This is a genomic window from Prevotella denticola (genome assembly GCF_900454835.1).
In the GTDB taxonomy this organism is placed as follows: domain Bacteria; phylum Bacteroidota; class Bacteroidia; order Bacteroidales; family Bacteroidaceae; genus Prevotella; species Prevotella denticola.
Genome location: NZ_UGTM01000001.1, coordinates 812,230 through 927,572 on the forward strand (window position 1 = coordinate 812,230; position 115,343 = coordinate 927,572).

The following is a 115,343-nucleotide window of genomic DNA, read 5'->3' on the forward strand; positions in this document are numbered from 1 at the left end:
ACAGACTTCTAAATAGGCCTGCGAATGCAGAAGGCGGACATATCACGCTATTGTGATGTGCCCGCCTTCGTTTTTCTTCTGTTTAGAAGATCAGTTTATATTCAGCTCTTTTTGAACCTTGAGACAATCAGTATAAGCGTACTTCATCCCCCATGCGGAGTCCACGCTCGGCAATTTTCTCGTTCTTCTTGACAAGACTCTTCAGACGTATGCCATACTTCTGTGCTATGTCATACAAACTTTCAGACTTTCTCACATAATAGGGATGCCGCTTGAAATTCTTCGGTACCTTGCTCCGCTTCTTCTTCAGCCAGATGTATTCACCGGGTACAAGGGGGTCCTTCTTCTTACGCTCGTTGTACCTTGCGAGCTTGTGTGTACTGATGTCCAACTCCTTACTTAAGGACTTAAAGGTGTCTCCCTGTCTCACGACAATATAATAATTTTCGTTATATTGATGAATTGCATGAGCGCCTAATGCCTGGACAGGTGTCGGGAGTTTTCCATCTGCAACACGGACGACTGCATCTTCCCCGCTGTGGTGGACCATGAAGCGGTCATAGTGCTTTGCCTTGTCGTACTCGTATAGTTTATATAGTTCAATGATGTTTATCAGATTCTGCGCGTAAGTCGGATTCGTAGCATAGCCCGCACGCTTCAGTCCGTATGCCCAGCCACGATAATCGGTTCTGTCCAGACTGAACAGGCTTCGATAACGCGGGCGGTCACGAAGGAATTTGCAGTGGTCCTCAAAGCTCTCCAGAGCACTGTCGTATGCGCGGAAACACTCGCCGAGTTCGTCGTCATCATGGCTGATGGTACGTCCTGTCCAGCCATGGCACTTGATACCGAAGTGGTTGTTGCCTTGAAGAACGAGTGTGCCTCGCCCTGCCCCACTCTCCAGCAGACCTTGCGCCAGGGTGATGCTGGCCGGTACACCATACTTCAGCATCCCCTCGATGGCCATGTCCTTGTACTGGTCGATATAAGCCTGATAAACCTGATTCCATCTGATTGGACCGCCCGCAGTGGCTGACAGTACAGAGATGAATGTGAGAGAAATGAAGATATACCGTTTCATAAAAAAGTTCTTTTGGATTATATGAATGCAAAAGTACACGTTTTATTACACAATCCGAAACTAATTATCTTAAATTCTCACAAACAAACCAAAACTTATGCTTAACTTTGCATTCTCTATGAAGATAATTATCACACTCGGCTCCAATACTCATCAGGAGGAGAACGTATCTGCGGCACAGATACTGTTGAGACAATGTTATAAGGACATCAGCTTCTCGGAAACACGGTGGACGGAACCGATTGGAATAGAGTCGGACAAGTTCCTGAACTGTACAGGGACATTCGAGACCGACCTTCCGCCCGAAAAAGTAAAACAGCAGCTGAAGGAGATAGAACGGAAAATGGGAGATTCACATGAGAATCATCAGCAGGGAAAGGTATTGATTGATATTGATCTTGTACAATATGATGGGAAAATCGTAAAAGGAATAATATGGCTGGAAACATCAGAAAAGAAATAGCCATCCTGCTTCTGCTCCTGTTGAATACCTGTATGCCTGTCGCTGCACAGAAGAGCAAGGACGCAGAGGAACTTGGAAAGGCCCTGGAGTACTTTGCTTCTGCAAAGTATCACGAGGCATTGCTGATTTTTCAACACCTGGACAGAACATACAGGCTTAACGACCGGTTCAAAGCTTACATAGGACTGTGCTACTATCACGAGTGGGATTATGACAATGCTGCCAGATACCTGGAAGAGGCTATTCCTGGACTGAACACTTTTGCTCCGCACGAGCGTTCTGTCTATTACTACACTGCTGCAGAGAGTTTCTTCAATATGAGACGGTATGGAAAAGCCGTCCCCTATTATGATATGACGCTGCCCTTATGCTACGAGCGAGAGAAAGGTGATGTCTGCTACCGGTTGGGACTGTGCTTTATGTTCATGCAGGAATGGAAAAAGGCATACGACCAATACATGAATGCCGAAAGGTTGTATCAGCAGTATAAAAAAGAAAAAGAAGTGCAGGGACGACTTGCACAGATCGTACGGATGGCAGCTGCCTGTCGGACAGAATATGAGGCTGTTTCACCCCAAGACTCTTTGCAGAAAAAAACATACAACACGACAGAAGGCTACAATGCGACGACGCAATTAAAAAGTATATCGACAATTATCAAGTCATTGACTTCTACAATGTTATCGAAACCAGTCATCCCTGTTCTTGTAAAAGATATTATCAGCAAGAAAGAGAAAATCAATCTCCAAAAATAAATACTACTTTTTAGGTATTTTCTTCGTTCGTTCAGTTTTTTTTCGTACTTTTGCGCCATATACTTTTAAACAACCTATTTACGGCAGAAGCGTATCTGACGGTTTATTCTGTTTACAGACAACGTGTAATAAGAACTTTACTTGGGCATTATCAGCATATATCACAACGGATTCTATGTCCGGACACAAGAACTTCGCTGACAAGATATCGCCATAATCTAGTATCTATGAGGAAACACAGAAAGGGCTGGCACCGAAGACAATAAGATCTACGACGTCAGCCCTTAATATGAGTTCAAAAAAGATGTTCTTTATTCCATTGCCTCTTTTATCTTTTCTACAATATACTTCACATCATCATCTGTTACCAGTGGACCACTTGGCAGGCACATGCCAACCTTAAAGAGACTCTCACTGACACCATTGACATATGATGGACAATCCTTATAGCAAGGCTGCTTGTGCATTGGTTTCCAGAGAGGACGACACTCTATGTTAGCCTTGTCAAGGAATACGCGCATAGCCTCAACATTGGCATTCGGCTCGCAATCAGTATGTGCATCGTCTACAGAATGGATAACACCAGCAGCACCACCTACAGCACCCTGCACTGTAGTCTTGTAGGCGTTCTCCTGTCCTTTTACCTTGACAGAAGGGTCTATAACCATTGTGTTCAGCCAGAAGTTGGAATCATACTCCGGTGAAGGATTGGCATGGAAAGTAATACCCTCTATCTTGCTGAAAGCCTCTTCATACAAGTGGGCAATATGACGGTGATGGGCGATATGCTCATCGAGAACGGTCATCTGTCCACGACCGATACCTGCACAGACATTGCTCATGCGATAGTTATAGCCAATCTTCTCATGCTGATAGTAAGGATAACCCTCACGTGCCTGTGTGGCATAGAACATCACATTGTTGCGGGCAGCCTCGTCAGGGCAGACAAGTGCACCACCACCAGAAGTGGTAATCATCTTGTTACCATTGAATGACAGAACACCATACGCACCAAACGTACCGCAAACCTGACCTGCATATCTTGAGCCTAAGCCCTCGGCTGCATCCTCAACCACAGGAATATCATACTTGTCTGCCACTGCAAGGATTTCCTTTATCTTTGCAGGCATACCATAGAGATAAACTACGATGATAGCCTTTGGCTTCTTACCCGTCTTGGCAATTCTGTCCTTGATAGCTTCCTCCAACAACACAGGATCCATATTCCATGTTTCCCGTTCTGAATCAACAAAGACAGGTGTAGCTCCCTGATAAGTTACAGGGTGCGAACTCGCACAGAAGGTGAAGCTCTGACAGATTACCTCATCACCTGCTTTCACGTCTAAAGCCACCAAAGAAAGATGTACAGCAGATGTACCAGAACAGAGTGCCACGACACGCTTATCTTCTAACCCTGGCAAAGACTCCTTCCACAGATTATCAGGATTATCCTCATGTGGCATAATCGTTTGTGGATACGCCTCCTTTGCAAGGAAGTTTCCTCTTTCGTCTGAAGGACTTACAGACACAGAGAAACGTCTCAAGTCATCTTCAAAGCCATTGACATTTGGTCCCAATGGTACAACCCAATTGGTGTCGAACGCCTCTTGGATGTATTTCATCTCGTTACCACTCATGTGAGCGAGACAAAGTAAAACACGGTTTCTTTCCATTTTACTAACTATATTTTTTCACCTGCATAGTCCATCTTCTTACCCAGAACCGTACAGATAATCATTTGAATATCTTTTATAAATGAATAGTTCTTTAAATAATAGAGGTTTAACTTAACTTTATCAGGGAAAATCACCTCATCATTATATTGAGCAGGATTCTCTACAGAAGCTAAGAGTTCCTCCTCATTTCTATACTTCAAACTTGCCGGGCCTGTAATGCCTGGTTTCAACTTAAGAATATCTCTTTCCTCGCCTTGCAACTGATCAGCATAACCAGGAACGTCTGGGCGTGGTCCAACAAAACTCATATCACCCTTAAGGACATTCCAGAGTTCTGGTAGTTCGTCCAACTTATAACGTCTGAGTTTCTCACCAAGTGGTGTGATACGACACTGTTCAGTTGAAGCAATAGAAGTTGCTTCTGAATCCCGACTTGCCACAGAAGCCTCAGCCTTGACAGTCATCGATCTAAACTTATATACAGTAAACAGTTTACCATACTGTCCCACTCGCTTCTGACAAAACAAAATAGGACCAAGCATCTTTACCTTGATTAGAATTGCTACAACCAATAATACTGGACTAAGGAATAGCAATCCAAACAAAGATGCAAGTTTATCAAATAACCATTTTAAAAACATAATATTAATTTACGGATTCAAATTTCTATTCTTTACCAACTTTACAAAATAATAGAGGAACTCACCCAAAATAGCTTTCTTATCTTCTTTTCTATAATCATCAAAAGCATCAAAGTCCCAACTCATAATCTGATTAAACTCTTTCATTGTCAGTGAGCAACGAAGAATTTTACCCACAAGAGTAATTATATCACCAAGAATCCACTTAGTCTTTGTCCCCATACGTGGTTGAATCTTATGCTCATACTTCCCAGAAGTGAAAAGAGAATATACAATATAAGGTATATCGAAACCACCAGCAATTGGTGTTGCTAAACCGCCAGTAAATCGAGCATTAACCTCAATAAACACAGCCTCCTTCGTGTTTTCATTAACCTTAAAGTCTATACCACAAACTCCTTTATAGTCAACTTTATCTAAAATTAGCTTAGAATATCTTTCTATTTCTGGCATTTCAACCAAAATTCTTTGTGTTGTTGTTCCTCCACCATCTGTCTTTGTTACTAAAGATCTATATGTACATGCTTGGAAGAAGCCATCATACCTAATACAGTCTACACTATAGTCTATACCTGCAAAGAACTCTTCTATTAAAATCTCTTTTGTATCATATTGAAGTAAAATATTCTTTGCTTCATCATATTTTTTAGGAAAGAAAACCCCTTTTGCGGAGTTCCCAAATTTTGTTTTAATTACTATTGGGTATGTAGCTTGCTTAATATCGTCTATAAAACGGGGTACTGGTACACCGACAGAATCAGATAAAATAGTTGCTTGATGCTTATCAGACAACAGAACTTGTTTCTCAAAAGATTCCATTGTATATATAACATCCTTAGGAAGCTCATCTATGTGTTTTGCAATAATTAAGGCTTCATCATGCGTGGGCATAAGGACTTTGGGAGAGAAATCTTTGATAGCTTTCTTCAAATCCTCAATAAAACCTTGCTCATCAGTCTTGAAATCTCTATAGATAAATTTGCCAACACTAAATTTAGAGACACTGCAAATATTATATGATGATGTGTCTCCTACTACAACCTTTAAGCCTTTTTCATAAAGGCTACGAATAATATTATATCCAACTCGATTCCAACAATATGTTACAATAACATCACACTTCATAGTCAACTACTCTTCAAGTTTTTCGTATTCTTTGAGCGTTGCCTTCCAAACCTCTTCTTGACGATATCTATCAACTATCATTTTACGAGACTGTGAAGCCATCACCTTTATAAAATCTTTATTTTCTATACACCAATTCATTTCCTTAAATAATGCATCTGCATCTTTAGAAGGAAATATTCTACCATTCTGACCTTCTTTGATAATCTCATTACATCCATTGATGTTAGTTACAATAGATGGTAGTCCCATTGCACCAGCTTGCAACACTACATTAGGAAACCCCTCTCTATAGCTTGGAAAAACTAAAACATCTGCTGCAATAAAGAATGGACGTACATCTCTTTGATAGCCAACAAAACGTACATCTGGATTATTTCTAAGAAAATCCTCATTACCACTCTTCAAAGGGTCGAGTTCTGTTTCAAAACGTCCAACAAGAAGTAACTTTACATTCTTATCTTCTTTTTGAAAACGTTTCATAGAATCAGATAGTTCATTCATACCCTTATCACCAACGATTCGCCCTATGAATATAAAAACAAAATCATCTTTACTAAGATTTAAGTCTTTACGAATATCTTCTTTACTTCCTGTATATAGCTTTCCGTTTATTCTTGTTTCGGCTGTAAAGTGGTCTGGAGAAAAGTAGTCAATATCAACTCCATTTATATTCCCATTCAGAATAACATTCAACTCCTTTTTTGTTATATGATCCTCCTGCAGAATTTGTTTTACTCCATTTCCTTCGGGAATAACTTTATTTGCAAAAAAACAAGTACAAACTTCCATCCCTTTTAGAATTTTTCTAAGAACTCCATGTGCCCCTTGGTAACGAAGTCCTGTAACAGTATAGATTCTATGAGGTACACCAGCAAACCAAGCTGCTATCATCGCCAAAAGACTTCCCTTAGGAGTATTAGCATGCACACACCATGGTTTTTCTTTGCGGAATAAGCGATACAAGAACCATAGGCCCTTAATATCATTCACCAAACTGATAGGACGCTCCAACGGAGCATCCACAACACGTATTCCCTCACGTTCACTGACCTCCTTTAGTACACCTGTATCCTTTGCAACACCAATAACCTCAAAATATTGGTTCAAGAACTTCAACTGCCCTTTCAGTAAACCATCCAAAGAGATATCTGCAGTTGTAACGCGAATTAATTTCTTTCTTTGAATATCTTTCAAATTATAAAAATCTATTTATCAAGAAGAAAACTTGATGATATTAATTAAAGATATTTTTATAGACATCAGCATAACCACTTACAGTATTGCTAATATCAAATTCCATAGCTCTATTATAACAGCGTTCTGCAATCTCGTTATAATAAGCTTCATCACTTGCTAATCGGTTGATTTCTTCTGCCAATGCCTTTGCATCCTCATGTGGAAAAAGAATACCATATCCCTTAGTTACTTCTTTCAAACCATTTACATCAGAAGCTATAAAAGGCTTATGTGCACTCATACCCTCTACATTACTAAGGCTCAACCCTTCCCAATGAGAAGACATCACGATAACATCTGCTGCTCTCAAGACATTTGGAATATCAGTACGTAAGCCTAAGAATCTAACTCGCTCACTTACACCTAAAGACAGAGCTAATTGTTTTACTTCTTCCATCCGTTCACCTATACCAGCAAACCAGATCTCGTATTTTTCTTTATCTAATAGGGTTAAAGCCCTAATAATAGTATCTTGATTCTTTTGTTTACGGAATCCAGCTACCATCAAAATAGCCTTACGCTTTTCTTTTAAACCTAATAGCTCCTTACATGGCACAGCTTCTGAAATAGCATTAACATCTATCCCATTGTTTATTGTAGTTATTGACTTGTATCTATTTGATGGTTCAACAAACCACTCCCCACCCATATATTCTCTTAGTTTCTCTTCCGCAATCTTGCTGATACATATCACATGATTGTATCTTCCATACATCCAACTTTCAATCGGACGATACCATTTCCAATTTCGTTTCCGATTTGATGTGTTATGTTCTGTAGAAACAAGATTAATGTGACTAAACAAACTGGCGATTGCTACAAATAGTTGCGGTGAAGAATTATGCGTATGAATAATATCATAATTCTTCATAACCTTTACCAGTTTTAATATATAGAGCGGATTATAAACTCCATGTCCTAACGCATATATCTTTGTCTGTGGACTCTCTTTCTTCAATCTATGGGTCAATGGTGTCTCTTTACCATTAAAGATACATAAATCCACCGTATTTCCCAAAGCCTGTAACCTTGGTATCAAATTAACCACCAACGTTTCAGCACCACCCATATCCAAAGATGTAATAACTTGTAATATTCTCATTATCCTATTTCTTTTATTCTATAATGCCAAATCTTTATTAATAGCATTCCAATAAAAAACACAACAAAAAGTTTTAATACTATTTGCTGTCACTTTTAACATTTCATCTTAAAGTAGAGATAATCAATATTTTCAAATGACAAGAGTGACGCCAAAATCAAAAACTTACACAAGAGCAATAATATATATTCCATAGAAGACACTTAATCTATAGCATGTGCTGTATCTTTCTATTGAAAACCAAATTTATGCCTAACTTTCCTGTTTCACATATATCTAAGGATGTTATGAATTATAGAATACTCATAACTATCTTTTATTTACACGTATATCATTCAAATGCATCAACCAACCTAAAGGTGCTATAGCATTCCATAGCCCAGGTAAACTCGGATAGCTTCTACTTCCACTATAACACAAACGAAATCTCCAATAATTAACAGCTGCTTTAACCTTATCCTTAAACGGAATATCAAGTTGATTTAATTCTGCATAACATATCATAGAGGCTATAGGGCTATTCATTCTAATTCGTACAATCTTGGAAGTTAATCCACCATCAAGATAATCTCGATAATAAATAACTTCATTAAAATAGTGAAGCTTATATTTTGTAGCAATCCTATTCCATACTAAAGCTTCTGGGCAAAATTTCTCGTTTTCAATCTCAGGAAAAGGAAACTCCCGTAAAATTTCTGTTTTAAAAACTTCACAAACATCCCCGACAAAGCCATATTTATAGCGCATCTCTATTGAACTAAGATTCATAGAAGAACAGATTTTCCTTTCTCCTATAATTGTTCCATCATGATGAGCCATCAAACCACATACACCGCCTATTAAAGGGTTATCCTTTATCTCCAAATAGTAACGATTTATAACTGATAAAGAGTTCTTGGGGAGACTATCATCACTATCTACAATAAGAATAAGCTCACCTTTTGACTCTATTACTCCTCTATTTAAAGCCCTGTGTTTACCCCCATTAGACTGTTTTATATATGATATAATTATTTTCTTATCCTGAATAAACTTGTCTACTATATCAGTAGTTGAATCAGATGATCCATCATCTACTATAACCCATTCAAAGTCTTCAAAGTCCTGTTTTACTAGGCTCTGATATAACTTTCCTAATAAATGACCTCGATTATAAGCTGGAGTAAGTATAGTTATCATTTGCGATAAAATTTATCAACTTTATAATTTTCATCATACTCATATTTCTCATATATAGGATCGTAATCACGAATACCATTTGAAAAGAAAGTTTTGTATGGACTCAACATATATCCCCATTGGAAAACAATACGAGTAAATAAAATAAAGCTCATTAACAAGACCAAAACCCTGGTCTGGCTTTTTTCTTTCAATCCATTACAAATTGTAGATAGAGTTACAATAACCCCTATCATATAAAACCATCCCAAACGACCTCCATTAAGAGATTGTACAAAAAGTAAGAGAATTGCACAGAAACCTAATAAAGCATTAAGCATAACGGTATCTTTTTTCGTAATGGGTATATATCTATAATTTTTAAATACAATATAAAGAAAAACAAATGCCTCTATTATATACTCATATTTGAAGCCAATCTCCTCTTCTATATATGAATCTGAACGATTGTGCATATCAGCAACGTCCCCATATATCCTAAATATTGCAGAGGGACCACCAGATAACCCTATCAGTAAGCACAGAATCATAAAAAGCATCACTTTCTTCTTATCAAAACGTTTAATAGGAATAAAATATAATGGCAATAATATGATAGCAGAATTATGAAAAGTAGCAGCTATCAGAACACAAGCTAAAAACTTTAATAATTTTCTTTTATATATATATTGGAAAGAAAGCCAACCAAGGCCAACCGCTACCATCTGTCTAAGATAGGTAAAAGTAAAAAAGAACATAAGCCCCATAAACAGCATAAGAGCAAATGAATAATTTACACAATACTTCTTGAAAACAAAGAAAAATAATATATATATAGTGATGGTTATTAATAGGATAAAAATGTACCTATTTGAAGTCAGATGAGATAGTAAAATATTATAAAATCCGTAGCCAATTTCTGTTGAATAAAGTGCAAACAGAGATGCATCTTCATACCTCCCTTTTTCATTTGTAATATCTGCAATATTATCAAATAGTTCACCATAAATATATCGATCATATCCACCTAACATATCTGAAAAACCTACAAAAAAAGCCATAAGTAAGAAAGAAAAGGCTAATATAGGTTGTCGCCTATAACCATTCTTTTCAGCTATATAATTAATCGATATGACTATGAGAAAAAATATAATATATAATACCATAACTGTTTAGGTAGGTTCTATTAATTCATATATTAACGTGGGGTTATCCCCACAATAATGCAGTTATGGGGGTATCGGTCTCATAAGAGACCTTCATTCTCTATAGAAATGGTTTTATTCCCCTCATTTTTTATGTATTTTTTGACATCAAGACACAATTATCCTTTTCAAGAGAGAAGTTGTGGCTGATATTTGTTGATTTGGCAATATCTAAAGATGTTGTAAACAAGGCAGGTGAGCGCAAAACTCGCTTTTGCTCTGGCAATACCAATTGTTCTGACAAAGGAACCATGCATGGCTCCTTCAATGAAGCCGAAGACGTGTTCCACGCGGCATCTACACTTTGATTTCTTGCGGTTACGTTTCTTCTGCTTCTTGGTTAATGGATGATTGCGGTGTCCCTTCTCGCAGATGACGGGACGCATCGCATTGGCCTTGACAACATCTTCCCTGCCCTCATATCCAGCATCAAGATAAAGGCGCTGGCCTTTGTCCTTGTCCGTGATAAGCTGCGAGATAACATTGGAGTCATGGATGCTTGATACTGTGGTATGGTAGGACTCTATGAGTTTTGATTTCTTGTCAACCTTCGTATGACCTTTGTATCCATAATGTTTCTCTTCCCGTTTCTTAGTCCAACGTGCGTCAATGTCCTTGTGGCATTTCTTGTGTGGGTTGTCGTTCCAAAGCTCATCTCCCTTGCCGTTCTTGATGGTAGTGTTTTCCCTGCGAGTGTTGCGCTGCCTGGGGGCTTCAACGAAGGTGGCGTCAATAATCTTGCCTTCATTAAAGCTCAGACCTTTCGCATCGAGCAATTGACGGAAGTCGTCAAACAGGGTGTCAAACACACCGGCCTTGACCAGTTTATTCTTACATGCCCACACCGTCTTTTCGTCAGGTACGTCACTTACCGTATGTATGTTTAGGAACTCTCTAAAGCTGGTGCGGTCAATAATCTGATATTCTATCTGGTGGTCGCCCAGACCATAATAACGTTGGAGAAATATGACTTTGAACATAAGAACGACATCTATTGGTCTACGCCCTGCTGAAGTCTTACAATCCTCTGTGAGTAGAGTCTTCTCTAATGTGGAGCGAAAGAATTCGAAATCAACAAGAGCGGATACCTGCTCCAGCGGGTTGCCCATTGCGGAAAGAGCCTTGAGAGTAAACTCTTCTTCAAAGAGACTCTCCTGTTTTGATTGGCGATATGTAGTCGTTTTCTTCATAAGGTAATATCAATATTTATATGTAAAGGTACGACTTTTTTCGAAAATACGCAAGTAATTAGCTGATTAATAATAAGTTAATTTATAGAACACCTCTTTATTAAATATTATCAACTATTTAACGCTCGTATTGATTACCAAAGAAAAATAAATTTATTATCCTGCTTTTTTTTAAAAATAATATACAATAATAGCAGAAAACAACAGAAAACAAAGCGATACTGGGCACAATAATGAAATCAGTAATCCAATTTGAAAGAAATAGAGTATCGAAATGAACGTATTTTACAAAAATACGTTGTAGTATTATAGATTGTAATCCATATATCCCCAAAGTATACGTACCAACCTCAGCCATCTTCTTAACTAAGAAATTATCATCTTTAAACCATAGACAAAAATAATATGAAATACCTATCAGTGACAATGAACCGAAAAGTCCAGAGACAAATTGAGAAAATAATTGCCATGGGGTAAAAAATAAAATATGATATGTGAGGACTTTAGGAACCTCATGTACACACAGTAAGATAAAAACGAGTAAAGAAAACATCGTAATAAGAGCTTGGTATTTCATATAAATTTGTCTATAACATTTCAGGAAGTAACCTAGCCAAAAGAAAATTAACATCCAGTTAAATTGTAAAAAATAACCATGAGGAAGAATAAGTGCAAGCACAATAGAACCTATTGCAGTAAAATAATCTTGCCATCCCAATCGTTTAAAAAGATAAGTGTATACAAAACAGAAAAATAAGGTTCTTAGAAACCACATTCCTCCTATAGCTTCACTTCTTGCAACTATAGCAATATCTGGTAAATCTATAAGAAAACAAACAATTATTGTCAATATAGAAATTGTAACTGTAGGCAATAATAACTGGATTGTTTTTTGTTTTAAAAAAGGAACAACTGGTTTATCATAAGATTTTAAAGAGAAATATCCACATAGCATCATAAATAAAGGCATATGAAACGAATATATCCAATTATATAAAATTGATGCCCTACTCATATCTACAAAAAAATATGAATGGCCTATGCAAACCATCCAAATAGCTAAAAATTTAACTACATCTAAGTAAATAATTCTATTTGATCTATTTTTTTTCATATTAAATTTATTTCTTCATAAGGAGCATTAGTCAACATTGCTGCTCTTTTAGGAAAACCACTCAGAAACAAAAGTTTATCCGTCATTTGGAAAACTTTTTTCGCATAACTTAACATGAAATAATCAATAAATGATTTTATATAAATATCTTGGCTTGCGTCAAAAGTAAAGCCCATATGTACAACTGCACCAGGAATAACATAGACATATTCAAGATGAGACAATCTATCTAAAAACCTTTTACTATCACTTGTTACTAATATTCGCTCACTAGGGTATCTTGAATGTAATTCTTCTACACCTTTTATACACTTTAAAATATAACTCTCTCTCTCTGATTCGGGCAAAATATCTCCACCTTCTTTGAAATCTCCCAACAACTGTCGAAAACGAAATGTCAATGAAATATATTTTTTTCTCCACCTAACTTTCTGAGATGATAATCTATTTGATTTTGTAATCGTTCAGATGGCCGAAAAAGTTCGTTAAATAAAACACTAAAATCATTATCAGCAATAGCCATATTAGAATATATATGAATCTGCTTATATGACTTATTTAAATAATATTGCAAAATCTTTTTTTGCGCATTTATCTGTGCACTATTTTCCAAATTATTATTATAAGTCAGAAGGGTACAAGGGTAAACTTTTTTTGAGTCCCAGCATATATTTTTTGCTTCAATTTGCCAATCATATTGATTAGGTACTAAATAGTCCTGCAGATGCAATGGTTCAAAAACAATTTTAAACGGAAGATTCTTACGCTTACATTCACCATATATAGAGGTAATTCCTCTAAGACGATCAGATAATCCACCAGAAAATGTTGTCTCAGGCTGAACCATATAAATAATAACATTTTCATCATGTTCATACCTATTATCCATAACTTTATTCTTGTATAAAGGTATTAGTAATCGTTTTCTACAAACAATATTATGCCTCAATATTAGTAAAGAATAATACAGAAAAGAGGTAAACTCAATGATTTTTTTTAGCTTCTTATACATAAAATTAATTTACAGACCTTGTTTTATAATAAAGAAAATAATTGTTTTGCTATACTAAAATTATTATGAAGATTTAGTAGTGTTTGACGCCCACTTTCAGCAATCTCCTCATAATGAGATGAACTTGTATATATATCTTTTAGCATCCTAATTATATCAGAGACATCATTATATTGCATACAGGAAACATTATGCTCAACAGCTATATTCTCCAATGCATACCATGACCCAATTACCAACAGACCATTTGCTATTGCATCTAAGACTTTTCCCTTTGTACCCGTACCAATACATATAGGTGTAATCTGAATATCATGTTTACAAATTTCTTCAATATAATCGGGGACAAATTTTATATGATGAACTTCATAACCTGCATTATTAAGACTCTCTACATGATGTTCCCATCCTTTACCTAAAAAAGTATAAACATAATGTTCTTTTAGTTCTGAGAGATCTTTAGATTTTATCAGACAATCTATCAGCATATCAGCATCCTGCTGCATATACAAGTTATACTGCCCTGCAAATAAAATCTTTATTTTTGGAGAACTAAAAGAAATAACCTTAGCAGGTTTTGCAACTTGATAATGAGGGTGACGAAGAAAATGAGCTTGAATTCCAGGACAAATCTCCTTAAGGAAATCAACATCCGCCTCACCTACCAAATGATAGTGGATATTTGAAGATGTATCAAACTGTTTCTCCATATTCAGATACTTAGGATACATAAATGCAGATCTCCAAAATCTTATTTTATTTCTTATTGCAAAACGCTTACCAAGCATCCTATAATAATAGAGAGACTCACAATCTGGCAATGTATGTACTCGCCTAAAATCCTTTAATTGATGACTGACACGAGATAACTCCTCGCCATAAATCCATATAGCATCAGGATTATCATTAATGATAGTATCTAATTGTGAAAAACTTAAGCTAATATAATTACCAATAGGATATTTTAATAATATTCTAAATGGTAAAAGAAACCTAAGGAAAAAATTATACCACCATGGTACTGGCAATAAACAAATTTTTATATTAAGTTCCTTTGCAATAGAATCTATCTGTTCTATTGAAAGCCGATTTAAATTATACGAATAAAGAATTACCTCTATACTTTTATCTCTACCAGCAAGTAAATGATAAGGCAATGCACTCGTACCACGGATATTTTCCGCAGCGGGCATCATCACAGAAATTCCAATTACCTTCATACTCTTTGATACTTTTTAAGCCTTACCTCCAATATAAAATAAGTGTATTAACCCGTTGGCGGAATTAAAATGTAGCTATAATGATATACAAAAAGTTGCACATATCGTTGATTTTTAGTAACTTAGTGAAGTCAAAACCATTAAGTACAAATCCTCGTATGTGCAACTTATACACAAAATTCGTCAAAATCCTTGAGATATGCAAGCAATTCTCTCACAACCTTGTCAATGAGCAGGGAAATATACCCCGTCGTGGTCCCATGCCAAAATTTTCAGATTTGGAGGTCGTTGCCTTGTCCTTGACAGCGGAATCAGAGAGCATTGATAGTGAAAAATGGCTTTTTGATTATAAGCTTCAGGAGTACAAAGACAAAATACCTAACCTCATATCTCGCAGGCAATTCAACGACCGTAGAAAGAATACCGCAGGATTATGCGAAGACATACGAAAGAGAATCGCTGCCCAAATGGACGGTGGGGAAACTCAATTCTTCGTAGATTCCAAGCCGATAGCCGTATGCAGGGTTGCCAGAGGGAAGCGTTGCAAGATGGGGCGAATGGGAGATTTCTCACAAGCACCGGATTTCGGCTTCTGTGCATCTCAAAATATGTATTACTTTGGCTATAAACTCAATGCACTCTGTGGGTTAAGTGGGGTGATACACTCCTATGACTTGTCAAAGGCCAGCGTGCATGACCTCAATTATATGAAAGATGTCAAGCTGGTCTATCATGACTGTAACATCTATGGCGACAAGGGATATATAGGGGCTGATGTTCAACTCGATCTTTTCCAAACGGCTCACATTAGATTGGAATGTCCATATAGGCTGGACCAAAAGAATTGGAAACCAAAATTAATCCCTTTTGCCAAAGCCAGAAAAAGGATTGAAACTCTCTTCTCACAACTCACAGATCAATTTTTGGTTATCAGGAATTATGCGAAAATAACAAATGGTCTGTTTGCCCGAATAATCGGGAAAATTAGTGCGCTGACCATATTACAATATGTCAACTTTATTAATAACAAACCCATCGGAAGAATTAAATACGCACTAAATTAATTCCGCCAACGGGTTGTATTACTATAAAAATATTATATAGGCTTACAATATAATACGATGATTTCTCAGTATTTAATAAAACGAAGACAACTATATTCGTATCTTATAATATAACCATGCACATAAATAAGTAATAGGATTCATATATTTTTTTAAAATATACAAATGACTTTTCATACCATATTTATATCTTGCAGTATTACCTGAGCTTTCTCCTTCAAGATGAACTATTTGGGGTGAGTTTATAAGCATTCTTCTATAGCCTTTCTTCATCATACGATACTGAAGTTCTCCTTCTTCACCATATAGAAATATATTTTCATCAAACATCCCAGCCTCATCTATGGCTTGCCGAGGTATAAACATATCTGCACCACATATACACTCAACCTCCCGGTTAGTGTAGTCTGGTTGATAGTTATGTGGTTTGACTATCCTCTTTATAAAATCTTTTATTGTAAAAGCTGGAAAGTAAAAAAAAGAGTCTCTATAGCTACCATCGTCACCTTGTAAATAACAACCATAAATAGTCTTTGGATTATGTGACTTTGCATACTTAAAGAACTCTCCTACTGCATTATTTAACAATAATGTATCTGAGTTTAACAAAAAGAAAAAATCACCATTTGCAACTTTCATACCTAAATTGTTGCCATACCCGAAGCCTCCGTTTTTTTCTGAATAAATATATTTTATCCTAGAATCTTTCTCAAAAAATTCTTTAGAACCATCAGTTGAAGCGTTATCAACTAAGATTATCTCAAAATCTAATCCTTTGGTTTGTTTATAAATAGAATCAATACAAGAAGCTGTAATATTTTTTGTATTGTAATTTACAATAATAATACTCACGTCTATCATTTAACTTCCTTTCGTAATAATGCTTTTAAAGGAATTATAAGATTCGTCAATATCAAAGTTATGAATAAAAGATTCACCATTCTTTGCAATTCTTATCCGTAATCCATCATTTTCAATCAAATGGATTATATTATTTGCTAACCCTTCAGCATCGCCAACAGATGATGTTAACGCTGTTTTTTCATTATGAGCCATTTCAAGATATCCTTTGTTATCAGTACATGCTACAGCACAACCACATTGCATTGCTTCTCCTACAGTTAGTCCCCACCCTTCTATATTACTAGGTCCAACGTATATTGCAGACTTATTGTATAAGCTTTTAAGAGATTTTATATCAGGCTGTTTTACAAAAACACAATATTTGGGTAAGTCAGGAGGACATTCATACACACTAAAGAAAATTACGTTGATTCGTGGAAACCTCTCATAGACACGGTCAAAAGCACGAAAGGCTACGTCCATCCCCTTCAGCTTATCCACATGATACATACAAATTATATTATACTTATCTCTTTCAGCAATTGGGTTTACACAAGAAAAAGAATTAAAGTCAAAACCATTAGGAATTAATGTGGCCTGCTCACCACATGATGAAACTATTTCTTGTAACCACTTTGCTATAACTATCTTTTTCATAGGAAACCGGTAACTTTCAAGAACCTGTTGGTCAGAAAAAAACCAGTTCTCATAGCCTTGAATAAAATAGAATTTACTTATATCATCAGAATATTTATTAAGACTAAACGCCGTCTCAATAGCTGTAGCAAAGACACTGCTACCCACCTCTGGAGAATAATTATCAAGTGACCATACCCACTTTAAACGTATTCTTTTATCTAAACTAAACCATCTTGACTGATAACCTTTATTTATATATCTAACAACGTATCTTGCAACATCTCTTAATTTACTTTTTAAAGTTACTGAGTGGCTCCTCTTAGTATTTGGATAAACTATGCTTACAGAGAAACCATCTTTTGCTAACCTATTTGCATATTCATAAACGACCTTATATCCTCCTGAAGAAACAATGCCGTCGTGAGGCATTAGGAAAACTATCTTCTGCATCTTTTGTAAGAATAAATATGAAACTAATTTAGCTTCCAATATTGGGATACTCTTCTTAAGACAATATCTTCCATCCTTGTAAACAAAAGTCTACGCCCCCACTCTACAGCCGCACAAATTATGTAAACGACAGGGGGAATAAACAACACGCTCCAGAGAATTTTAAATCCATGCGAATTCCTCAACAGAAAGGTATCTGCAAGGAATGTCATTCCTATATCGTTACAATGGATAATGTATACGGCCAGGCAATACATTGCTAAGAGATTTATACATTTATTATGAAAATGGAGGTTTTTGAAGATTAAGAAGAGGGAAACAGCATTTATCACGACAAAAACTGAATTAATGTTTTCGAAACTTGTAAATCCAAAGTGAAGGAAAGATGAAAATAACAATTCTGAAAACACCATCAAGATAGTATTGCCAATAAAAATACTGAGATAGGATAATGATGAGTAAACTTTTAATCCATGTAATCTAATATATCTCCCTATCAGATAAAGGATTGTGAAATTAATGATACCTCCACCAAAATCAGGTACAAACTGCCTGAAATTTAATATATAGTTAAATGTCGCCCAGCCATAAAATATAATCGAACAAAATAATAATAAGTTTTTGAATTCCTTTTTTGATAAGTATTCAACCAGACTGTTTAAGAATGGAGCTACAGTACATAAAACAAAATAACAAGATATAAACCAGAACTCGTTAGAAGTTATAGGAAGAATATAAGGTAAACTTCCCACCAATTCCTTTTCTACAACAATTTTATAGACAGCAATCAACCATGAATAGAATAAGACGGACATCCATATTTTGGCTAATTTGCGCCAATTAAACTTTATACCGAAATATCCAGAGATAAGGATGAAAGTGCTTACAGCGACAACACAAATGCTGTAGAGCAGTCTTGCGAGCATATAGTCCCCCCCCAGGGTGAAGTCCCGTCATAAGGTATCTGCATACCTTTCCCGATAAGATGTCCTCCGATTACAAACAACATACAGAGTATGCGCAGCAGCTCAAAAGAGGAGTTTCGTTCTTTGTGTTTATTTGTGTCGATTTCTATAGTCATGCTTTTTCCGACTTAATCTGTTAGCTTTTATTATAAGAAAGCCAATGTCTCATAAAACTGGATGTCCTTTCAAGCAATTAGCCAACAAAAGAAATGTTTTTTATCAGTTTATGCCACTGTTGGACTTACTTTATATTCCGGCAATTTGAGAATCATAAAGTCCATTTTCGAATGGACATTTTGATTTTCTCATTAAGTTTCCAACGTATTTCTTTCTCTATTACAAACAAATAAGTATATGAACCGAACATAAGAACAGAGAGGCAGACTGACAAACCCAGTTGGAAGAAGCCAGACGGACATTTCTTGGAGATGAAATAGAAGACGAAACAAGCGGCAATAGTTATAAAAATGGAGTTCTTGAAAGTTTCTATAAAAAAAGAGCTAAGGGGAAACTCTGGAATATTATGTTTTAAAATAGCTCCATTAGAAAAAAACATTATTACCATAACAAGAAAAATGCACCAATAAACATTTTCTAAAGTGCTGCCAAAGTGTAGGATAAAATAGGCTGGTAACAGCGTAAATAGATATAAAGAACCACCTATGAAACTCAGTTTTTTTATTTTACCTGTTGCATGAATTCCAATGATTATTATGGAGTTTATTAATCCGGGAATATTCGTAAGTAAAACAATTCTACATATCTGCACTGTTTTGTCTGGGACATCTGTCAGCCACAGGTGAAGTACATATGGCATTTCCGCTATCAAAGGTAAACTTATCATTAAAAACAGTAACAAGCAATATTTTGAAGCATTTGTCATTAACTTAGACATTAAAGGTATATTCCCTTGGGCGTAGCTTTGAATAACCTGAGGACGAAAAGCCATAACAATATTGTTTGCAAAGCCCAGCACAGCCCCATTGACAACTGTGGCAATACCACAGGCTGCATTGACGATGACTCCCAGGAAATGGTTGACAATCATATTGATTCCCTGCTGTTGGACAGTTCCAGACATATTGCCATAAAGATCCCATCCAGAGAAAGTCAGGAGTGGCTTTATGACTTTAGGTCTCCATACCGCATGAAAATGGCATTCCTTGAATTTCCGGATGCAATATACACGGTAGATGACGGCAATGAAGACGGAAACACCCAAGATAAGGAAAGCGTAAAGAATCAGTTTGTCAAGATTTCCTATCAACAGGACATAGACAATGACCAGCTTCAACAGGATGTTGAGCATTTCCACATACGCATAGACATCCATTTTCTCATGGGCGATAATGGAGGCATTGTAAGGGACCTGTGTCACTCCTACCATCATCGACAAGACAGAGGTCTGATATACCACATGAGCCGCTCCCATTCTTCCTTCCGGGATATTCAGTTTGTAAGCCAGCAGCCAGAGTCCCACTGTCTCCGCCACGACAAAAATCATCAGAGCAATGGCTAAATGAACTTCCATTGCAGATGAGAATGTATCTTTTAGCCTTTCTTCATCACTACGTCCTATCTCGTATGTCAGAAATCTCGAAGTTGCTCCACTCATACTGGAATTGAGGAATCCAAACATGATGACAATCCCGCCCACGACAGAGTAAAGCCCGTAGTCCTGTGCCCCGAGAACCTGTAATACTACCCGTGACGTATAAAGTGATACTACCAGGGAAAGCAGCATACGGAGATAGAGAAAAATCGTGTTTTTGGCTATGCGGGAATTACTGTACATTGTTTTTATTACAAAGTCATTCTTTAGAGGAGGTCCTGAAAATTTCACGTTGGCATACCGAAACCAGGAAAACTGTCAAGTCTTTATGCTTTTTGCTTTTATACGGTGAAATCACATACAGCTCACTACCGCAAGGGTAGCTCATTGCTGCTCCAATTGTTTCGTAACACAAAACGGCGTGAGACCTTAGTTTGTTATCAAGGTCTCCTCCCATTGTTTTCATAAGAATATTGGTTCATTCGACAATCCTTGGTGGCTGACTGCCTGCAATCCCAAAAGTTGTAGAGGTCGTATGTGGTACGTTTTATCCAAATGTTTGGAGTTCGGCAGATTTTAGAAGTCTCTTCTATGGGTTTCTGCAGGGTCACGGTTAGACAATCTGTGCAGCAGATTGGAACCGTGACCCTGGCAAAAAGCTCCATTGCAGATTACATCGATATGTGCCAGTCGACATTCTCCGTCTTCATTTCTCCTGACTCTTCCTTAAATAAGATACCTCTTCCCTTAGGGCCTTCTACCTTGATATCAACGACCGTCATGATATTACGCTTCACGACTAACTTTTTGGTGACTTTTTCAGAAGTCCCATCATCCTTTGTCCACGCAATTTTTACTTCTAATGTAGCCTGGTGATCTGGCTGGCAGGCATTTTCTATATTGTTGAAAGAATAGGGTGATGCATCGTCGTAGATAGGGCTGTCTTTTCCCAGACTGATGCGCCAGCCGACATAATTAATCACCAGTGTTCCCTCCTCTGGTGGTGCAACCTTGAAATGCAGACCGAATACCGTACGCTTCATATCAAGTGTCAGGTCTGTCTTCGCCTTTGGGCTGAAGTCATCAATACTGCCATAGAGCTTGACCAAACGGGGATAATGGACTATCCGCCCATCTTCAATCTTCGTATCTCCTTTCTTTATTTCACTTAAGTTTTCCTCTTTAGAATAGACAAAAGAGTTAGAGGCCTTTGTCAGTTCCTTTGTCCCATGTAAAAATGGGACATCGTAGCCATCCTTACCCATATAGAGTCTTCCTGGATTCTCCTCGACTATCAGACATTCCACCTTGTAGAGATTCTTTTCATTCATTTTTATGGATATCTTCGATTGGAGGGTAAATAGACCGTAGGCGTACATCTGGTACTTTTCCTCACCAGGCTTCTTTTCATAGACATTGACAGCGTAAAGTCTCTTTTTGTCAACTTTGTCGGCCCTGCTTAAAGGCTGCCCCTTGTCATCCATCGGCGTTTCCATTGTTTCGACAACCAGTTCAGTAGGATGGATCCTCACAATTCTTGTTGACTTGCTTTTGGATTTACCTGTAGGCTTCACGCCATCATAATTTTCCAATACTGGTTTCTCACAGGCTGCAAGCAAAAGTATGCACAGCATGGTCCAGATCCAGGTTACTTGTTTTCTCATAATTAGAAATTTTTAAATGAATATAGATGTAAGTTCTGTGTATTTGTTCAGGTTGGTCCCGAACAAATCTTTTGATTTTCGTTTTTTAGGCAAACTGATTCTGTTCTAAAAGTGTACAATCGGGTATGCGGCTGAAAGAAAAATCGCTGCCGCATAAAATAAAAGGAGACAAAGCCCCGACTGATTTCACGGGACAGATTGCCGATGTAGAATCTATATAACTTACCTTATATGGTATTGACAAGACATGAATAGAAAAGGATATATTGCTGACAATAAGAGGAGAACACGAGAAATCATCTGTCTTAAGAACGATGCGGAACAGCTGTCAGGATAGGATATACTCTCTCCTCCCTGCAGGCCGGAATCAAGCTCACAGACAGAAAAACTATCACGGGTTCTCCGCTTTGGAACGAATATGCAAAGACAATATTCATCTGTCAAGGCATCTCTTATGCCCCTTTCTGTTGACTTCGGGCAGGCTGATAAATTCGTTCGCAGATATTACCTTGGTCCTATAGTTTTGTTTTTTAAGCGGCTACAAAGTTAATTAAAAACTTTGATAAGTAAAAGTAATCTGACCGAAATATCGAAATATAGTTGGTTAGTGTAGCAAAAAGAGAATATAAAGAGAATATAAGCCGAAAAATTGCCCCGAGAGACTCATCTCATAAGGAAAACGGTGCAATGTATCAAGTAATAGAAGAAGTCTCATTATCTTTCCTCTAAAGAAAAACACTTTCTTTATCCAACTGGCTTATAAATCACAGTTTTTATGTAAATTTGCAGCAGAAAAAGAAAATCAAGCATGAAACGAATCCTATTGATTGCAGCCGTCCTTCTGGGAGCACTGTCAACCAGCCAGGCCCAGTTGTTCAACAAGAACAACACGAAGCGTATTGGACAAGCTGTAAAGAAAAGCTGTCAGGATGTGAAAGAAGCCATTGTGCAAGACACCAGACCATCCGGTGAACATACGTTGTGGGATATTTATATTGCTCCAAAGGTGGGATTGAATTTGTCCAATCTGCCGGGTATTAACGGAAACATCAAGTTAGGTGCGGTAGCTGGAGCCTATGTTGAGGTCTTCGTGGCAAAGAATCTCGCCGTTGATGTGGAAATGCAGTACAGTCGGCAGGGATCTTCTGGTGTCTACCGTTACCTGAACACGAAGGATGCCTCAGGTAATACTGTTGTTCAGGAAAAAGGACCATATGACTTCAAGTTGGATTATATCAACACGAACTACCTGGTACGCTGGTATCCATGGACCGACCTGCCCTGGAGTTTTACGACCGGTCTGCACATGGGCTATATTGTAAGTGCGCATGCAAAGTTGAAACACGGTGCTGACAAAGATATCAAAGGCGACATTCACAGTGGCGACCTGGCCTTTCCGTTTGGTATCAGCTACGAGTGGAAGCAGTGGCAGCTGGAGGCACGCTATAACTTCTACTTCAGAAAGCTGGCACGCAGCCGTGAGGCGAAAGTACTGATGCGGAATGCCCGTAACAATGTGTTTGAGGTTACTTTGGGCTATAGAATCAAGATGTTCTGACAATAGTCACCTCCATGATGCCCCCCACTCTACTTGCCGCATTATTCTTTGCATCTGTACCGGCCACCGCTGATGTCACCGACTCTGTCACTATACAGAAAACAGGTATAGAGATACGTTATACCCCTGCCCAGACACTCACGCTGGACAAAGAACCCCGTATCTGGACAAAGACGAAGGAGACGCACGCCATGATAATGCAAGTGAATATTACGCCGACAGGGAACGACTTTGCCTCGGAATATAATTATCCAACATTTTCTGTCGGGTTGCGCTACAACCTTAACCATGGGACAACCATGCACCGTGATGAACCATGGGGAGAAGCCCGCCCTGTCGACTACACCAGTAAGTTAGGAAACATTCTGACACTCTATAGTACCTTCAACCGTCCTCTCTATCGTAGTCGTCGCTGGCAATGGGGCTATTATCTTGGTACGGGCATCGGCTACACGGCTTTAAAATATAACCAGCAGAACGATATAGACAACGAGTATATCGGCTCTCACCTGAACATCTTCTTCACCGCAGGACTATACGGACAATATAAGTTCGCAAAGGAATGGTGCATAAAAGGTGGAATGGACTTTGCTCATCACAGCAATGGAGCAATGGCACGGCCGAACAAAGGAGCGAACTATCTGGGACCATTCGTTGGTATTGTGTATGAACCTGAAGGACAAGCGGGAAAGATTACCACCAGACGAAATACGGCTGCCACAGAACCGTTCCTGAAGTATTGGTTCATGGAATTTACATTGGGGATAGGTGGGAAAACGCTGCTTGAAGAATGGCTGCAGACACAATTCAACACGCCACAGGGGCAACCCGACTACCGGAAAGAGCGCTTCGCATTCTATGGTGCCTATTCTCTCCATGCCCATCTGCTCTATCGTTATACACGACGTTGGGCATCTGGACTTGGCTTCGGCATCTTCTATGGAGATTATGCCAACCGAGTTGCACAACTCGATAAGACGAACGGATATACTGGAGAAAAACACAGTCCGTGGTCAGTCAGCATCGAAGCGCGCCACGAAACTTTTTATGGGAATCTGTCTGCCCGAATCAGCTTGGGTTACTATCTTTACCGACACATGGGTTACAAATCACATAACGGGCTGGAAAAGCCTTATCATGAGCAGGTCGGTGTTTTCTATCACTTTCCGAAGCTGCGGAACATCACATTAGGATTCAGTGTAAATGCACATGCTACCAAAGCCGACTTTACAGAGCTGCAGATAACGTTTCCGGTCAGACTTCGAGGATGCAAGATCCATGACCATCCCAGGCTATAATCCTGTCAGAAACCGGACATAGACACTTTAATTCTAAATTATCGGTGTCCTATATATAAATGATTGAATCCTCCATTAAGTCTTTGCTTATCGCTGGTACAGTCCCCCGAGGAGACTATGGAGAAATACACCTTCATCGGATGAATTCATAAAAATATCTTTGGTGAATCTTTGATTTTCAGCTGATCGGATTCGGCTTCTTTTTTGAAAGAACATAGCAGACCATACGACTGAAAGAGAAGTTGAATTTGCTGCAAAGAGATGACGGCTTTAAAAGTACCGATATGTCAACGTAGATTTTTAGAACATACTCACCAGCCCCTAATCTGTTTTCATCTTCAGTTGCTGTCATTTTTAACATTCTGTATAAACCGCACATTACAAGCCACTTACAACACATCGGTGTATGAAGGCAGTGACAGCAGCTTTCAAATGTTTCACACACAGTTCTTACTTCCGATATAAATAGGACAAAAGCCAGATGATATTCTCAGCGATATTACCATGAGATAAAAAGTCTGATCGGATACCGACAGTAAGGAATAAGAGGCAGACATCCTCCCCGGTTCACAGCTTGATGGCTTCATCGGACCGGCAAGGACGTCTGCCTCTATTGTCTTACTGGCTAACGTTTTGTCAGATTCTGTACTACTCTCCTGTATAGAATTTGATTAGTTTGGTCAGTCCCAGGCGACAAGCCGGACAGAACTCCGGATGTGTATTGGTGCGCATACGGCAGTCTGGAAAGGCCCGGTAGACGCCGTGCTGAGAATAGCCGGCCGGTTCGTAGGCACCTACCTTCCACTTGTCACGTCGAGTATTCGGCTTGTCCAGATCGGAAGGCTGCGGTGTCGGCAACGGTGTCTTTTTGTCGATGAGTTTTTCCCATTTTCCATGGAAGTCGACAAGTGTGGTAAGATTCGGCTCCCATGGTTCTACGTCTGTAGGATACATACTTATCTGTTCCTGATCATAGGCATATTCGTCTCCCAGTCCTGCAAAGGAATGGCCGAATTCATGAACGACAACCGGCTTGAAATAAGCATGATGCGCCATGGAGAGATTGTAGGAGTTCAGGATGCCGCCACCACCGTACTTCTCTGTATTCACGAGTACGATAATGTGCTCATAAGGAGTTCCGGCCAGCCAGTCGTGGAGATCTTTCAGATGGAGCGTCGTCAGATACCGGTCGCTGTAGAACGTATCGAAATGCGAATGCAAAGCCGTATTCTTCCAGATGCCTTTCGAGGGCTCTGAGGTACCGCTTTCCACAGACGGAGACTTGACTGCTACGATATTGAACCGCTGTCGCAGCGACTTGAATGGCTCGTGGGCAAAGAGAGCTTCCATTGCTGTACGGCAATCCTCGATAAAGGTCGGCATTTCCGCCTCCTTGTATCCCTCGGCAACATAGGCGATATGGATGCAGTGTGTAGGGTCTGCGGCTTTCTGCAGGGTTTCATAGGGTGTCACAGACCGCTCACCGATATGACGAATGAGTATGTCATGCGGTGCGACTGTATGTGTCATTGATACTGTCACCTCTCGGCGGTTGTTTTTCAGTTCGATGGTCACATCGGCAGAATCCTTGGGATAAGGAACAAGAAATACATTCTCAAAGGATTTCTCGGATGGCTTCTTTGCTTCGTCATACGTCAGCCACTCCTGGAAAAGTGTCGAGAATGAATTGCGGTAGATGACCTTTTGTGTGCGATGGTCGCGGACAACAATCTGTCCGTTTCCCTCTACCGGCACTTCGGCCAGTCGGTCGTGCTTTCCATACCAGTGCGGGATGCGTGACAATTCGTCTACGGCAATTGCCTGATGTTTCGCATTGCCGGCAAAGATGTAATCAAGCCGAAGGGTGGCATCCTCAAAGTAACGGTCAAAGTCCTGTGCCGTAGCTGTCAGCCCAACAGCCAGGAGCATTAAAGTGATGATTTTTCTCATAGGTTAATCATTAAATCAGGGTTATTAATTCTGTTTCTCCAATATCTACAAGTCCGGCGGCAACATTGAATCCGAAGTCCGGATAAAGCGTTTCCAATCGTCACCCCCTTCTGGATTGCAAAGTTATCAATAATAATGGGAAAAGCAAAGAACAGAAGGATATTTAATTACGTTCTGATAGAAAAAAAAGAGACAACTCTGTGTGAGTTGTCTCTTTACTGAAGATAAACGATACTGAGCGGAATACGGGAATCGAACCCGCCTCCCAGGCTTGGGAAGCCCGTACACTACCGATGTGCTAATTCCGCATGGAGCCGATACCCGGACTCGAACCGGGGACCTACGCATTACGAATGCGTTGCTCTACCAACTGAGCCATATCGGCGGTATTGCGGTGCAAAGGTACATTAAAAAAAGCAAACAGCCAAATTTTAAATTGTGATTTTTGAAACAAACTTTATTCTTCCTACCGCAGACAATCTGTTCACTTTTTGGGTGAAGTGGCAGACAGATGAAGGAGTGTACAAGATAACCTTCAAGCCGGACACTACATCCATTTCTCATCTGTCTTTACTTCTCAATCGCATAATCAACATACTTCCTGTCTACAACTATCAGGAAGAACGGCTGTGTAGAGAAGGGCAGTTCTTCTCCTTGTTTCAGCTTGTATTTCAAGATGAGTCGGTTTTTCCCTTTTACGGTAAGCGAGAGTGGGGAAAGGTCGGTCTTCCGGTTGGTTTCCGGGAGGATAAAAGCAATTGCGAACTTCCTGCGGAAATCAATCTTAGTTGGTTCTCCATCTTTCCCCATAGTTGCTGCCTCGCCAAATTCTTTTTCGAGAACAGTTCGTGAAGTAATCTTCTTCATGACCGGTACTGTCGTCTTGCCTATGTGGAAATAGTTGTGTGCCTCTGTGAAACGAAGCTGGTTGCCATTGTCTGATACAGTCTTGACCGTGCTGCATGAAGTCAATAACACCATTGCTGCAGCAAAAGAAACCAGGAGCTTTTTCATTGTTGATTATTCTTTTGAAAATATGTAATCCTATGTTTATGAGTCTGCTTTCTCTACAGAACAGAAGTGAAAAGCAAGACGGATTTTGTGCTCAAACGGCTGCTATCCGAACACAAAAGTAACTAATAATAATAGATTCCGGATAAAATCTCTCTTGAAAATAAGTTAAGTTAACAGATGGCACGCCATTTGTTGATGAACATCAGAGGCAAAGAAGTACTTTGTCTGACATTATTAATAAAAAAGGATTAATAAAAAGGAAAATGGCACATGGACATGATGTTCTCCACATGATGGAAGGCAATCGTTACAACACAAAGGAGGATTTGGTAAAGGCAATCATCGAACACTTCGGCGCGGAGGAGCGTTTCCATACCTGCTCAGCCGAGGGAATGGATGCGACCGAACTGGTTGATTTCCTCACGGGCCGCGGTAAATTTAAGCCGGCAGGAGATGGCTTTACGGTAGACAGCAGTAAAATTTGCAACCATTGAAGAAAGAAGTGGGGAGAAATGAAAATTCAGAGTATACAATATGAAAAGTGGGCGGGCTTATCCGTGGATTTCCTCTTTCCCACTCTGTTTTCTTCAAGAGATTATTACAATTTTTTCAAGAGACCATTACAATTATAGTATAAAATCAGAATTAAAGACAAGGTGATGATAAAGATTTATGGAATGAGCACTTGTCCGGACTGTATTGCCGTTGACAAGCAAGTTGAGGGAGATAACCGTTACGAAATCATCGATATCGGCTCCCACGTGAAGTATCTGAAAGAGTTCCTGCGCCTGCGCGACAACAACAGTGTGTTTGACGAGGCCAGAAAACATGGCTATGCCGGCATTCCCTGTTTCGTATTGGAGGACGGCACCGTAACACTTTCTCCGGAAGAGGCCGGCATACAAATGGACGAAGCCCGGCCGGCAGCATCCTGCCGGCTGGACGGAACCGGTTGCTGACCTCCGGTATCTCCAGTCCACAGGCAGCTTCCCTGCCTGTGGACAGGAACGGCCGTCTTATGTCAGCTGTAAGCTCACCTTATGCTCACGCACCATTCTTCGCAGATTCAGAATGGCATAGCGCATACGCCCCAGACTGGTATTGATGCTGACACCGGTTGTCTCGGCAATCTCCTTGAAAGACATTTCCTGATAAAAACGCATGAAGACCACCTCACGCTGTGATGCCGGAAGCAGATTCATCAGCCGCTTCACATCTGAGAGTGTCTGGCTGTTGATAAACTGGCATTCTATATTATCGGTAACGGTATCGTCACTCCCCACATTCGACAGGTCATTGTCCTTGGGGGCATCAACCACCTTGTCGGCACGCTGGAAACGGTACCAGTCCATGATGACATTGTGGGCTATGCGCATGAGCCATGCCGAGAATTTCCCTGTCGGAGAGTACTTCCCCTGCTGGAGCCTTGTAATTATCTTTACGAATGTCTCCTGGAACAAGTCATCGGCGGCATCCCTGTCACGTACAACAAAGAGAATGTACGAGAAGAGCTTTGACTGATTGCGCAACAGCAATAAATCGAAAGCCTCGTTGCTTCCTTCAATGTATGCCAATGCCAACTGCTCGTCGGTCATCTCATTCAGATTCTTCATATTTTTGTTTTCTTATGAAGTAAAGATGTTTCGATAGGCGATTCTGACTTTTATCCTTTATTTGGCTTGCAAATATAAGTATTTTTATTTTTCGCTGCAAATTTTTTACACGAAAAGTCACTCGTCAAGCCATTCGCTTGCCTCTACATGTCTCTTCATGCCAGGTATTCCCAGATATTTCTGCTTCATACCATAAAAGGCAATCGGTCTGCCATGGTTCTGCGGATGGGCGACCAGTCCTATCTCGCTTTTCATCCTCTTTCCTACCAACTGAATGGAAATGACCCTTTCAGGATCAGATTCGTCCGGACTGTCTGCCAGGAGGACAGCTGATTCAAGCGAAAAAGGCGGCTCCCACTCTGCCTGCCTGATACTCCTGCTGCACGCCCCCACGATATAGCCTTTCACCCATACGTACCTGTCGCCGAACGAACCGCTGCGGAATGCCTCCACACTATAGACTTTCTGCTCGTCGTCATCATCGTCAGAGGGTGCGGGAACCTGTGTCTCCTTACCGTCTTCTGCGGGCAATACCGTCTTTCCGCAACCAGCCAGAAGAAAGACTGCAAAAAGCAACCCTGTCAATCTGTTTTGTTTCATAGAATCAAGTTTGGTTAGGTGCTGCAAAGTTAAAAAAAGATTCTGAATATGTCAAATCTGGCACACAAGAAAAGAGGTTGGTGCAGGAAGCGACCAACCTCGAATGCGATTTAGCAAAATATCTAAATCTTGAAAAACACGTCACAAATATAAAGCAAATTGCAGAAAAACACAAATCCTACAGCAAGAAAATAACGTTTTTAACATTGTAAGCGCACACAGCACGGGAAAGGAGGAGGAAGTCTCCTGCCCATCTGACCGGAACAGAAGAAAATTATATGTCATTAAGTTGCATATCTCATGGGAAATACCTAATTTTGTACTATTATAAACCTTTAAAACAAATTATTATGAACAAAATTCTACGTTTGACGTTCATTGCTGTACTTGCAGCAATGAGTTCTTTATCTTTTGCACAGAAAACTGTGACATTCAGTGCGACACAAGACCATGAAACAAAAGAAGCTATTACCAAAGATGTTATTACAATTGCTATTACAAAAGGTACTCTGGATAACAAGTATGCTTACCGAATCTACAAGGGCAGCACATTGACCGTATCATCAGCCAAGGAGGATATCGTGAAGATCGTTATGATATGCGATGATTATTCGGGCGGTGCCTATCTGGCTGATGGTTTTAAGACTGGTAATGGACTGACTATTTCTTCAGACAAGAAGACTGCAACATGGGAAGGTAATACAAAAAAGGTTGAGTTTACGACACCAATACATCAGGTACGTGTAAAAAGCTTTACCATTACTTTGAAAGATGTTCCGTCAGGCATCGAGGAAATCAGCAACGGCTCTCTGAACGGGGAGGCTCCGATTTACAACCTCGCAGGCCAGCGTGTAAGCAAGGAATACAAGGGAGTCGTCATCCAGAATGGAAAGAAGTTCATCAAGAAGTGAGACCGTTTATGCAACGGAGAATGGCCGAAACAGCCCGGTAAGGCTCTGGGAAATAATACTTAGGGCAGACAGAGATGTCTGCCTTTTTTAGTTCCTCACGCTCGTGTAGGAGATTCTGAGAGACACCTCGTGTACAAGGCGCATCAGTTTTTTTAATTGACGTCTCAATACATCATTTAATGAATTGACATCTCAATACACCTTTTATTTATGGAGAGGAGACCGTCGTACCGGAAAGAGGTACAGATGCTTTCCTGTTTTGTCTGTAAATTTTACTCTCGGTTGAACTGGATGGAGTATGGAGGTGTACACCCTCTACAGGTTCAACAAAAGTCAGGTATATGGGTGAGAAGAGGAAAATACAGTTTGAAGCTAAGTCACTTATAGACAGAGACTTGATCATGGTATTGGAAAAGGTGCTTAGTTGCGGTGCAGAAGGGCGTTAGTTGGCGTGCAAGTAAGCACTACTTGACATACTGACAGGCGTTGATTGGAACGCAGACTGTGGCAGTCCCGATAACACTGCTTGTCATTCATCTGTTCTTTGTATGCTGCTGTGGCAGGAAACTGTTATCTGACAGGTACAATATGTAAAACTATTTCACAACTCTTCTAAAGACTCTGTCTCCCCCCGCCCTTGCCGTCTTGAACCGCATAGGCATGATTGGATTTCATCCTCTCTCTGCCGTCAATGACCGTATAATCCGTCTGACACGAAGGGATTTTCCTTTCCATTTTCTTGGCTAATTGACAAATTAATCCTAATTTTGCCAGACCTTGATGGTAAAAAGTATTGCTTTGTACATACACAGGAAGGGTTGTCTTTCTGTGCTATCCTGCTAAAAACAAAAGATATAGTCAATATCACCTAAAAATATGGATAAGAAAGAATATTTGCGTTCATGGGCCGAGGCCTACAGGAACGACCTGACAAACAACATTATGCCGTTCTGGCTGAACCATGGATGGGACAGAGAGAACGGCGGAATCTACACCTGCCTCGACCGTGACGGATCGCTGATGGACACCACCAAGTCTGTATGGTTCCAGGGACGGTGGGCATTCATCTGTGCCTTCGCATACAACAATGTAGAACAGAATCCTATATGGCTCGATGCCTCCAGGTCTGCCATCGACTTCATCGAGGAGCATTGCTTCGATACAGATGGACATATGTACTTTGAGGTGACGGCAGAGGGGAAACCGCTCCGCAAACGCCGTTATGTCTTCTCGGAAACCTTCGCTGCCATAGCCTTTGCTGAATACGCCTTGGCAACAGGCGACAGGCATTATGCTGAAAGGGCATTGCAGGTCTTCCATGATGCACAGCGTTTCCTCTCCACGCCGGGCTTCCTTCCTGCCAAATACGAAGCAGGTGTAAAGATGCAGAGCCACTCCATCATCATGATTCTCATCAATGTGGGGTCGCGCCTCCGTGAGGTGATCGACGACCCGACGCTGACCCGGCAGATTGATGCATCCATCTCGCTGCTCAGCCGTTACTTCATGCACCCGGAGTTCAAGGCTCTGCTGGAAACAGTAGGACCGAAGGGCGAGTTTATCGATACGAACATCGCACGCACCATCAACCCCGGGCATTGCATCGAGACCGCCTGGTTTATCATGGAAGAAGCGAAACGGCGCAGCTGGGACAAGGGGCTGCTCGCCCTCGCCCTCACCATCTTCAACTGGTCATGGGATTGGGGATGGGACAAGCAGTACGGCGGTATCATCAATTTCCGTGACTGCCGTAACCTCCCGCCGCAGGACTATTCGCAGGACATGAAGTTCTGGTGGCCGCAATGTGAGACAATCATCGCCTCGCTCTATGCCTATCTCGGCACGGGCGATGACGAGTATCTCTACCGCCATCAGCGTATCAGCGAATGGACCTACGCTCATTTCCCCGACCCGGATTATCCGGAGTGGTATGGCTATCTCCACCGTGACGGGACAGTCGCACAGCCTGCCAAAGGCAACATCTTCAAGGGTCCGTTCCATATTCCCCGCATGATGATCAAGGGGCATATGCTCTGTCAGGAGATTCTGAAGACTATGGAATAGAAAGGAGTCCCTCCTTTCTTCTTTTTATGGAGAGGGAGATCTGAAATCAGAATTCCCCCATGGCATCGCCGGCCGGCGGCGATGCCATGGGGGATTGTTGTAAGTTAAGATTCCGTTCCCGTCAGCCGGAAAGGCGGTGTATGGGAAGCGGCTTCAGTCTCAGAAGTCCTTTACAGCAGATCCGGCAACTGCACGAATTCCTTCAGCCTCAGCAGGTGAGGATGGTCATACTCCTCCACGACCTCATGCTGCCATACCGTATGAAAAGGGATATGTGCCGCCCATCCGCCGAGCTTCAGGACAGGCTCAATGTCTGAACGGAAGGAATTGCCCACCATCAGCAGCTGTCCGACCTTTACGCCGAACTGATGGCAGAGATGATGATAAGCCTCTTCCGTCTTGTCGGATACGACAATAATATCCTCAAAATAAGGACGCAGTCCGGAACGGTTGAATTTACTTTCCTGGTCGAGCAGTTCACCTTTCGTGAACACCACCAGATGATATTTTCCTGATTCGTGCAACACCTCCAGCGTCTTCTCCACACCTTCTATCGGCTTGCCCGGCAATCGCAGCAGGCTTTTACCCAGGCCGATGATTTTCGTCACTTCCTCTGCTGTCAGCTGTTCATCGCTCACCCGTGCGGCGTTCTCCAACAGGGACAGTATGAAAGCTTTGCTGCCATAGCCGAAGAGGGGCATATTTGCCGTTTCAGTGGCAAAGAGGGCTTTCGATATTTCGTCCGCCGGGGCGTAAGGCGAAAGCAGTCTGCAGTATTCTTTCTCTACCTTTTCAAAATAGGTCTGACACTCCCAAAGCGTGTCATCGGCGTCGAAGGCTATCAATGAAATATCTGTCATAGTCATATCGTTTCGACCTGCAAAAGTACGTCATTTATCCTTTAAAACAAAACGCATCAACATTTTTTTATTTACCAGTACCGGGTCTGAGATGGCATCCTATTATCCGATTCTCGTGGCTACAACGGTCAATCCATGTCGAGAGCCTGACTTTTCCCGCAAACATTACAAGTCATAGCGAGGCTACAACCACACGAAGTAAAGTACAGCTACAGCCCTAAATCTTAAACCTTTATCCTACTGGTATTTGCAGCTGACAGTCATCGGGAACAGATGATTATTTCATTTTTTTAAGACAGAGAATACTTTGAAAAGTGAATACTTTTGCCTATCTTTGCAGCATCAAAGTTTATCAAAACGGAAAACTTTTGATGAAGAGAAAAAGAAAAAGTTATCCAAAACGGACAACTTCATGCTATTCTCCAAGGACACTGCTGCTCACTCTGTAGCAACTCCTCGCCAAGGACAAAGAAGTACCCTGTTAACGTTTACCAACGTCTATACAGTGTCCATCAAAGCTTATTAACGCCTAAAAATAAAAGCAAGACAATGGAAATAAAGAACTTCACAATCACCAAGCGTGACGGGTCGAAGGAACGGTTCTCCCTCGACAAGATAATGAATGCCATCCTCAAGGCATTCGAGAGTGTCAACGAGCCGACCGATCTGGGGACAATGTCGAAGATCATCGCCGACTTGGATATCCAGAATGACATCAAGGTGGAAGACATACAGAACCAGGTGGAAACAGCACTTATGAAGGAGGGTTTCTATCAGGTGGCAAAGAGTTTCATCGTCTACCGCCAGCAGCACACAGAAGACCGTGAGACTCTCGAGAAGATGAAGTTCCTCTCCGACTATTGTGTAGCAAAGAATGCTGCCACAGGGTCTAAATTTGACGCCAATGCCAATGTCGAACACAAGAACATCGCTACGCTCATCGGCGAACTGCCGAAGCAGGGATTCATCCGGCTGAACCGCCGCTTGCTTGTCGACCGCATCAAAAAGATGTATGGCAAAGAGATGGCTGACGAATATATCGACCTCCTCACCCACCATTTTATATATAAGAACGACGAGACGAACCTCGCCAACTACTGTGCCTCCATCACGATGTATCCCTGGCTCATCGGTGGAACGACCTCCATCGGCGGCAACTCTACGGCCCCGACAAACCTCAAGAGCTTCTGCGGTGGGTTCATCAATATGGTGTTCATGGTTTCTTCCATGCTTGCCGGAGCCTGTGCCACACCGGAGTTCCTGATGTACATGAACTACTTTATTCAGAAGGAATACGGTAAGGACTACTGGAAACGGGCTGACGAAGTGGTGGACCTCAGCCTCAAAAAGCGCACGATTGACAAGATCATCACGGATGACTTCGAGCAGATTGTCTACTCGCTCAACCAACCTACCGGCGCACGCAACTATCAGGCCGTGTTCTGGAATATCTCCTATTACGACCGCCCGTATTTCGAGTCGCTCTTCGGGAACTTCTACTTCCCAGACGGATCGCAACCTGACTGGGAAAGTCTGTCGTGGCTACAGAAGCGGTTCATGTCCTGGTTCAACCAGGAACGTCTGAAGACTGTCCTGACTTTCCCGGTCGAGACGATGGCACTGCTGGCTGAGAACGGAGACTGCAAGGACAAGGAATGGGGTGACTTCACTGCCAAGATGTACTCGGAAGGCCACAGCTTCTTCACTTATATGAGCGACAATGCCGACTCGCTCAGCTCCTGCTGCCGTCTGCGCAACGAAATCCAGGACAACGGCTTCTCCTATACACTCGGTGCAGGCGGTGTCTCGACAGGTTCGAAGAGCGTGCTGACCATCAATCTCAACCGCTGTATCCAGTATGCTGTCAACCACGACCTCGACTACAAGGAGTACCTGGAGCATGTAATCGTATTGTGCCATAAAGTTCAGCTGGCGTATAACGAGAATCTCAAGGAGCTGCTGCACAACCACATGCTGCCGCTTTTTGATGCCGGTTACATCAATATCGACCGTCAGTATCTTACTATCGGTATCAACGGTCTTGTAGAAGCGGCAGAGTTCATGGGGCTAAACATCACGCCTAACGAAGACTACAAGAAATTCGTGCAGACTGTTCTCGGCCTGATAGAGAAACAGAACAAGGCTTTCCGGACGAAAGAGGCAATGTTCAACTGTGAGATGATTCCTGCCGAAAACGTGGGGGTGAAGCACGCCAAATGGGACCGTGAGGACGGCTACTTCGTTCCACGTGACTGTTACAACAGTTATTTCTATCGTGTAGAAGACAATTCGCTGACCATTCTTGACAAGTTCAAACTGCACGGCGCACCGTACATTGAGCACCTCACCGGCGGGTCGGCCCTCCACATGAATCTTGAGGAGCATCTCTCAGAACCCCAGTACCGACAGCTTCTGCGTGTTGCGGCACAGGAAGGCTGCAACTACTTCACTTTCAATATTCCCAACACTATCTGCAACGACTGTGGACATATTGACAAACGTTATCTCCACGAGTGTCCGCATTGCCACTCCAAAAACGTGGACTACCTCACTCGCATCATCGGTTATATGAAACGTGTAAGCAATTTCTCTGCACCGCGTCAGGAAGAAGCTCATCGCCGTTACTACATCAACGCTTCTGACGAGCCTTCCCAGACAGGAAAAAGCATGAAAGAGTGCGAGAAAGCATCAGCCATTGCGAAATAGAGCAGAAAGCTGGAGAAAACACCAGTAATCCTAAAAGAAAGCCTGACATTGTACATCCCGATGGGACATACATTGTCAGGCTTTTGCTTTTCAATCAGTGCAAGTCTTCGTACTGTGAGCACCTTCATTCCCGACGCACTGGGAATACTGTTCCCGACGGCTGGGAGTACTGTTCCCAACAGCTGGGAATAATATTCCCGACGGCTAAGTCACTTCCGCCTTCTGTCTGCCAACCCGGGAATTGCGTCGAAACTATAGACAAGAGACCCACTGGTGAAGGTGGTTGTCTCTATCTTCAGTGAACGGTTCTTACGCAAGCAATCGACAAAGGCAACCGGATTCTGAATGAAGGCGGAGTCTGTCTGCTTGCTGATACCCGGTTTGTAGGTAAAACGTCCCACCTCATCGCCACGTGCATAGATGCGGACAAAGTTGGTGCTGTCATAACTGTTGCCGGAGAACTGCTCACCATCGCCAAGGATCATACACGCCTCAATACCCACACGTCCAAGATAACGGATACGAATGGTCATGCGGTTGGAGGCCGTGATCTGTGAATTCTTGTTCGGTGCGCTCTGTATCGTGGCCACAGCTGAATCGTTCTGATAAGACCAGGACGAGACGTAAGCCCCCTCGTCTGAAGGGGCACTGTCGAGATTGACAGCCATCATCGTATCGACCTGTGTCGTATCATAATGCCCTACACCACGTGAAGAGCATCCAGAACAGGATGAGAAAGCAGCTGCTGCCATAGCTGCAAGAGCCATGGGCAGTGACCTCATACTATGATGTTTCATGTCTTTAAGGATTTAAAGTGTTCATGAGGAGTTGGAAGAAGCTAAAGGAGTTAAGGAACTGCTTTCAGTTCCTTGTCCCGGAAGCCAGGGGAGGCAGACAGGTCAGGGTCAGCAGTGTCTTATAGGAAACAGATGACAATGATAGCAGCTGCTTCGGCTTCTTTGATTCCCCTGACCTCTCTAACTCCAGAGAAACATCAATATTCCCCCCACGCCTTGATGTCAATGTCGTCGAGACTTACATTGCAGAAGGCATGGATAAATGCACTCGCCAGACGGCTGTTTGTAATCAACGGAACATTGAGGTCGATGGCTGCACGGCGGATTTTATAGCCATTGGTGAGTTCACGCGGGGTAAGGTCCTTCGGCATATTCACTACCATGTCTATCTTCTTTTCGTGCAGCAGGCTGATTGCTTGCGGCAGCTTCCCTTCGTCAGAAGGCATATAGACGAGGGTGTTCTCTATGCCATTTTCCGTGAGGTACTTCGACGTGCCCACCGTCGCATAGAGTTCGTAACCATGCTGTTTCAACATCTTCGCCGCATCAAGCATCTCTGCCTTCTGCTTTGCGCCGCCTGTTGAAAGCAGCACCGTCTTCTTGGGAATACGCTGCCCCACAGAGAGCATCGACTTCAGAAGAGCCGTAGAGGTGTCATCGCCCAGACAGCCCACTTCACCTGTAGAACTCATGTCGACACCGAGTACCGGGTCGGCCTTCTGCAAACGGTTGAACGAGAACTGAGAAGCCTTGATACCCACATAGTCGAGGTCGAAGAGGTTCTTGCCTGGTTTCTCGACAGGTACGCCGAGCATGATCTTCGTAGCAAGGTCAATGAAGTTCAGCTTCAGTACTTTGCTGACAAACGGGAATGAGCGGCTCGCACGGAGGTTACACTCGATGACAAGGATGTCATTCTCACGTGCCATATACTGGATGTTGAACGGTCCGTTGATATGCAGTTTCTTCGCAATCTGGCGGCTGATGCGTTTGATACGGCGCACCGTCTCGACATAGAGTTTCTGTGGCGGGAACTGGATGGTGGCATCCCCGGAATGGACACCGGCGAACTCAATGTGTTCGGAGATGGCGTATGCCATGATTTCGCCGTCCTGTGCCACAGCATCCATTTCTATTTCCTTGGCGTGCTCGATGAACTTGCTGACTACAACAGGATGATCCTCGCTGACATTGGCTGCCAGCTGCAGGAAGCGTGTAAGCTCGTCTTTGTTGGAGCAGACGTTCATCGCCGCACCAGAGAGAACGTATGACGGACGGACAAGGACAGGGAAGCCGACACGATCGACAAACCTGTCGATGTCGTCCATGCTGGTCAATGCACTCCATTCAGGCTGGTTGATGCCGTTCTCTGTCAACATCGACGAAAACTTGGCACGGTCTTCGGCATTGTCAATGTCCTTTGCCGCCGTACCGAGGATGGGCACATTCTCCTCATCAAGGTACATGGCGAGGTTGTTGGGAATCTGCCCACCTGTCGATACAATCACGCCATGAGGATTTTCCGCATCGATGATATCCATCACCCGCTCGAAAGTCAGTTCGTCGAAGTAAAGACGGTCGCACATATCGTAATCCGTCGATACGGTCTCCGGATTATAGTTGATCATGATGGATCGGTAGCCCTGCCGGCGGATGGTATTCAAAGCCTGGACGCCGCACCAGTCGAATTCCACCGAGCTGCCGATACGGTATGCACCCGAGCCGAGCACGATGACCGAATTGCGATCATTGGAGAACGTGACATCAGATGCCACGCCAGCATAAGTGACATAGAGGTAATTGGTCTGTGCCGGATATTCCGCAGCCAAGGTGTCAATCTGTTTTACGACAGGAAGAATGCCGAAACCCTTTCGCAGGCGGCGGACAATCATCATTGCCTTGTGCATGTTCTGGCATTCCTCTTCCAGTCCTACGGCACGTGCTATCTGGAAATCGGTGAAGCCGTATGTCTTGGCTGCACGCAGCAGTTCCTTGTCAAGTGTGTTGATATTCTTGCGTTTCAGTTTCTCGTCAATGTCGATGATGTGCCGGAGTTTATAGAGGAACCAACGGTCAATCTTTGTCAGGTCGTGAATCTGGTCGACGGTGTAGCCCCGGTGCATCGCCTTGGAGATGAGGAAAATACGCTTATCCGTCGGCTCACGGAGTGCCGCATTGAGGTCGTCAATCTGCAGTTCTTTGTTCTCGACAAAGCCGTGCATACCCTGACCTATCATGCGGAGACCCTTCTGAATCGCTTCCTCGAAGTTACGACCGATGGCCATTACCTCGCCGACCGACTTCATGCTGGAACCCAGTTCCTTGTCCACACCGCGGAACTTGCTGAGATCCCAGCGTGGTATCTTGCAGACTACATAGTCGAGTGCCGGCTCGAAGAATGCAGAAGTGGTCTTCGTAACGGAGTTCTTCAGTTCAAACAGTCCATACCCCATACCCAGCTTGGCAGCTACGAAAGCAAGCGGATAGCCTGTCGCCTTGCTGGCCAGTGCAGAAGAACGGGAGAGGCGGGCATTGACCTCAATGACCCGGTAGTCCTCGCTCTCGGGGTCGAAGGCATACTGGACGTTGCATTCACCGACGATGCCGATATGGCGGACGATCTTGATGGACAGCGCACGCAGCTTATGGTACTCGCTGTTGGAAAGTGTCTGGGACGGTGCTATGACGATAGACTCTCCCGTATGGATGCCGAGCGGATCAAAGTTCTCCATGTTGCAGACCGTGATACAGTTGTCGTAACGGTCGCGTACAACCTCATATTCAATCTCTTTCCAACCCTTCAGGCTCTTCTCGACAAGCACCTGCGGAGAGAATGAAAAAGCCTTCTCGCAAAGTGTATTCAGTTCTTCCTCGTTATCGGCAAAGCCGCTGCCGAGTCCCCCTAATGCATAAGCAGCACGGACGATGACCGGATAGCCGAGTGTCTTTGCGGCCAGACGGGCCTGCTGAATATCCTCACAAGCCTCGCTCTTGATGGTTCTGACATCAATCTCGTCCAGTCTTTCCACGAATAGTTCGCGGTCTTCGGTGTCCATGATAGCTCTGACAGGAGTACCCAATACCTTTACATTATACTTTCTCAGTACGCCTTTCTTGTCCAGTTCCACACCACAGTTCAATGCCGTCTGCCCACCGAAAGACAGCAGGATGCCATCAGGACGTTCTTTCTCTATGACACGCTCAACGAAGTAAGGTTGAACCGGAAGAAAGTAAATCTGGTCTGCTACACCCTCGGATGTCTGGACCGTAGCAATGTTCGGATTGATCAGAACCGTAGAAACGCCTTCCTCACGCAGTGCCTTCAATGCCTGTGAGCCGGAGTAATCGAACTCGCCCGCCTCACCAATCTTCAATGCGCCTGAACCAAGTATCAGGACTTTCTTTATTGACTCGTCTTTCATTATTTCAGTGTCTCTACGAATTTATCAAACATAAAGTAAGTGTCTACCGGACCGGAGCAGGCCTCCGGGTGGAACTGAGAGGTAAACCAAGGGTTCTCCTTGTGGCAGATTCCTTCGTTACTGCCGTCGTTCATGTTCACAAACAGCTCACGCCAGTCCTTGTCAAGTGTTGACGCATCAACGGCATAGCCATGATTCTGTGAGGTGATGTAGCACTTCTCTGTCCCCACCATACGCACCGGCTGATTGTGTCCTCGATGACCGTATTTCAACTTGTAAATCGTTGCCCCCGCTGCCTTTGACAGCAACTGGTTACCCATGCAGATACCGCAGATAGGCTTCTTGCTCCTGTTCATCTGCTTGCGGATGATTTCAACGGCATCGCTGCACATATCCGGGTCGCCCGGACCGTTGGCAAGGAAGAGGCCGTCATAGTCCATATCGGTGTAATCATAGTTCCAGGGAACACGGATTACCTCTACACCTCTTTTAATAAGGGAACGGATGATATTGGCCTTCACGCCGCAGTCAACGAGCACAACTTTCTTACCGGCACCCTCATTATAGCGGACAATCTCCTTGGTTGAAACACGGTCTACAAAATTAACACCCTCGTAGTCAGCCTCAGGGATATTGTCTGGTTCATCATCAAAGAGAATCTTACCCATCATCACACCATGCTCACGCAGCACCTTGGTAAGCTCTCGGGTATCAATTCCTGTTATACCCGGTACGTGCTCTCGCTTCAGCCAGTCGCCCAGACTCTCCACGGCATTCCAGTGTGAATATTGCTCCGTATAGTCGGATACGATGATGGCAGAGGCATATATCCTTTCACTTTCCATGAAGGTTGGAATGCCATTCGAATCGAATGTGAAAGGTGGTACACCGTAATTGCCTACCAACGGGAAAGTCATTGTAAGCAGCTGCCCGGCATAGGAGGGGTCGGTCAGGCTCTCTGGATAGCCCATCATGGCTGTATTGAATACCACTTCTCCAGCCACAGGAGCATCGTATCCAAACGACTTTCCATGGAATTTTGTTCCGTCACTCAGGACTAAAGTTACGTTCCTCATTATTATTTAGTATTGTTGGGTTGTTTGTTCTTTCCAATCTTCAGCATGACAATATGTATATATCTTTGTGAGTATGAATACTTTCATTCAAGATAATATATATTTGTCATTACGACATGAATCTGCAGGCAAAGGAATTCCATCTCATCCCTTCTGAATGCGATGTACGCGCTCGTAATAGTCAATGAATGCCTGATTGACGAGCCGCATACCGCCACGGGTCGGATAATTGCCGGTGAAGTACCAGTCGCCAGGATGATCGGGAATGGCATGGTGCAGTCCTTCCAGACTTTGATACACGAGTTCTACAGGTGTCGTCATTCCTTCTGGGCGCAGCATCTCTATGATTTTCTTGTTGAGTTCATCCACCGTAAACGGTTTGTACACGGCACGGACTGCATTCACGATAGGCTCGTTCTTAGGTTTGGCAAGTTCCTTCCTGCACGCCTCGTACACCTTGCCAAGCAGGGACGCCATACCACGGTCACGTATCAGTTCGATGGCTGCACGGAACACGCAGAACTCATCAGGACAAGGCATATCGATGCCATAGTAGTCAGGAAAACGGATTTGCGGTGCGCTTGATACAACGACAATCTTCTTGGGATGAAGCCGGTCGAGTATGCGTAGGATGCTTTCACGCAGCGTTGTCCCACGTACGATGGAGTCGTCAATGATGACGAGGTTATCCTCATAAGGTTTGATGCACTCGTAGGTAATATCGTAGACATGTGAGGCAAGGTCGTTACGGGTATTGCCCTCGGTAATGAAAGTACGCAGCTTGATGTCCTTCCATGCCACTTTCTCGGAACGGACATCCTGATGAATAATACGGTAGACATCCTCTGCTGACGGATTGGTGCCCAAGGCGGCAATCTGTTCCACCTTCTTCTTGTCAATCCACTCCTTGAAACCATGGACAAGACCATAGAATGCGACCTCTGCCGTATTCGGTATGAAGGAGAGCACGGTGTGGCTGGTATCGTAGCCGACCGCCTTCAGCACCGGTTCCGTCAGCTGCCGTCCCAGTTTTTCGCGTTCTTTGTAGATGTCACGGTCGGAGCCACGGGAGAAATAGATGCGCTCAAACGAGCAGGCGGAATAGTTCTGGGGTTCGAGTATCTGTTGCAGCGAACATTCACCACGCCGGTTGACAATCAGTGCCTGACCAGGCTTCAGTTCCTGTATGTCCTCACACTCAAGGTCGAATGTCGTCTGCAATACAGGGCGCTCACTTGCCAGCACGACAATCTCATCGTTTCTGTAATAGAACGCCGGTCGGATGGCCCATGGGTCCCGGATGGCGAACATCTCGCCCGACCCCGTCTGTCCGCAGATGACATATCCGCCGTCAAAGTCCTGCATGGTCGTTTTGAGGACATTGCTCACTTGTACGTGTTCTTCAATATAATCGGTGATGGCACGTTTCTCAAGTCCGAGTTTCTGCGCCTCCATGAAGTTGCGCTCCACCTCACGATCAAGCCTGTGCCCCATCAGTTCCAGCAGGATATAAGTGTCGCTGTAGATGCGGGGACACTGTCCCTGGTCAGTAAGTTTTTCAAAGATATCCCCGATGTTTGTCATATTGAAGTTGCCGCACATACAGAGGTTCTTTGCTTTCCAGTTGTTCCGTCGCAGGAACGGATGGACATAAGTAAGGCCACTCTTGCCGGTAGTGGAGTACCGGAGGTGGCCCATATAAAGCTCTCCTGCAAAGGGAAGGTGTGCTTTTACAAAAGAAACATCAGACAACTGTTCCTGCGAGAGACCCTCATAATGCTTGTGTACGTTGGCGAAAATCTCGGTAACGGCATTCTTTCCCTCTGCACGTTCACGGAACATGTATTCATTACCAGGCTGTGAATCCAGCTTCACCGAAGCCAGGCCGGCCCCTTCCTGGCCACGGTTGTGCTGTTTCTCCATCATCAGATAGAGCTTGTTCAGCCCATACATCCAGGTGCCATACTTCTCCTGGTAATACTCCAGCGGCTTCAACAACCGGATCATTGCCACACCGCAATCTTCATGAATGTTCTTTTCCATCTATAAGGTATATCTATATGTCTTCATTATGGGGAGTCAAGGAAGCCAGAAAGAGTCCGGAAATTCAGGTGGAACGAAGGAAACCGAGGGACTAATGTGAATGTAGGAATAGCCGGTGCTTCCTACATAGCGGTCATCTTTACCCTCACAGGCTTCTTTGCCATCTTTACCCCCTTTGCTTCATTTAATCCCTGTCCTACTCTACCGTCACCGACTTGGCGAGGTTGCGCGGCTGGTCGACATCTTTTCCCTTGCAGACAGCTATGTGATATGCCAGCAGTTGTAATGGAATCGTAGCCACCAGCGGTTCAAGACAGTCCATCGTGTCGGGGAGTTCAATGACGGCATCAGCTATCTTTGAGATAGTGGTGTCTCCCTTTGAGACCAAGGCGATTACACGTCCCTGACGTGCTTTTATCTCCTGAATGTTGCTGCGTACCTTCTCGTACATTCCGTTGTGGGTTGCGATGGCCACAACCGGCATGTCCGAGTCAATCAGTGCAATCGGACCGTGTTTCATCTCGGCTGCCGGATAGCCTTCAGCATGGATGTAGGATATTTCTTTCAGCTTCAATGCGCCTTCCAATGCCACCGGATAGCTGTAGCCTCTGCCGAGGTAAAGGAAGTTACGCGCATATGTGAATGTACGTGCCATATCAGCTATCTTGTCGTTCACCTTCAGAACTTCTCTGATCATGACCGGTATCTCGGACAGCCCATGTACGGTTTTCACGTATTCATCATGGCCGACAGTCCCCTTGGCGTTTGCCAGAGCGAGAGCGAACATTGTCAGTACGGTGACCTGACCTGTAAACGCTTTCGTGGATGCCACACCGATTTCCGGGCCGACGTGGATATAGGTACCCGTATCCGTCGCACGCGGAATACTGGAACCGATGGCATTGCAGATGCCATAGATGAACGCCCCCTTCGACTTGGCCAGCTCCACTGCTGCAAGCGTGTCGGCGGTCTCTCCGCTCTGGGAAATCGCTATCACCACATCACTGTCGCCCACTACCGGGTTGCCGTAACGGAACTCGCTGGCATATTCCACTTCAACAGGGATGCGACAGAAAGATTCTATCAGCTGTTTGCCGATCAGTCCGGCGTGCCAGCTGGTACCGCAGGCGACAATGATGATACGCTTGGCGTTGAGCAGTCTGCTCCGGTAGTCAATCAGCGCACTCAGTGTCACCTGATTGTGGTCGACATTAATGCGCCCGCGCATACAGTTGGTCAGGCACTCCGGCTGCTCGAAGATTTCCTTGAGCATGAAGTGCGGGTAACCGCCTTTCTCTATCTGTCCGAGATTGATATCCACGGTACGCACTTCCGGCGACAGTTCTTCATTGAGGATATTCACCACCTTCAGCTCCTCGCCCAGCTTCATCACGGCAATGTTCCCGTCATCAAGATAAACAACCTTGTCGGTGTACTCGATGATCGGACTGGCATCCGAACCGAGGAAGAACTCGCCGTCACCAATGCCGACAACGAGCGGGCTTTGTTTCCTTGCAGCAATGATTGTATCCGGGTTGCGCTTGTCAAGCAGTGCAATGGCGTATGCACCGATTACCTGGTGCAATGCCAGCTGCACGGCCTCCAGTAGGCTGAGGTTCTTCTTTATTTGAATATAGTCTATCAACTGTACCAGTACTTCCGTATCGGTTTCCGACCGGAACTTTATCCCTTTCTCTATCAGATTATGCTTTATCTCGGCATAATTCTCGATGATTCCATTGTGGATGATGGCAAGGTTCTTCGACTGCGAGTAATGCGGATGAGCATTGACGGAAGACGGCTCGCCATGTGTTGCCCATCGTGTATGCGCTATACCGATGGTGCCGGTTATGTTCTTGTCTGAGCAGTACTCTTCCAAATCGGCCACCTTGCCTTTTGTCTTATAGACATTCAGATTGCCGTCATGGTCAATCAACGCAACGCCTGCACTGTCGTACCCTCTGTACTCGAGCCGCTTCAGCCCTTTTATCAAGATGGGGTAAGCCTCGCGCTTAGTCCCGATATATCCAACTATTCCACACATATCCTTAACACAATCTTAATCTTCAAAAAAAAGAGAATACCCTTACATCCTCCTCGTCAGTCAGCAATTCTGAGTGCCATGCAAGAAACGGATGGTCAAAGATACTCTCATTCCACATTCTGTTTTCGTTGCGGTCTGGATGCCATGAACAACCCAGACCACAGCTGATTTTACTTTCTCAATACATTTACCAGCAGCGAGGCAACTGATGTCACGATACCGATGAAAGAGAACCAGATGGTCGTAGAACTGCCGATGCCGGAGTTCTTGGCCTTCACGCTGTTCGGTTCCACATAGAGGATGTCGTTCTGCTGCAGATAATAATAAGGCGAATTGATGAGGTTGGCATCGTTCAGGTTCAAACGGAAATGATGCTTCTCGCCTGTCGCATCCTCACGGATCAGCATGACATTGTTGCGTTTGCCATAAATGGTCAGGTCGCCGGCTTCGGCCAGAGCTTCCATCACACTGATCTTTTCCGTTGCGACAGGGAACACACCTGGATGAGTGACCTCACCGATGACCGTAATGCGGTAGCTGCTCATGCGGACGGTAACAATGGGATTCTCTGTACGTGCCAGGTAAGGCTGGATTTTGCTCTTGATCAAGTCCTCACACTCCGTCTTGGTCAGACCGCTGACGTGTATCTTTCCGATTACGGGAAAATTGATGAAACCGGAATTGTCCACCAAATAGCCTTGCAGCGAGCCGCCGCCGGTGCTGATCTGCTTGCCGCCGCTCAACTGGTTGCGCACCTGCAGATTGAAAGGGACGGCAGCATCAGGGTCGGTCGTGTTTACAGTAATCGTCAACTCGTCCTTCGGCATGATACGTGCGTCGTACAAGCCACGTGAAGCAGCCAGGCTGACAGAATCAATATTCGTGTAGTAAGGTACGTCCTTACTTGAGCCACATCCAGCCATGGCCATCATCATAGCCGTAACTATGACAGAAAAGATGATTTTTTTCATTTAAACAAATAACGTGTAGTCTACTATCAACATTAATTTTAGCAGGAATGAAGTGGACAGCAGAAAGGTTTTTCATTACCCGTTTTACCGAACACAATATATCCACTGCAAAAATACGACTATTTTTTGAGAACCACAAACGAATGCTCTTTTTTCTTTCAGGTATCAGCAAGGAGACAGGAATGCTGGCAGATAGAACGACAGCAGCTGACGACCGTACTATGAGACGGTACGGCATCGGCAAAGGATTCTCCTGACGTTATATTTGCAGAGGAGACACTTCTGTATGCGGCTGCAAAGGGGAAACTTTCATCAACTACCTTGATAACTACATAGAAGAACCTTGTCGGTATGGAGGGAGAGAGGTATCTTTGCAGCGAACAAAAATTATCATTATGGAAACAAAACATCAAAAAATCCCTGCAGACTGGGCTTTCTGCTTCCTGGACGGATGCAGAAGGAAGAAAGAGTGTATTCGCTATCAGTTGGGGTGCAACCTGCCCGATGACATGGAAATCTGTAAAACTGTCGCACCACCGGTACTGGGAAAGCCGTCATGCCCAAGATTTCTGAAGGCTGAAACCGTACAGGTTGCATACGGATTCTCTCACATCTTTTATGATGTAAAGAGCCGGCACAGTGCCGGAATGCGTAGTGCCATCAGAACATATCTCGGTGGAAAAGGCACTTACTACCGCTATCTGCATGGGGAGCAGCCTTTGATGCCGGAACAGCAACAATGGATTCGACAGCTGTTTGCCGGTTACGGATATTCCGGCAATGTGGAATTCGACCGTTATGCTGACCTTCCCCGTCTGTATGCAGCTGACAGCTGATTTGTTTCCCAACCGGTTGGGAACAATGTTCCCAGCACGTGGGAAGCCGGTTCCCGGCGGTCGGGACTGATGTTCCCGGCCGGTTGGGAACAGTTCTGTTTGGCATCGGCAATTGCTTGCATTCTGCTTTTCTTTGTTCCATACTCACCACCTGCCCTGCTCTGACTGATTGCCAAGAAGATGGAAGAGTTGAGTTTGTCAGGAGTCTTTATTCCATTTTATTTCAGTTTCCATTGAGGTTTCTCATGCAGATAGAGGCAGCTGGATTATGCTGGCTGACAGGTTCCTGAAAGATATAAACTTTAGTTTTCTACCGATGCAAAAGATACAGAATCAGATGGATCTGTCCAAAATTCCGTCAGGATTTTATCCCGGAACATACATTGGTCATTATTTCGGAAAACGTTGGGAAGCAAGAAGAAAAATACAACTGTTAACATCCGGATGGCGTTTGTAGACAAATTCCATGAATCCGCATACAATTAAAAAAGGTAAATATTTGCATATCCGGCGATAAAAAAGCCGTATAAATCTTTGGAGTTCAGAAGAAATCATTTAACTTTGCTGTGAAAAGAATAAAAGAAGGAGGATTAAGACTTTTGAAAAGAAATAATTTGATTGCTAACCGTCCTGCTATATGCCTCGAGATAGACACATCGTCTGACGGGGGAGAGTTTTCATGATAACTATAACATCTAAAAATTAGGCTTATGACGGAGATTTCACTGATTGCATTTGATGCAGACGACACGCTGTGGGGTAGCCAGACTTACTATGATACAGTGGAGAAAGTGTACTGTGAGATTCTTGCCCCTTACGCTTCGGCTGACAAGGTGTCCCACGCTCTCCGCACCACTGAAAAGGCTAACATACCACTCCTTGGGTACGGAAGCAAGGCATTCTTGCTCTCACTGATAGAGAATGCGGTCAACATCAGTCACGGAAAGATAATGGGTAGGGAGATAGGACAGATCATAGAATTGGGCAAGGAACTGTTACGGCTGCCGGGACATCCGTTCGACGGGGTGAAGGCTACGCTGGCGAAGCTGAGGGAAACAGGCAGATACCGCATGGTAGTGTTTACAAAAGGTGAACTGCTCGACCAGGAGAACAAATTCAGGCGTTCGGGACTGCGTCCCTACTTCGACGATATTGTCATTGTGACAGACAAGACCCCCGATGCCTACCAGCGACTCTGCAGGCAGTACCATGCCAAGACGGGGCAGCTGCTGACGGTGGGCAACTCGTTCTCAGCTGATGTAGACCCTGTTCTGAAAATAGGCGGATGGGCTGTACACATACCTTATTATATAGAACATGAGGAGGAGGAAGGAAAATATGTACATCCGAGATTGCTGCGTATTGCTAAATTCTCAGAACTGACAAAATATCTGTGCCCTATGCCGAGGTTCGTGGATACGAGCCAGCTGTCTTGACAAAACATTGGGCTGACGAGGCTGTCTTGCCTTGTCAGCCCGACCGCCCTTTATTCATATACAAAGCTGAAGACCTTTTCGGCTGTCAGCGTATTTCCTACAAAGCAGGCTTTCCTTGCGATATACTCGAATTTCTTTCGCTGCTTCTCATCGAAGACAGCCTTCAGGTGGAACGTAATCGGAATACGTGTGACGGTGAATGCCTCCATGTCTTCTTCGCACTCACCCACTTCAGCATAGCAGCCTGCGAAATCGATGCCGCCCCGTTCAGCCTGTAGTCCCATGAGCGTCAGCACGCAGGCTGCCAGCGCATTGCCTAACAGTTCCACAGGTGTCTGGTTTTCGCCCAGTCCGCCAACGGCCTTGCCCGCATCGGTATTCACCGTCACTTCCGACCTCATGTGTGTAGCCTCAACTCTTCCCTTCCCTTGGTAAATTGCTTTTGTGATTGTCATAATCGTAATGTTTTAGGTTTGTTATTGTTCTTCGGATTCATAGGAAGTAATCTGTTCCGGAAACCGTGCTGGCAAATTTACATAAAAATATTGACTTCCGTGCCGGTTGAAACTGAAAAAACAAATTATACAGGCAGGCAGCAACAGGAGCAGGAAGCATTTGTTATTTTACTAACTTTTTATTATCTTTGCAGACAAATTAGCTAATTGTATGGGATTATTCGGTTTATTCGGTAAAAAGAAAAAAGAAACACTTGACAAGGGGCTTGAGAAGACAAAGCAGAATGTTTTCTCGAAACTTACGCGTGCAGTGGCTGGAAAATCAAAGGTGGACGATGAGGTTCTGGACGATCTGGAGGAAATCCTTGTCACATCTGACGTCGGGGTAGATATGACCATCAAGATCATCCGGCGTATCGAGGAACGTGTCGCAAAGGATAAGTATGTGTCGACGAGCGAACTGAATGGTATTTTGAAAAGTGAAATCACCGCTTTGCTCACAGAGAACAACACGGGCAGCAATGATGAGTGGACCTTGCCGGAAAATGCGCGTCCCTACGTGATTCTCGTTGTCGGAGTCAATGGTGTCGGAAAGACGACGACCATTGGGAAACTCGCCTACCAGTTCAAGCAGGCCGGCAAGAAAGTGTATCTCGGTGCTGCCGATACCTTTCGTGCTGCTGCCGTCGAACAGATACAGATCTGGGGCGACCGTGTGGGCGTTCCCGTCGTGAAGCAGCAGATGGGGGCCGACCCTGCAAGTGTAGCTTTTGATGCGCTGCAGAGTGCCAAGGCGAACGGAGCCGATGTTGTAATCATCGACACTGCAGGACGTTTGCACAACAAGGTGGGTCTGATGAACGAGCTGAAGAAAATCAAGGATGTGATGAAGAAGGTTGTCCCTGATGCGCCACATGAGGTTCTGCTGGTGCTTGACGGAAGTACGGGGCAGAATGCTTTTGAACAGGCACGCCAGTTCGCCGCTGTGACGCAGATTACTTCCCTCGCCATCACAAAGCTCGACGGGACAGCGAAAGGCGGTGTAGTCATAGGAATCAGCGATCAGCTGAAAGTACCTGTCAAGTACATTGGTTTAGGCGAAGGAATGGAAGACCTGCAGCTCTTCGACAAGGTGCAGTTCGTTGACAGTCTTTTCAAGTAAAATGACGGAGAGAAGTCAAATGATGAGGAACGGACCTGCAAACTGCCATCCGGCAACAGACATTCGATGTGCCGTAGCAATATGTGGAATCCGTAAATCACCAGTCACCATCCCATATCCGTTCATCAACATCCCGAAATTCAACATCCACGAATGAAGAAAAACCAGATAGACATCGTAACTATGGGCTGCTCTAAGAATCTCGTCGACTCGGAGCTTATCATGAAGCAGTTTGAAGCCAACGGCTATCATTGTACACATGATGCAGAAAATCCGCAGGGTGAGATTGCCGTCATTAACACCTGCGGATTCATAGAAGCTGCTAAGGAGGAGAGTATCAATACGATTCTCGAATTTGCAAACAGAAAGAAGAATGGACAGCTCAACAGGCTTTACGTCATGGGATGTCTCTCACAGCGGTATAAAGACGAACTGGAGGCAGAGCTTCCGGAAGTGGACAAGTTCTATGGGAAATTCAACTATAAGCAGCTGCTGAGCGATCTTGGAAAGGCCGACATACCGGCCTGCAACGGTGTCCGCCATCTTACTACACCGCACCACTATGCCTATGTGAAGATTGCCGAAGGATGTGACCGTCATTGTGCCTATTGTGCCATTCCGCTGATTACGGGCCGGCATCATTCGCGTACAGTGGAGGATGTACTGGACGAGGTGAAGGGACTTGTAGCCCAAGGTGTGAAGGAATTTCAGATTATCGAGCAGGAATTGACTTACTATGGTGTCGACCTTGACGGAAAGCACCATATCACTGAACTGATTTCCCGTATGGCTGACATAGAGGGAGTTGAATGGATCCGGCTTCATTATGCCTATCCGAACCAGTTCCCCCTTGACCTTCTTGACGTAATCGCCGGGAAACCGAATGTATGCAAGTATCTGGATATTGCTTTCCAGCATATTTCCGACCACATGCTCGGGCGTATGCATCGTCATGTAACCAAGCAAGAGACACTCGACCTGATAGCCGAGATACGCCGCAGGGTACCGGATATCCATCTCCGCACAACGCTTTTGGTGGGCTTCCCCGGAGAGACTGAAAAGGACTTCGAGGAGTTAAAAACATTCGTCAGAGAGGTCCGCTTCGAACGGATGGGGGCTTTTGCCTATTCGGAAGAAGAGGGAACATACAGTGCGACACATTATGAAGATGATGTTCCAGAGAAGGTCAAACAGCAGCGGATTGATGAGCTGATGAAGATCCAGCAAGGCATCTCTGAGGAGTTGGAAGGCGAGAAGGTTGGCAGGGTCTTCAAGGTCATTATCGACCGTACAGAGGGCGAATATTATATCGGCCGCACGGAGTTCTGTTCGCCAGAGGTGGATCCGGAAGTCCTCATTCCGATAGAAGGAAAGACCTTGCAGACAGGCAGGTTCTATGATGTCCGTATTACTGATTCTGACGAATTCGACCTTTTCGGAGAAGTTGTCAGACAGTAGCTGCAGGTCACAGAAGCAATAACGGAAGAGATAGTGTCTCATCCTACCTACGTCTTTAGTCTTTCGGTCAGTAAGGACCGGGAGGATGAACTCCTATGACAGAATTTTGAATTAAAGTAAGGATAAAAGGAAACGGTATGAATAATAAAGAATTCATAGCAGAGTTAGCTTTAAGGACAGGCTATACGCAGGACGAGAGCCAGAAAATGGTAAGGACTGTCATTGAAATGATGGGCAAGTCTTTCGAGACGGGTGAACCGGTATCCATCTCGGGGTTTGGCACGTTTGAAGTCAAGAAACGGCTGGAAAGGGTGATGGTGAATCCGTCAACGGGGTTGCGAATGCTTGTTCCACCTAAACTGGTACTCAATTTCAAACCTGCAGCAAACATCAAAGGACAAGTAAGAAAAGGAGGAACAGAAAATGGCTAAGACAGGAATGCAGATGATAACGAACACATTGGCCAGGCTTTACAAGCTTCCGGCAGCTGATGCGATGGCCTTTGTTGATACATTCTTTGCCATCATAAGTTCCGAACTTAAGAATGGCAGACAGGTGAAGGTCAAGGGACTCGGCACTTTCAAGGTGCAGTCTGTGAAACCTCGGGAAAGTGTCAATGTCAATACCGGTGAACGTGTACTCATTGAAGGGCATGACAAGGTTACATTCACACCGGATACAGCAATGAAGGAGCTTGTAAACAAGCCTTTTTCCCAGTTTGAGACAGTTGTCATCAATGATGGAGTCCCTACAGAGGACCTGGAGCGAATTCCCTCAGATGAAGAAATGGATAGTTCTGCCAATGAAAGTTCGACCGGAAAGATTGGCATAGAGACTGAAAAGACAGACGAAAAAGATTCCCCCCATGACATCAGGCCAGCAGAAATAACTCTGGAACAGCCAGAGGAGATTATCGAGACCTCGATGGAGAGGACCATTCACATAACAGGGATGAAACCTGCCGAGAAGACGGGGGGCTTATCCGATGAAGAGAAGAAACAGTCTTCTGCTGTAGATGAAGGGAGAAAGACTTTGGCAGACAATGCTCCGGCATCTACGGATATGGATGCGAATGAGGTGGATGATAAAAACACAGAAGAGGAGAGGATGCCAGCAGAACCCCAGTCACCCAAGGCAGAGAAACCACAGAGTCTACCAGATCATACGGCAATGGATAATGCTGATGACAGTGACGTTGAAGAATCCGCAAACAGCATGCTGAAAACTGTCGCTCTGGCAGCTGCCGTAGTAATCATTATCCTCGGCGGTTTTTTGTGGATAAGATTTGGCAAGAAGAATCTGTACAGAAATCCAGCCGTTGCTGTGCAGAAAAAAAACACATCCGATAACGGTACCGTACCCACAACCAAGGCAGTGTCTGCAGATACAGTTGCGATGTCACGGAGGAAATCCCATGTCCAGGCAAATGTCGGTAAAGAGAAGGCTGATTCGTTTGCAGCGATGAGCCACGATGCCCGCATTCGCTATGGTGCCTATAATATCGTAGGAATCGACCGAGTTGTTGTACTGAAGAAAGGACAGACGATGAAGAGTTATAGCCGCAGTACACTCGGTGCAGACATGATAGGTTATTTCCAGGTTTTGAACGGACGGAATACAATGCAGGCGGGCGACACAATGAAAGTCCCCAAGGTAGAGCTGAGACCCGAGTACAGAAGATAGCTGAGCTTTCTCCCGGTTCCTCCGTTAAATACGTAGATGGTTGTCTTGTAGGGCGTACAGCTTTGACGCACAGGATTGACCGTTTAGCGAATCCATATATTCCCCTTTCCTGCACTTATGTTTATTTGATGCTGTCTGATAAAATGCAAACAGCATGATTTCCCATGCATAATCTCTTTTAAACAGGCTGTCTGTCCTGCATTGTTCCGGAAGAACAAGCACCCTGACCAGACAAGTTCTGCCGGCACAGCGCTTCTCTATTTACAAGCTGCTCCCGTCCCCGGCAATATGTTGCAAGGAGCGGGCCGTCAACACGACCGGTGTTCACCGACAACACAATATGTGACAGGCCTTGACACATCTGCAGGGAAGGCCGTTCTATGTCCTGTCGCTATGATATACAGTAAGGCACTGATGACTGACTTATACGGTAGATGTTTACCGGACAGCACTGGTATTTATTCGGGTTCTGTTACTGTAGATATATAATGCCGGAATTTGCCGGATATTATAAGCCTCTGTTTTATATCCCAGTCTATTCATTTAACGGAAGGACCTTTCTTCCAAGGCTCTATCGGCAGGTTCCATGTATTTATACATACTTTCTGCAATTGCGGAGTATTTCTGACAGCCAACAGGATTTACATCAGAACCTTTCGTTCGGGAATGGCATCTCAGAAATTTAATGAAACGGAATTTGGTAGAACGGATTTAAATACGTAACTTTGCAGCCGCATAATGGTTCCGTAGCTCAGTTGGATTAGAGCAACAGCCTTCTAAGCTGTGGGTCTTGGGTTCGAATCCCAACGGAATCACAATGTTGACTATCAGGCATTTACAAGGATTTGTAGATGCCTGATTTGTTCTTAGAAGTTATTAACTGCTTTATACGTCCTGATAGAGAGATAAAACCGCAGGAAACAATAGGAGCAGGCTTCCTCGTCTCTCAACTTTCTGACCAATCAAAAGTATACAGACGAGAAAACCTGCTTCAATTTTGTTTACGAACAACTTTCTGATTGTCCGGACGGCCTTGTCGCCTCAGGTGGACGGACGGCTGAAACGGACAGTCGGTAACTTATGGGGCTTACAGTTCCCAACCGATGGCTGAAGCGCCAAGTACAGCAGCAGCAGCATCGTCGAGCGAACTTACCAGGAATTTCGGTTTGTCCTTGAATATCTCCAAGGCATGCTCCTTATAGGAGCGTACAATAGGCTGCATCAACAGGTCGCCGGCTTTTGTCAGACCGCCGAAGAAGATGAATGCCTCTGGAGAAGAGAAGGTGGCAAAGTCAGCACAGGCTTCGCCCAGCATTTCCCCGGTGAATTCATAGACTCGTTTGGCCAGTGCATCGCCGCGGCCTGCGGCAATAGAGACATCCAGAGAGGTAATCTTCGCAGGCTTCAGCTCGCGCAGTAAAGAATCTTCATCGCTTTCCTTCAGGAACTCCCGGGCCGTGCGTGCGACACCCGTTGCGGAACAGTAAGCCTCCAGGCAGCCGGTACGTCCGCAGCCGCAGCTGCGTCCCTTCTCTCCACGAACCATTACAACGTGCCCCAGCTCACCGGCAAATCCGTCTGAACCATACACCATCTGTCCGTTGATGACGATACCGGAGCCGACTCCGGTACCGAGGGTAATCATGATAAAGTCTTTCATGCCACGGGCGACGCCGTACTGCATCTCACCGATGGCAGCAGCATTAGCGTCATTGGTAAGACCTACCTGGATTCCCAGTTTCTCTGAGAACATATCGCCCAACGGCACCACGCCGTCGTGACCCCATGACAGGTTCGGTGCAAATTCAATCGTACCACGGTAGAAGTTGCCGTTAGGCGCACCGATACCCATCGCACGGAACTGGCTGATACCGCCGTATTTCGCAATAAGAGGTCTCAGTGCTTCGACACCGGCTTCAACAAAATCATCGACAGTCTTGTAGGCCTGCGTCTTTATCGAGTTGGTCGCAAGCACCTGTCCACGCTGGTCGACAACCCCGAACACAGCGTTTGTTCCTCCTAAATCCAAGCCAATGACGAATGGCTTTTCCAAACCAGTAACAACTGGCGTCTGTTCTGTTATGTCCATGACTATAATAAGTTTTTAGTTCGACTATATATGCGCAAAGTTATGAAAAAAGTGCAATACTACAAAGTTTTGTCAGGTAAATTTGCTTATCTCGTATTATTTTTGCAATTTTGCACTCAAAATAACAAGCATGCAATTTCCTATTCAATTAGATATTCTGGATTTCATTTTCAAAGGCTTGCTGATTGGTATTATTGCGTCAGCACCGATGGGACCTGTCGGAATATTATGCATCCAGCGCACCTTGAACAAAGGACGCTGGTATGGCTTCATAACGGGTATCGGAGCTGCCGTCAGCGACACGCTTTATGCGCTTGTTGTCGCTCTGGGCATGGGATTTATCGTCAGCTTCCTGAAGAACCCCACTTACCAGCTTGTTCTCCAGATTTCAGGCAGCGTTATTCTTCTGCTCTTCGGCATCTACTGCTTCAAGTCCAACCCGATGAAAAAGATGCACCAGAGCGGGAAGACCAAGGGAACGATTTTCCAGAATGGACTGACAGCATTCCTTGTAACCTTCTCAAACCCGTTGATTATCTTTCTTTTCATGGCGACTTTTGCCCAGTTCGCCTTCATACAGCCCCACCGGATGTTTGAGACAATCCTTGGATTTACCTGTATACCCATTGGAGCATTGCTGTGGTGGTATGGACTGACCTGGCTGGTAGACAAGATCCGGGGAAAATTTGATGTCAATGGGATTCTTATTATCAATAAGGTAATTGGAGCCATCGTGATTATATTTTCAATTATCATTCTGTTGGGAACAATATTCAATCTGTACCATCTCCCTTCATATTATTAGCAGGCGAGTTCACCGGATCGGATACGTTTTTAAAAATTAATTCACAAAATGTTTGTTGCTAAGGAATTAAGGAAAAAGAGCATAGCAGAATACCTGCTTTATATGTGGCAGATTGAAGATACCATCCGTGCCTACGGCTGTTCGCTGACACGAATTCGCAAAGAGTACATCGAACAGTTCCAGTACACGGACGAACAGAAGGATGAGGAAGAGGACTGGTTCGGTGACCTTGTCCGCATGATGAACCAGGAAGGATGTCGGGAAAACGGACATCTGCAGATAAACAAGGTGCTCATGCAGGACCTGACGGAACTGCACACACAGCTGCTGCAATCGCCGAAGTTTCCGTTTTATTCTGCTGAATACTACCGTGTGTTGCCTTTCATAGTTGAACTCAGAGGCAAGGCGAAACGTACGGCAGACAAGATGGCACGCACAAATGACGAACGTCTGAAGAGTGTCGCTTCACAACTGGGAGAAAGCGAGGTGGAAACCTGTTTCGACCTGCTTTATGGCGTGATGATGCTCCGCTTGCAAAAGAAAGAGATAACATCAGAGACGACACGTGCCCTGAAAGAGATAACGACTTTCATCGGGATGCTGTCAGACTACTATATAAAAGACAAGGCAGAAGGACTGGACTTCGGCCAGGAATAAGGAAGAGAAACTATGAACATTTTAGTAACAGGTGCCAATGGGCAGCTTGGCAATGAGATACAGCTTGTCTCCAGGCACAGCAAAGACCGCTATATCTTCACGGATGTATGCGAGGGATATGCGAAGCTGGACATCACCAATCTGGAAGACATCCGCAGGATGGTGCATGAAAATAATGTTGAATGTATCATCAACTGTGCTGCATGGACGAATGTCGACAAGGCCGAGACTGCCGGTGCAATTGTAGAGACACTCAATGCTATTGCGCCGGAGAATCTTGCAAGAGCTATGAAAGAAGTGAATGGGCTGCTTGTCCACATCAGTACGGACTACGTCTTCGGCGGCGACCCCTACAACACGCCCTGCAAAGAGGATATGAGAGGAACGCCGACCGGTGTCTACGGCCTTACCAAACTGCATGGCGAGGAGAAGATACGGGCGACCGGCGTAAAACATATCATCCTTCGCACAGCATGGCTTTACAGCGAGTTCGGGCATAACTTCGTCAAGACAATGATGAATCTGACCGCAACCAGGCCACAGTTGAAGGTTGTCTTCGACCAATGCGGTACACCGACCTATGCAGGCGACCTGGCTGAGGCAATCTACGACATCGTTGAGAACCGCAAGTATGAAGGCAACAGCGGTATCTATCACTTCTCTAACGAAGGAGTATGCAGCTGGTACGACTTCACCATCAAGATTGCAGAACTTGCTGGTAATACAGCGTGTGACATACAACCTTGTCACAGCGACGAGTTCCCATCGCCTGTAAAGCGTCCGGCCTATTCGGTGCTTGACAAGACAAAAATTAAAGAGACCTTCGGTATTAAGATTCCTTATTGGGTTGACTCACTGAAGAAATGCATGAAATCCTTGCAGGAACAAGGCTGACAAAAGAAGGTAAAAGATAATAGGAGGCAAGATATAGCCTGAAGTTCTGGAGGGGGGAGTCATCGCTTTCGCCTCCCAATACATTATAGAAGAGAAACTGCCGGCTTAATTTTTTTACTCCATTAACTCCCCAAATAAAAGCAAATGAATGAAATAGAACGCAGGCGAACGTTCGCCATTATCTCTCACCCAGATGCCGGTAAGACTACACTGACAGAGAAATTCCTTCTCTTCGGCGGTCAGATACAGGTTGCCGGTGCGGTCAAGAGCAATAAAATACGCAAGACAGCCACATCCGACTGGATGGATATTGAAAAACAGCGCGGTATCTCCGTATCAACTTCCGTGATGGAGTTCGATTACGAGGGCTACAAGGTGAATATTCTTGACACCCCCGGTCACCAGGACTTTGCCGAAGATACTTACCGCACGTTGACTGCTGTAGACTCCGCCATCATCGTCGTAGACTCTGCCAAAGGTGTCGAGGCACAGACACGTAAGCTGATGGAGGTATGCCGTATGCGTAATACGCCCGTCATCATCTTCATCAACAAGATGGACCGCGAGGGCCGCGACCCATTCGATGTGCTGGATGAACTGGAAGAAGAACTCCAGATCAGCGTGCGTCCACTGTCATGGCCTATCGGACAGGGACAGCGTTTCAAGGGTGTATACAACATCTATGAACAGCAGCTGAACCTCTTCACGCCCAACAAACAGCGTGTGACTGAGAAGGTGGAGGTAGACATCAACTCAAAGGAACTGGATGCACAGGTCGGTGCAGACTTTGCCGGACAGCTTCGCAACGACCTCGAACTGGTCAACGGTGTCTATTCCGACTTTGATGTAGAAGCCTATCGACGTGCGGAGGTTGCACCGGTATTCTTCGGCTCTGCACTGAACAACTTCGGTGTACAGGAACTGCTCAACTGTTTCGTAGAAATCGCTCCCAGTCCACGTCCGACAAAAGCGGAAGAACGCATGGTAGAACCGACAGAGCCTAAGTTCACTGGCTTCATCTTCAAGATCACGGCTAATATCGACCCCAACCACCGCAGTTGCATCGCTTTCTGCAAGGTGTGCTCTGGAAAGTTCCAGCGTAACCAGCCTTACCTGCACGTCCGCAACGGAAAGACAATGCGTTTCTCCTCCCCTACCCAGTTCATGGCACAGCGTAAGAGTACGGTCGAGGAGGCTTACCCAGGCGACATCGTAGGTCTGCCGGACAATGGCGGTGTCTTCAAGATCGGCGATACACTGACCGAGGGAGAACAGATTCATTTCCGCGGTCTGCCGAGCTTCTCCCCTGAACTGTTCAAGTATATTGAGAATGACGACCCCATGAAGTCCAAGCAGTTCCTCAAGGGTATCGAGCAGCTGATGAACGAGGGTGTAGCACAGTCGTTTGTCAACCAGTTCAACAACCGCCGCATCGTCGGTACTGTCGGACAGCTTCAGTTCGAGGTTATCCAGTACCGGTTGGAACATGAGTACAATGCCAAATGCCGCTGGGAACCGGTACATCTCTACAAAGCCTGCTGGATAGAAGCGGATGACGAAACAGAGCTTGAGAACTTCAAAAAGCGCAAGTATCAGTATATGGCAAAGGACAATGAAGGGCGTGATGTCTTCCTTGCCGACTCCGGCTATGTGCTAAGTATGGCACAGCAGGACTTTGAACACATCCGCTTCCACTTCACAAGTGAATTCTAAGATACTTCCAGGAAATACATAAAAGGAAACATAAAAATCGAAAAAGGGAAGACACCAATCTGATGTCTTCCCTTTTTATATGTCATGTTTGAAATGCCGATTACATCATGCCACCCATACCCGGAGCAGCTGCCGGCATGGCCGGAGTCTCTTCAGGCTTGTCAACAATGAGGCATTCGGTTGTCAGGAACATTCCTGCAATTGAAGCCGCATTCTCAAGTGCAACACGGGAAACCTTTGCCGGATCGATGACACCGACAGCGCGGAGATCTTCGTAAACATCCTTGCGTGCATTGTAGCCGTAGTCGCCTTTGCCTTCACGGACATTGTTGACAACGACAGCACCCTCACCGCCGGCATTGGCGACAATCTGGCGGAGCGGCTCCTCAATGGCACGGCAGACGATATTGATACCGGTCTGCTCATCCTGATTGTCGCCCTTAAGGTTCCTCAATGCTTCCTGTGCACGGATGTAAGTGGTACCGCCACCTACGACAACACCTTCCTCCATCGCAGCACGTGTAGCGCAGAGTGCATCGTCAACACGGTCCTTCTTCTCCTTCATCTCCACCTCGGAGTTCGCACCGACGTAGAGAACTGCAACACCACCGGAGAGTTTGGCCAGACGCTCCTGCAGCTTCTCCTTGTCGTAAGAACTTGTCGAAGCGGCAATCTCGTTCTTGATCTGTGCCACACGGTCTTTGATGGCCTCCTTTGCACCGGCACCGTCAACAATCGTCGTGTTGTCCTTGGAGACAGTGACCTTCTTGGCCGTACCCAGCATCTCGAGTGTAGCCTTTTCCAGAGAAAGACCTTTCTCCTCGCTGATGACTACACCGCCGGTCAGTACAGCAATATCCTCGAGCATAGCCTTGCGACGGTCGCCGAAGCCCGGAGCTTTGACAGCACAGATCTTGAGACCTGCACGCAGACGGTTGACGACCAGTGTCGTCAGTGCCTCTGAGTCGACATCCTCTGCAATGACCAGCAACGGACGACCGCTTTCGGCAGCCGGCTGGAGAATCGGAAGAAAGTCCTTTACACTAGAAATCTTCTTGTCGTAGATGAGGATGTAAGGATCTTCCATCACGCATTCCATCTTGTCTGCATCGGTAACGAAGTAACCTGAAAGATAACCGCGATCGAACTGCATGCCCTCAACGACACCGATACTTGTCTCACGTGTTTTGCTCTCCTCGATGGTAATCACACCATCCTTGGACACCTTGCGCATGGCATCTGCCAGCAACTTTCCGATTTCGGGATCGTTGTTTGCACTGACCGTAGCGACCTGCTCAATCTTGTCGTAGTTGTCACCTACAACCTCTGCCGAGTCCTTAATATGCTCTACTACCTTGGTTACAGCCTTGTCAATACCCCGTTTGAGATCCATTGGATTGGCACCTGCTGCGACATTCTTCAGTCCTTCGTTTACGATAGCCTGTGTAAGGATCGTAGCAGTCGTCGTACCGTCACCGGCATCGTCACCGGTCTTGCTGGCAACACTCTTGACGAGCTGTGCGCCTGCATTCTCGAAATTGTCTTCCAGTTCCACTTCCTTTGCAACGGTCACACCGTCCTTGGTAATCTGTGGGGCACCGAATTTCTTTCCGATAACGACATTGCGTCCTTTAGGACCAAGCGTTACCTTGACTGCGTTTGCCAGCTGGTCTACCCCGCTCTTCAGAAGTTCGCGTGCATCTGTATCGAATTTTATTTCTTTTGCCATGATTGTAAATGTTGTTTATTAAACTTTATGATATGTTTCTTTCTGATTGTACTGAAAGCCCGGGAGAGTCAGTAGTCTTTCCGTATCCTCCTCTTTCAGAGGGCAGAAAAGGACATCTATTCCTATTCTACTACTGCCAATACGTCGCTCTGACGCATCATCAGGTATTTCTCTCCTTCACTTTCCAATTCTGTGCCGGCATACTTCCCATAGAGGACTTCATCGCCAACCTTGAGAATCATTTCCTCATCCTTGGTACCGTTGCCGACGGCAACAATCTTGCCACGCTGTGGCTTTTCCTTGGCCGTATCCGGAATGATAATGCCACCAACTTTTTCTTCTGCCTGTGCCGGAAGCACGAGGACTCTGTCTGCTAAAGGTTTAATTGTCATAATCAATCTATTTTTAGTTCTAATCTGTCTTTTTTGTCCTACTGATGATGTAGTTTCGCCTTACCTTATACGAAAAGCGTGCCAAAGCGCCGTACTGGTATGTTCCGGAAACGCTTCTGCCAAACTGTCAGTCTGCTTTGATGTACGGGTATAGGCCTTCTACAAATTCCACATTGAACTTTTGTTATATGAATATTGGGACCAGTAGATAATTAATGGGGATTATCATTTACCTCACTTTACTGTCAGTGTGCCGAGGGTAAACACGAATAGTGTTGAGGGTGTACACCCATGGTGTCAAGGCTTAGTACGGATCATGTTAAGCATTATAAGAATCGGATAGAAGTAGTTTGAAATACTACAACGGTGACTTTTGAAACCTGCTTATAAAGAAAAAACATTATCTTTGCAACCAGAAGAATTAAATGGAACTGGAATATGAAACCTACGATAGAAATGATTACCGCTGAGCTCCGGAAACTGTCCACTGCAGAGAAAAGGGAGGTTTTTCCGAGATTCTTCAAGGCCGGGAAAGGTGAGTATGGCGAAGGCGACCGATTCTTGGGCGTTACCGTACCGAATGTCCGCTCTGTTGCCCGGCTGCACAAAGATATTGCTTTTGCTGACATCCGGGAGCTGATGCTGTCTGAATGGCATGAGGCAAGGCTTTGCGCCTTGCTGATCATGGTGGAGAAAAGCAAGAAGAAAGACGAAGTCTTACGCCGGCAGCTTTTTGAGCTTTACCTCTCTCTGACCGCACGAATCAACAACTGGGACCTCGTTGACCTGTCCTGTCGTTTCATCGTAGGCGAATACCTGCTTGATAAGCCGCATGACATTCTTTACAGGTTAGCCCGCAGCCCCCTGCTATGGGACAATCGCATCGCCATAGTTTCCACCTATGCCTTCATACGCAAGGGGCAACTGGAGGACACATACGCTCTGGGGGACCTGATGATGCACCACACGCACGACCTCATGCACAAAGCTATCGGGTGGATGCTCCGTGAGGCAGGCAAAAGGGATCCGGAACGTCTCTATGACTATGTCTTGAGTCACCGTGCAGAGATGCCGCGCACCATGTTGCGCTATGCCATCGAAAAGTTTTCCCCACAAGAACGGTCTATACTTATGCGGCGTACGTAACCTAATAAAGGACGGATTCGCACAAATCATACGTACAGACTCTACTCTACACCACCTTGGCAATAAATTGGCGACACTGTACCAAAAGATTGGAAGTACACGCTCAAAAGATTGCTAATACAGTACCAAAAGATTGGCAACACCATGCCGAAGGCTGACAATTCAGATGACAATGTCTCTTCCAGCTGCTGCATAAACGAAAGAGCCACAGGGCTGTTGGACATAACAGGCCTGTGGCTCTTTACCGCATTGATTCTCATTAAAATTTCCAGTATGGAAGATGCTTCTCTGCCAACGGACTACTTGATCATGCTGACCGAACGTTTGAGAAATCCGTCGAGAGCCTCTCCTTGCAGCATACCGTTCTGCAGCAGTGCCAGATCGATAAGCTGGTGGATAACCTCGTTACCCTTGGCATATGCGGCCACAATGGCTTTTTGCTTATCCTTAAGTTCAGAGACTGACTTCTGCGTATTCTGCATATCGTCTTTCTCCTCCTGGGTGAGTTCCTCCGACTTCTTCTTGTCCTGCGACTGATGCAGGGCTGCAAGACGTGCTTCCTGTCCTTTCAGTTCACTTGCAACCGGCTTCAGTTCGTCTTCTGTATTGGCGGTCATGTCGTCGAGTACCTTCTTGACTAATGGATGGTCGGCATTCAGGACAAGATTGTAAGAGTCTGGGAGCTGCGCATAGAACCCCATTCCCTGCTGGAACCGGCTCATTTCCTTCATACGCCGCATATATTCGTTCTGCGTGATGAGAACCGGCTGGAAGCCCTCCCCAAGCGACTGGACATCAACTGTGAACTCGGCTTTTTCTATCTTTGGCATCTGGGATCTGAATGCCTCTGACAGATTGGCAGTCTCGTTCGCAGACAGGTTGTTCTTCGGTGCGTCTTCTTTCTGGATGATACGGTCTACAACGTCAGAATCAACACGTACATAACGTGTCTTTTCCTGTTTCTGTTCGAGCATGGAAAGTGTCGGCACATCCAGCTGTCCGCTTGCATCGATGACACTGTACCCCTTCTGTCTGGCAGCCTCGATGTAGCTGTACTGTTCCTCCTTGTTGGTTGTATAAAGGTTGACGAGGAATCCTTCCTTGTCGGTCTGATTATCTTTCACGAGGGTCTTGTACTCCTCAAAGGTGAAATACTTTCCTTCGGTATCTTTCAGAAGTGCGAAGTCTTTGGCACGGTCGTAGAAGTCAGATTCGGAGAGCATTCCATAATTGATGAAAAGTTTCAGGTCATCCCATTTTTCTTCATACTCCTTACGGTTCTCCTTGAAAATACTCTGCAGACGGTCTGCCACTTTCTTGGTAATGTAAGTTGCAATCTTCTTTACATTGGCATCACTCTGCAAATAACTTCGGCTGACATTCAGCGGTATGTCAGGTGAGTCGATGACACCATGCAGCAGGGTAAGGAACTCAGGAACGATGCCTTCAACCTGATCGGTTACAAACACCTGGTTGCAATAGAGTTGAATCTTATTACGCTGCAGTTCGATGTTATTCTTCACACGAGGGAAGTAAAGGATACCCGTGAGGTTGAAGGGATAGTCAACATTCAGATGAATCCAGAACAGCGGTTCGTCGTTCATTGGGAAAAGCGTGCGATAGAAGCTCTTGTAGTCTTCGTCCTTCAGGCTGGACGGGGCCTTTACCCACAGTGGCTCGACGGCGTTGATTACATTGTCCTCGTCTGTCTCAACATTTTTTCCATCCTTCCACTCTGTCTTCTTGCCAAAGACAACAGGTACAGCCATGAACTTGCAGTATTTGTTCAGCAGCTCCTCAATCTTCGATTTCTGCAGAAACTCCTTGCAGTCATCATCGATGTAAAGCACGATGTCGCTGCCCCGGTCTGCCTTTTCTGCATCCTCTATCGAATATTCGGGACTTCCGTCACAGCTCCATTTAACAGCCTTGCTGCCTTCTTTGTAGCTTTTTGTGATGATTTCGACCTTCTTTGAAACCATGAAGGAAGAATAGAAGCCAAGACCGAAATGTCCGATGATGGCCTCAGCCTTGTCCTGATACTTTTCAAGGAAATCATTGACACCGGAGAAAGCTATCTGGTTGATATACTTGTCAATCTCCTCTGCTGTCATACCGATGCCACGGTCACTGATGGTCAGTGTGCCGGCTTTCTCATCCAGGCTGATGCGGACACTCAGGTCACCCAGTTCACCCTTGAAGTCGCCGGTTGCAGCAAGTGTCTTCAGTTTCTGCGTGGCATCGACGGCGTTTGACACCATCTCACGAAGGAAGATGTCATGGTCGGAATACAAAAACTTTTTGATGACGGGGAAGATGTTCTCTGTCGTAACCCCGATATTTCCTTTTTGCATAGCAATGTTGTTTGTTTTTTCTATTTTCATCATTGCTTATTGCAAACTTCGTGCCATGATAGGACATGAGGAGCAAAACGGTATAGAGCCCCCCTTTGCTTTCAGGTCTTCCACGTCATTTGTCATGGCGGAGTATCGCATCGCGGCACTCTTCCATCAGCCATTTCGGAGTACTTGTCGCACCACAGATTCCTACAGTCTGAACACCGTCAAACCAACTCATGTCGATTTCGTCTGCACTCTCTACCTGATGGGAATTTGGATTTACTCCTAAACATTCATGGAAAAGCACCTTGCCATTCGAACTCTTGCGGCCAGCCACAAAGAGAATCAGATCGTGACGAGCAGCGAAAGCCGAAATATTCGGCATACGGTTAGCCACCTGCCGGCAGATGGTATCGAAGCTCTGGAACCTGGCATCGGGTGAGATGTGGTCTTGGATATACTGGATGATCCTATGGAACTCGTCCAGGCTCTTCGTCGTCTGTGAATAAAGAAAGATGTCATGGTTGAAGTCCAAGTTCTTCACATCCTCAAACTTTTCTATCACAATAGCATGGCTATGCGTCTGCCCTACGAGGCCCAGTACTTCCGCATGACCGTTCTTGCCGAAGATGACAATGGAGGATGCAGCCCCCACCTGATTCTTGGAAATGGAAGTAGAGCCTAAATAAGCTGGACTATCTTCCTGTTCTTTATTTGTTGATTGAGAATCTAAGCATTGAGCTGCAGCAGTCTTATTCTTTTCCGACGAACTATCAGAAGTCTGACGGCGTTTCTCATACTGTGTTTTGATGCGTCGCTGGAGAGCAAGTACCACCGGGCAGGTCGCATCGATGATTTCTATGTTGTTACGTCTGGCAAGTTCGTAGGTCTCCGGAGGCTCACCATGTGCGCGCAGCAAGACCTTCACATCATGAAGTTTATGCATCTGCTCATGATTGATAGTGATGAGGCCCTTCTTTGTAAGACGTTCCACTTCCATGCTGTTATGTACAATGTCGCCTAAGCAATAGAGCTTCGTACCCTTTGCCAGTTCTTCTTCAGCTTTCTTGATGGCAGTGGTCACACCGAAGCAGAAACCGCTGCCATTGTCTATTTCTATTTGAAGCATATTTCAATTTTAGGAGTTAAAAGTGATAAGGAAGTTAAAGACAAACGATATGTCAACTGCTTTTGGAGATGAAGGAGTAAGAGGAGCCTGGACAACACCTCTTACTACTTTTCATTTTGACCATCAATCTTCAACGCTTAACCGCATCGCTCCAGTACGTCCACAGTACTCAGGTGCATAGGCACACTGCGCTGTGCAGACACCAGTCTGATATACACCGGCACGGTTGATATAGTATTCCGTCTCCACAACGTGTTTGCCCTTTGCCATACGGTCAAAGTAATAGTTAGTGGTGTAATCTTTCGGAGCAATGTAATATCCCCAATGATAACCACTCAGCTGACTGACAGGCTCAAGACAGGCTGCCCGTTTGTCGGTGACCTGTACGAAATCGTAATCACGGTCGGCAATGATGGTAAGGCGGATACGGACTTTGTCGCCGATCTTTAGGACTTTGGTATCAGCGAGTCGGGTACTGTCAACCCAAACCTCACGCTTGACCTTCAAGCCCATTGCAGCATCTGTTATTTCTGATGCCGGTTGGAAGAACTGCGCAAAGACAGCACCCCAGCTCGTTCCTTCACTTACCTTGCTGATAGTCAGTTCATGGTGCTCAGACGGCCTGTACTCTACAGACTCTGTCGTCTTTACATAACCCAGTCCGGCTGTCGGTTGCGGAGTCTGCAGAGGCTTGCCATCCAGCATTAATTGTGCTTTTTCACCATTCTGCATCAGCCAGTCTCCGTTATTCATGAATGCCCAGATGGCATTCACCGAGTTCAAGGGTGTATCCCAAGCCTGCGTACGTTTTTCCTGCAAGAGCCAACGTTGCATCTCTGCAAGCGTCTTCCCGTCAGCAGGTGTAACTGTCTTTACGGCTTCAATTGCTGCCACCTCTGTCGGAATCTTATAGTCACGCCAGCTGTAATAAGCATGCTTCGTGTCGAAGTAGCGTCCCATTTCCTCCCTATAGACCGAATACTCCTTCAGGCTTTGGAGATATTCCCGTGCCTTCTCCCCCTTATTATATTGCTGAAGTATCACAGCTGTATTCGCCTTGCCATAGATAGTCAGATCTGCCGGTTTCTTTGTCAGACGGTCAATGAGATAGTCTATATCACCAGTAGTCCTCCCATGGTATAACAAAGCATGTGTATAAATATAATCGCACAGCTCATCCGTGGGGAACAATGTGGCCTTGTATTTTTTTTCATCACGTTTCATTGCAGCTACGCGCTTTGCCACTTCTTTGTCCATATAATGGAAGGAGGCATTGATGATTGCAGACACTTCGGCCGACTTGTCTGTAAGATTTTGTAAACGTGCAAGGGTCTTCGTGACGGCAACCGTCATATAAAGACTGCCATTCATGCCTGGCCACCAAGAAAAAGATCCGTCAGGATTCTGCAGCTTCTTTAGGTCTGCCAGCGTTGTGGAAAGATTATTCTGCAACTGGCTCTCGTCAAAGAAACGTATGAGCATCTGCTTTCTTTCACGTTCATTGGCGGCATCTATCATCCAGGGTGTCTCGTCCAGGGGCAATGACTTCAGTTCCTGATTCTTCTCCAGTGCCGACATCATTGAAGTTTCTTTACCCGCTTCTTTCTTCCATTGTTCAATGACCTGCCTGATATTGGGCGATGTCTCGATGATCTGCTTCCCCAGGCGGTTTGCATAGTAGGCTGACACCAGACTGATGGCATTTTTGTCATCGGTTTTTGCCACGTATGGCAGAGCCTGGATCATCAGCCAGTTAGGATTGTTTGTATATTCTACTGTAAGCTTCTGTTTCGTACTGTTTTCTGCAAACAGTCTGCTCACATCTACAGTCTTCATGCCAGCGTCATGCTGACTGAAAGCGTATGTATTCGTTGCATATTCCTGATCCTGAAATACCGGGAGATAATGCTGTTCACCGTCCGAGAAACCATCTCCCTCAACCGTGAAACGGGTAACAAGCAGCGACTGATCTGCCGTCAGCAAGTCGGCATCCTTCGACAGTAAAGAAGCCAGACTATACGTTACAGAAGCACTGCCCTGAGCCTTCAACACGACAGCCCTGCTGTCTGTAAAGAGTACTTTGTCAGTCATCGGGTCAATAATTTCGACCTTTGCATTCGCATGAACCGGCTTCTCTGACTGGTTGAACAGGCGTGCGGAGACCATTGCCTCGTCACCGATACGCACAAAACGGGGCATATTGGGCTGGACCATTAATGTTTTCTGTGCAACAATCTCATCGCTGAGCATGCCGTTGTTCATATCAACATCATGTGCCAGTCCGAGGAAACGCCATGTGGTGAGGCTCTCCGGGAGCGTGAACTTAATGCTTACATTGCCCTTACCGTCTGTATGCAGTTGCGGATAGAAGAAGGCCGTTTCGTTCAGATTCTCACGCAGGGAGCCTTTCCCCTTCTTCGTTTCTTCATCTTTTTTAATGACCGGAGCTGTGTACTTGACAGTTGCCTTGCATTCTCTTTTGGCAGTAACCTGCTCAGCACAACTGAACATCTTGCTTTCAACAGCATCGCTGTCAGCCATAGCCATTGGTACGGCCGCTCGCGACAACACCATGTTCTTCCTGGGGGCGTATCCCATAGTTACCACCTCACAGAAATCAAAACCTGACAGGAAACTACTGTCAAAGCCCGAGAGGGAAAGCTCTGGTACAGTCTTGGTCTTCGCTCTTGCAGCGGCATGGAGACTCAATGGACTGCGGTAGCCTGCCGACCAGTAGGTGCTTGACAAATCACGACCGAACGACAGATGCAGATTCAGATTATGGGAGACGAACTCGTCCAGACTCTTGTCATAGAGCGTTGCCATCAGTTGTGCATCTGCTGCCTTTCCGTCAGGCCGGCTGATGGTAGCCGTCCATTCTTCTTTCTGTCCCGGGACGAGTTTGTTGCGGAATGACTTCCACTTCACGATCAGCCGCTTGTCTGGCAGCGGTCGTAAGATTCTCTCCGCATGGCTGTACAACACGCCATTCTTCACCCAGGCGTAAGTGAGGGTTATACCGTCCCCATATTCCTCCTTATAATATAGTTTGCGTGTCTGAATACTGTTGCTCTGGTCGAAGATACCTGACTCGATGATTTTATTGCCTGAATAGATGGAATAAACCACATGCTGCTTCTCATCACTTGTTCCTACTTGCAAATAGACAGGCCCGCCATTGCGTGGAAATTCATGACTGCTCAGATAGAACCAGTCGTGTGTCTTAACGACAGGACGTTTGTCATCCATCGAGAAAACAATAAAATCGGTATTCACGGTATCCGTTCCGCAGATGGCATGCAGTCGGTAGGCTCCCGATACCATGCGCCCCACTGGAAAAGATTCATTGGCCTTGGCGGTCTTGTAATTATGATAGGTGTACTTGCTTTCATCTGACTGTTGCGGAACAATCACATATCTGACAGTCCCATCCACCGTATGGCCAGCTGCATTAAGATAATCAAACTTGATAGTCTTCAGACTGTCGCGCAGGTTCTTTTCAGGAATGTTACATATCAGTGTAGTCTCCTTAGTTCCCAAAGGTAACGAAACAGAAGCGTCCCTTGTTTCGCCGGCAGTATCCGTCACCGATGCTTCCACCTCGAAAGCATAGAAGCGGGCACGTCCCCAGTGGTCAGTTTTCATGTCCTTTATCACGCCCTCAGGAAGTGTGAGAGGAACGGTCACACGGAAGTTGCCTTGCTCGTCTGTCACGACATCATCTGCCTTAATCTCCTGGTTGATGTCATCGTTATCCCACCACCAAAGGCGTGGACGGCGCATAACAGTGTAATGCACCTTTGCCCCTTGTACAGGCACTCCGGCAAAGCTCCTGGCGTGGCCTGTCAGCCTGATGGTGTCACCAATGGCGTATTTGCTCTTGTAGTCATCCAACCGAACCTCGAATGTGGGACGCTTGTATTCTTCGATGCGGAAACTCTTTGATGCCCGAGATCCACAGTCGGCCACGATGGAGCAGAGACCTGTCAGCCCTGTTGCCGGAAGTTCAAAGTCTGCCGCAGCAGTACCGAACCGGTCAGTCGTCACCATCTTGCGGCCGACCTCCTTTCCATTGACATTCTGAAGGATGAGATTGAATGTCTTGCCCTCCTCGGCTTTCGTCTTGAGTCCGGCCTTGGTCATCTGATAGACAATTGCAGAGGCATGCAGCGTCTGCCCAGGACGATAGATGCTCCTGTCCGTGTATACTTCCGACTGCAGTCCGGCCTTGTCCGACTTATAGAAACTGAATTGGCTGTACATACCTGTCGAAGGATAGGCCTTGTCGTTGGCCGTACAGACATAGACATCCGGCTCGGAGTTTTCCGATACGATCAATGCCTCGCCATTCTTATCGGTTGTCAGAGTCTTTGTTACCGGCTTCCTGCCATAACGTCCCCCATACGTCAGCTGAAGCGTCGCACCAGCTACCGGCTGCCCATCCTGGGCATCCACCACGACATAGCGCGACTTCTTTCCCGGTTGCCGTTCGGTCATCACGTAGAGATTGGTCACATAGTAAAGGGCATATTCCGGGGCAAAACACTTGTCCTGACTCTCTATCTTCAGGAGATAGACACCGAGCGGCAAGGCCGGCATCTGGAAAGAATCCTTGAACTCCTCGTAGTTCTTGTGTACATCGTAGGTGCGCTGAATTACCTGCCTCGTTGATGGTATCAGGCTGGGCTTCAGCCTGCCTGGATCAGCCAGATTATCCATGTCGAACTGGTGATTGCCTTTCAGTGTCGTTCGCGTGATAGTAAATGTTATCCCCTTCAGGTTGCGGACTTCCAGCAATACGGTGTTGTCATGCGTCCCCGGCATAGTCCAGTTGCTCTTCATCCCAAAACTGTATTTGGGTGCAGTCAGTTCTTTGCGGGCATTGCGCAATGCTTCAATACCTTTCCATGTGCCCCACCGTACGAGAGCCTTGTCGATAAAAGCAACCTTCTCCTTCACCGGTACATCATCATCCATGGCATTGTACCGTTCTACGGCGACCTGTCCGCAGATAGGCAAATCGCCATACAACTGGATGAGCGAGTCAAGTCGGGAGACAGCCTTTTCGTCATCCTCGTCAACAGCCAGCATTGCGGTGTAACACGCGGCCTCCCTGTTACCCTGTCCTGCATAGTAACGGCTTAGCTTCGTGTAGTCACCAGCTGCCATACCGATAACGTGCAGCAGGTCGCCATTGAAGAGGCTGTCATCCTTACCCATCGAGACAAGCGGCTGATAGTCGGCCGCTCTCTGGCGTGCCAGCAGAGACGGATTGGCAAGTGCCTTGCGAAAATACAGATCGGCTTTTCCATCATCTTCTCTTTTGGAAAGAACTCCGAGGATGCAGTTGTAGACGGCAGCCAGAACTTCATTCTTCCGCTCGGCTTCCTTTGCCCGTTCCTTCAGATTGTTTATTTCTACCTCCAATGAATCTGGCGAAATACTGGTTTTCAGCTGTAAAGACAGAAGATTTGCTGCCAGCAACTGCCCGTATATTTTTTCCCTTCGTGCCTTTCGCTCAATCTTATCCAGCAGGTTGATCTGCGTCTTAGGCAGGTCTTTCTGCCGTGCCTGTTCCACCTGTTTCCATAAAGCATCGAAACTCTGTGCTGACATCGTCATAGGCAATAACAATCCTATCAATAATAAAACTATAAGCGATTTCTTCATACATTCTTTCTTTTAGTGATTGCAAAGATAATGTTTTTCAGGTAGATAACGAAGGGGAAACTCTATATATTGTACAGCCCGATCTTATTGTCACGCAATTCTTTCTGTCAGGTAAGACTTTAACAGCATAAAACACCCTTTCAAACGGGCCATTTCTCGTTGTTTCGGGAGGAGCAGGTCTTCCCCTTTCATCCAACTGTTGGCGACACACTGCATCTTTCACGACAAGTCGTTTCTTGCAACAGACAGCAGTGTGCGCCGTCAACACGACTAGTGTATGCTGTCAGCACAATCTGTGACGAGCATCAGCACGTCTGCAGGAAAGGCCTGTTCTGTGCTATAGTGTGTATGCGATGGATGACCTGCAAGGAAAGTTTTTTCCGGACAGCAGTATCACACAAGATACGTGAACTTATCAAAATGAGCAAAGCCCAAGGCCTCCAACCGCTGCTGACTCAACAGGCGATCCTCTTCCGTATTATAATCCGGTATCAAAGGCAGGCGGAGAATAACCTTGTCTGCATATCCGTTCGCCGCCAGCCACACAAGATTACGGATTACCTGTGTATTGTCCTTGCCCGTATAAGCGTTATAGATTGTTGGACTAAAATCTTTGATGTCTATATACCACATCTGAACCAATGCGGCAATCATCTTAATATTTTCAAGCGGGACATTGATCGATGTCTCTACCGTCAGCTTCCATTCCGGGTTCATGAGCTTGGAGAAAGTCCTGATGAAATCCGGATATAAAAGCGGCTCACCCCCTCCAAAACAGATGCCGCCACCTGTCGCTATAAAGTAAAGGTCGTCAATCTCCACCTCGCTGTACAGCTCGCCCGGGGTCAGCCTGCGCCACACGCCATCAACCTGTAAACATTGAGGGTTTAAACAGTACCGGCAACGGAGCGGACATCCATGGAAGGCGACCAAGGTCGTCACCCCTTCTCCGTCAGTGGCAAGTCTGTGCCGGTTGACGGCTATAAACGGTGCGGTTATTTCTGGCTGCATTTCTCTTTATGCGACCTGGGAGCCTTTTTATCAGTATCTTCTGAAATAAGCGAATCTGGTACAACCATCCCCAACTCATACCATTTAGGTAATAGGTACACCATAACTTCATGGGATTTCTTTAGGGTACTGACGGGCAGTTCACTGTCCAAATAAGAAGCAGAACCGGAAAAGACAAGCGTATCATTGCAGCCAACACGCAAAGAGAAGCGTCCATCTTCACCCAACACTATGCCCTTTGTACCTCCCAACCTACGGACGACGGCATGACTGATGGGTTTATCCGAATTGCTATCCCTCACCTGACCATTAATCACAACTGAATGTTGCATATCTGTTGTAAGCGTTTTCACCACTTCAACTTTCTTTCCTTGAAGTGGCACGTCTGTTTCTTTCTGTACTTTGTCAGATTTCGGCAGGTTACTGCATGAGGCAAAAGGAGCGATTGCGACACAAGCCCCTGCCGCCAGACCAGCTACTTTTATATTCCAACCTTTTTTTATCCGTTCTCTCAACTGCATCTCCAAATAACGGATTTCCTGTTCACAGGCTGGACAGGTACCTGTGCAGTCGCCTTCGAAATGACACTCGGCCGGCTGGTACCTGATACCATTTGCATCTGCTATTTTCTGCCGGATATTCTTCAGAACCTTACAAGTAATCTTTCCTTTCCTCATAACATCAATATATCATTTACTTATTTTCCTTGTTCTTTTCCTTGTGCGACTTCGGCTTGCAAGTATTACGACCATAAACATCATCGCAACTTGACTCTCCAGCTGCTCCGACTACTACAATACCCAGTATATCCTGATCTTCCTCAAGAGCAATAATATTATCTTGAGAATGTAAAAGAGTTCTTGCAAGAACCTTTTTCTTCTTATAACCGACAAAAGAAATAATCAAGGAAGCATCAGGTGGAGTCTTTAAGGAAAACAGCCCCTCCATATTAGTTGCAGCACCACTATGGGTGCCATCAATCAATACTGAAGCACCAGCCAAAGGAGCCTTGTCAGCTTTATCTACGATCTTCCCGCAGATGAGTATTGAGTCCTTACAATCACTCGGATAGCTTTTTGTTTTTACAGTATCTTTCTTCGTTGTAATTACCCGTCCATTGGGTATTCCGTCAGAAGTAACTTTTTGTGCAGTAGCCATCATGGGTATAACCGTAGCACAGATACCTGCGGCGACACCTGCCACCTTCGTACTGAAACCTTTGTTCTTACGCACGTTCAACTGGTGTTCCAAGTAGCGTATTTCCTCTTCACAGACAGGACAAGTATCTGTACAGTCACCCTTGTGGTGACATTCGCAAGGCTGATAGCTGATGGCATTTGCATCTGCTATCTGCTGCCGAATATCCTTAAGTATCTTGCAAATGTCTTTTCCTGTTTTCTTCTTCATAATCAGAACCTCAAAAATTGACCTGATATCCTTTTGCAAAAATACGAAATAAAAGTGGAATCGGTATTATGCAAATCTTTATTTCTGCATATCATCATGTCTGGAAATTATATGAAAGCAGCCATGTCTCAGTATATAATGCTTCGACATGGCTGTTTCTGTAAAGATGCATACTCGGCGGAAAGAATGAGGTCCACAAGGGAACGACAAGTCCTCTTCTTTCTTAGATTTCTATCCGAGGAAATGAAGCTGTCCGATGAAATAAAGCAGGATGTACCCAAGCACAAGAGAGATGATTCCGCAGGTAAGTCCCGCCTTGAGCATATCATTCTGCTTGACCAGTCCCGTTGAATAGGCAATGGCATTCGGCGGAGTAGAAATAGGAAGACACATGGCTGTAGATGCGGCAATGGCAATACCGATGAGGATGGTACTTGTACCGCCGATGCTGCCCAGCTTATCACCCATACCTCGGCATACCACAGCAAGGATAGGCACCAGAAGGGCCGCTGTTGCTGTATTTGAGATGAAGTTGGACAGGAAGTAACAGATCAGTCCTGATATGGCCAGGATGACAATCGGACTCCATTCTCCGAACGGAATGCTCTCAATGGCGGCATCCGCCAGCCCGGAGCCGTTCATCCCCAGTCCGATGGCAAAACCTCCGGCTACCATCCAGATGACACTCCAGTTGATTTCCTGCAGGTCCTTTGCTGTTATGACACCTGTAATGGCGAAGATTCCCATCGGAATCATAGAGACGGTATTGGTGTCTATACCGGTGACACTTTTCGGGATGACCCATAACAGGATAGTGATGATAAAGGTAATAATGACCACCCACATACGCCATCCGCGATGTACTTCACCGTCTATCTTCAGATGAATCGTCTTCTGTGTGAAAGGGAAGAAATGCAGGATAAGCCTCCAGGACAGCAGCAGCAGGATGATGACGAGTGGAAACATGAATGCCATCCAGTGTATGAAGTCGATGTTCATATTCAATCCTTCTGGGTCGTTGAGATACTTCAGGGCTATGAGGTTCGGGGGTGTTCCGATAGGTGTTCCCATACCGCCGAGGTTGGCTGCAACAGGGATGGACATTGTCAGGGCGATACGTCCTTTCCCATTGGCAGGCAATGCAGCGAAGACAGGTGCGAGGAAAGTCAGCATAAGAGCCGCCGTTGCAGTGTTCGATATGAACATTGAGAACAGTCCTGTGATGAGCAGGAAGCCCAGCAGCACATTCTCACTTTTTTGTCCGAAAGGTTTGATCAGATTACGTGCCAGAAGCGTGTCAAGGCCTGATTTGGATGCAGCTATTGCCAGAACGAACCCGGCAAGAAAGAGCATGATGATGGGGTCGGCAAAAGATGCCATGATTTCCTTTGAATCAAGGAGGTCGCCAATGCCGTCACTTTTAAAGATGCCAAAGGCGTTCTTCGATACCGTGACACACATGATGGTCATGATACTCAGAGAGGTCGCCCAGGCGGGGATGCACTCTGTCAGCCACGACAAGGTGGCGAACACAAAGATTGCGATAATGCGTTGTTGTACTACGGTCAGCCCATCAATGCCGAAACTGCCTGTGGGTAGATTCCATACGATGGCCGTCACCACGAGGATTGCCAGAAGTTCCCAGACTTTCTTCATCTCGACGTGGCTGCTAAGAGCGTTAGACTTTTCTTCTGCCATGGCGTTAGTTATTTAGTTTAATAATTTTAGGTTGATTAGAAAATATGCCGGCTAAAGTATAAAAAATAATTTTAACAGGCAAGTGAATGGCTCTTTTTTTGTAAATTTGCACATTATTTTTTCTGTTATGCGCCAATTATCAGTATTCATCCTCGGGCTTTTGTTGTTTGTTTCTTGTGGCAGTCGCCGTAAGGAGACAATCTGGAAGAATGGGCCTGGAACACGAACCGAACTGCGGTATGCCCGGAATATCACCATAGAACGAGCAAATGGTTATACTGTCGTCCGGCTGATTAATCCTTGGAAGCAGAATGCCATTCTGCATACATACTATTTGGTTGACCGTGACTCGCGGGTAGACATTCCTGATGATGGAACGATAGTAACCGTTCCACTCCGCAGGAGCGTAGTATTCACGACAGCCCATGCCAGTCTGCTGGAGATGTTGCATGCGCAGAAAGCTATTGCCGGTGTAGCCGATCTGAAGTATATGGTCATCCCCGACATTCAGAAACGTACACGCCTGAAAGATGGAATTGCGGATTGCGGTAATGCTATGCAGCCTGATGTTGAACGGGTCATTGATCTGCATGCCGATGCCATTCTGCTTTCGCCCTTTGAGAACAGCGGAGGATATGGGCGTCTGGAGGAGACGGGCATACCGATTATCGAATGTGCCGACTATATGGAACGTTCTGCTCTGGGACGTGCAGAATGGATGAAATTCTATGGTCTGCTCTATGGAAAGAAACGGGAAGCCGACTCGCTGTTTTCCGTCGTCGAACAGAACTATATGGCTTTGAGTAAAAAAGCAAGGAAGAGCAAGGCTGCACGCAGCATCCTGCCCGACAGGAAAGTGGGGGCTGTATGGTATCTGCCTGGTGGTGAAAGCAGCGTGGCCCTATTATATAAGGATGCACACGGTCTTTATGCGTATGCAAAAGACGAACACAGCGGAAGCCTGTCAATGCCTTTTGAAACAATCCTGGATAAATTCGGGCAGAGCGATTTCTGGGTACTGTGCTATAATGGAAATTTCAACCGCAGGAAGCTGCTGGCCGAATACCAGGGGTATGCGAGACTGAAACCTTACCAGACAAAAGAGATCTATGGCTGCAAAGTGGACAGCACGCCCTACTTTGAGGAAGTAAGCTGGCGTCCCGACTGGCTGTTGAGCGACCTGATACAGCTTTTTCATCCAGACTTGCATATTGCACCTATGCGGTACTACAAGAAGTTGAGGGATTGAGTGAGAATAGGAAAGCAGCAGACAGATTAGTGTGATGAAACAGAATACCTGCATTTTCATGGTTTTGGCGATATCCATTGCCCTGTTATTTGTACTGAACCTGGCGACGGGTTCTGTCCGAATACCGTTTGCCGATATAATCGGCATTCTCTCCGGCCGTTATGTAGGAAAAGAAAGCTGGCAGTATATCGTCATGGAGACCCGCTTTCCTCAGGCCTTGACGGCCGTACTGTGCGGGGCCTCACTGTCTGTCTGCGGACTAATGCTGCAGACGGCGTTCCGTAATCCTCTGGCCGGACCTGATGTGTTCGGCATCAGTTCCGGGGCAGGTCTGGGTGTGGCATTGGTGATGCTGCTGATGGGTGGAACGCTGTCGACATCGATGTTCTCTCTTTACGGTTTCCTCGCTGTCCTTATGGCGGCTTTTGCCGGATCTGTCAGTGTGACTGCGCTCATTCTGTTTCTCTCCACGCTGGTGCGAAGCAGTGTCCTGTTGCTGATAGTCGGTCTGATGGTAGGATATGTTGCTTCATCCGCTGTCTCCCTCCTGAATTTCTTTGCATCAGAAGACGGCGTAAAGAGTTACATGGTATGGGGTATGGGGAACTTCGGCGGTGTTTCCATGAACCACATGTTGCTTTTTGCTTTACTGTGCCTGACGGGAGTCCTTCTGTCTCTCCTTTTGACAAAGCCGTTGAACATTCTGCTCCTGGGACCGCAGTATGCCGAGAGTTTAGGAATCAATATTCGCCGGACACGCAATATATTGCTGGCCGTTGTCGGCCTGCTGACCGCCGTGACGACGGCCTTCTGCGGTCCCGTGTCCTTTATCGGACTGGCGATGCCGCACGTTGCACGTCTGCTGTTTCGTACAGAGAACCATAAGGTACTTCTTCCAGGAACTGCACTTTGCGGGGCCGTGATAGCCTTGTTGTGCAACTTCATCTGTTTTATTCCAGGTGAACTGGGAGTCATTCCGCTCAATGCCGTGACACCGTTCCTTGGTGCTCCTGTTATTCTATATGTGATTCTGCGACGGAAGTGATCGTGTCATCCTTGTCTCACAAAAATTTGGATAGCCTCCGGTCTTCGATGAAACTTCCAGAAGGCAAGTCTTTAATTTCCCGGACATGGTGTTCTGCACTTTTATTGTAAAGAAAGTTCATAGGAGCAAATCCATTGACGGTCTTTTGCACTCGAAACAGGCATTTATTGAGGTCCAATCAGTGCTTAGTTAGATGGCTGTAAGTGCTTATTTGAAGTCTTAACAGGCACAGTTGAAAATGCTATATTATAATCTGTTGGGAAACAGTCTGTTGCTGCATACGACAATTGTATGGTTCTGCACATTTCCAACCATCATAAAGCAGAAATTATGTCAAACAATTTCGATAAGACAAGTTCAGGGGTTTGGGGGAGGAGAGAGCACGTAGAAAAGGATTTTTCTTCCAGCCGGCAAGGAAAAGTCCTCGGCCCTTTCCGTATGTTTTCTATCGGGCGAAAAAAACACATGGGAATACTGAGAAACTCGAAACGAATGTTCTTTTTGTGGGAGCAGAAGGCAGTTGCAGGATGTCAGAACACGGTTTTCTCTCTATGAAACAAACATTTTTGTTAATCCATCCCCTAATGCACAATCTTTTTTATACATTTGCAGTTGGAATCGATCAGGTCTTTGTCGTTCCTGGAGTAAATGAATATAACAATCAATACATGGGTAATTTAAATCTTTCACCAGCACGGAAGACTATTGTGGGAATACAATTCCTCTTTGTAGCTTTCGGCTCTACGGTTCTTGTCCCTTTGCTCGTCGGGCTTGATCCGGCGACGGCTTTATTCACAGCAGGTTTAGGAACTTTTATCTTTCATTTGGTCACGAGAGGTAAGGTTCCTATTTTTTTAGGGTCGTCCTTCGCATTCATTGCACCCATCATGTCCGCTTCCAAGCAGTGGGGAATGTCGGGGACGCTGGCAGGCATAGCAGGTGTGGCACTTGTCTACTTCGTGATGTCGGCCTTGATAAAATGGCAGGGGAAGAAGCTGCTGGACAAACTCTTCCCGCCGGTCGTCATCGGTCCTGTCATCATCCTGATCGGTCTCTCGCTGTCGACATCGGCTGTAAATATGGCTAAAACCAACTGGCTTCTGGCTTTCGTCTCACTGGCTGTGGCAGTAATGGTTCTTTCGATGGGACGGGGACTGATGAAGCTGGTGCCGGTTATCTGCGGTATCATTGCAGGATACATTGTAGCAGCATGTATGGGAATCGTAGACTTCACGCAGGTAGAAGCAGCACCGTGGCTGTCGCTGCCACCAGCTCTGGCACACTTCCATCTGCCGCAGTTCGCATGGGAGCCTTTCCTTTACATGATTCCTGTGGCAATCGCTCCTGTCATAGAGCATGTGGGCGATGTGTATGTTGTAAGTGCCGTTTCACAAGAGGATTTTACGAAGTCGCCCGGTCTGCACCGTACGATGTTAGGCGATGGTCTGGCCTGTCTTGCTGCCTGTCTGCTGGGCGGTCCTCCGGTAACGACTTACAGTGAAGTGACAGGAGCGATGAGCATTACGAAGGTGACCCATCCCCAGGTAATCCGCATTGCGGCTTTCACAGCGATCGTCTTCTCTGTGATAGGCAAGCTGAGTGCCCTGCTGCAGAGCATCCCTTCTGCCGTACTGGGCGGTATTATGCTGCTTCTTTTCGGTACGATTGCTTCTGTAGGCATTCAGAACCTTATCCAGCATAAAGTCGACTTCAACCGCACACGCAATATCATCATTATTTCGATAATGCTGACGATGGGTATCGGCGGGGCCGTACTGAAATGGGGCAGTTTCTCTATCAGCGGCATAGGCCTCTCGGCCGTTATCGGGGTCGTGCTGAACCTGTTTCTTCCTCCAGCGAAGGAAAAGGGCAAACGTAATGCTGAGTAAGCGGTTCAATCTCTGCAAGAGACGAGAGTGCAGCAGCTTTGCAAGATGCGTTCAATCAGTAAGAACATGGAAAAACGCATTCGTTTACTGATAAATTTATTTTGTAATCCAGCATATACGCATAGCCTTCTGTTCTCTGCACAGTTTCAGGATTCAGCTATATGAAATCTTCTTTAAACCTATTATGGGCAGGTTCTATAAATTCCACAGCATGGGATAATTTATAGAACCTGCCCATAATATAATCGGATAAAGAGGGGTATCATAAGCCGCCGGTGTCACGATGTCCCCATGAGATTTATTTACCGATGCAGAAATTTTTGAAGATATTGCCAAGAACTTCGTGAGTAGTAATCTGGCCACCCGTGATGTCAGCAAGCTGGTCGAGACAGATCCGGAGGTCTTCACTGATGAGATCGCCGCTGAGTCCGTCATTGAGCGCATTGATGATGCGAAGTATGGACTCGTCTGCATGGCTAAGTGCATCGTAGTGGCGTGCAGAAGTAATGATGACACTGTTCTCATTAATCGTCTGGAGTCCAGCGGCTTCATAGATGGCTGTTTCCAATGCGGTAATATTCTGCTTCAACTTGGCCGAAATATAGATAACCTGCGGATTCACCTCTGGACACCTGGCTGCTGCAGGCATCGTGTCCATCTTGTTGAAGACGGTTATCAGCTTTTTCTCTTCTGTCAGATGCCGCATCTCCATTCGCTCTTCTGTCGTAGGTTGCCGGTCAACAACCCACAGGACAATAGATGCCTCATCCAGTTTCGCATAAGCACGTCTGATTCCCAGCTGTTCAATCTGGTCGTCGGTGTGACGGATGCCAGCCGTATCGATGAATCGAAAAGTAACACCCTGAATTTCCGTTGTGTCTTCAATGGTATCACGTGTAGTCCCATGGATATTGGACACAATGGCTTTCTCTTCGTGCAGGAGACAGTTGAGGAGTGTCGACTTTCCTACATTCGTCTTGCCGATGATGGCGACCGGGATACCTCTTTTCAATGCGTTACCGGTTTCAAAGGATTCTGTCAGGGTTATAATCCGATTGTGGATTTTCTCAGCCAGTACCTTCAGTTCAGAACGGTCAGCAAACTCAAGTTCCTCATGATCGGAGAAATCCAGTTCCAGCTCCAGCAGAGAAGTCATTTTCAAGAGCTGTTTCCGAAGCTGTGACAACTCGGAACTGAAATGTCCCTTCAGCTGACTGAGAGCAATCTGATGCGATGCCCGGTTTGATGCGGCGATAAGATCGGCAACAGCTTCAGCCTGGCTGAGGTCCATCTTTCCATTCAGGTAGGCACGTTGGGTGTACTCGCCCGGCTGTGCCTGCCGGCAACCGGCCTTGATGAGTACCTGTACCACCTTATTGAGAATATATGCGGAGCCATGACAGGCTATCTCTGTACTGTCCTCACCGGTATAGCTGTGTGGAGTCCGGAACACGCTCACGAGAACATCATCTATGGTTTCACCGTCCTTGTCCAGGATTTCACCATAGTGCAAGGTGTAACCTCCAGCCTCAGTGAGATGTTTTCCTTTTTTACTTCGGAAGATTCTATCAGTAACTTCCAGAGCCCCTTCACCACTCACACGAACAATACCGATAGCTCCTCCAGGCTGGGTGGCAAGAGCACAGATGGGAGCTTTTCCAGGTCCTCCTTGACTGGGAGAAAAAGTTGTAGGCTGCAATGTAACCGGCTGTCTAATCATAGGCTGGATATGTGATGATAGGGAAACCTGCCCCAACCTCATCCGGAGGAGAGGAATGTGGCAGGCGGTGATAAATGATGACAGGTGATAAGAAACAGATGCTGGAAGCATGGAAAATACACTTTTCCTATAAAGAAAGGTGCATTTTTTCAGATTCTTTCCAGTACCTTTTCTATCAGTCCGTCGATAGTGTTCTTGTAACCGGCATTCGCCTCTTTGGCAAGCCGGTTGGCAATAACCATACAAGCGGTTACGGCCTTATGCCCCATGAGCGAAGCAAGACCGGCCAAGGCTGATGATTCCATCTCGAAATTTGTCACTTTCATGTTGTTATAAGAGAACTTCTCTATCTTCTCGTTCAGCTTGGAGTCCATCAGAGGCAGGCGGAGCTCACGTCCTTGTGGACCGAAGAAGCCACCGCAGGCGATAGTCACCCCACGCACCATGTCTTCACCGGCAATACGTTCTGCCAGTTCCCTGTCGGCACAGGCAACATAGGGATTCCCAAGTTGTGGATTCCAATCTACCTGTTTTTTGAACTGTGCTTCAAACTCCAGGTCGCAGACCTGGTTGCGTCCGGCATAGAAATTAAGCAGGCCATCAAAGCCTATGCTCTTGACAGATGCAATATAAGTCCCTACCGGTGTATATGGCTGCAGTCCGCCGCAGGTCCCAATACGTACCAGGGTCAGCTGGCGCATTGCTTCATGTTCATTGCGCGTCTTGAAGTCGATGTTCGCCAATGCATCCAATTCGTTAACGACAATGTCTATGTTGTCACATCCGATTCCTGTACTCAGTGCCGTTATTCTTTTTCCATGGAAAGTTCCGGTTATTGTACGGAACTCACGGTTGGACACTTCGCACTCCACATCCTCAAAGTGGGAAGCAACGAGGGCGACTCGTCCGGGATCACCGACGAGGATTACTTTGTCAGCAAGATTTTCAGGTTTCAGATGCAGGTGGAAGATGCTTCCGTCTTCATTGATAATCAGCTCCGAAGGGGCGAAATATTTTTTCTCCATAGTCTTGAATGATAATTTGGTGATATTGTGATTTGATTGAGTTCAGAAAGCAAAGATAGTAAATAATACAAGAAAATCCAAAGAGAAGTACGGAAAAATCATCATGCAAAGTAAAAGTTTCCGATACCATTCATATAAAACAACTTGATACCATAGTCCAAAGAACAGATAGATAGTCTAAAATGTATAAAGAAAACAGTGGTAATCTAAGAACTTTCCAAAGCACATACTCCCACGAGTGCCCCCTACTCCACTGACGATTTCCACACCCAGACTTCCCCGACACTGAAACGCACAAAGGTTTTGTCGGGCGTATCAAGTTCCTTGACACCCTTTTCTCCGGGCTGCAGAAGGAAAACCTCTCCTGCATTCAACAGCCGAATGACCACAGAGTCCTTGTGTGTCGCCTCATCGGGACGAGGCAGCATATCAAGTGCGGAACTATCGCGAACCCCGAAACAAGGGACCGTAACCGTCACTTCCGTCTCTGTCACATCCCTGAAACCGGCATTTTCCTTATTGGCAGTTTCTATGGCTTTTGATGTCTGACTCTTCTCCATTACCTGCACATTCGAGTCCGCACGATCAGTCGCTACCGCCGTTGTTTTATGATTTTCCATACAGCCACACAGCTGCAGACAGATTACCGGGAGCAATATCCTCATATTCATCATTGCATTCGCTTACATGTCAAGTAGAAGACTGAAAACCGAAGTCTGTATGCTTCGTCTACCATCTCATTTGCAAATGCAAAAGTAGTACTTTCCGTACAAACACCGAAAAGAAACCAACAGGAAATACTGCAGATCTCGTATTAATTTTATAAATTTGCATTTCATTTTTATCCCTATTCATTCGATAACAATCACAACATTTATCAATCATGAAACGTAAGACATGGCGTAAATACCATAAATGGCTTGGAATCTTTACCAGCTTTTTCCTTGTAATGTTTTGCCTTTCAGGAATAGTGCTCAATCATCGCAGGTTTTTCGCAGACGTTAATGTCAGTCGTTCTCTGCTGCCTGACCGGTACGCCTTCAAGCAATGGAACAATGGACTGCTGCGAGGTACGCTTCGCTGCAAGGATGACCAAGGGCGTGGTGCGGTACTTATCTATGGAGCTGCCGGTATTATCCGGACTGATACGACAGCCTCTCATTTTGCAGAATATAATAAGGGTCTTCCTGCAGGAGCCGACTACCGCCAGATAAGAGGTGTGGTACAGACACGGCAGGGTAAACTCTTTGCAGCCAGCACCATGGGCTTATACAGGCTGGATTCTCATACAGGCTGGCAGTCAGTTCCACTCCCCCAGACGGACGGGAACGAACTTCTTACAGATATAACTACACGGGGAGACACGCTTGTCGTACTCGGCAGGTCCTGTCTGTATATTTCCAGACCACCTTACAAGCAGTTCGCCTGCCTGCAGCTGCAGGCACCTGAGGGCTACGAAGGAAAGGCCACCCTTTTCAGACAGATGTGGATGCTGCACAGTGGAGCTCTTTTCGGAGCAGCAGGAAAACTCATAGTCGACGGTATTGCACTCATTCTCATAGTGCTCTGTGTAACAGGGGTCTGGTTCTGGCTGCGTCCACGAAACACGAAAGTACTTCACTGGCACAACAAAACAGGTATAACCACCCTCGTACTGACAATCTTCATTACATTTACAGGGTGGGCGTTGCGTCCACCTGTCATGATTGCACTTGCCACACACAGTATGCGCCCACTTCCTGGCACCACATTGGACAACGACAATCCCTGGTACGATCGGTTGCGTATGATACGCTATGATGAACAGGAACACGAATGGCTACTTTCGACCTCCGAAGGATTCTTCTCCCTGAGATCGTTCAACAGCCGGCCCGAACACATCACAGCCACACCGCCGGTCAGTGTGATGGGACAGACCGTATGGCAGCGCAATGCGCAGGGAGAATGGATCATAGGATCTTTCGACGGACTTTACCGCTGGGATAGACAAACAGGAAAGGTGGCTTTGTACGATGGGACGGCATTTTCCAATCCGACAATACCCGGTACGTCACCAGTTGGCCAGACTATTTCCGGATATAGTTCTGATTTCAAGGGACATGACTGTCAAGTTGACTATTTCAGTGGAACAGACTTTGCCGTTCAACCATCCACTTTCAGACATCTTCCCATATCGTTATGGAATCTCGCCCTTGAAATCCATACCGGGCGTATCTATCTGGGGGCTATCGGCTCTTTTGTCTTCATCTTCATAGTGGGACTGTCTGTCATTGTCGTGTTGTGGTCGGGCAAGAAAATATAAGATATATTCCAAGAGTTCTTTTTCAGATTCTTCCGATAAGACATAGAGTATGTAGAGGCTTATGATGCCCGGCAAATACCGGCATTATATGTCTACAGTAACCGAATACCAATAGATGTCAGTGCTTTCCGATAAACACTTCCCGTATAAGTCGGGCATCGGTGTCTTGCCGTATATGATGGCGACAGGAGTAAACGGGCCTTTCCTGCAGATGTGCTGAGGCCCGTCACCTATGGAGCTGTCGGCAGACACCGATCGTGTTGATGCCTCGCTCCATGTCATCTGTTGCCGGAACGAGAGCGGCTTGTTGCCGGAGGAAACGATCGGAATCGGATAGAATCTCATTTTCCCAAGACCTGTTGCCTCGTTCTGAACTTATGTGTCTATTTCACCACCTTTCCCATATAATAGGTCTCAAAGGTATCCTCTGCGTATCCATTCTTCAGTACCTTAAAGCTGGAAGTCATGGCACCCTCTATCTTCCGTCCCATATAATAGACTTCAAAGCTGTCTTTGGCATATCCCCAACCTAAGTCCTGGAAGTTCTGCGGATTGTCGCTGATTTTCCTGCCATTGAAGAGCACTGCATTGGAAGTCTTGACATATCCTTCCGGATGGAACGGAGCATAGCTTTCATCAGGATAAGATGGGTAAATCTCCGGAAAAGTACTGCCAGGAACGTTCAGACGGAATGTCAGCGGGTCGACAAAAGGAAGGATGCGGCCTTCATAGTAGACGTTGTATCTGTCTTTGGCGTATCCGTAACCAAGGTCGACAAAGGTCTGCATATCAATTCCAGCAACAGGCTGATGCCCATAGAAGACACCACTCCTATTGAAAGAATAAGGCTGTACCCGATGCGGTGCCTGCGCTATTGCACTGAGCGAAAAGACAGTCATGAAGACGATGCAGCAACTGCAGAATAGGCTGTTGAGGTTTGCTTTTTCCATAATTATTCTTTTTTCAATGTTAGTCTTATGACTGCAAAGATAATCAGAAAAACTGTCAATCAGCATGGAATAACCCTAAAATAGAAGAGGGAAAATCCTTTTTGTAATGAATAATCAAGATACTTTCATCACATCTGTTTTCAACATTTCAACAAAAGCCTATTTACATTCTCCAGACAATGCTTATTTGCACATCAGTTAACACCTGACGGCAGCGCAACCGAGCACCTTTTCTATATAGTTTATATATACTTGATTACAAATGTTTTAGAAGAAATACGTTGAAAATCTTCGGTATCAGAAGATGACAGAGGAAGCAATCTCATAGTCAGGTCTGTTTGTTCCGTCCTGCCTGAATCCCCGTCTATGTTCCGCCTATGTAAAGCCACAAATGCAGTTTTACGTGAAAAAGTTTTGCGAAACGGAAACTAATTTGTAAATTAGCGCACGAAAACCTAAACTGTCTGAAAAATTAAATCTACATGAATTATATGGTACGAGAAAAACAAATCATCGAATGTGTCCCCAACTTCAGCGAAGGGCGTAACAAGGAAGTAATCAAGCAGATTACCGATGTGGTGGAACAAATGGAAGGCGTGAAACTTCTGGATGTTGATCCCGGTGAAGCAACCAACCGTACAGTCGTCACCTTCGTTGGTGAACCGTCTGTTGTCGTGGAGACCACTTTTCGTTGCGTGCAGAAAGCAGCACAGCTTATTGATATGAGGCAGCATCATGGTGCGCATCCACGAATGGGCGCAACAGATGTCCTCCCTCTCATTCCTGTTTCGGGTATAACTCTGGAAGAGTGTGCCGTACTTGCACGCCAGCTGGCAGAACGCATTGCCAAAGAGCTGAAAGTACCCTGCTATTGCTACGAAGCAGCTGCCAAAACGCCAGAGCGCAGGAATCTTGCCGTATGCCGCAAGGGAGAGTATGAAGCACTGCCCAAGCGCATGGATGTTACCTCTGAAGTTCCCGACTATGGAGCACGCAAATGGGATGAGCAGATGGCACGGACCGGGTGTACAGCTGTCGGGGCACGTGACTTTCTGATTGCCACCAACTTCAACCTCAATACCACTTCAACACGCCGTGCAAACGCAATTGCCTTTGACGTAAGAGAAAAAGGACGGCCGAAGCGTGAAGGCGGGTCACCGGTAGGCAAGCCGATGAAGGATGAAAACGGTAAAGTCATTATGCTGCCAGGCACATTGAAGGCGACGAAAGCCATCGGCTGGTACATTGATGAATACGGCATAGCACAGGTTTCCATGAACATCACCGACATCAACGTCACCCCACTCCACATTGCCTTTGACGAGGTCTGCCGGTGTGCACAGAACCGTGGAATCCGTGTGACAGGTACAGAAATTGTAGGCCTCATTCCGAAACGTACGCTCATCGAGGCAGGTACATATTTCCTGCGGAAGCAGAACCGATCGACAGGTATTCCCGAGGAAGACATTGTAAAGATTGCCGTCAAATCCATGGGACTGGACGACCTCAAACCATTCAATCCACGAGAGAAAGTGATTGAATATCTCCTGGAAGATGCCGACAGGGCTCCCAGGCTGGTCGATCTGACGGTAAAGGAGTTTGCAGACGAGACCTCACGGGAGTCGCCGGCTCCTGGTGGCGGCACCATCTCCGCCTATATGGGTGCTATGGGGGCAGCACTCGGAACCATGGTGGCCAACCTCTCCAGTCACAAGGCAGGATGGGATGCACGCTGGGAAGAGTTCAGCAACTGGGCAGAAAAGGGACAGGCTGTCCAGCAAGAACTCATGTTGCTTGTTGATGAAGATACTGAGGCTTTCAATCGCATCATGGCCGCCTTCGGTCTGCCCAAGGAGACCGAAGAGGAAAAGGCGGCTCGCTCTGCTGCCATACAGAAAGCAACCCTGTTTGCGACCGAAGTGCCTTTGCACACCATGCAGGCTTCTTTCAAAGTCTTCGGACTTTGCCGTGCCATGGCGGAAGAGGGCAATCCCAACAGCGTATCAGATGCCGGAGTCGGCGTGCTGGCTGCCCGTGCGGCAGTGCTTGGTGCTGGACTGAACGTGAAAATCAATGCTTCTGGGCTGAAAGACAAGGCAACAGCGGAACGGCTGATTGCTGAAGCTGACACGTTGATAGCAAAAGCCAAGGAGGCTGAAACGGAAATAATGAAAATCGTCGAAGCCAAGCTGTGAAGAAGTTGAATCCTTTATATATAATAAGGTGAACTCGAACTCGACAGACAGGACAGATATTCATTGGCTGTCCTGTCTGGACAAGACATTTGAAAGATGCCATAAAGATACAGTCTATATTAAAAACAAGTATAAAACACCTGAACAACTATGACAAAAGAAGAGTTTATCAAGGATATTCGTACTGGTATACCGGATTGCTTACCAGATCCACAGCCATACGACAGCACCATCAACCATGCACCGAAACGCAAGGATATACTCACACCAGAAGAAAAGAAACTTGCCCTGCGCAATGCCTTGCGCTACTTTCCCAAAAAGTTCCATACTATACTGGCTCCTGAGTTTGCAAAGGAACTGCAGAATTACGGACGCATCTATATGTACCGCTTCCGTCCTTCCTACGAAATGTATGCACGTCCCATCGACGAATACCCGCATCGTTCGGAACAGGCGGCTGCCATCATGATGATGATACAGAACAATCTCGACAAGGCCGTCGCACAGCACCCACACGAACTTATTACATACGGTGGTAACGGTGCTGTCTTCCAGAACTGGGCGCAATACCGGCTGGTGATGAAGTATCTCAGCGAAATGACAGATGAACAGACACTGGTTATGTACTCCGGTCACCCGCTTGGTCTTTTCCCATCACACAGAAATGCACCACGCGTAGTGGTGACGAATGGTATGGTCATACCGAACTATTCCAAACCTGACGACTGGGAGCGTGACAATGCATTGGGAGTCAGCCAGTATGGACAGATGACAGCCGGCTCGTATATGTATATCGGTCCGCAGGGTATCGTCCATGGAACTACGATCACCGTTCTGAATGCGGCCCGGAAGCGACTGAAAGATGGGGAAACAAGCATCAAGGGGATGCTTTTCGTCACTTCTGGATTAGGCGGTATGTCTGGGGCACAGCCCAAGGCGGGCAACATTGCCGGCGTTGTCAGCATCACGGCAGAGATCAATCCGCTCGCAGCACAGAAACGGTATGACCAGGGATGGGTGGATGAACTGCACACTTCACTTGATGAATTGATTCCTGCTGCTTTAAAAGCTGTTGAAGAGAAACGCACTGTCTCCATGGCTTATGTAGGAAATGCAGTCGACCTCTGGGAACGGTTGGCCGAGAAGGAGATACACGTTGATTTGGGGAGTGACCAGACATCACTGCACAATCCTTGGGCAGGCGGCTACTATCCTGTGGGACTTAGTCTGGAAGAATCGAAGCGCATGATGGCAGAAGAGCCGCAATTGTTCAAAGAAAAGGTTCAGGCTTCCTTGCGCCGTCAGGTAGCTGCCATCAACAAACTGACGGAAAAAGGAATGTATTTCTTCGATTACGGCAATGCTTTCCTACTAGAGTCAAGCCGTGCAGGAGCTGATATTCTAAAGGAAGATGGGAGGTTCCGTTATCCGTCTTATGTGCAGGATATCATGGGACCGATGTTCTTCGACTATGGCTTCGGACCGTTCCGCTGGGTTTGTTCGTCCTGTGACTCGAAAGACCTGGAAACATCCGACCGCATAGCGACAGCCGTGTTGGAAGAGATACGGAAGACGGCAACACCTGACATTCTGGGACAGCTGGACGACAACATCCACTGGATAAAGGAAGCCGGAAGAAACCATCTGGTTGTCGGCTCGCAGGCACGCATCCTCTATGCCGACTGTGAGGGGCGCACGAAGATTGCTCTGGCATTCAATGAAGCAATACGCAGAGGAGAGATTTCACGTCCTATTGTTCTCGGCCGCGACCATCATGATGTGTCAGGCACAGATTCTCCTTTCCGTGAGACTTCCAACATTTACGACGGATCCCAGTTCTGTGCCGACATGGCTGTACAGAACGTCATTGGCGACTCTTTCCGTGGGGCAACATGGGTGTCAATCCATAACGGTGGCGGTGTTGGTTGGGGAGAAGTCATCAACGGTGGCTTTGGTATGGTAATCGACGGTAGCGAAGAGGCCGAACGCCATATCCGTCAGATGCTCCTTTGGGATGTCAACAACGGCATCGCACGACGCAGCTGGGCACGCAATACCGGTTCGATGGATGCCATCCGAAGAGAGATGGAACGTACCCCGGGACTCTGCGTAACTCTGCCTAATCTTGTCGATGACGACACAATCAACACGGCATTCTAATCAACAGAATCTATTCTTCTAAACTATAAAAAACTATGGACAAAATTCATCAAATCAGTGCCACTCATCTGGCAATAGAACAAATCGGTGAAATCATTAAAAAGGGTATCCGGCTTGAACTTTCAGAAGATGCCCGCCAGCGTATTATCCGTTGCAGAACATACCTCGACAAAAAGATAATGGAATCTGAAACACCTATCTATGGGGTGACAACAGGTTTCGGATCGCTCTGTAAGATTTCCATCGACAAAGACAGTCTGTCTCAGCTACAAAAAAATCTTGTCATGTCTCATGCCTGTGGTGTGGGCGACCGTATTCCCAACGAGATTGTAAAAATCATGCTACTGCTCAAAATCCAGTCACTTAGCTATGGCTATTCCGGCTGTCAGCTACAGACTGTCGAGCGGCTGATAGACTTCTTCAATAATGACATTTGCCCCATCGTGTATATGCAAGGCTCACTGGGTGCATCAGGCGATCTTGTCCCACTGGCACACCTCTCTTTGCCACTTATCGGGATGGGAGAAGTTGAATATAGAGGGGAAGTCCTTTCCGGAGCAGACATACTGAAGAGAATGGGCTGGGAACCCATCGAACTTGTGTCCAAAGAGGGACTTGCCCTGCTCAACGGAACACAGAACATGAATGCTTTTGCCGTATGGTCACTGCTACAGAGTGAACGTCTGAGCAAATGGGCAGACATCATTGGTACAATGTCCCTCGAAGCCTATGACGGACGAATAGAACCTTTCACACATGCCGTCCATGCTGTACGTCCACACAAGGGACAGATAGAAACTGCTGCACGGATACGAGAACTCCTTGAAGGCAGTGAACTCATCAGCCAGCCGAAAGTAAACGTGCAGGACCCCTATTCCTTCCGCTGTATGCCGCAGGTACATGGCGCATCGAAAGACACTATTGCTTATGTGAAATCGGTGATTGACATAGAGGTGAATGCTGCTACGGACAATCCGACCGTCTGCCCGGATGATGACCTTGTCATCTCTGCCGGGAACTTCCACGGCGAACCTATCGCACAGCCGATGGACTTCCTCGCCATTGCCTTGTGTGAACTGAGCAATATCTCAGAAAGACGTATTTACAAGCTCGTATCAGGAACTCGCAATCTGCCGAGTTTCCTCGTGGCAAAGCCGGGTGTGAACAGCGGATTCATGATCCCGCAGTATACGGCAGCATCTATCGTCAGCCAGAGCAAGACCTATTGTACGCCTGCTTCTGTTGACAGCATTCCATCGTCACAGGGACAGGAAGATCATGTCAGCATGGGAGCCAATGCAGCTACAAAGCTCTATCAGGTCGTATTGAATACCGAGCGTGTGCTTGCCATAGAACTTTTCAATGCAGCCCAGGCACTTGAATTCCGCCGACCGCTGAAGTCTTCTCCTGCCATCGAGGCTGTCCATAAAGCCTATCGGGAAGATGTCCCCTTCATTGATACAGACGAATTTATGGCCCCCTACATTGCTAAGTCCATTGAATTCTTACGGAAATAAAGAAAGGGACTGTATCAGAAGGAAAGGATAAGATTTCTGATACAGTCCCATCCATCTGATATTCTCATATATCCATAACTAACATAGACCAGAGAAATCACATGAGATGAAAAGGCGATTGATAATAAACATCGGTTTGCTTGCCGGTATCGGGCATGACGGAAGAATATGTCTGAAAGGAAAGGAAATGGGCGCGCTGCATACACTCCTGAATGCCTATCTTGTTGTAGAAGACGGACACTTCACTGATTATGGGAAAATGGAAGACTGTCCGCTTTCAGACGACAATGTAGAAGTCATTGATGCGAAAGGCGGTGCAGTACTCCCCTCATGGTGCGACTCACATACACATATTGTCTACGCAGGAAGTCGTGAACAGGAATTTGTCGATAAAATCCGTGGACTAAGCTATGCGGAAATTGCCCGTCGGGGCGGCGGTATTCTCAATTCCGCCGACCGCTTACATGAGCTGGGTGAAGATGAATTGTATCTGCAGGCGATGAAACGTGTTAGCGAAATCATCCGGAAAGGAACAGGATGTGTAGAGATAAAAAGCGGCTATGGACTTAATACTGAAGACGAACTGAAGATGCTCCGTGTAATCCGCCGAATCAAGGCGACGACACCGCTGAAGGTTGTTTCCACTTTCCTTGGCGCGCATGCTGTACCACGTTCTTATAAAGACCGACAGGAAGAATATGTAGACATGATAGTCAACGACATGATACCGGCTGTAGGGACAGAGAAGCTGGCAGATTTCATTGATGTGTTCTGTGATACGGGATTCTTCACACCTGAAGAGACTGCACGGATTCTGGAGGCGGGGGCGGCTTATGGGATGCAACCGAAGATACATGCAGATGAGCTGGCCTCATCGGGAGGAGTGGAAGTCGGTGTAGAACACAATGCACTGTCAGTAGACCATCTGGAGAGTATGGTGGAGGCGGAAATCCAGCTGTTAAAAGACAGCCATACCATCCCCACTGCACTTCCAGGAACATCTTTTTTCTTGAATATGCCTTTCGCACCAGGACGGAGGATGATAGACGAAGGACTGCCGCTTGCGGTCGCCAGTGATTATAATCCTGGCTCGACACCATCGGGAGACATGAAGTTCATAGTTTCCCTAAGCTGCATCAAGATGCGTCTGCTACCGGCCGAAGCCATCAATGCTGCAACGCTGAATGGGGCATGTGCCATGGGGTTGAGCAGGGAATATGGGACTATAACAAGGGGGAAAGTTGCCAATTTCTTCATAACAGAACCTATTCCGTCCATCGACTACATCCCTTACGCATATACTACACCTATCATACAGCGCACATTCCTGCAAGGTGAAGAATACGTATAGGAGAACTTGTAGAATAACCGGACAAGGATAGCTCTACTGCACGCATATAAATTTGTTGGACAAACGTGTACGACAGGTTGGAAATCTCCGTACAATTCTATTAATTGGCAATATCTGTGCAGTTGTCTGCACGGGCGGCAGTCTTCACTTGTATAGGGAGTATTAGAAAGGACATACGGATTGGATTACCTTAGTTTTCCACTGCATTAAATCTTTATAGGAAACTTTGAAAAAGTAAAGTCCACAGACTCTTTTTGGGAATCTGTGGACTTATCTTTTGGTAACGAGGAAAATTAAGCCTCAGCAGGGGTTTCCTCTGCAGGAGCTTCAGGAGCTGCGTTTTCAGCAGCCTGGGCAGCCTCGGCCTCGGCTTTTGCAGCAGCAGCGGCAGCTTTCTTCTCAGCTACTTTCTTGGCAATAGCCTCATTAACTTTCTTTTCTGCCTCAAGGTTCCGTGCAGCAGCAGCTTTCTTGTCGTCGGACACTTTCTTCTCAACTGCTTCGGTAGCTGCGACTTTCGTCTGCTTCCAAGCATCAAATTTCTGCTGACATGCAGCCTCATCAAATGCGCCCTTCTTAACTCCTCCACGGAGATGCTTCATCATGTAAACACCTTCACCCTTGAGGATGTTGCGGACAGTGTCAGTTGGCTGAGCACCGATTTCAACCCAGTAAAGAGCACGGTCAAAATTCAAATCTACTGTGGCCGGATTGGTATTAGGATTATAAGTACCAATCTTCTCAGTAAACTTACCATCACGTGGTGCACGAGCGTCAGCGATTACGATGCTGTAGAAAGCATAGTTCTTACGACCGCCACGCTGCAATCTGATTTTTGTTGCCATAATTTTTTATAATATAAAAGGTTTGAATTTAAATGCCGCCATCTCGTGACAGCGGCTGCAAAGGTACTTCTTTTTTCCTTGATTTCCAAGCAATCTGATGATTATTATGGGAAGTCCTAATAAATTTATACCGTGTAAACTTATAAAAGGGGATGTACAAAAAGGACAAATCATGCTTATTTCACATTCCACATTAGTCCGGTAAACATTTCCCGTGTAAGTGCGTCATCAGCGTCTTACTATATGATGACGACAGGATTGAACAGGCCCTCTCTGCTGATGTGCTGATGCCCGTCACTTATGGAGTTGTCGGCAGACACCAGTCGTGTTGTCGCCCCGCTCCTCGTAATATATTGCCGGGATGGAACCGGATTGCAGCTGAATAAGAATTGTGCCGGCAGAGCTTATTTGATCCGAGGGCTTATATTTCCGAAAGCAATGCAGAATTGTCAGTTCAAAAGATAGTACACATGGAGAACTATGCTGTCTAAGTTTTATCGGACAGCATTCAATAAATATATGTGCAGGAAAAGAAAATGTATGAATTCGGTAGACGGTCGTCCTCCGCGTTAAAGCTATATACGATACGAAAGATGTCTGCATATTTAACGGAAGAACCCAACGTTACGCCTTTCCGCAAGCAATCTGACTTTGCTCTTATTCCAGTAGAAAGGTTTCAAATCAAGCATCCCAGATTCTCATACATCCAGATAGGTTGCTTTCATCCCATGCGAGAAAAACCGGTCTTCATCACCTGACCGTAATATGGAAACACCCCTGATGCTTTTCATGCTTGATAAAACAGCGTCCTTGTGATCGCAAATCGTTCAGGACTTCGCTCAACACCCATTTCAGCGTATCATTTCTTACCGGACGAGTGACAGAAGCATACTTGTTGTAAGCTATATCAAACGTCGTTCCATACAGATGACAGCTGTTCTCCGTTGCATTATGATTGTGCCGGCGCAGTTTTTCCACATCTTCTTTCGTTCTCAGCACACTCGATATCAAAAGTTTGTTTATGGGAACTCCCTTCGTCTGCAGACTGTCCATGAAGTTACGGGCAATATCCTGAAGCAGAATAGCCGCACGTGGAACAAGGTAAGGAACACTGCTGCTCAGCCTCTTCATGTTATAATAAGGATTGCTCCCTATGTAAACCAGTTCGCTCATACGCTTCTCCGCATCGGAACGGTCTGCAACCGGTTTTACTCCATAACGCAGTGCAGCATCCAACTGCTGAGGCTGGGAATCCGGAAAACTCTCATCATAATCCCTCACACCTATTATCCTGTTCTTCTTTAGGCTTCCATCTGCATTGAAGAAATGGGACAGTTGCGTATTTCCCGCTATCGACTGTGATGCTATCTTGACCGAGTCAGATTTCTCCCGACTGCATACTCCGTTTCCTTCCCTATCATACGGCTTCTCTATCCTGCGGTCACTGGCAACCGACGGAAACAACAGCCTTACGGCTGCCAGGAAAAGAGTCGTTGCGATAAATCCTAATAAAAAGCGTTTCTTTGTTATCTTTGATGTTCGTTTCATTGACAAAAAATAAACTGTAAACAACGGTACACACCGGTAAATAAAAGAATGTAAAATCCTGAAACTAATATGATTGACAGACTCGCTCCATAACCATTATAGGAAAAAGGAGACGGAAGTCCACATCCCTTGGATAAATCTACAAAACTATCGTTCCACTGGAGCTGGTCGGCATCTACTCTGCATAATAATAAGCAGCATAACTACCCGGTTTATAGGGCGGCTTGAGTTTCAGCCCTTTCTGCCGGAGGGAGAATATATGGCAGGCTTCCCGATAATAATCCGGACGAAGGCTGTCAACCGGATAATACTGTGGAAGATACCTGACAAAGTCGTGAAGATTCCGATCCAACAGGAAACCAACCAGCTGATAATTGGCCGAATTACGTGTAACCTTAAACAACACACTGTCTGGCTGTAACCATGAATGGACTTTTCCTGGACGCAGTGTTCGTGAACCGCCCATTAATGGGTAGTAAAAAAGGCTGTCAGCCAGATGCCCTCTTCGTGCTACAGCATAGACCGTAAGCATGGAAGTCACGGAATCCGTATGTGGCATTGTCCGTACGACGCTTAATGCGCCAGAATAATCCTTCCGGTCAATCATCGCTTCGACCTTGGCACGTTGATGGAAATACCTGTCGGTATTGCTGAAGAGACTGGTGAAAAGGAAGAAGGCCAGGAAGATAAGCAGACTGACCCAGGTCAGCTGGGAGAACGTCCCACGACTGCGCAATTCGGGTTCATAAGGCTCAAAACGCTTGACGGACACTACTACCAGTACATAGACGGCAAGCAGCAATGGAACACCCCACCCCCAGTTGCCTATTGTGACACCACAGGCAGAAGGACGTATGTCGGACAAGACTGTCAGAACAAGAAAAGAGGGGAAGTAAGTCAGTGCAAAGCCCCGTTTGGATAATCTCATCAGAGAACTGACTCCAGTCTGCAACAGCTTCAAAGTGAAAGTTATCAACAGAGCACCTGCAAGCGGACTGTAGAAAGTCTGCCCTCCGGAAGCAAGATGCTGCGTAACCGTCATCACATCTGCCTGAAAGAAGAACAGATAACAGAATGAAAAAGCACAGAACAGCACCGAGCAGACAATATGCACAAACTTACTTTCCATCATTAGATATTATTTCTTTCTCAGCACAACAGCACTGCGGGCCGGAATATAGAGTTTCAGCCAGCCTTTATGCTGGTCGGCATAGAGCGAATCGGCATTGGTCAGGTGCTCGACAGTATCATCGGCAAAACCATAGCCACCGAATTTTCTGGCGTCAGTATTCAGGACCACATGATAGGACCCTTCCGGAACCAGAAAGCCATAATCTGAATAAGAACGTGTCGGTGAGAAGTTGAATACGAAGACCAGCTCTCCTCTGCTGAAAGCCAGAATCTGGTCGCCATCATTATGCCATATCTCCTGGACAGGCGTATCGTTGAAGTTCTTTTCACTCTTGATGACCGTCAGCATTTCACGGTCGAAATCGCCAAGATAATGATAACAAAGCTCCTTGTTGTCCACCAGATTCCATTGTCTGCGGGCGTACTTATAGCTCCATCCATTGCCTTCACGCGGGAAGTCGATCCACTCCGGATGTCCGAATTCATTGCCCATGAAATTCAGATAACCGCCGTTGATGGCTGCTGCCGTAGCAAGACGGATCATCTTGTGCAGGGCTATGCCACGGTGTACCATTTCTGTCTCGTCTCCCTTCCGGAAGTGCCAGTACATATCCGAGTCCACCAGACGGAAGATGATTGTCTTGTCGCCCACCAGTGCCTGATCATGCGACTCGCAGTAAGAGATGGTCTTCTCGTCCACACGACGGTTTTTGATTTCCCAGAAGATGGACGACGGCTTCCATGCCTCATCGGGCAGTTCCTTGATGGTCTTGATCCAGTAGTCAGGGATGTTCATGGCCATACGATAGTCGAAGCCATAACCGCCATCCTCAAACCGAGCAGCCAGACCGGGCATGCCCGATACCTCTTCTGCAATGGTAAGCGCATGCTTGTTGACTTCATGGATAAGGCAGTTGGCTAAGGTAAGGTAGCAGATGGCATTATCATCTTCATGTCCGTTGAAGTAATCACCATAGTTGCAGAAAGCCTCTCCCAGTCCATGGCTGTAATAAAGCATAGAAGTGACACCATCAAAGCGGAAACCGTCGAAATGATACTCTTCCAGCCAGTATTTGCAGTTGGAGAGGAGGAAGTGGAGAACCTCATCTTTTCCATAGTCAAAGCAGAGTGAATCCCAGGCCGGATGCTCATGACGGTCGCCCGGATAGAAGTATTGGTTGGGGTCGCCGGCCAGATTGCCCAGTCCCTCGACCTCATTCTTAACCGCATGGGAGTGGACAATGTCCATGATGACGGCAAGACCGTTTCTGTGCGCCTCGTCAATCAGGGCTTTCAGCTCTTCGGGGGTGCCGAAACGTGAACTGGCAGCAAAGAAGGAACTTACATGATAGCCAAAACTTCCATAGTAGGGATGTTCCTGTATGGCCATAATCTGAATGGCATTGTAGCCATCCTTGATGATACGCGGCAATACTTTCTCCCGGAACTCGTTGTAAGAACCGACTTTTTCTGCATCCTGCGCCATGCCGATATGGCACTCGTAAATCAGCAGGGGCGAAGTCTGGGGTTTGAAGGTCTTTCTCTTCCAGACGTATGGTTTCTCCGGTGTCCACACCTGTGCAGAGAAAATCTTGCTCGTTTCGTCCTGTACAACCCGCTGCGCCCAGGCAGGAATACGTTCCCCTTCTCCGCCGGCCCAATGAACCCGCATTTTGTAGAACTGACCGTGCTGCATTGCAGAGGGCGGAAGCACAAGCTCCCAGTTGCCTGTCCCTTCTATCTTATGGCAAAGATAGCTTTTCGTCTCCTTCCAGTCATTGAAGTCACCGACAAGATAGATGGCCGTTGCATTAGGCGCCCATTCACGGAACACCCATCCGTCGGCTGTACGGTGCAACCCATAGTAGTTGTATCCATTTGCGAAGTCAGAGAGCGACTGTCTGCCATTCTGCGTGAGCTGGCTCATCTTCCAAAGTGCATGTTCATGACGTCCACGGATTGCATCCTCATAAGGAGCCAGGTAGGCATCATTCTTTACGAGTCCGACATGGGTGTACTCTGCCGTATTCTCTACTTTCGTCTTTCTGGCAGAAGGCGTCCTGACAGGAGTCTTCTTGGTTGTAGTCTTCTTTGTTGCCATGGTGAAAAAGCTTTATGTTTTTTGTTATATTTTATAAAGACTAATTTGTATAGCGTTTTCCATTCTCATAATGGCCGCTTGCTGTCACTTTCCCGTTCTTGTCCCGTTCTATGAATTTCCCATCACGACGGTCATCACGATAACTGCCTTCAAAGCGTATGCCCGTAGCAGATTCTTCGACAGCACTTCCGTTACGTTTCCCATTGTGGTAGCTGCCACGGAACTTACTGCCGTCGGCATAATGGATAATAACAAGACCTTCAACGACACCGTTTCTGAACTGCCCTTCATAGATATCCATGTTCTTCTTTGTCAGCTTTCCTTGTCCGTTCTGTACGCCTTTTTCCCAATATCCTGTATAAATGTCCCCATTGTGCCACGACATCGTACCGAACCCGGACTTGAGGCCTTTCAGGAAATGCCCGGAATACTGGTCACCGTTTTTATAGCGGAAAATCCCCTGCCCTGTGCGTTCCCCATCCACGTATTCTCCTTCATAGCTCTCACCGTCCTTGAATTTATAGATGCCTTTTCCGTTCTGCAGGTCATTTTTCCACTCGCCGTTATACTCGTCACCATCTGCATAGATATAGATTCCCTTTCCCTCTTTCAGGTTATTCACCCAGTCTCCCGTGAACGAAGACCGGTCCGGCCAGCAGAATCGGCCGTGTCCGTTCTTCATGTCATTCTTCCATGAACCATCGTAGAAAGCGCCATTGGCGAAAATATATTTTCCTTCACCGCTGCGTTTGTCATGGTCCCAGTTCCCGACATATTTGTCACCATTGTAATAATACATCGTACCCTGCCCCTGCTGATAGTCCTTATACCACAGACCGTCATAACGGTTACCGTTGGAGAAGTAGTAGACCCCCTGTCCGTGCTGCTGGTCCTGGAACCACTGCCCGGTATATTTCTCACCATCGGAGAAGGTATAGGTTCCTTCTCCCTGCCGAAAGCCTTTCATATATTCCCCCTCGTAGACATTTCCTTTCTTGTAAACGGTCTTGCCTCTGCCGTTCGGTTTTCCACGGAACATCTGTCCATGGTAACGGCCTCCATCCCTTGTCGTGCAGTCTCCAATTTCTATCTTCTGCGCAAAGAGACAGGAAGGGATAAAAAACAACAATATGATAATATGCAGATTTCTCACGCCATTTCGGTTTTAAGTCCATTTAAATTGAATATAACCTTAATGCAAAGATACCCATTTCCATCGAAAATAGCAAATTTATAAATCTTTTTTAAGCAATAGTCGTTGGCAGATTCTTATGACAAATACACATATACCAGAGGTTGCTATCCCGTCTGTATTCCCGTCACATCATAAAAAGTGCGGCTTAATTGCCAACACTTTGTTATATTCCAATATTTTTATCTGCAGTTCCGCATAAGTTTCCGTCTACCGGTCGCAGCATTGCTGATATTTCCGTTGTACATCCGGCAAGTCGTTCATTGTCACCGTTCCTGCCTGATGGATGTTACTACAGGAAACAGAAGAGAAACATCATACGGTTGGTATTACGTTTCCCAGTTTTGTGTTTCCTCAAAGTATCTGACCGTTATCAGTAAAAAAATCCGGTAAGACGGCAAATGAGTGGATACAGGAATATCCTTAATTCCGCAGCACAATTTCTTGTGAGAACTCCAAGTGCCTGAGAAACAAAGTTCTCAAAACACTTGGATATGTCAGAAATTTCACCTATCTTGGTGCTGCAAACATAACAAGTAAGCAAAAATCTGACATGACAAAGGTAGCAATAAAAAACGAGAATATCGCTTCTTTCGGTGGAATTTATCACATCATGGACGTTTTTTCAAGGTTGGGCTTTGAAAAACTTACCGAATCCGTGTTGGGCAGACGCGGATGCAGCGGCAAGGCATTCAGCCATGGAAGCATTTTCGGCTCTCTCTTCTTCAGCTACCTTTGTGGTGGAGAATGCCTTGAGGACATCAATGTGCTTATAGGGCAGTTCAAGCAGAGACCTGACACGCAATTACCCGGTGCCGACACTGTGGGGCGCGGACTAAAGGAGCTTGCCGAAAAGAATATTGTCTATAAGAGCGAGACCTCCGACAAGTCGTATAGTTTCAACACAGCAGAAAAGTTGAATACCTTACTTTTACGGATGATACGGAGAATGGGGATTATAAAGGTAGGCAGTCATGTTGACTTAGACTTTGACCACCAGTTTATTCCAGCCCACAAGTTCGATGCAAAGTATTCTTACAAGCAGGATTCTGGCTATTTCCCCGGTTGGGCTTCCATTGGGGGAATCATAGTCGGAGGTGAGAATCGTGACGGAAACACTAATGTGAGATTCCATCAAGAAGACACGCTCCGTCGCATTATGGACCGTGTAACCTCAGAACTTGGGGTGGTAATAGAGCGTTTCCGTGCCGATTGTGGATCGTTCTCAAAGGAAATCATCCAAACCGTAGAGCAGCGTTGCAACACGTTCTACATACGTGCAGCCAACTGCGGCAGCCGACACGAGGACTTCGGCCAGCTGAAAGAATGGAAGAGTGTTGAGGTTGGTTATGAGAAATGCGATGTCACCTCCGTCAGCATGGACAACTTAATAGAAGGAAAGTCATACAGGCTTGTCGTACAGCGTACTCCCTTGAAAGACAGGCACGGCAGGGAACAGACGGATATGTTCGGGGTGATATACACATACCGCTGTATCCTTACCAACAACCAGACATCCACAGAGAAGGACATCATCACATTCTACAATGAACGCGGAGCGAGCGAAAAGAACTTCGATATACAGAACAATGACTTCGGATGGTCACATCTGCCATTTTCCTTCATGGCTGAGAACATGGTTTTCATGATGGTTACCGCCATGCTGAAGAACTTCTATCTCTATCTCGTCCGTCATATCAGCGAGAAGGTCAAGCCGTTGAAAAAGACAAGCAGGCTGAAAGCCTTTATCCTGCATTTCGTCAGCGTGCCAGCAAAATGGGTGCGCACTGGAAGACAGAACGTTCTGAACCTATATACAAATAAAACTTACTACGCTGAAGTCTTCATTGAATAAACACTATTTCTTTGTGGCTATCATACTTCCCCATTGGTTTGGGTGGGGGATTTTATGCTTAGAAAAGAACCAAGAAACACCGAAGCACCTCATATCAACATATAGAACCCCAAAAAGACATCTCAACATATAAAATTTTCTCACAAGAAAAAATACTGCGGAATTAAGGCTTTATATAAATGGTATATGTACCATCTTCAAAGAAAAAGCCATAGCTTCCATCGCTAAAGGTAACCTCATCATAACCATCATGGTGCTTGATTTCTGTTACTTCAATTTTGGAACTACTTTTAGCAGCAACTGTTTGTGGTGCAACTACTCCTAAACTAAGAGCTAGTGCCAACGAAAATAAAATTTTTTTCATTTCTTTTTGATTTTAAATTATTTATAATAACAGGATGCCCTGTTTATCTTTACAATGATAGCATTATTTTCAGCAAAATATCTCTACTTCTTAATTGTGTAGCTGTATATATCTGTTGAGTGTCGGTTATTTGCTGTCGGATGTATTTATTCTTGCCTAGAAGATTATTGCAGACAAGTCCTATTTCGTAACGTTTACGACGATAATATACGGATATGTCGGCAAAGTATGTGAACGAGACTGAATGGTCGTTGCTATGGTACAACTCATTGTTCCACTCTATTTGGAATTTACCAGGCATAAGAAAGCATTTCAACTGATGACTGAAAGAACGCAAGGGTTCAATATTGAATGCTGCATTACCCTTTGATAGTTGCCTTATATAACTATAAACACTCTTCTCCTCTATGGAGAACCACTCAATAGGTTGCAACGAAAAGGAAAGAGAGATATTAGCAGATTGCGTTTGGAAAGGTACAAAACTATTTCCAATAAGCATCTTATAGTTGCTCCAATTGTAGGAACAGCCAAGGATAGTTGTCAAATGTGCAATGTTCCAACTTTCACTCATTCGTCCATCTATACCATGTGTGGTACTATTTGCTGTAAAATCTGTTGCAAACGTCTGATAAGAGTTGTTTATAACACGTTGCGAATACATACGTTGGTTTCGCATATTGGTAAAGCTATAGCCTATATTGACAAAGAAGCCCTTCAACACGTCTTTATATTCTACAGAGGTTCTAAGAAAATGCGACAGCGTATAGTCTAGTTTCCCGTAACCTTGTCGCATCGTTATATAGTCTGTAAACAAAGGAATGTCTATCATTGAGGAAAACTCATTAGGTCGCCATGCATAGTTATAGATACCCATAAGAGTTAACGATGGTGTGGGCATGGCAGATATATATAAATGTGGTTCTATGGTAAGCGTGCTTTTATGCTGACTTCCGTAATATCGCTCCGTCCAGTAAAGCGGTGTACTGGCTGTGAGATGAATATTGTTCGACTTGTAACTGAATGTAGGACGAACGAAACTCCTCCATTCCCTATATCTTCGTTTCGCACTTATGCTATCATATTCGATGTTCATTCGTTGTAATTTTGCATCTGTTCCAAAATCGTAGTTCAGATGAAATTTGCCCACTTTATGTCCCCAATAAGTATTAAATCCGCCCAACATGCTATGTTTTTCCAATCGTTCGGTAGTTTCATTTGATAGCAACAGCAAATCTGGTGTATAATTTAATGAGAGATAGGCATTCGCTGAAATAAAATGTTTACCGTTAAGGTTTCGGATGAAGGAAAGTTTGTCGGTGAGATAGCGCTGACGTGGCTTTACATATTGGCGAGTATTTCTACCATTCAATAGCGATGTACCATCGCTTTGGTCGAAGTCTATATATCCTCGCAAATCATTGGTAAGGTATTGCTTATCCGTATTTTGCTTGTACAGCACCTCTGCATTGAGTGCGTTGTGATGGCTTTGTGCCGACACGTCTTCCATGATTGCCTTGCCACCTGCCATTGTATAGATGGTTGAAGTTGTTCGCCTTTGTATAGTCTTGTCTGCCATTGCATCCAACTGTATTCGCAAGTCGTTGTTGCCTTTTGTCTTGAAAAGCCAATTTGTAGCAAACAGGTGTGTTTGGTTAAATCGGCTTCTAGCAGTTTCTATATCGGGTGCTGGCAATGAAATATTGGCGAGAATTCCGCCGTCTGTGGGAGCAGAGTCGTCTAAATAGGCAGCCATTGGCGACACTTCCTGTCCAATACTCTTACCTGTGTTGTTGTTTTTATACATGCTGATACTTTGCACTTTTCGCGAGAAGAACATAGAAAAAAGCCTATTGTTATAGAGGAAGTCAGACTTCCTGTCCATTGCCATACCAACAGCAAGGTCTATGGTATGTGTCCATACGTTCTTTGCGCCATCTCCCAAAACGATATTTAGTGCAGCTTGCTCACTGAAACTGGTGTTTTTCAATGCTTTGATTGGTTGATGACGCTCGAAGACTTGTATTTTCTTTACTTTTTCCACATCAATGTTTTCTGATGCTTGTGTATATTTTCCACCAAGTAAATCCATTCCCTCAATATAGAACTTATTGATTTTCTTGCCTTGATATTCTATGGATCCATCTTCGTTAATGGCTATTCCTGGCATTTTTTTTAATACATCGGCAATGGTTCTGTCTTGCTTAGTTTTAAAAGAATTGACAAGGTAGTTAAGCGTATCGCCTTCTTGGCGTACCTTCTGCGACTTCACTACCACCTCTTTCAGTTCGTTTGTTTTCTCTTGCAATACAATATGTTGCCCATTCTTGAAATCAGATATGAACAAAGATATTGTTTCGTAGCCCATCTTTCTTACCTCTATTATGCGAAACTCTTTTCCTTTGGCATCAATGGAAAAGCTACCATTAGGGCTTGAAAAAGTGTAAGCTATGGTTTGTTTCTCGTTTTTCAAAAACACGGCAGCACGCTCAACAGATGTGTTTTGTGTAGATACAATCTGCCCTGTAAGTATTTGACCTTTTGCCGTGATGGCAGACAAGAGAATTAACCATATGAGAAATGCTTGCTTCATTTCTTGCTCAAATCTTCTATCAACAAAGGAGTCAACTTTCTTTTCTTTGTGTTACCGCTGCCACGCACACCTTTGAGTCTGATGATAGTTTCCTGTGGGTCGGTAGCAGTAAGAACTTCGAGTTTCTGTAAGTCGGCTGCATTTGTATTTATAAAGTTTTTCTTAGCAATAGCAATCTTTTCTCCATGTCCTTTTTGTATGCCTGTGCATTCAAAAGTATATTCGGCATTGTCAGAAACTGCTTTCAGTATCAGTCCTGGTAATCCACATAGTTTCCAAGGTCCTTCACTTATGGTGAGGTCGGGCGTATACCATACTGTCCATACTCTGCCACGAAAAGCCGTTCTTGCCTTGTTGCAACTATATTCGGCAATGATGCTGTCGCCATCTAAAAGTTCCCATTCTAACGTTGGCATATCCTCCTCATACTTAAAGGTTGTATTCCCCACAAGTTCTGTGGTATAAGTAAGTTTGTTTGCTATGGGATAGTTCTTCAATACTACATAGTGTTGTCCTAATTTAGAACTTGCTCTCATCTTGGAACTTGCTGCTAGAACCTGAGAAAGATTTCCGCCCGTGGTTTGTACCACACTGTCTAATGTCTGCTGTTGTGTTATGTTAGTGGCAGAATAGAAACTGCTGCTGTGCTTTCCAACCAATAATATCATATCATCGAACAGCTGCGGACGTTCTACACAAGACTTAAATGCTGCTTTATAACTAATTTTTAGCGTAGCCGTGTCTGTTTGCCCACAAATAGAGCTTAGTTTAAACACGGCAGCTAAAAATATGAGTATTATTTTGTATCTATATTTCATAGGTGTTTTATTGTATGACGTAATTGTGTACTATATGACTGCAAAAATACATAATTTATTCCAACCCTACAAATTCTAGATTTAAATAATATGCAATAGTGTTGTTTAAAGCACTTCGATGACTTTTTGCAAAATATAAAGCAAGTAAATACATTTGTGTATGCAGTAATGTCTAAAAACAAAGCAATACTGAAAATCCTCTTTTTTATACTCTCATGTAAGTAGTATGTAGTCATATTTTAGCAACACCCATAAACACCTGTTTGATACAATGTAATTCTTTCTCTTTCAACTACATATCTTGTATTGTAGTAATATAGTAAGATAACAGTGAAAGAAAAAGGATTGGTACATATTCAGCTATTGACACCCCTGCCATATATGATAATTGGGGTGAGAGCATTCCGTAGACGTATTAACTCACTGCACACATGCTTTCTGAACAGGTGGGTTTCTACACTGTCAAGTTGGAAGGATAGGGCAATGATGATTGGGAGCGGGTAAAAAGGGGGCATAACCTGCCAACTCTTTATCTCTGCCTATTACCCTCTCACCTGCACACCTTTCATCAGGGTACAGGTCGGGATTGTGGATTATATTTTGAAGCCTGCCATTGAACTTCCTCCATGTTACCCCGAAGAATCTCGCAAGTTCGCCCTCTGTCATGGCAATTTCTCCGTTTCCCTTGCAGACTACATGCATATTGCTGCCCCATTCAAGGCGGCTGCGCTCCTTGTTCTCATAAGATTTTATATCTGTCTGTGATTTGTTATTTGAATTCATACCGTTTCCTCCATTTCATAGATTGAAATCTCCGAAGGGTCACAACCCTCTCTCTCCGCTAATAGGCTTCAAAAGGACTTCACAAGGGTTGTCAATTTAGCCTTCAAAAATTAGCTAATCGTTGTAAAATCAAGGTTTTACAACGATTTTTCTTTGTATATACCTCCATAGCCTGACGGCATAACCCTATATTTTGACAGTCATCTTTCGGTCAATTTCTGCTACACTTACTGCTACACAAAAATTGCAGTAGCAAAAAATGTAGCAGTGACGGGATTTTGAATACCATATTGACGGCATCAACTCTTTCTTCTTCAAGGTATTAAGTATTAACTTTGCAGCCGAGTGCTACACAAAAGAATGATGCATTATGAGAACAAATTTCAAGGTGTCCTTCTACCTACGCTCAAACTATGAGAACAAAGAAGGAAAGTCGCCTGTAATGCTCCGAGTATTCCTTAACGGAGAGATGGCTAATTTCGGATCTACGAAAATATTCGTGGACAAGTCGCTGTGGAATAACACTACCAGCAGGCTCAAAGGTCGGACGGCAGAAGCCTTATCCGCTAATGCCGCATTGGACTCCATTTCCACAATGCTGAATAACATTTACCACAAATTCGAGGATGATGAATCCTTGTCATTGGATAAAATCCGCTCATTCTTTGTCGGGAAAGACAGGGAGTACACGACCTTTCTCCCTATATTCGACAAGTTCAACGAAGGTGTCAGACAGCGTGTCGGACATACCATCAGCAAGGACAGCCTGCAAAAGTACAGCGTTTTAAGAAGGCATTTCGCAGAATTCCTTATCTATAAGTATGGGAAGAAAGATATTGGACTGGCAGAGTTCACGCCATCCGTAGTACAGGATTTTGAGTTATATCTGAGTACGGCGGCTGGGTGTGCCTATAACACATCAGTCAAGAAATTGAAGGCACTGAAAACCGTGACCATCTATGCGCAAAAGCGTGGCTATCTTCTTCACGACCCATTCCTCAATCATCGTTTCCACTTGGAGCCGGTAAACCGTGGCTTCCTTACGGACGAGGAAATCATGAAGATTGCCAACAAAGAACTGGATATCCACCGCTTAGAACTAGTAAGGGACGTTTTCATCTTTTCATGTTTCACAGGTCTGGCATATATTGATGTTTCCAATCTCACACCGGACAATATCGTAACACTTGATGATAAGCAGTGGATTATGACCAAGAGACAGAAAACAAATGTGGAGACAAATGTTTTATTGCTTGACATTCCCAAGAGTATCATTGCCAAGTACAGTCATAAGACCTATCGGGACGGCAAACTATTTCCCATCCTAACGAATCAGAAAACCAACGCATATTTAAAAGAAATTGCCGACCTTTGCGGTGTCAAGAAGAATCTGACCTTCCATCTTGCCCGGCATACATTTGCGACCATGTCGCTCAGCAAGGGCGTTCCTATGGAAAGTGTGTCGAAGATGCTGGGACACACCAATATTAAAACTACACAAATTTATGCCCGTATTACTAATAAGAAGATAGAACACGATATGGAACAGTTGGCTGGCAAGTTAGACAAGTTCAATGTTGCTATGGGCATCAACTCTAAATAATGTACAACTCTAAACCAAGAAGATTATGACAACAACAAAGAAAGAGCTTTCTTACTTCCGTTTGAAGTTGGAAGCGTATCTCGGAGAGCATTATCCAGAGAGAGTGAATGAAAATACGTTTGTAACTGCTCGCGCAGACGAAGCATTGACAGCTTACTGCGATGCTGTAGCACAAGGTTTTTCTCACCCGGAGGCGGAGGTAATGGCAAGCGAAGTTCTGTATCAAGGACTGCATTTCTCCAAGTACGACACGCTTGTGTCTGTCTTAGAGGATGAGTTCGAGAAAGAACTTCCTTCTCCTCTTCCTGAAAGACTAGCACCAATGCTTCTGAAGAATAAGGCTGTGCAAAGCGTTTTCGACAAGTATGAACTGACAGACGACTTTGGGGCGAGTCCTGAGTACGATAAACTCTACACCGAACTGACAGGAACAATCGTTCTGCTCATTGAGGTCAATGGTCTGCCAACTGTCGATAGTGAGAACATGACTTGATGTAATACCATCGGAAGCTTTTGTAGTGTCAAGAGCCAAGATAAACGCTCCGCTCCACATGCCAAGAGTTTATACTAACACTTGTCTTTGTGTAGCCTGCGCATCTTGTTATTGCTCTTGAACTATTAAAAGCTCCGATATGAATACAATCATCATGAATCAAGACGTTCACACACCTGCCTTCATCAAGGCAGACGCATCGAACAAAACCGATAATATAAAGCAGCAGCCGACTTCTCCCAAGCAAGTCCGCCGTTTCAGTTGGACACGCTTCATCGAACTGGTCATCCTGCTCTCCATCGTTATCGGTGTCGTTTGGCTTATCTCAAAGATAGTAACGCCACAGGTCGTTACCGCCGTGTCAGTCATTGCAGGCTTTCTGATACTGCGCTTTATTGTCAGAGTCATTCTCCAAGTTACCTTTACGCTGCTGAGCTTTCTCTTCTGGCTGGCGATACTCTGTGCCATCCTGCTTTGCGTGCTTTGAGAAGCACGACGATGTAATCTGTAAACACTTTCATTTATCGTTCATCAGGTGGTTATCTCGCATTTTGAGATAGCCACCTTTTCTGTTTTCCACTATGGGCGTTGCACTTTCGCTTCCTTTCCAATGCTCCACAATATGCGAAATGAAGAAGACGGATGCTGTTCCCTTTTTATCCGCAAAGGTAGTACGGGGCTTGTGGCTTTCAAAAGGTCAGTGCCGCTGGGTTTGTCTGGAAAATCTCCACACCTATGGGTAGTATTTTCCGCCAAAACCTTGTGCAAGCCCCACCCCGCTACCTCTATTTTGCTACAAAAAGGAATCAGCATACTCCGATCTTTGGACGCATAAAAAAAATGTCGCTATGGATAAGCAAAAAGTAAATACAACATCTTCGATGAACAGCAAAGGATATAGCTCCTCCTCTCATTACCGCATTAACCCTACGGCTGAAAAGAGTGAGCAAGTGTTGGCAATTAAGTTTGTACAATGGGACGTTCCTCCTTTGGAGAGCCTTTGTAATAGCAAAGTATATCTCCTACGTATGAAACTCAATCGTGGTGAGTGTATGAGCCGTGAAGAAAAGAATTGGCTATGTGAAGCGGTGAACTCTAACACCTATTTCCGCACAGCTGTTCCCCTGCAAGGCTATCGCTTTGACTTCTTTGATGTACTGAAGAAAGACCTTGTCAATCAGTACGGACAATGGACAGAGTATTACGCACCCGACAGAACAAGCCTAAGAGCCTACCTATATGGACGCATCAATCAAATAGTAGAAATTCCCAAGTATTAACAACATCAAAACATATACGACAATGAAAGGAACAGAACATTTCACACGGACAATAGCCGAGTATCTCAATCAGCGTGCTATGACAGACCCCTTGTTTGCCCCCAACTTGATGAAACCTAACAAGAATATCGAGGAGTGCATCACCTACATTCTTAATGAAGTGCAGAAAAGCGGTTGTAACGGCTTTGATGATGATGAAATTTTCTCTATGGCTGTTCACTACTACGATGAGGACGATATAGAGGTGGGTAAGGCTGTTTCTTGCCGAGTAGCCGTTAATCACATTGTGGAACTCACAGAGGAAGAAAAAGCCGAAGCAAGACAGGAAGCCATTAAGCAATATCAGCGTGAGGAACTTGCAAAGATACAGAGCCGTAACGCACGAGTGAAGAAGACTGAGAGTGTAGTAACCCAAGTACAACCATCCTTATTTGATTTTTAAGCCTATGAAACCGAGAAACAAATTTGAAAAGGCGGTTTTGGAACAAAGCAAGCATCTTCGCCCGATAACCAAGCAACAAAGCAAGTGGGCATTCCGTGAGTGCATAGACCACTTCGCCTACCGCTTGCCAAAAGGTCGCACCACTTGTATGGATTGTGGGCATAGTTGGGTAATGGACAAACATAGAGAAACTTGCACTTGCCCTCATTGCAGGGTTAAGTTGCTGGTCAGGGAAACCTTTGAGCGTAAATTGCAGCAGAAGCAGTATTTCACCCTACTTACCACTTGTGGAGAGTTTCAAGTATTACGTATGTTCCTACTTATTGTGGGTATGGAGAAAGGCAGTAAGGCACAATATCACGCACTTGAAATCGGTCAGTATTGGTGGAACGCAAAAGGACGGCAAGCCATTGTTGCCATTCCACGCACATTGGGCAGATATGTTGATACCTTTTCTTACTATACCCCTATGGCTATCCGTAACGACAATGAAGCCTATCAGCATATTGCCTACTCACCGATATATCCGAAGTTCAAGGTTACAGACATACTTCGTAGAAATGGTTTTAAGGATAATTTCTATGGTATCGTGCCTACCCAACTTATTCCTGCATTGCTTACAGACAGCCGTGTGGAAACATTACTAAAGGCAGGTAGCACAGACCATTTACGTTACTTTCTTGGCAACAGGAGGACTTTTGAGGAACTATGGCAGTCCTACAAAATTGCAGTTCGTAACGGCTATGAGATAGCAGACATTTCTCTTTGGAGTGATTATGTAGATACACTTAGAAGATTAGGAAAGGATATTCATAATCCAAAGTATTTATGCCCCACAGACCTTAAAGGCGAACACGACCGCAGGCACGAGGAACTTCTCAAACTGCGTGAAAGGGAGGAGATAGAACAGAAGCAGCAGAAGGCAATCGAAGATGAGAAACGCTTCAAGGAACTCAAATCCAAGTTTTTCGGTATCTGTTTTACGGACGGCATAATCCAAGTCCACGTGTTGGAGAGCGTGCAGGAACATTTGGAAGAAGGTGTATCAATGCACCATTGCGTATTTTCTAATGCATACTACCTTAAGGAAGACTCCCTTATCCTTTCGGCTACCATTGAAGGCAAGCGAATAGAAACCATTGAAGTATCATTACGAACTTTGGAAGTGGTGCAAAGTCGTGGGGTATGCAACAAGAATACGGAATATCACGAGCAAATTGTAAACCTTGTCAATGCCAATCGAGGTCTTATAAGCCGAAGAATGAAAGCAACAGCATAAAGTATGAACCATTAAATTATCAGAGATATGAAGACAGAGATTGAGGACATCATCTACAACTATGCGGATGAATTGAAAATTGGCGGACAAGGTGAAAGCCAAATACTGCATATTCTCATTAGGGTTATTAATTAACCATATCCAAATCTACAGAAGAGGTTTGTCAGTTTCTTCAAAAAGGGTCTACCTTTTCGGCAAAAAAGGTAGACCTTTTTAATTGAAAAGGTAGACCCTTTTGACGAAAAAGGTAGACCCTTTTCTGATAATAGGTAGATAGTTTTACTCATTTAGGTGAACCCCTTTGCGAAAAAGGGTTGATAAGTGTCAAAAGAAATATGTGCTTTTCTTGGAGATAATCAAGAAATTTCTTACCTTTTTGATATAAATCTATTAACAAGTTGAGGAGGATAAAGCCCCAGCCTCCAAAGGCTTAACAATCGGGGGCAACACTAATGACTATGGCGAACAGACCCATTGCTTATACGCTAAAGGAGCGTAAAGGAACAGTTGGAAATTTGAAAGGGAAAATCGTTGTGCAGGCTCATCCTACAGGACGAAAGAGAGTTGATCATCGTAGTTTCTGTGATGAAGTGGCACACGCTACAACGTTCACAGGTGCAGAAGTCGAGGCTGTTCTCAGACTTGCAGCTGAGATAGCAAAGAAGCACGTTGAGAACGGAGACATTGTAGACTTCGGAGACATCGGGACACTTACACCTTCTTTCCAGAGTAAATTGGTTGAGAAGGGAAAAACGGAGTTCAACCCAAAGGTTCATATTACGAAACCTGTGGTACATCTCACCCCTTCAAAGAAGTATTTTACACTTACTGGCGTGAGCTACGAACGTGTTTCAGCACCTGACAAGAAGTCTGGTGAGGAACATCCCAATCCAGGACCTCAGCCAGAACCGCATCCATAAAATAAGATGTATGTGTGATTGCTAACTATAAAATTGATGCGTGGAGACGATGTACTCCACGCATCAATTTTATTTAGTAGTATGACTACTATTTTACAAATCCATTCTTATAAAAGTCATACCAAGCTGCAATCTTTTCCGAGGTATTGGCTTTCAGAAGTAAGAGCATTTCACGAGTGAACTCCAAGTGACCAGTAATATTTGCTGTAACGATGTTTTTATCACTTACAGCCTGTGCGTTCACATATCCTGTTTCGTTCGTGTATCTTTCACCACCCCATTGTTTAAGTTGGTCGAGACCATTACCCGTATGTTTTACGTTGTTCAAGAAGCCATGAGCACACAGAAACGATGCTCCGTTGCATATCGCTCCTACTATTTTACCCTTATCCAATGCTTCTTGTACCAATGGCGCAACAAGTTCTGCTTCAGGTGAATCCCATCGATTGCCACCGATAAGGACTAAGGCTGCATAGTCTTTGGGCATATTCTCAAAAGAATAATCAGGTAACGTTTTGAATCCACCAATGGAACAGACTGCATCTAATGTCGGAGCAACTGTATGCACTCTGTACTTGATTTCACTACCTGGTATTACGCCAACATGAAGGGCTGTAGAGAGAAAAGCACCTTCCCAATCTGTGTACTCATTCAATAAGACGAAGAGTACCTTTTTTGTTTCTTTATTCATTGCTTATCCTATTTAATCGTAATACAAAGTTACAATTTTTCAGCAAAATAGAAACAACATCATAGGAATAATTCTTGGTTTAATATAGTCAGATGATAAAGAACAACGCAAACTCAACCTTTCGGCGTTTGACTAACCCATTCAAAACTTTACCCTTATATCGGCAAAACGAAACATACTCCCAATAGAAGTTTCTATCTCCAGCCTCTATCTTTCGCAGTAGCTTACTCTTTGGGTGCTTACCATATCCAAGCAATCGCCCTACACCCACATTGTAGGCAAGCAAGGTCAGCAGCAGGGCATCCTTACCATACCCTTTGAAGTGTTCAAAGCATTTCCAAAGGTCGGCACGGAGCAGGGAGTCTGCCTGCCGTTCCGTCATATCCGCTGTGAAACGCTCTCCTGGTTGCAGCTGATGCCCATATCCAACATACGGATAATTCTTCCAGCCGTGCATACCCTCAAAGTATTTCACTACGACAACTGCACGCTCAAAAGGTGGCAAGTCTGCCAGCCGCACCCTGCGCTGGGCAAGGGTCGGCTGACAGAACAGGCAGAATACACAAAGTAAAATGAAAGCATTTATCGTTCGCATCAATTATGGTCTTAGTGGCGAGAAGATGCAGGCTTATCCTTGCCCTCTTCCCGCTCGTTGTTAAAACTAAAGGTCAGCTGCTGAACCCTGCCGAAATTATCCTCCACATATACATCAATCGTCTGACGGTCAGATGACAACGAAGTGTAGTACAAGCGGAACACATCCTTCGTCAGCGGATAGCGGTCGTTAGGCTTGAACACCATACCGTTATCATTTCTTAGCAAACCTTTGCCATCAGACTGGAAATAACGTATCGTATAGCGAGTGTCGGCAAACTCACCGCCTCGCTTCAGCGTGCAGCGTATCTCAGCCGTCTGCCCCCTTATAATGTCCTTCTGAACCGGCATTGTCTCCACCGTAAACGGATAAGACTGCTGAACATCCAAATCCCTATCACAAGCAGATAGGCAAAACACAGCAAGGGTCAGCACACCCATTACCCAAATCGTATTCAATATCTTCTTCATCTTTTCTTCTACTTAAAAGTTAAACCTTAGTCCAGCAGAAACAGCCGGACGAAAACGATGCACGTCCGTTCCAAAGAGGAAACGGCCCTGCGCTTTGACAAGAAAGAGAACCCTGTCTGTTAGGAACACTTCCGCCGAGCCATGCA

Annotated in this window: 95 protein-coding genes, 3 tRNA genes and 1 pseudogene (2 of these 99 only partly in view); 39 read left to right on the forward strand and 60 right to left on the reverse strand. The window is 45.2% G+C overall.

Features of this window, described 5'->3' with window-relative positions:
- Positions 1 to 12 carry the end of a CobW family GTP-binding protein gene (locus DYH27_RS03455; RefSeq protein ID WP_025068021.1) on the forward strand. It extends 1,197 nt beyond the left edge of the window, so 12 of the gene's 1,209 nt are visible here — the last part of the coding sequence; its start codon lies beyond the left edge, outside the window; its stop codon occupies positions 10 to 12.
- A 115-nt stretch (positions 13 to 127) separates the two neighbouring features.
- Here DYH27_RS03455 and DYH27_RS03460 read toward each other — a convergent pair whose 3' ends face one another.
- A complete protein-coding gene (locus tag DYH27_RS03460; RefSeq protein ID WP_025068020.1) occupies positions 128 to 1,081 on the reverse strand; it encodes a glucosaminidase domain-containing protein in 954 nt (317 codons plus the stop codon).
- A 118-nt stretch (positions 1,082 to 1,199) separates the two neighbouring features.
- Between DYH27_RS03460 and DYH27_RS03465 the strand changes: the two genes are divergently transcribed.
- Positions 1,200 to 1,544 carry a 2-amino-4-hydroxy-6-hydroxymethyldihydropteridine diphosphokinase gene (locus tag DYH27_RS03465; RefSeq protein ID WP_025068019.1) on the forward strand — a complete coding sequence of 115 codons (345 nt, stop codon included), beginning with the start codon at positions 1,200 to 1,202 and terminating at the stop codon, positions 1,542 to 1,544.
- Positions 1,517 to 2,299: a tetratricopeptide repeat protein gene (locus tag DYH27_RS03470; RefSeq protein ID WP_025068018.1), complete on the forward strand. Its 783-nt coding sequence runs from the start codon at positions 1,517 to 1,519 to the stop codon at positions 2,297 to 2,299. Before DYH27_RS03465 ends, DYH27_RS03470 begins: the two co-directional genes overlap by 28 nt.
- A 311-nt stretch (positions 2,300 to 2,610) precedes the next feature.
- Here DYH27_RS03470 and DYH27_RS03475 read toward each other — a convergent pair whose 3' ends face one another.
- From DYH27_RS03475 to DYH27_RS03525, 12 genes are all read right to left on the reverse strand, one after another.
- Positions 2,611 to 3,972, reverse strand: a complete 1,362-nt coding sequence (locus DYH27_RS03475; RefSeq protein WP_004351804.1) for a DegT/DnrJ/EryC1/StrS family aminotransferase — start codon at positions 3,970 to 3,972, stop codon at positions 2,611 to 2,613.
- Between the two features lie 8 nt (positions 3,973 to 3,980).
- Complete coding sequence (locus DYH27_RS03480) at positions 3,981 to 4,616, reverse strand: sugar transferase (protein WP_004351799.1); 636 nt, start codon at positions 4,614 to 4,616, stop codon at positions 3,981 to 3,983.
- Between the two features lie 9 nt (positions 4,617 to 4,625).
- Positions 4,626 to 5,741 carry an ATP-grasp domain-containing protein gene (locus tag DYH27_RS03485; RefSeq protein ID WP_004351802.1) on the reverse strand — a complete coding sequence of 372 codons (1,116 nt, stop codon included), beginning with the start codon at positions 5,739 to 5,741 and terminating at the stop codon, positions 4,626 to 4,628.
- 6 nt (positions 5,742 to 5,747) lie between these two features.
- Positions 5,748 to 6,929, reverse strand: coding sequence for a glycosyltransferase family 4 protein (locus DYH27_RS03490; protein WP_025068017.1), 1,182 nt, complete (start codon positions 6,927 to 6,929; stop codon positions 5,748 to 5,750).
- A 49-nt stretch (positions 6,930 to 6,978) separates the two neighbouring features.
- Complete coding sequence (locus DYH27_RS03495; RefSeq protein ID WP_025068016.1) at positions 6,979 to 8,082, reverse strand: glycosyltransferase family 4 protein; 1,104 nt, start codon at positions 8,080 to 8,082, stop codon at positions 6,979 to 6,981.
- 309 nt (positions 8,083 to 8,391) lie between these two features.
- Positions 8,392 to 9,261: a glycosyltransferase family A protein gene (locus DYH27_RS03500; protein ID WP_025068015.1), complete on the reverse strand. Its 870-nt coding sequence runs from the start codon at positions 9,259 to 9,261 to the stop codon at positions 8,392 to 8,394.
- Positions 9,258 to 10,406 (reverse strand): EpsG family protein, encoded by a 1,149-nt coding sequence (locus tag DYH27_RS03505; RefSeq protein WP_025068014.1) that lies wholly within the window; start codon positions 10,404 to 10,406, stop codon positions 9,258 to 9,260. Before DYH27_RS03505 ends, DYH27_RS03500 begins: the two co-directional genes overlap by 4 nt.
- Before the next feature lie 167 nt (positions 10,407 to 10,573).
- Positions 10,574 to 11,635: an IS5 family transposase gene (locus tag DYH27_RS03510; RefSeq protein ID WP_004352316.1), complete on the reverse strand. Its 1,062-nt coding sequence runs from the start codon at positions 11,633 to 11,635 to the stop codon at positions 10,574 to 10,576.
- 118 nt (positions 11,636 to 11,753) lie between these two features.
- Positions 11,754 to 12,749, reverse strand: coding sequence for an acyltransferase family protein (locus DYH27_RS03515; RefSeq protein WP_025068492.1), 996 nt, complete (start codon positions 12,747 to 12,749; stop codon positions 11,754 to 11,756).
- Complete coding sequence (locus DYH27_RS13525; RefSeq protein ID WP_244595141.1) at positions 12,746 to 13,150, reverse strand: hypothetical protein; 405 nt, start codon at positions 13,148 to 13,150, stop codon at positions 12,746 to 12,748. The genes DYH27_RS03515 and DYH27_RS13525 overlap by 4 nt, the downstream gene beginning before the upstream one ends.
- Positions 13,147 to 13,638: a hypothetical protein gene (locus DYH27_RS13530; protein WP_244595142.1), complete on the reverse strand. Its 492-nt coding sequence runs from the start codon at positions 13,636 to 13,638 to the stop codon at positions 13,147 to 13,149. The genes DYH27_RS13525 and DYH27_RS13530 overlap by 4 nt, the downstream gene beginning before the upstream one ends.
- A gap of 146 nt (positions 13,639 to 13,784) precedes the next feature.
- Positions 13,785 to 14,981, reverse strand: coding sequence for a glycosyltransferase (locus tag DYH27_RS03525; RefSeq protein ID WP_025068491.1), 1,197 nt, complete (start codon positions 14,979 to 14,981; stop codon positions 13,785 to 13,787).
- Between the two features lie 83 nt (positions 14,982 to 15,064).
- Here DYH27_RS03525 and DYH27_RS03530 point away from each other — a divergent pair, with 83 nt between their 5' ends.
- On the forward strand, positions 15,065 to 16,045 hold the full coding sequence (locus tag DYH27_RS03530; RefSeq protein WP_115338009.1) for an IS982 family transposase: 981 nt from the start codon (positions 15,065 to 15,067) through the stop codon (positions 16,043 to 16,045).
- A 90-nt stretch (positions 16,046 to 16,135) separates the two neighbouring features.
- Here DYH27_RS03530 and DYH27_RS03535 read toward each other — a convergent pair whose 3' ends face one another.
- From DYH27_RS03535 to DYH27_RS03555, 5 genes are all read right to left on the reverse strand, one after another.
- Positions 16,136 to 16,906: a glycosyltransferase family 2 protein gene (locus DYH27_RS03535; RefSeq protein ID WP_004352194.1), complete on the reverse strand. Its 771-nt coding sequence runs from the start codon at positions 16,904 to 16,906 to the stop codon at positions 16,136 to 16,138.
- Positions 16,907 to 17,977, reverse strand: coding sequence for a glycosyltransferase family 4 protein (locus tag DYH27_RS03540; RefSeq protein WP_244595143.1), 1,071 nt, complete (start codon positions 17,975 to 17,977; stop codon positions 16,907 to 16,909).
- A 23-nt stretch (positions 17,978 to 18,000) separates the two neighbouring features.
- Positions 18,001 to 18,903, reverse strand: a complete 903-nt coding sequence (locus DYH27_RS13715; RefSeq protein WP_394358190.1) for an acyltransferase family protein — start codon at positions 18,901 to 18,903, stop codon at positions 18,001 to 18,003.
- A 307-nt stretch (positions 18,904 to 19,210) separates the two neighbouring features.
- Positions 19,211 to 20,737 carry an MATE family efflux transporter gene (locus DYH27_RS03550; RefSeq protein ID WP_004352119.1) on the reverse strand — a complete coding sequence of 509 codons (1,527 nt, stop codon included), beginning with the start codon at positions 20,735 to 20,737 and terminating at the stop codon, positions 19,211 to 19,213.
- Between the two features lie 428 nt (positions 20,738 to 21,165).
- The gene (locus DYH27_RS03555; RefSeq protein WP_025067849.1) at positions 21,166 to 22,158 is read right to left on the reverse strand and encodes a hypothetical protein; all 993 of its coding nucleotides are present in this window, start codon (positions 22,156 to 22,158) and stop codon (positions 21,166 to 21,168) included.
- An 808-nt stretch (positions 22,159 to 22,966) separates the two neighbouring features.
- Here DYH27_RS03555 and DYH27_RS03560 point away from each other — a divergent pair.
- Positions 22,967 to 23,716: an outer membrane beta-barrel protein gene (locus tag DYH27_RS03560; protein ID WP_025067848.1), complete on the forward strand. Its 750-nt coding sequence runs from the start codon at positions 22,967 to 22,969 to the stop codon at positions 23,714 to 23,716.
- A gap of 14 nt (positions 23,717 to 23,730) precedes the next feature.
- Entirely contained in the window at positions 23,731 to 25,014 is a 1,284-nt protein-coding gene (locus tag DYH27_RS03565; RefSeq protein ID WP_029755000.1) for an acyloxyacyl hydrolase, read from the forward strand.
- 648 nt (positions 25,015 to 25,662) lie between these two features.
- On the opposite strand, the gene DYH27_RS03570 is transcribed toward DYH27_RS03565, so the two are convergent.
- From DYH27_RS03570 to DYH27_RS03585, 4 genes are all read right to left on the reverse strand, one after another.
- Positions 25,663 to 26,964 (reverse strand): M64 family metallopeptidase, encoded by a 1,302-nt coding sequence (locus DYH27_RS03570; protein WP_025067846.1) that lies wholly within the window; start codon positions 26,962 to 26,964, stop codon positions 25,663 to 25,665.
- 237 nt (positions 26,965 to 27,201) lie between these two features.
- Positions 27,202 to 27,272 (reverse strand) — tRNA-Gly (locus tag DYH27_RS03575).
- Position 27,273: 1 nt separating this feature from the next.
- A tRNA-Thr gene (locus DYH27_RS03580) sits at positions 27,274 to 27,349 on the reverse strand.
- Between the two features lie 185 nt (positions 27,350 to 27,534).
- The gene (locus DYH27_RS03585; protein ID WP_025067845.1) at positions 27,535 to 27,978 is read right to left on the reverse strand and encodes a hypothetical protein; all 444 of its coding nucleotides are present in this window, start codon (positions 27,976 to 27,978) and stop codon (positions 27,535 to 27,537) included.
- A gap of 263 nt (positions 27,979 to 28,241) precedes the next feature.
- Here DYH27_RS03585 and DYH27_RS03590 point away from each other — a divergent pair, with 263 nt between their 5' ends.
- Together DYH27_RS03590 and DYH27_RS03595 are read left to right on the forward strand one after the other, a co-directional pair.
- On the forward strand, positions 28,242 to 28,472 hold the full coding sequence (locus DYH27_RS03590; protein ID WP_029216576.1) for a YecH family metal-binding protein: 231 nt from the start codon (positions 28,242 to 28,244) through the stop codon (positions 28,470 to 28,472).
- Positions 28,473 to 28,637: 165 nt separating this feature from the next.
- Positions 28,638 to 28,937: a hypothetical protein gene (locus DYH27_RS03595; protein WP_004352130.1), complete on the forward strand. Its 300-nt coding sequence runs from the start codon at positions 28,638 to 28,640 to the stop codon at positions 28,935 to 28,937.
- Positions 28,938 to 28,994: 57 nt separating this feature from the next.
- Here the strand turns inward: DYH27_RS03595 and DYH27_RS03600 are convergent, their stop codons facing one another.
- Both DYH27_RS03600 and DYH27_RS03605 read right to left on the reverse strand, forming a co-directional pair.
- Complete coding sequence (locus tag DYH27_RS03600) at positions 28,995 to 29,591, reverse strand: sigma-70 family RNA polymerase sigma factor (protein WP_004352189.1); 597 nt, start codon at positions 29,589 to 29,591, stop codon at positions 28,995 to 28,997.
- A 117-nt stretch (positions 29,592 to 29,708) separates the two neighbouring features.
- Positions 29,709 to 30,191, reverse strand: a complete 483-nt coding sequence (locus DYH27_RS03605; protein WP_025067844.1) for a DUF6359 domain-containing protein — start codon at positions 30,189 to 30,191, stop codon at positions 29,709 to 29,711.
- Between the two features lie 350 nt (positions 30,192 to 30,541).
- Between DYH27_RS03605 and DYH27_RS03610 the strand changes: the two genes are divergently transcribed.
- The gene (locus DYH27_RS03610) at positions 30,542 to 31,102 is read left to right on the forward strand and encodes a hypothetical protein (protein WP_025067843.1); all 561 of its coding nucleotides are present in this window, start codon (positions 30,542 to 30,544) and stop codon (positions 31,100 to 31,102) included.
- 876 nt (positions 31,103 to 31,978) lie between these two features.
- Positions 31,979 to 33,166 carry an AGE family epimerase/isomerase gene (locus DYH27_RS03620; RefSeq protein ID WP_025067841.1) on the forward strand — a complete coding sequence of 396 codons (1,188 nt, stop codon included), beginning with the start codon at positions 31,979 to 31,981 and terminating at the stop codon, positions 33,164 to 33,166.
- 170 nt (positions 33,167 to 33,336) lie between these two features.
- On the opposite strand, the gene DYH27_RS03625 is transcribed toward DYH27_RS03620, so the two are convergent.
- The gene (locus DYH27_RS03625) at positions 33,337 to 34,026 is read right to left on the reverse strand and encodes an HAD family hydrolase (protein WP_025067840.1); all 690 of its coding nucleotides are present in this window, start codon (positions 34,024 to 34,026) and stop codon (positions 33,337 to 33,339) included.
- 549 nt (positions 34,027 to 34,575) lie between these two features.
- Between DYH27_RS03625 and nrdD the strand changes: the two genes are divergently transcribed.
- Complete coding sequence (gene nrdD, locus DYH27_RS03630) at positions 34,576 to 36,732, forward strand: anaerobic ribonucleoside-triphosphate reductase (RefSeq protein WP_025067839.1); 2,157 nt, start codon at positions 34,576 to 34,578, stop codon at positions 36,730 to 36,732.
- Between the two features lie 209 nt (positions 36,733 to 36,941).
- Here the strand turns inward: nrdD and DYH27_RS03635 are convergent, their stop codons facing one another.
- The 6 genes from DYH27_RS03635 to DYH27_RS03660 all read right to left on the reverse strand — a co-directional run bounded on the left by DYH27_RS03635 (position 36,942) and on the right by DYH27_RS03660 (position 47,085).
- Positions 36,942 to 37,529, reverse strand: a complete 588-nt coding sequence (locus tag DYH27_RS03635; RefSeq protein WP_025067838.1) for a hypothetical protein — start codon at positions 37,527 to 37,529, stop codon at positions 36,942 to 36,944.
- Positions 37,530 to 37,726: 197 nt separating this feature from the next.
- Positions 37,727 to 40,951 (reverse strand): carbamoyl-phosphate synthase (glutamine-hydrolyzing) large subunit, encoded by a 3,225-nt coding sequence (gene carB / locus DYH27_RS03640; RefSeq protein WP_025067837.1) that lies wholly within the window; start codon positions 40,949 to 40,951, stop codon positions 37,727 to 37,729.
- Positions 40,951 to 42,027 carry a glutamine-hydrolyzing carbamoyl-phosphate synthase small subunit gene (gene carA, locus DYH27_RS03645; protein WP_029216577.1) on the reverse strand — a complete coding sequence of 359 codons (1,077 nt, stop codon included), beginning with the start codon at positions 42,025 to 42,027 and terminating at the stop codon, positions 40,951 to 40,953. The genes carB and carA overlap by 1 nt, the downstream gene beginning before the upstream one ends.
- 144 nt (positions 42,028 to 42,171) lie before the next feature.
- On the reverse strand, positions 42,172 to 44,070 hold the full coding sequence (locus DYH27_RS03650) for an amidophosphoribosyltransferase (protein ID WP_013671359.1): 1,899 nt from the start codon (positions 44,068 to 44,070) through the stop codon (positions 42,172 to 42,174).
- A gap of 196 nt (positions 44,071 to 44,266) precedes the next feature.
- A complete protein-coding gene (gene glmS, locus DYH27_RS03655; RefSeq protein WP_025067836.1) occupies positions 44,267 to 46,114 on the reverse strand; it encodes a glutamine--fructose-6-phosphate transaminase (isomerizing) in 1,848 nt (615 codons plus the stop codon).
- Positions 46,115 to 46,284: 170 nt separating this feature from the next.
- Complete coding sequence (locus tag DYH27_RS03660; RefSeq protein WP_013671357.1) at positions 46,285 to 47,085, reverse strand: polysaccharide biosynthesis/export family protein; 801 nt, start codon at positions 47,083 to 47,085, stop codon at positions 46,285 to 46,287.
- A 395-nt stretch (positions 47,086 to 47,480) separates the two neighbouring features.
- On the opposite strand from DYH27_RS03660, the gene DYH27_RS03670 reads away from it, so the two are divergent.
- Both DYH27_RS03670 and DYH27_RS03675 read left to right on the forward strand, forming a co-directional pair.
- Positions 47,481 to 47,921, forward strand: coding sequence for a DUF6078 family protein (locus DYH27_RS03670; protein ID WP_004352204.1), 441 nt, complete (start codon positions 47,481 to 47,483; stop codon positions 47,919 to 47,921).
- A gap of 710 nt (positions 47,922 to 48,631) precedes the next feature.
- Positions 48,632 to 49,357, forward strand: coding sequence for an HAD family hydrolase (locus tag DYH27_RS03675; RefSeq protein WP_004352253.1), 726 nt, complete (start codon positions 48,632 to 48,634; stop codon positions 49,355 to 49,357).
- A gap of 50 nt (positions 49,358 to 49,407) precedes the next feature.
- Here DYH27_RS03675 and DYH27_RS03680 read toward each other — a convergent pair whose 3' ends face one another.
- Positions 49,408 to 49,812, reverse strand: a complete 405-nt coding sequence (locus tag DYH27_RS03680) for an OsmC family protein (protein WP_004352147.1) — start codon at positions 49,810 to 49,812, stop codon at positions 49,408 to 49,410.
- A gap of 211 nt (positions 49,813 to 50,023) precedes the next feature.
- On the opposite strand from DYH27_RS03680, the gene ftsY reads away from it, so the two are divergent.
- The 5 genes from ftsY to DYH27_RS03710 all read left to right on the forward strand — a co-directional run bounded on the left by ftsY (position 50,024) and on the right by DYH27_RS03710 (position 54,930).
- Positions 50,024 to 50,974 carry a signal recognition particle-docking protein FtsY gene (ftsY, locus tag DYH27_RS03685; RefSeq protein WP_025067835.1) on the forward strand — a complete coding sequence of 317 codons (951 nt, stop codon included), beginning with the start codon at positions 50,024 to 50,026 and terminating at the stop codon, positions 50,972 to 50,974.
- A 153-nt stretch (positions 50,975 to 51,127) separates the two neighbouring features.
- Positions 51,128 to 52,432 carry a 30S ribosomal protein S12 methylthiotransferase RimO gene (gene rimO / locus DYH27_RS03690; RefSeq protein WP_025067834.1) on the forward strand — a complete coding sequence of 435 codons (1,305 nt, stop codon included), beginning with the start codon at positions 51,128 to 51,130 and terminating at the stop codon, positions 52,430 to 52,432.
- A 137-nt stretch (positions 52,433 to 52,569) separates the two neighbouring features.
- The gene (locus tag DYH27_RS03695; protein ID WP_004352245.1) at positions 52,570 to 52,863 is read left to right on the forward strand and encodes an HU family DNA-binding protein; all 294 of its coding nucleotides are present in this window, start codon (positions 52,570 to 52,572) and stop codon (positions 52,861 to 52,863) included.
- Positions 52,856 to 54,115 carry an HU family DNA-binding protein gene (locus tag DYH27_RS03700; protein ID WP_025067833.1) on the forward strand — a complete coding sequence of 420 codons (1,260 nt, stop codon included), beginning with the start codon at positions 52,856 to 52,858 and terminating at the stop codon, positions 54,113 to 54,115. The genes DYH27_RS03695 and DYH27_RS03700 overlap by 8 nt, the downstream gene beginning before the upstream one ends.
- A gap of 740 nt (positions 54,116 to 54,855) precedes the next feature.
- Positions 54,856 to 54,930: transfer RNA gene (locus DYH27_RS03710), tRNA-Arg, on the forward strand.
- 272 nt (positions 54,931 to 55,202) lie between these two features.
- Here DYH27_RS03710 and DYH27_RS03715 read toward each other — a convergent pair.
- Complete coding sequence (locus DYH27_RS03715) at positions 55,203 to 56,204, reverse strand: ROK family protein (RefSeq protein WP_025067832.1); 1,002 nt, start codon at positions 56,202 to 56,204, stop codon at positions 55,203 to 55,205.
- A 130-nt stretch (positions 56,205 to 56,334) separates the two neighbouring features.
- Between DYH27_RS03715 and DYH27_RS03720 the strand changes: the two genes are divergently transcribed.
- From DYH27_RS03720 to DYH27_RS03735, 4 genes are all read left to right on the forward strand, one after another.
- Positions 56,335 to 57,009, forward strand: a complete 675-nt coding sequence (locus DYH27_RS03720) for a LysE family translocator (RefSeq protein ID WP_013671350.1) — start codon at positions 56,335 to 56,337, stop codon at positions 57,007 to 57,009.
- Between the two features lie 48 nt (positions 57,010 to 57,057).
- Positions 57,058 to 57,666, forward strand: coding sequence for a DUF4924 family protein (locus DYH27_RS03725; RefSeq protein WP_004352220.1), 609 nt, complete (start codon positions 57,058 to 57,060; stop codon positions 57,664 to 57,666).
- A gap of 12 nt (positions 57,667 to 57,678) precedes the next feature.
- Positions 57,679 to 58,560 carry a dTDP-4-dehydrorhamnose reductase gene (gene rfbD / locus DYH27_RS03730; RefSeq protein WP_004352141.1) on the forward strand — a complete coding sequence of 294 codons (882 nt, stop codon included), beginning with the start codon at positions 57,679 to 57,681 and terminating at the stop codon, positions 58,558 to 58,560.
- A gap of 144 nt (positions 58,561 to 58,704) precedes the next feature.
- A complete protein-coding gene (locus DYH27_RS03735; RefSeq protein ID WP_025067831.1) occupies positions 58,705 to 60,273 on the forward strand; it encodes a peptide chain release factor 3 in 1,569 nt (522 codons plus the stop codon).
- 100 nt (positions 60,274 to 60,373) lie between these two features.
- Here DYH27_RS03735 and groL read toward each other — a convergent pair whose 3' ends face one another.
- The gene (gene groL, locus DYH27_RS03740; protein WP_004352190.1) at positions 60,374 to 62,002 is read right to left on the reverse strand and encodes a chaperonin GroEL; all 1,629 of its coding nucleotides are present in this window, start codon (positions 62,000 to 62,002) and stop codon (positions 60,374 to 60,376) included.
- A gap of 122 nt (positions 62,003 to 62,124) precedes the next feature.
- Positions 62,125 to 62,394 carry a co-chaperone GroES gene (locus tag DYH27_RS03745; protein ID WP_013671346.1) on the reverse strand — a complete coding sequence of 90 codons (270 nt, stop codon included), beginning with the start codon at positions 62,392 to 62,394 and terminating at the stop codon, positions 62,125 to 62,127.
- 438 nt (positions 62,395 to 62,832) lie between these two features.
- Between DYH27_RS03745 and DYH27_RS03750 the strand changes: the two genes are divergently transcribed.
- Positions 62,833 to 63,540, forward strand: coding sequence for a DNA alkylation repair protein (locus DYH27_RS03750; protein WP_025067830.1), 708 nt, complete (start codon positions 62,833 to 62,835; stop codon positions 63,538 to 63,540).
- Between the two features lie 299 nt (positions 63,541 to 63,839).
- Here DYH27_RS03750 and htpG read toward each other — a convergent pair whose 3' ends face one another.
- The 7 genes from htpG to DYH27_RS03785 form a co-directional block, all read right to left on the reverse strand.
- Positions 63,840 to 65,894 carry a molecular chaperone HtpG gene (gene htpG, locus DYH27_RS03755; RefSeq protein ID WP_025067829.1) on the reverse strand — a complete coding sequence of 685 codons (2,055 nt, stop codon included), beginning with the start codon at positions 65,892 to 65,894 and terminating at the stop codon, positions 63,840 to 63,842.
- Between the two features lie 115 nt (positions 65,895 to 66,009).
- Entirely contained in the window at positions 66,010 to 67,008 is a 999-nt protein-coding gene (locus DYH27_RS03760; protein WP_004352264.1) for a 4-hydroxy-3-methylbut-2-enyl diphosphate reductase, read from the reverse strand.
- A gap of 123 nt (positions 67,009 to 67,131) precedes the next feature.
- Positions 67,132 to 72,678 carry an alpha-2-macroglobulin family protein gene (locus tag DYH27_RS03765; protein WP_025067828.1) on the reverse strand — a complete coding sequence of 1,849 codons (5,547 nt, stop codon included), beginning with the start codon at positions 72,676 to 72,678 and terminating at the stop codon, positions 67,132 to 67,134.
- A 393-nt stretch (positions 72,679 to 73,071) separates the two neighbouring features.
- Complete coding sequence (locus DYH27_RS03770; RefSeq protein WP_025067827.1) at positions 73,072 to 73,689, reverse strand: radical SAM protein; 618 nt, start codon at positions 73,687 to 73,689, stop codon at positions 73,072 to 73,074.
- Positions 73,674 to 74,366, reverse strand: a complete 693-nt coding sequence (locus DYH27_RS03775) for a peptidase associated/transthyretin-like domain-containing protein (RefSeq protein ID WP_025067826.1) — start codon at positions 74,364 to 74,366, stop codon at positions 73,674 to 73,676. The genes DYH27_RS03770 and DYH27_RS03775 overlap by 16 nt, the downstream gene beginning before the upstream one ends.
- Before the next feature lie 16 nt (positions 74,367 to 74,382).
- Positions 74,383 to 75,096: a carboxypeptidase-like regulatory domain-containing protein gene (locus DYH27_RS03780; protein ID WP_025067825.1), complete on the reverse strand. Its 714-nt coding sequence runs from the start codon at positions 75,094 to 75,096 to the stop codon at positions 74,383 to 74,385.
- Positions 75,097 to 75,327: 231 nt separating this feature from the next.
- The gene (locus DYH27_RS03785) at positions 75,328 to 76,794 is read right to left on the reverse strand and encodes an SLC13 family permease (RefSeq protein WP_025067824.1); all 1,467 of its coding nucleotides are present in this window, start codon (positions 76,792 to 76,794) and stop codon (positions 75,328 to 75,330) included.
- A gap of 127 nt (positions 76,795 to 76,921) precedes the next feature.
- Here DYH27_RS03785 and DYH27_RS03790 point away from each other — a divergent pair, with 127 nt between their 5' ends.
- The 3 genes from DYH27_RS03790 to DYH27_RS03805 all read left to right on the forward strand — a co-directional run bounded on the left by DYH27_RS03790 (position 76,922) and on the right by DYH27_RS03805 (position 80,977).
- Entirely contained in the window at positions 76,922 to 78,043 is a 1,122-nt protein-coding gene (locus tag DYH27_RS03790; RefSeq protein ID WP_025067823.1) for an ABC transporter substrate-binding protein, read from the forward strand.
- A 34-nt stretch (positions 78,044 to 78,077) separates the two neighbouring features.
- Positions 78,078 to 79,088, forward strand: coding sequence for an iron ABC transporter permease (locus DYH27_RS03795; protein WP_025067822.1), 1,011 nt, complete (start codon positions 78,078 to 78,080; stop codon positions 79,086 to 79,088).
- Between the two features lie 668 nt (positions 79,089 to 79,756).
- Positions 79,757 to 80,977 carry a uracil-xanthine permease family protein gene (locus tag DYH27_RS03805; protein WP_013671336.1) on the forward strand — a complete coding sequence of 407 codons (1,221 nt, stop codon included), beginning with the start codon at positions 79,757 to 79,759 and terminating at the stop codon, positions 80,975 to 80,977.
- Positions 80,978 to 81,275: 298 nt separating this feature from the next.
- On the opposite strand, the gene mnmE is transcribed toward DYH27_RS03805, so the two are convergent.
- The 3 genes from mnmE to DYH27_RS03820 all read right to left on the reverse strand — a co-directional run bounded on the left by mnmE (position 81,276) and on the right by DYH27_RS03820 (position 84,342).
- Entirely contained in the window at positions 81,276 to 82,808 is a 1,533-nt protein-coding gene (mnmE, locus tag DYH27_RS03810) for a tRNA uridine-5-carboxymethylaminomethyl(34) synthesis GTPase MnmE (protein WP_025067820.1), read from the reverse strand.
- A gap of 38 nt (positions 82,809 to 82,846) precedes the next feature.
- Positions 82,847 to 83,722: a nucleoside phosphorylase gene (locus tag DYH27_RS03815; RefSeq protein ID WP_029216578.1), complete on the reverse strand. Its 876-nt coding sequence runs from the start codon at positions 83,720 to 83,722 to the stop codon at positions 82,847 to 82,849.
- Positions 83,723 to 83,967: 245 nt separating this feature from the next.
- Entirely contained in the window at positions 83,968 to 84,342 is a 375-nt protein-coding gene (locus tag DYH27_RS03820; RefSeq protein ID WP_244595144.1) for a hypothetical protein, read from the reverse strand.
- A gap of 263 nt (positions 84,343 to 84,605) precedes the next feature.
- Here DYH27_RS03820 and DYH27_RS03825 point away from each other — a divergent pair, with 263 nt between their 5' ends.
- A complete protein-coding gene (locus DYH27_RS03825) occupies positions 84,606 to 86,024 on the forward strand; it encodes a PepSY-associated TM helix domain-containing protein (protein WP_025067818.1) in 1,419 nt (472 codons plus the stop codon).
- An 84-nt stretch (positions 86,025 to 86,108) separates the two neighbouring features.
- Here the strand turns inward: DYH27_RS03825 and DYH27_RS03830 are convergent, their stop codons facing one another.
- The gene (locus tag DYH27_RS03830; RefSeq protein WP_081640786.1) at positions 86,109 to 86,369 is read right to left on the reverse strand and encodes a hypothetical protein; all 261 of its coding nucleotides are present in this window, start codon (positions 86,367 to 86,369) and stop codon (positions 86,109 to 86,111) included.
- Positions 86,370 to 86,407: 38 nt separating this feature from the next.
- On the reverse strand, positions 86,408 to 86,974 hold the full coding sequence (locus DYH27_RS03835; protein ID WP_025067817.1) for a DKNYY domain-containing protein: 567 nt from the start codon (positions 86,972 to 86,974) through the stop codon (positions 86,408 to 86,410).
- Positions 86,975 to 87,465: 491 nt separating this feature from the next.
- Here DYH27_RS03835 and ftcD point away from each other — a divergent pair, with 491 nt between their 5' ends.
- The 4 genes from ftcD to hutI all read left to right on the forward strand — a co-directional run bounded on the left by ftcD (position 87,466) and on the right by hutI (position 94,197).
- Positions 87,466 to 89,169, forward strand: a complete 1,704-nt coding sequence (gene ftcD / locus DYH27_RS03840; RefSeq protein ID WP_025067816.1) for a glutamate formimidoyltransferase — start codon at positions 87,466 to 87,468, stop codon at positions 89,167 to 89,169.
- Between the two features lie 150 nt (positions 89,170 to 89,319).
- On the forward strand, positions 89,320 to 91,329 hold the full coding sequence (locus DYH27_RS03845) for a urocanate hydratase (RefSeq protein ID WP_025067815.1): 2,010 nt from the start codon (positions 89,320 to 89,322) through the stop codon (positions 91,327 to 91,329).
- 35 nt (positions 91,330 to 91,364) lie between these two features.
- Positions 91,365 to 92,846, forward strand: a complete 1,482-nt coding sequence (gene hutH / locus DYH27_RS03850; RefSeq protein ID WP_004352210.1) for a histidine ammonia-lyase — start codon at positions 91,365 to 91,367, stop codon at positions 92,844 to 92,846.
- Between the two features lie 106 nt (positions 92,847 to 92,952).
- Positions 92,953 to 94,197, forward strand: a complete 1,245-nt coding sequence (hutI, locus tag DYH27_RS03855) for an imidazolonepropionase (RefSeq protein ID WP_025067814.1) — start codon at positions 92,953 to 92,955, stop codon at positions 94,195 to 94,197.
- Positions 94,198 to 94,490: 293 nt separating this feature from the next.
- Here hutI and DYH27_RS03860 read toward each other — a convergent pair whose 3' ends face one another.
- The 5 genes from DYH27_RS03860 to DYH27_RS03890 form a co-directional block, all read right to left on the reverse strand.
- Positions 94,491 to 95,042, reverse strand: a complete 552-nt coding sequence (locus DYH27_RS03860) for a 30S ribosomal protein S16 (RefSeq protein WP_004352207.1) — start codon at positions 95,040 to 95,042, stop codon at positions 94,491 to 94,493.
- Positions 95,043 to 95,792: 750 nt separating this feature from the next.
- Positions 95,793 to 96,590 carry a DUF5715 family protein gene (locus DYH27_RS03875; RefSeq protein WP_013671326.1) on the reverse strand — a complete coding sequence of 266 codons (798 nt, stop codon included), beginning with the start codon at positions 96,588 to 96,590 and terminating at the stop codon, positions 95,793 to 95,795.
- 175 nt (positions 96,591 to 96,765) lie between these two features.
- Positions 96,766 to 97,722, reverse strand: coding sequence for a DUF6057 family protein (locus DYH27_RS03880; RefSeq protein ID WP_029216579.1), 957 nt, complete (start codon positions 97,720 to 97,722; stop codon positions 96,766 to 96,768).
- 6 nt (positions 97,723 to 97,728) lie between these two features.
- Positions 97,729 to 99,822, reverse strand: coding sequence for an alpha amylase C-terminal domain-containing protein (locus DYH27_RS03885; protein ID WP_025067813.1), 2,094 nt, complete (start codon positions 99,820 to 99,822; stop codon positions 97,729 to 97,731).
- 40 nt (positions 99,823 to 99,862) lie between these two features.
- Positions 99,863 to 100,975, reverse strand: a complete 1,113-nt coding sequence (locus DYH27_RS03890) for an MORN repeat-containing protein (RefSeq protein WP_025067812.1) — start codon at positions 100,973 to 100,975, stop codon at positions 99,863 to 99,865.
- Between the two features lie 592 nt (positions 100,976 to 101,567).
- Between DYH27_RS03890 and DYH27_RS03900 the strand changes: the two genes are divergently transcribed.
- Complete coding sequence (locus DYH27_RS03900) at positions 101,568 to 102,869, forward strand: IS1380 family transposase (RefSeq protein WP_115337993.1); 1,302 nt, start codon at positions 101,568 to 101,570, stop codon at positions 102,867 to 102,869.
- A 163-nt stretch (positions 102,870 to 103,032) separates the two neighbouring features.
- Here DYH27_RS03900 and DYH27_RS03910 read toward each other — a convergent pair whose 3' ends face one another.
- From DYH27_RS03910 to DYH27_RS03925, 4 genes and pseudogenes are all read right to left on the reverse strand, one after another.
- Positions 103,033 to 103,233, reverse strand: a complete 201-nt coding sequence (locus DYH27_RS03910; protein WP_029216692.1) for a hypothetical protein — start codon at positions 103,231 to 103,233, stop codon at positions 103,033 to 103,035.
- Between the two features lie 49 nt (positions 103,234 to 103,282).
- Positions 103,283 to 105,823: a hypothetical protein gene (locus DYH27_RS03915; protein ID WP_029216691.1), complete on the reverse strand. Its 2,541-nt coding sequence runs from the start codon at positions 105,821 to 105,823 to the stop codon at positions 103,283 to 103,285.
- Positions 105,820 to 106,641 (reverse strand): GLPGLI family protein, encoded by an 822-nt coding sequence (locus DYH27_RS03920; RefSeq protein ID WP_029216690.1) that lies wholly within the window; start codon positions 106,639 to 106,641, stop codon positions 105,820 to 105,822. The genes DYH27_RS03915 and DYH27_RS03920 overlap by 4 nt, the downstream gene beginning before the upstream one ends.
- 356 nt (positions 106,642 to 106,997) lie before the next feature.
- Positions 106,998 to 107,424 (reverse strand): annotated as a pseudogene (locus tag DYH27_RS03925) (hypothetical protein).
- 370 nt (positions 107,425 to 107,794) lie between these two features.
- Between DYH27_RS03925 and DYH27_RS03930 the strand changes: the two are divergent.
- The 7 genes from DYH27_RS03930 (at position 107,795) to DYH27_RS03960 (ending at position 113,441) form a co-directional block, all read left to right on the forward strand.
- Positions 107,795 to 109,027: a site-specific integrase gene (locus DYH27_RS03930; RefSeq protein WP_029216676.1), complete on the forward strand. Its 1,233-nt coding sequence runs from the start codon at positions 107,795 to 107,797 to the stop codon at positions 109,025 to 109,027.
- Positions 109,028 to 109,052: 25 nt separating this feature from the next.
- Positions 109,053 to 109,520, forward strand: coding sequence for a DUF1896 domain-containing protein (locus DYH27_RS03935; RefSeq protein ID WP_029216677.1), 468 nt, complete (start codon positions 109,053 to 109,055; stop codon positions 109,518 to 109,520).
- Between the two features lie 139 nt (positions 109,521 to 109,659).
- Positions 109,660 to 110,007, forward strand: coding sequence for a hypothetical protein (locus tag DYH27_RS03940; protein WP_025068460.1), 348 nt, complete (start codon positions 109,660 to 109,662; stop codon positions 110,005 to 110,007).
- 361 nt (positions 110,008 to 110,368) lie between these two features.
- Positions 110,369 to 110,800 carry a hypothetical protein gene (locus tag DYH27_RS03945; RefSeq protein ID WP_025068461.1) on the forward strand — a complete coding sequence of 144 codons (432 nt, stop codon included), beginning with the start codon at positions 110,369 to 110,371 and terminating at the stop codon, positions 110,798 to 110,800.
- A gap of 22 nt (positions 110,801 to 110,822) precedes the next feature.
- Entirely contained in the window at positions 110,823 to 111,242 is a 420-nt protein-coding gene (locus DYH27_RS03950) for a PcfK-like family protein (RefSeq protein ID WP_025068462.1), read from the forward strand.
- Between the two features lie 4 nt (positions 111,243 to 111,246).
- Complete coding sequence (locus DYH27_RS03955) at positions 111,247 to 112,521, forward strand: PcfJ domain-containing protein (RefSeq protein WP_025068463.1); 1,275 nt, start codon at positions 111,247 to 111,249, stop codon at positions 112,519 to 112,521.
- 458 nt (positions 112,522 to 112,979) lie between these two features.
- Entirely contained in the window at positions 112,980 to 113,441 is a 462-nt protein-coding gene (locus tag DYH27_RS03960; protein ID WP_004384181.1) for an HU family DNA-binding protein, read from the forward strand.
- A gap of 88 nt (positions 113,442 to 113,529) precedes the next feature.
- Here the strand turns inward: DYH27_RS03960 and DYH27_RS03965 are convergent, their stop codons facing one another.
- The 4 genes from DYH27_RS03965 to DYH27_RS03980 form a co-directional block, all read right to left on the reverse strand.
- Positions 113,530 to 114,132: a type 1 glutamine amidotransferase family protein gene (locus DYH27_RS03965; RefSeq protein WP_006045095.1), complete on the reverse strand. Its 603-nt coding sequence runs from the start codon at positions 114,130 to 114,132 to the stop codon at positions 113,530 to 113,532.
- Positions 114,133 to 114,220: 88 nt separating this feature from the next.
- Positions 114,221 to 114,727, reverse strand: a complete 507-nt coding sequence (locus DYH27_RS03970) for a glycoside hydrolase family protein (RefSeq protein ID WP_008566134.1) — start codon at positions 114,725 to 114,727, stop codon at positions 114,221 to 114,223.
- 11 nt (positions 114,728 to 114,738) lie between these two features.
- On the reverse strand, positions 114,739 to 115,197 hold the full coding sequence (locus DYH27_RS03975) for a DUF3872 domain-containing protein (RefSeq protein ID WP_008566135.1): 459 nt from the start codon (positions 115,195 to 115,197) through the stop codon (positions 114,739 to 114,741).
- Positions 115,198 to 115,209: 12 nt separating this feature from the next.
- Positions 115,210 to 115,343, reverse strand: partial view of a conjugal transfer protein TraO gene (locus DYH27_RS03980; RefSeq protein WP_029216678.1) — the final stretch only. The gene runs 460 nt beyond the window's last position; the window shows 134 of its 594 coding nt (coding positions 461-594); its start codon lies off the right edge, out of view — the gene reads right to left on this strand; its stop codon occupies positions 115,210 to 115,212.

Coding starts and splice junctions, on each gene's coding strand:
- DYH27_RS03460 (WP_025068020.1), bottom strand. CDS start 1,081: ATGAAACGGTATATCTTCATTTCTCTCACATTCATCTCTGTACTGTCA.
- DYH27_RS03465 (WP_025068019.1), top strand. CDS start 1,200: ATGAAGATAATTATCACACTCGGCTCCAATACTCATCAGGAGGAGAAC.
- DYH27_RS03470 (WP_025068018.1), top strand. CDS start 1,517: ATGGCTGGAAACATCAGAAAAGAAATAGCCATCCTGCTTCTGCTCCTG.
- DYH27_RS03475 (WP_004351804.1), bottom strand. CDS start 3,972: ATGGAAAGAAACCGTGTTTTACTTTGTCTCGCTCACATGAGTGGTAAC.
- DYH27_RS03480 (WP_004351799.1), bottom strand. CDS start 4,616: ATGTTTTTAAAATGGTTATTTGATAAACTTGCATCTTTGTTTGGATTG.
- DYH27_RS03485 (WP_004351802.1), bottom strand. CDS start 5,741: ATGAAGTGTGATGTTATTGTAACATATTGTTGGAATCGAGTTGGATAT.
- DYH27_RS03495 (WP_025068016.1), bottom strand. CDS start 8,082: ATGAGAATATTACAAGTTATTACATCTTTGGATATGGGTGGTGCTGAA.
- DYH27_RS03500 (WP_025068015.1), bottom strand. CDS start 9,261: ATGATAACTATACTTACTCCAGCTTATAATCGAGGTCATTTATTAGGA.
- DYH27_RS03505 (WP_025068014.1), bottom strand. CDS start 10,406: ATGGTATTATATATTATATTTTTTCTCATAGTCATATCGATTAATTAT.
- DYH27_RS03510 (WP_004352316.1), bottom strand. CDS start 11,635: ATGAAGAAAACGACTACATATCGCCAATCAAAACAGGAGAGTCTCTTT.
- DYH27_RS03515 (WP_025068492.1), bottom strand. CDS start 12,749: ATGAAAAAAAATAGATCAAATAGAATTATTTACTTAGATGTAGTTAAA.
- DYH27_RS13530 (WP_244595142.1), bottom strand. CDS start 13,638: ATGGATAATAGGTATGAACATGATGAAAATGTTATTATTTATATGGTT.
- DYH27_RS03525 (WP_025068491.1), bottom strand. CDS start 14,981: ATGAAGGTAATTGGAATTTCTGTGATGATGCCCGCTGCGGAAAATATC.
- DYH27_RS03535 (WP_004352194.1), bottom strand. CDS start 16,906: ATGATAGACGTGAGTATTATTATTGTAAATTACAATACAAAAAATATT.
- DYH27_RS03540 (WP_244595143.1), bottom strand. CDS start 17,977: ATGCAGAAGATAGTTTTCCTAATGCCTCACGACGGCATTGTTTCTTCA.
- DYH27_RS13715 (WP_394358190.1), bottom strand. CDS start 18,903: ATGCTCGCAAGACTGCTCTACAGCATTTGTGTTGTCGCTGTAAGCACT.
- DYH27_RS03550 (WP_004352119.1), bottom strand. CDS start 20,737: ATGTACAGTAATTCCCGCATAGCCAAAAACACGATTTTTCTCTATCTC.
- DYH27_RS03555 (WP_025067849.1), bottom strand. CDS start 22,158: ATGAGAAAACAAGTAACCTGGATCTGGACCATGCTGTGCATACTTTTG.
- DYH27_RS03560 (WP_025067848.1), top strand. CDS start 22,967: ATGAAACGAATCCTATTGATTGCAGCCGTCCTTCTGGGAGCACTGTCA.
- DYH27_RS03565 (WP_029755000.1), top strand. CDS start 23,731: ATGATGCCCCCCACTCTACTTGCCGCATTATTCTTTGCATCTGTACCG.
- DYH27_RS03570 (WP_025067846.1), bottom strand. CDS start 26,964: ATGAGAAAAATCATCACTTTAATGCTCCTGGCTGTTGGGCTGACAGCT.
- DYH27_RS03585 (WP_025067845.1), bottom strand. CDS start 27,978: ATGAAAAAGCTCCTGGTTTCTTTTGCTGCAGCAATGGTGTTATTGACT.
- DYH27_RS03590 (WP_029216576.1), top strand. CDS start 28,242: ATGGCACATGGACATGATGTTCTCCACATGATGGAAGGCAATCGTTAC.
- DYH27_RS03595 (WP_004352130.1), top strand. CDS start 28,638: ATGATAAAGATTTATGGAATGAGCACTTGTCCGGACTGTATTGCCGTT.
- DYH27_RS03600 (WP_004352189.1), bottom strand. CDS start 29,591: ATGAAGAATCTGAATGAGATGACCGACGAGCAGTTGGCATTGGCATAC.
- DYH27_RS03605 (WP_025067844.1), bottom strand. CDS start 30,191: ATGAAACAAAACAGATTGACAGGGTTGCTTTTTGCAGTCTTTCTTCTG.
- DYH27_RS03610 (WP_025067843.1), top strand. CDS start 30,542: ATGAACAAAATTCTACGTTTGACGTTCATTGCTGTACTTGCAGCAATG.
- DYH27_RS03620 (WP_025067841.1), top strand. CDS start 31,979: ATGGATAAGAAAGAATATTTGCGTTCATGGGCCGAGGCCTACAGGAAC.
- DYH27_RS03625 (WP_025067840.1), bottom strand. CDS start 34,026: ATGACAGATATTTCATTGATAGCCTTCGACGCCGATGACACGCTTTGG.
- nrdD (WP_025067839.1), top strand. CDS start 34,576: ATGGAAATAAAGAACTTCACAATCACCAAGCGTGACGGGTCGAAGGAA.
- DYH27_RS03635 (WP_025067838.1), bottom strand. CDS start 37,529: ATGAAACATCATAGTATGAGGTCACTGCCCATGGCTCTTGCAGCTATG.
- carB (WP_025067837.1), bottom strand. CDS start 40,951: ATGAAAGACGAGTCAATAAAGAAAGTCCTGATACTTGGTTCAGGCGCA.
- carA (WP_029216577.1), bottom strand. CDS start 42,027: ATGAGGAACGTAACTTTAGTCCTGAGTGACGGAACAAAATTCCATGGA.
- DYH27_RS03650 (WP_013671359.1), bottom strand. CDS start 44,070: ATGGAAAAGAACATTCATGAAGATTGCGGTGTGGCAATGATCCGGTTG.
- glmS (WP_025067836.1), bottom strand. CDS start 46,114: ATGTGTGGAATAGTTGGATATATCGGGACTAAGCGCGAGGCTTACCCC.
- DYH27_RS03660 (WP_013671357.1), bottom strand. CDS start 47,085: ATGAAAAAAATCATCTTTTCTGTCATAGTTACGGCTATGATGATGGCC.
- DYH27_RS03670 (WP_004352204.1), top strand. CDS start 47,481: ATGGAAACAAAACATCAAAAAATCCCTGCAGACTGGGCTTTCTGCTTC.
- DYH27_RS03675 (WP_004352253.1), top strand. CDS start 48,632: ATGACGGAGATTTCACTGATTGCATTTGATGCAGACGACACGCTGTGG.
- DYH27_RS03680 (WP_004352147.1), bottom strand. CDS start 49,812: ATGACAATCACAAAAGCAATTTACCAAGGGAAGGGAAGAGTTGAGGCT.
- ftsY (WP_025067835.1), top strand. CDS start 50,024: ATGGGATTATTCGGTTTATTCGGTAAAAAGAAAAAAGAAACACTTGAC.
- rimO (WP_025067834.1), top strand. CDS start 51,128: ATGAAGAAAAACCAGATAGACATCGTAACTATGGGCTGCTCTAAGAAT.
- DYH27_RS03695 (WP_004352245.1), top strand. CDS start 52,570: ATGAATAATAAAGAATTCATAGCAGAGTTAGCTTTAAGGACAGGCTAT.
- DYH27_RS03700 (WP_025067833.1), top strand. CDS start 52,856: ATGGCTAAGACAGGAATGCAGATGATAACGAACACATTGGCCAGGCTT.
- DYH27_RS03715 (WP_025067832.1), bottom strand. CDS start 56,204: ATGGACATAACAGAACAGACGCCAGTTGTTACTGGTTTGGAAAAGCCA.
- DYH27_RS03720 (WP_013671350.1), top strand. CDS start 56,335: ATGCAATTTCCTATTCAATTAGATATTCTGGATTTCATTTTCAAAGGC.
- DYH27_RS03725 (WP_004352220.1), top strand. CDS start 57,058: ATGTTTGTTGCTAAGGAATTAAGGAAAAAGAGCATAGCAGAATACCTG.
- rfbD (WP_004352141.1), top strand. CDS start 57,679: ATGAACATTTTAGTAACAGGTGCCAATGGGCAGCTTGGCAATGAGATA.
- DYH27_RS03735 (WP_025067831.1), top strand. CDS start 58,705: ATGAATGAAATAGAACGCAGGCGAACGTTCGCCATTATCTCTCACCCA.
- groL (WP_004352190.1), bottom strand. CDS start 62,002: ATGGCAAAAGAAATAAAATTCGATACAGATGCACGCGAACTTCTGAAG.
- DYH27_RS03745 (WP_013671346.1), bottom strand. CDS start 62,394: ATGACAATTAAACCTTTAGCAGACAGAGTCCTCGTGCTTCCGGCACAG.
- DYH27_RS03750 (WP_025067830.1), top strand. CDS start 62,833: ATGAAACCTACGATAGAAATGATTACCGCTGAGCTCCGGAAACTGTCC.
- htpG (WP_025067829.1), bottom strand. CDS start 65,894: ATGCAAAAAGGAAATATCGGGGTTACGACAGAGAACATCTTCCCCGTC.
- DYH27_RS03760 (WP_004352264.1), bottom strand. CDS start 67,008: ATGCTTCAAATAGAAATAGACAATGGCAGCGGTTTCTGCTTCGGTGTG.
- DYH27_RS03765 (WP_025067828.1), bottom strand. CDS start 72,678: ATGAAGAAATCGCTTATAGTTTTATTATTGATAGGATTGTTATTGCCT.
- DYH27_RS03770 (WP_025067827.1), bottom strand. CDS start 73,689: ATGCAGCCAGAAATAACCGCACCGTTTATAGCCGTCAACCGGCACAGA.
- DYH27_RS03775 (WP_025067826.1), bottom strand. CDS start 74,366: ATGAGGAAAGGAAAGATTACTTGTAAGGTTCTGAAGAATATCCGGCAG.
- DYH27_RS03780 (WP_025067825.1), bottom strand. CDS start 75,096: ATGAAGAAGAAAACAGGAAAAGACATTTGCAAGATACTTAAGGATATT.
- DYH27_RS03785 (WP_025067824.1), bottom strand. CDS start 76,794: ATGGCAGAAGAAAAGTCTAACGCTCTTAGCAGCCACGTCGAGATGAAG.
- DYH27_RS03790 (WP_025067823.1), top strand. CDS start 76,922: ATGCGCCAATTATCAGTATTCATCCTCGGGCTTTTGTTGTTTGTTTCT.
- DYH27_RS03795 (WP_025067822.1), top strand. CDS start 78,078: ATGAAACAGAATACCTGCATTTTCATGGTTTTGGCGATATCCATTGCC.
- DYH27_RS03805 (WP_013671336.1), top strand. CDS start 79,757: ATGGGTAATTTAAATCTTTCACCAGCACGGAAGACTATTGTGGGAATA.
- mnmE (WP_025067820.1), bottom strand. CDS start 82,808: ATGCTTCCAGCATCTGTTTCTTATCACCTGTCATCATTTATCACCGCC.
- DYH27_RS03815 (WP_029216578.1), bottom strand. CDS start 83,722: ATGGAGAAAAAATATTTCGCCCCTTCGGAGCTGATTATCAATGAAGAC.
- DYH27_RS03820 (WP_244595144.1), bottom strand. CDS start 84,342: ATGGAAAATCATAAAACAACGGCGGTAGCGACTGATCGTGCGGACTCG.
- DYH27_RS03825 (WP_025067818.1), top strand. CDS start 84,606: ATGAAACGTAAGACATGGCGTAAATACCATAAATGGCTTGGAATCTTT.
- DYH27_RS03830 (WP_081640786.1), bottom strand. CDS start 86,369: ATGAGATTCTATCCGATTCCGATCGTTTCCTCCGGCAACAAGCCGCTC.
- DYH27_RS03835 (WP_025067817.1), bottom strand. CDS start 86,974: ATGGAAAAAGCAAACCTCAACAGCCTATTCTGCAGTTGCTGCATCGTC.
- ftcD (WP_025067816.1), top strand. CDS start 87,466: ATGGTACGAGAAAAACAAATCATCGAATGTGTCCCCAACTTCAGCGAA.
- DYH27_RS03845 (WP_025067815.1), top strand. CDS start 89,320: ATGACAAAAGAAGAGTTTATCAAGGATATTCGTACTGGTATACCGGAT.
- hutH (WP_004352210.1), top strand. CDS start 91,365: ATGGACAAAATTCATCAAATCAGTGCCACTCATCTGGCAATAGAACAA.
- hutI (WP_025067814.1), top strand. CDS start 92,953: ATGAAAAGGCGATTGATAATAAACATCGGTTTGCTTGCCGGTATCGGG.
- DYH27_RS03860 (WP_004352207.1), bottom strand. CDS start 95,042: ATGGCAACAAAAATCAGATTGCAGCGTGGCGGTCGTAAGAACTATGCT.
- DYH27_RS03875 (WP_013671326.1), bottom strand. CDS start 96,590: ATGAAACGAACATCAAAGATAACAAAGAAACGCTTTTTATTAGGATTT.
- DYH27_RS03880 (WP_029216579.1), bottom strand. CDS start 97,722: ATGATGGAAAGTAAGTTTGTGCATATTGTCTGCTCGGTGCTGTTCTGT.
- DYH27_RS03885 (WP_025067813.1), bottom strand. CDS start 99,822: ATGGCAACAAAGAAGACTACAACCAAGAAGACTCCTGTCAGGACGCCT.
- DYH27_RS03900 (WP_115337993.1), top strand. CDS start 101,568: ATGACAAAGGTAGCAATAAAAAACGAGAATATCGCTTCTTTCGGTGGA.
- DYH27_RS03910 (WP_029216692.1), bottom strand. CDS start 103,233: ATGAAAAAAATTTTATTTTCGTTGGCACTAGCTCTTAGTTTAGGAGTA.
- DYH27_RS03915 (WP_029216691.1), bottom strand. CDS start 105,823: ATGAAGCAAGCATTTCTCATATGGTTAATTCTCTTGTCTGCCATCACG.
- DYH27_RS03920 (WP_029216690.1), bottom strand. CDS start 106,641: ATGAAATATAGATACAAAATAATACTCATATTTTTAGCTGCCGTGTTT.
- DYH27_RS03930 (WP_029216676.1), top strand. CDS start 107,795: ATGAGAACAAATTTCAAGGTGTCCTTCTACCTACGCTCAAACTATGAG.
- DYH27_RS03935 (WP_029216677.1), top strand. CDS start 109,053: ATGACAACAACAAAGAAAGAGCTTTCTTACTTCCGTTTGAAGTTGGAA.
- DYH27_RS03940 (WP_025068460.1), top strand. CDS start 109,660: ATGAATACAATCATCATGAATCAAGACGTTCACACACCTGCCTTCATC.
- DYH27_RS03945 (WP_025068461.1), top strand. CDS start 110,369: ATGGATAAGCAAAAAGTAAATACAACATCTTCGATGAACAGCAAAGGA.
- DYH27_RS03950 (WP_025068462.1), top strand. CDS start 110,823: ATGAAAGGAACAGAACATTTCACACGGACAATAGCCGAGTATCTCAAT.
- DYH27_RS03955 (WP_025068463.1), top strand. CDS start 111,247: ATGAAACCGAGAAACAAATTTGAAAAGGCGGTTTTGGAACAAAGCAAG.
- DYH27_RS03960 (WP_004384181.1), top strand. CDS start 112,980: ATGGCGAACAGACCCATTGCTTATACGCTAAAGGAGCGTAAAGGAACA.
- DYH27_RS03965 (WP_006045095.1), bottom strand. CDS start 114,132: ATGAATAAAGAAACAAAAAAGGTACTCTTCGTCTTATTGAATGAGTAC.
- DYH27_RS03970 (WP_008566134.1), bottom strand. CDS start 114,727: ATGCGAACGATAAATGCTTTCATTTTACTTTGTGTATTCTGCCTGTTC.
- DYH27_RS03975 (WP_008566135.1), bottom strand. CDS start 115,197: ATGAAGAAGATATTGAATACGATTTGGGTAATGGGTGTGCTGACCCTT.